Origin of the sequence: Methylophilus glucosoxydans (genome assembly GCF_042676145.1) — a bacterium.
Classification (GTDB): Bacteria; Pseudomonadota; Gammaproteobacteria; order Burkholderiales; family Methylophilaceae; genus Methylophilus; species Methylophilus glucosoxydans.
Window position 1 is genome coordinate 168,320 of record NZ_JBHTJW010000003.1, and the last position, 115,343, is coordinate 283,662.

General features: G+C 52.3%; 93 protein-coding genes and 2 riboswitches (2 of these 95 running past the window's edge). Of the genes, 52 read left to right on the plus strand and 41 right to left on the minus strand.

Going from position 1 to position 115,343, the window contains the following annotated elements; all coding sequences use genetic code 11:
- The 11 genes from ACFQ1T_RS12600 to ACFQ1T_RS12650 form a co-directional block, all read left to right on the plus strand.
- On the plus strand, nucleotides 1-490 hold the 3' portion of the coding sequence (locus ACFQ1T_RS12600) for a chemotaxis protein CheW (RefSeq protein WP_379077299.1). Its footprint begins 38 nt before the window's first position; the window shows 490 of its 528 coding nt (coding positions 39-528); the start codon falls outside the window, past its left edge; the stop codon is at nucleotides 488-490.
- A gap of 81 nt (nucleotides 491-571) precedes the next feature.
- The gene (locus tag ACFQ1T_RS12605; protein ID WP_379077302.1) at nucleotides 572-2,353 is read left to right on the plus strand and encodes a methyl-accepting chemotaxis protein; all 1,782 of its coding nucleotides are present in this window, start codon (nucleotides 572-574) and stop codon (nucleotides 2,351-2,353) included.
- A gap of 103 nt (nucleotides 2,354-2,456) precedes the next feature.
- On the plus strand, nucleotides 2,457-4,877 hold the full coding sequence (locus ACFQ1T_RS12610) for a methyl-accepting chemotaxis protein (protein WP_379077305.1): 2,421 nt from the start codon (nucleotides 2,457-2,459) through the stop codon (nucleotides 4,875-4,877).
- Between the two features lie 69 nt (nucleotides 4,878-4,946).
- Nucleotides 4,947-5,492 carry a chemotaxis protein CheW gene (locus tag ACFQ1T_RS12615; protein WP_379077308.1) on the plus strand — a complete coding sequence of 182 codons (546 nt, stop codon included), beginning with the start codon at nucleotides 4,947-4,949 and terminating at the stop codon, nucleotides 5,490-5,492.
- A gap of 18 nt (nucleotides 5,493-5,510) precedes the next feature.
- Nucleotides 5,511-6,326, plus strand: coding sequence for a CheR family methyltransferase (locus tag ACFQ1T_RS12620; RefSeq protein WP_194747251.1), 816 nt, complete (start codon nucleotides 5,511-5,513; stop codon nucleotides 6,324-6,326).
- A 5-nt stretch (nucleotides 6,327-6,331) separates the two neighbouring features.
- Nucleotides 6,332-6,871, plus strand: a complete 540-nt coding sequence (locus ACFQ1T_RS12625) for a chemotaxis protein CheD (protein ID WP_313983623.1) — start codon at nucleotides 6,332-6,334, stop codon at nucleotides 6,869-6,871.
- A gap of 14 nt (nucleotides 6,872-6,885) precedes the next feature.
- On the plus strand, nucleotides 6,886-7,959 hold the full coding sequence (locus ACFQ1T_RS12630) for a protein-glutamate methylesterase/protein-glutamine glutaminase (protein ID WP_194747249.1): 1,074 nt from the start codon (nucleotides 6,886-6,888) through the stop codon (nucleotides 7,957-7,959).
- 1 nt (nucleotide 7,960) lies between these two features.
- Nucleotides 7,961-9,253 carry a GGDEF domain-containing response regulator gene (locus ACFQ1T_RS12635; protein WP_379077314.1) on the plus strand — a complete coding sequence of 431 codons (1,293 nt, stop codon included), beginning with the start codon at nucleotides 7,961-7,963 and terminating at the stop codon, nucleotides 9,251-9,253.
- 51 nt (nucleotides 9,254-9,304) lie between these two features.
- Nucleotides 9,305-9,985: a DUF2490 domain-containing protein gene (locus tag ACFQ1T_RS12640; protein WP_379077317.1), complete on the plus strand. Its 681-nt coding sequence runs from the start codon at nucleotides 9,305-9,307 to the stop codon at nucleotides 9,983-9,985.
- 22 nt (nucleotides 9,986-10,007) lie between these two features.
- Nucleotides 10,008-11,111: a porin gene (locus ACFQ1T_RS12645; RefSeq protein ID WP_379077320.1), complete on the plus strand. Its 1,104-nt coding sequence runs from the start codon at nucleotides 10,008-10,010 to the stop codon at nucleotides 11,109-11,111.
- A gap of 111 nt (nucleotides 11,112-11,222) precedes the next feature.
- Nucleotides 11,223-11,726, plus strand: a complete 504-nt coding sequence (locus tag ACFQ1T_RS12650) for a chemotaxis protein CheW (protein ID WP_194747246.1) — start codon at nucleotides 11,223-11,225, stop codon at nucleotides 11,724-11,726.
- Nucleotides 11,727-11,794: 68 nt separating this feature from the next.
- Here the strand turns inward: ACFQ1T_RS12650 and ACFQ1T_RS12655 are convergent, their stop codons facing one another.
- Nucleotides 11,795-12,910 (minus strand): NADH:flavin oxidoreductase/NADH oxidase, encoded by a 1,116-nt coding sequence (locus tag ACFQ1T_RS12655; protein WP_379077323.1) that lies wholly within the window; start codon nucleotides 12,908-12,910, stop codon nucleotides 11,795-11,797.
- 104 nt (nucleotides 12,911-13,014) lie between these two features.
- Here ACFQ1T_RS12655 and ACFQ1T_RS12660 point away from each other — a divergent pair, with 104 nt between their 5' ends.
- The 3 genes from ACFQ1T_RS12660 to ACFQ1T_RS12670 all read left to right on the plus strand — a co-directional run bounded on the left by ACFQ1T_RS12660 (nucleotide 13,015) and on the right by ACFQ1T_RS12670 (nucleotide 15,934).
- On the plus strand, nucleotides 13,015-13,329 hold the full coding sequence (locus ACFQ1T_RS12660) for an ArsR/SmtB family transcription factor (protein WP_379077326.1): 315 nt from the start codon (nucleotides 13,015-13,017) through the stop codon (nucleotides 13,327-13,329).
- 150 nt (nucleotides 13,330-13,479) lie between these two features.
- Nucleotides 13,480-15,012 (plus strand): SulP family inorganic anion transporter, encoded by a 1,533-nt coding sequence (locus ACFQ1T_RS12665; RefSeq protein ID WP_379077329.1) that lies wholly within the window; start codon nucleotides 13,480-13,482, stop codon nucleotides 15,010-15,012.
- Between the two features lie 55 nt (nucleotides 15,013-15,067).
- Nucleotides 15,068-15,934: a DMT family transporter gene (locus ACFQ1T_RS12670; protein WP_379077332.1), complete on the plus strand. Its 867-nt coding sequence runs from the start codon at nucleotides 15,068-15,070 to the stop codon at nucleotides 15,932-15,934.
- Between the two features lie 53 nt (nucleotides 15,935-15,987).
- Here ACFQ1T_RS12670 and ACFQ1T_RS12675 read toward each other — a convergent pair whose 3' ends face one another.
- Nucleotides 15,988-18,585 (minus strand): methyl-accepting chemotaxis protein, encoded by a 2,598-nt coding sequence (locus ACFQ1T_RS12675; RefSeq protein ID WP_379077334.1) that lies wholly within the window; start codon nucleotides 18,583-18,585, stop codon nucleotides 15,988-15,990.
- A gap of 263 nt (nucleotides 18,586-18,848) precedes the next feature.
- On the minus strand, nucleotides 18,849-19,757 hold the full coding sequence (locus ACFQ1T_RS12680; protein ID WP_313983644.1) for a LysR family transcriptional regulator: 909 nt from the start codon (nucleotides 19,755-19,757) through the stop codon (nucleotides 18,849-18,851).
- A gap of 295 nt (nucleotides 19,758-20,052) precedes the next feature.
- Nucleotides 20,053-20,137, minus strand: a riboswitch (Fluoride riboswitch).
- 194 nt (nucleotides 20,138-20,331) lie between these two features.
- On the opposite strand from ACFQ1T_RS12680, the gene ACFQ1T_RS12685 reads away from it, so the two are divergent.
- The gene (locus ACFQ1T_RS12685) at nucleotides 20,332-20,577 is read left to right on the plus strand and encodes a hypothetical protein (RefSeq protein WP_194747237.1); all 246 of its coding nucleotides are present in this window, start codon (nucleotides 20,332-20,334) and stop codon (nucleotides 20,575-20,577) included.
- Between the two features lie 122 nt (nucleotides 20,578-20,699).
- Here ACFQ1T_RS12685 and ACFQ1T_RS12690 read toward each other — a convergent pair whose 3' ends face one another.
- From ACFQ1T_RS12690 to ACFQ1T_RS12795, 22 genes are all read right to left on the minus strand, one after another.
- Nucleotides 20,700-21,350, minus strand: coding sequence for a type IV pili methyl-accepting chemotaxis transducer N-terminal domain-containing protein (locus tag ACFQ1T_RS12690; protein WP_379077337.1), 651 nt, complete (start codon nucleotides 21,348-21,350; stop codon nucleotides 20,700-20,702).
- A 34-nt stretch (nucleotides 21,351-21,384) separates the two neighbouring features.
- Nucleotides 21,385-21,747 carry a nitrite reductase small subunit NirD gene (gene nirD / locus ACFQ1T_RS12695; RefSeq protein ID WP_379077340.1) on the minus strand — a complete coding sequence of 121 codons (363 nt, stop codon included), beginning with the start codon at nucleotides 21,745-21,747 and terminating at the stop codon, nucleotides 21,385-21,387.
- A gap of 15 nt (nucleotides 21,748-21,762) precedes the next feature.
- Nucleotides 21,763-24,339, minus strand: coding sequence for a nitrite reductase large subunit NirB (gene nirB / locus ACFQ1T_RS12700; RefSeq protein ID WP_379077342.1), 2,577 nt, complete (start codon nucleotides 24,337-24,339; stop codon nucleotides 21,763-21,765).
- Nucleotides 24,340-24,824: 485 nt separating this feature from the next.
- Nucleotides 24,825-27,593: a nitrate reductase gene (locus ACFQ1T_RS12705; RefSeq protein WP_379077345.1), complete on the minus strand. Its 2,769-nt coding sequence runs from the start codon at nucleotides 27,591-27,593 to the stop codon at nucleotides 24,825-24,827.
- 27 nt (nucleotides 27,594-27,620) lie between these two features.
- Nucleotides 27,621-27,932, minus strand: coding sequence for a nitrite reductase small subunit NirD (gene nirD, locus ACFQ1T_RS12710; protein ID WP_194747233.1), 312 nt, complete (start codon nucleotides 27,930-27,932; stop codon nucleotides 27,621-27,623).
- A gap of 29 nt (nucleotides 27,933-27,961) precedes the next feature.
- Nucleotides 27,962-29,650, minus strand: coding sequence for a protein kinase domain-containing protein (locus tag ACFQ1T_RS12715; protein ID WP_379077348.1), 1,689 nt, complete (start codon nucleotides 29,648-29,650; stop codon nucleotides 27,962-27,964).
- Nucleotides 29,651-29,704: 54 nt separating this feature from the next.
- Nucleotides 29,705-30,916: a nitrate/nitrite transporter gene (locus tag ACFQ1T_RS12720; protein WP_194747231.1), complete on the minus strand. Its 1,212-nt coding sequence runs from the start codon at nucleotides 30,914-30,916 to the stop codon at nucleotides 29,705-29,707.
- A gap of 66 nt (nucleotides 30,917-30,982) precedes the next feature.
- Nucleotides 30,983-33,409, minus strand: coding sequence for a nitrite reductase large subunit NirB (nirB, locus tag ACFQ1T_RS12725; protein WP_379077351.1), 2,427 nt, complete (start codon nucleotides 33,407-33,409; stop codon nucleotides 30,983-30,985).
- Between the two features lie 20 nt (nucleotides 33,410-33,429).
- On the minus strand, nucleotides 33,430-34,212 hold the full coding sequence (gene cobA / locus ACFQ1T_RS12730) for a uroporphyrinogen-III C-methyltransferase (protein ID WP_379077354.1): 783 nt from the start codon (nucleotides 34,210-34,212) through the stop codon (nucleotides 33,430-33,432).
- A gap of 34 nt (nucleotides 34,213-34,246) precedes the next feature.
- Nucleotides 34,247-35,677: an alginate export family protein gene (locus ACFQ1T_RS12735; RefSeq protein ID WP_194747228.1), complete on the minus strand. Its 1,431-nt coding sequence runs from the start codon at nucleotides 35,675-35,677 to the stop codon at nucleotides 34,247-34,249.
- Nucleotides 35,678-35,777: 100 nt separating this feature from the next.
- Nucleotides 35,778-36,587 carry an ABC transporter ATP-binding protein gene (locus tag ACFQ1T_RS12740; protein WP_338656968.1) on the minus strand — a complete coding sequence of 270 codons (810 nt, stop codon included), beginning with the start codon at nucleotides 36,585-36,587 and terminating at the stop codon, nucleotides 35,778-35,780.
- A 36-nt stretch (nucleotides 36,588-36,623) separates the two neighbouring features.
- Nucleotides 36,624-37,559: a nitrate ABC transporter permease gene (gene ntrB, locus ACFQ1T_RS12745; protein WP_194747226.1), complete on the minus strand. Its 936-nt coding sequence runs from the start codon at nucleotides 37,557-37,559 to the stop codon at nucleotides 36,624-36,626.
- Between the two features lie 20 nt (nucleotides 37,560-37,579).
- Nucleotides 37,580-38,881, minus strand: a complete 1,302-nt coding sequence (locus tag ACFQ1T_RS12750; RefSeq protein WP_338656969.1) for a CmpA/NrtA family ABC transporter substrate-binding protein — start codon at nucleotides 38,879-38,881, stop codon at nucleotides 37,580-37,582.
- A 344-nt stretch (nucleotides 38,882-39,225) separates the two neighbouring features.
- Nucleotides 39,226-41,016, minus strand: a complete 1,791-nt coding sequence (locus tag ACFQ1T_RS12755) for a bifunctional protein-serine/threonine kinase/phosphatase (protein ID WP_194747224.1) — start codon at nucleotides 41,014-41,016, stop codon at nucleotides 39,226-39,228.
- A 5-nt stretch (nucleotides 41,017-41,021) separates the two neighbouring features.
- Complete coding sequence (gene cynS / locus ACFQ1T_RS12760; RefSeq protein WP_194747223.1) at nucleotides 41,022-41,465, minus strand: cyanase; 444 nt, start codon at nucleotides 41,463-41,465, stop codon at nucleotides 41,022-41,024.
- 62 nt (nucleotides 41,466-41,527) lie between these two features.
- Entirely contained in the window at nucleotides 41,528-42,337 is an 810-nt protein-coding gene (locus ACFQ1T_RS12765) for a formate/nitrite transporter family protein (protein WP_194747222.1), read from the minus strand.
- Between the two features lie 348 nt (nucleotides 42,338-42,685).
- Entirely contained in the window at nucleotides 42,686-43,963 is a 1,278-nt protein-coding gene (locus ACFQ1T_RS12770) for a nitrate regulatory protein (protein WP_194747221.1), read from the minus strand.
- 62 nt (nucleotides 43,964-44,025) lie between these two features.
- Nucleotides 44,026-44,715, minus strand: coding sequence for an ANTAR domain-containing response regulator (locus ACFQ1T_RS12775; protein WP_379077362.1), 690 nt, complete (start codon nucleotides 44,713-44,715; stop codon nucleotides 44,026-44,028).
- A complete protein-coding gene (locus tag ACFQ1T_RS12780) occupies nucleotides 44,690-45,856 on the minus strand; it encodes a transporter substrate-binding domain-containing protein (protein WP_379077365.1) in 1,167 nt (388 codons plus the stop codon). Before ACFQ1T_RS12780 ends, ACFQ1T_RS12775 begins: the two co-directional genes overlap by 26 nt.
- A gap of 123 nt (nucleotides 45,857-45,979) precedes the next feature.
- Nucleotides 45,980-47,002, minus strand: a complete 1,023-nt coding sequence (locus ACFQ1T_RS12785) for an aliphatic amidase (protein WP_338656972.1) — start codon at nucleotides 47,000-47,002, stop codon at nucleotides 45,980-45,982.
- 239 nt (nucleotides 47,003-47,241) lie between these two features.
- Complete coding sequence (gene ybaL, locus ACFQ1T_RS12790; RefSeq protein ID WP_379077369.1) at nucleotides 47,242-48,945, minus strand: YbaL family putative K(+) efflux transporter; 1,704 nt, start codon at nucleotides 48,943-48,945, stop codon at nucleotides 47,242-47,244.
- Between the two features lie 213 nt (nucleotides 48,946-49,158).
- Nucleotides 49,159-49,770 carry a TetR family transcriptional regulator gene (locus ACFQ1T_RS12795; protein ID WP_379077372.1) on the minus strand — a complete coding sequence of 204 codons (612 nt, stop codon included), beginning with the start codon at nucleotides 49,768-49,770 and terminating at the stop codon, nucleotides 49,159-49,161.
- 146 nt (nucleotides 49,771-49,916) lie between these two features.
- Here ACFQ1T_RS12795 and ACFQ1T_RS12800 point away from each other — a divergent pair, with 146 nt between their 5' ends.
- The 11 genes from ACFQ1T_RS12800 (at nucleotide 49,917) to ACFQ1T_RS12850 (ending at nucleotide 61,218) form a co-directional block, all read left to right on the plus strand.
- The gene (locus ACFQ1T_RS12800) at nucleotides 49,917-51,080 is read left to right on the plus strand and encodes an efflux RND transporter periplasmic adaptor subunit (RefSeq protein WP_194747215.1); all 1,164 of its coding nucleotides are present in this window, start codon (nucleotides 49,917-49,919) and stop codon (nucleotides 51,078-51,080) included.
- A 33-nt stretch (nucleotides 51,081-51,113) separates the two neighbouring features.
- The gene (locus tag ACFQ1T_RS12805; RefSeq protein WP_379077375.1) at nucleotides 51,114-54,224 is read left to right on the plus strand and encodes a multidrug efflux RND transporter permease subunit; all 3,111 of its coding nucleotides are present in this window, start codon (nucleotides 51,114-51,116) and stop codon (nucleotides 54,222-54,224) included.
- A complete protein-coding gene (locus ACFQ1T_RS12810) occupies nucleotides 54,214-55,596 on the plus strand; it encodes an efflux transporter outer membrane subunit (protein WP_379077378.1) in 1,383 nt (460 codons plus the stop codon). The genes ACFQ1T_RS12805 and ACFQ1T_RS12810 overlap by 11 nt, the downstream gene beginning before the upstream one ends.
- A gap of 174 nt (nucleotides 55,597-55,770) precedes the next feature.
- Nucleotides 55,771-56,358 carry a hypothetical protein gene (locus ACFQ1T_RS12815; RefSeq protein WP_379077381.1) on the plus strand — a complete coding sequence of 196 codons (588 nt, stop codon included), beginning with the start codon at nucleotides 55,771-55,773 and terminating at the stop codon, nucleotides 56,356-56,358.
- Nucleotides 56,359-56,747: 389 nt separating this feature from the next.
- A complete protein-coding gene (locus tag ACFQ1T_RS12820) occupies nucleotides 56,748-57,236 on the plus strand; it encodes a DUF2726 domain-containing protein (protein WP_379077384.1) in 489 nt (162 codons plus the stop codon).
- A gap of 106 nt (nucleotides 57,237-57,342) precedes the next feature.
- The gene (locus ACFQ1T_RS12825) at nucleotides 57,343-57,762 is read left to right on the plus strand and encodes a putative toxin-antitoxin system toxin component, PIN family (protein WP_379077387.1); all 420 of its coding nucleotides are present in this window, start codon (nucleotides 57,343-57,345) and stop codon (nucleotides 57,760-57,762) included.
- On the plus strand, nucleotides 57,759-58,004 hold the full coding sequence (locus ACFQ1T_RS12830) for a toxin-antitoxin system HicB family antitoxin (protein WP_379077389.1): 246 nt from the start codon (nucleotides 57,759-57,761) through the stop codon (nucleotides 58,002-58,004). The genes ACFQ1T_RS12825 and ACFQ1T_RS12830 overlap by 4 nt, the downstream gene beginning before the upstream one ends.
- Nucleotides 58,005-58,116: 112 nt before the next feature.
- Entirely contained in the window at nucleotides 58,117-58,392 is a 276-nt protein-coding gene (gene brnA / locus ACFQ1T_RS12835; protein WP_379077392.1) for a type II toxin-antitoxin system BrnA family antitoxin, read from the plus strand.
- Between the two features lie 119 nt (nucleotides 58,393-58,511).
- A complete protein-coding gene (yidD, locus tag ACFQ1T_RS12840) occupies nucleotides 58,512-58,934 on the plus strand; it encodes a membrane protein insertion efficiency factor YidD (protein ID WP_379077395.1) in 423 nt (140 codons plus the stop codon).
- An 88-nt stretch (nucleotides 58,935-59,022) separates the two neighbouring features.
- Nucleotides 59,023-60,363 (plus strand): GTPase HflX, encoded by a 1,341-nt coding sequence (gene hflX, locus ACFQ1T_RS12845; protein WP_379077398.1) that lies wholly within the window; start codon nucleotides 59,023-59,025, stop codon nucleotides 60,361-60,363.
- 99 nt (nucleotides 60,364-60,462) lie between these two features.
- Nucleotides 60,463-61,218 (plus strand): class I SAM-dependent methyltransferase, encoded by a 756-nt coding sequence (locus tag ACFQ1T_RS12850; protein WP_379077401.1) that lies wholly within the window; start codon nucleotides 60,463-60,465, stop codon nucleotides 61,216-61,218.
- 33 nt (nucleotides 61,219-61,251) lie between these two features.
- Here the strand turns inward: ACFQ1T_RS12850 and ACFQ1T_RS12855 are convergent, their stop codons facing one another.
- Nucleotides 61,252-62,130, minus strand: a complete 879-nt coding sequence (locus ACFQ1T_RS12855; RefSeq protein WP_379077403.1) for a LysR family transcriptional regulator — start codon at nucleotides 62,128-62,130, stop codon at nucleotides 61,252-61,254.
- Between the two features lie 103 nt (nucleotides 62,131-62,233).
- Between ACFQ1T_RS12855 and metE the strand changes: the two genes are divergently transcribed.
- From metE to yfaE, 11 genes are all read left to right on the plus strand, one after another.
- The gene (gene metE, locus ACFQ1T_RS12860) at nucleotides 62,234-64,531 is read left to right on the plus strand and encodes a 5-methyltetrahydropteroyltriglutamate--homocysteine S-methyltransferase (protein ID WP_379077406.1); all 2,298 of its coding nucleotides are present in this window, start codon (nucleotides 62,234-62,236) and stop codon (nucleotides 64,529-64,531) included.
- Between the two features lie 152 nt (nucleotides 64,532-64,683).
- Complete coding sequence (locus ACFQ1T_RS12865) at nucleotides 64,684-65,211, plus strand: RNA polymerase sigma factor (protein ID WP_338656985.1); 528 nt, start codon at nucleotides 64,684-64,686, stop codon at nucleotides 65,209-65,211.
- Nucleotides 65,208-66,056 (plus strand): FecR family protein, encoded by an 849-nt coding sequence (locus ACFQ1T_RS12870; protein WP_379077409.1) that lies wholly within the window; start codon nucleotides 65,208-65,210, stop codon nucleotides 66,054-66,056. The genes ACFQ1T_RS12865 and ACFQ1T_RS12870 overlap by 4 nt, the downstream gene beginning before the upstream one ends.
- Nucleotides 66,057-66,196: 140 nt before the next feature.
- Nucleotides 66,197-68,590: a TonB-dependent siderophore receptor gene (locus ACFQ1T_RS12875; protein ID WP_379077412.1), complete on the plus strand. Its 2,394-nt coding sequence runs from the start codon at nucleotides 66,197-66,199 to the stop codon at nucleotides 68,588-68,590.
- Nucleotides 68,591-68,604: 14 nt separating this feature from the next.
- Nucleotides 68,605-69,840 (plus strand): PepSY-associated TM helix domain-containing protein, encoded by a 1,236-nt coding sequence (locus ACFQ1T_RS12880; protein ID WP_379077415.1) that lies wholly within the window; start codon nucleotides 68,605-68,607, stop codon nucleotides 69,838-69,840.
- A 110-nt stretch (nucleotides 69,841-69,950) separates the two neighbouring features.
- Nucleotides 69,951-70,466 carry a sigma-70 family RNA polymerase sigma factor gene (locus tag ACFQ1T_RS12885; RefSeq protein ID WP_379077418.1) on the plus strand — a complete coding sequence of 172 codons (516 nt, stop codon included), beginning with the start codon at nucleotides 69,951-69,953 and terminating at the stop codon, nucleotides 70,464-70,466.
- Between the two features lie 2 nt (nucleotides 70,467-70,468).
- The gene (locus ACFQ1T_RS12890; RefSeq protein ID WP_379077421.1) at nucleotides 70,469-71,470 is read left to right on the plus strand and encodes a FecR domain-containing protein; all 1,002 of its coding nucleotides are present in this window, start codon (nucleotides 70,469-70,471) and stop codon (nucleotides 71,468-71,470) included.
- Nucleotides 71,471-71,558: 88 nt separating this feature from the next.
- Entirely contained in the window at nucleotides 71,559-73,937 is a 2,379-nt protein-coding gene (locus ACFQ1T_RS12895) for a TonB-dependent siderophore receptor (RefSeq protein WP_379077424.1), read from the plus strand.
- Nucleotides 73,938-74,195: 258 nt separating this feature from the next.
- A riboswitch (cobalamin riboswitch) is annotated at nucleotides 74,196-74,416 on the plus strand.
- Between the two features lie 178 nt (nucleotides 74,417-74,594).
- Complete coding sequence (nrdA, locus tag ACFQ1T_RS12900) at nucleotides 74,595-76,874, plus strand: class 1a ribonucleoside-diphosphate reductase subunit alpha (RefSeq protein ID WP_379077426.1); 2,280 nt, start codon at nucleotides 74,595-74,597, stop codon at nucleotides 76,872-76,874.
- 209 nt (nucleotides 76,875-77,083) lie between these two features.
- Nucleotides 77,084-78,217, plus strand: coding sequence for a class Ia ribonucleoside-diphosphate reductase subunit beta (nrdB, locus tag ACFQ1T_RS12905; RefSeq protein ID WP_275356988.1), 1,134 nt, complete (start codon nucleotides 77,084-77,086; stop codon nucleotides 78,215-78,217).
- 156 nt (nucleotides 78,218-78,373) lie between these two features.
- Entirely contained in the window at nucleotides 78,374-78,787 is a 414-nt protein-coding gene (yfaE, locus tag ACFQ1T_RS12910; RefSeq protein ID WP_313983734.1) for a class I ribonucleotide reductase maintenance protein YfaE, read from the plus strand.
- A gap of 100 nt (nucleotides 78,788-78,887) precedes the next feature.
- On the opposite strand, the gene ACFQ1T_RS12915 is transcribed toward yfaE, so the two are convergent.
- Nucleotides 78,888-79,115 (minus strand): hypothetical protein, encoded by a 228-nt coding sequence (locus tag ACFQ1T_RS12915; RefSeq protein WP_228518658.1) that lies wholly within the window; start codon nucleotides 79,113-79,115, stop codon nucleotides 78,888-78,890.
- Between the two features lie 300 nt (nucleotides 79,116-79,415).
- Here ACFQ1T_RS12915 and ACFQ1T_RS12920 point away from each other — a divergent pair, with 300 nt between their 5' ends.
- The 7 genes from ACFQ1T_RS12920 (at nucleotide 79,416) to ACFQ1T_RS12950 (ending at nucleotide 86,733) form a co-directional block, all read left to right on the plus strand.
- A complete protein-coding gene (locus tag ACFQ1T_RS12920) occupies nucleotides 79,416-79,730 on the plus strand; it encodes a transcriptional regulator (RefSeq protein ID WP_275356986.1) in 315 nt (104 codons plus the stop codon).
- Entirely contained in the window at nucleotides 79,723-80,010 is a 288-nt protein-coding gene (locus ACFQ1T_RS12925; RefSeq protein WP_379077431.1) for a helix-turn-helix domain-containing protein, read from the plus strand. Before ACFQ1T_RS12920 ends, ACFQ1T_RS12925 begins: the two co-directional genes overlap by 8 nt.
- Nucleotides 80,011-80,207: 197 nt before the next feature.
- On the plus strand, nucleotides 80,208-80,450 hold the full coding sequence (locus ACFQ1T_RS12930; protein WP_379077433.1) for a type II toxin-antitoxin system Phd/YefM family antitoxin: 243 nt from the start codon (nucleotides 80,208-80,210) through the stop codon (nucleotides 80,448-80,450).
- 1 nt (nucleotide 80,451) lies between these two features.
- Complete coding sequence (locus ACFQ1T_RS12935; protein ID WP_379077436.1) at nucleotides 80,452-80,838, plus strand: type II toxin-antitoxin system VapC family toxin; 387 nt, start codon at nucleotides 80,452-80,454, stop codon at nucleotides 80,836-80,838.
- A 254-nt stretch (nucleotides 80,839-81,092) separates the two neighbouring features.
- A complete protein-coding gene (locus ACFQ1T_RS12940) occupies nucleotides 81,093-82,997 on the plus strand; it encodes a M48 family metallopeptidase (RefSeq protein WP_379077438.1) in 1,905 nt (634 codons plus the stop codon).
- A 194-nt stretch (nucleotides 82,998-83,191) separates the two neighbouring features.
- Nucleotides 83,192-84,157, plus strand: a complete 966-nt coding sequence (locus ACFQ1T_RS12945) for an AAA family ATPase (RefSeq protein WP_379077441.1) — start codon at nucleotides 83,192-83,194, stop codon at nucleotides 84,155-84,157.
- Nucleotides 84,158-84,168: 11 nt separating this feature from the next.
- Nucleotides 84,169-86,733: a S8 family peptidase gene (locus ACFQ1T_RS12950; protein WP_379077444.1), complete on the plus strand. Its 2,565-nt coding sequence runs from the start codon at nucleotides 84,169-84,171 to the stop codon at nucleotides 86,731-86,733.
- A gap of 60 nt (nucleotides 86,734-86,793) precedes the next feature.
- Here ACFQ1T_RS12950 and ACFQ1T_RS12955 read toward each other — a convergent pair whose 3' ends face one another.
- On the minus strand, nucleotides 86,794-89,379 hold the full coding sequence (locus tag ACFQ1T_RS12955; protein WP_379077447.1) for a bifunctional diguanylate cyclase/phosphodiesterase: 2,586 nt from the start codon (nucleotides 89,377-89,379) through the stop codon (nucleotides 86,794-86,796).
- Nucleotides 89,380-89,734: 355 nt separating this feature from the next.
- Nucleotides 89,735-90,442, minus strand: a complete 708-nt coding sequence (locus tag ACFQ1T_RS12960) for a hypothetical protein (protein ID WP_313983758.1) — start codon at nucleotides 90,440-90,442, stop codon at nucleotides 89,735-89,737.
- 337 nt (nucleotides 90,443-90,779) lie between these two features.
- On the opposite strand from ACFQ1T_RS12960, the gene ACFQ1T_RS12965 reads away from it, so the two are divergent.
- From ACFQ1T_RS12965 to ACFQ1T_RS12980, 4 genes are all read left to right on the plus strand, one after another.
- Nucleotides 90,780-92,978: an OsmC domain/YcaO domain-containing protein gene (locus ACFQ1T_RS12965; RefSeq protein WP_379077450.1), complete on the plus strand. Its 2,199-nt coding sequence runs from the start codon at nucleotides 90,780-90,782 to the stop codon at nucleotides 92,976-92,978.
- A gap of 36 nt (nucleotides 92,979-93,014) precedes the next feature.
- A complete protein-coding gene (gene rlmF, locus ACFQ1T_RS12970) occupies nucleotides 93,015-93,935 on the plus strand; it encodes a 23S rRNA (adenine(1618)-N(6))-methyltransferase RlmF (RefSeq protein ID WP_379077452.1) in 921 nt (306 codons plus the stop codon).
- Nucleotides 93,936-94,154: 219 nt separating this feature from the next.
- The gene (locus ACFQ1T_RS12975; protein WP_379077454.1) at nucleotides 94,155-95,639 is read left to right on the plus strand and encodes a DEAD/DEAH box helicase; all 1,485 of its coding nucleotides are present in this window, start codon (nucleotides 94,155-94,157) and stop codon (nucleotides 95,637-95,639) included.
- Nucleotides 95,639-96,091, plus strand: a complete 453-nt coding sequence (locus tag ACFQ1T_RS12980; protein ID WP_379077457.1) for a YaiI/YqxD family protein — start codon at nucleotides 95,639-95,641, stop codon at nucleotides 96,089-96,091. Before ACFQ1T_RS12975 ends, ACFQ1T_RS12980 begins: the two co-directional genes overlap by 1 nt.
- A gap of 10 nt (nucleotides 96,092-96,101) precedes the next feature.
- On the opposite strand, the gene ACFQ1T_RS12985 is transcribed toward ACFQ1T_RS12980, so the two are convergent.
- The 6 genes from ACFQ1T_RS12985 to leuS form a co-directional block, all read right to left on the minus strand.
- Nucleotides 96,102-97,025 carry a matrixin family metalloprotease gene (locus tag ACFQ1T_RS12985; RefSeq protein WP_379077460.1) on the minus strand — a complete coding sequence of 308 codons (924 nt, stop codon included), beginning with the start codon at nucleotides 97,023-97,025 and terminating at the stop codon, nucleotides 96,102-96,104.
- 175 nt (nucleotides 97,026-97,200) lie between these two features.
- Nucleotides 97,201-97,845 carry a nicotinate-nucleotide adenylyltransferase gene (nadD, locus tag ACFQ1T_RS12990; RefSeq protein WP_379077463.1) on the minus strand — a complete coding sequence of 215 codons (645 nt, stop codon included), beginning with the start codon at nucleotides 97,843-97,845 and terminating at the stop codon, nucleotides 97,201-97,203.
- A 66-nt stretch (nucleotides 97,846-97,911) separates the two neighbouring features.
- Nucleotides 97,912-99,168 carry a glutamate-5-semialdehyde dehydrogenase gene (locus ACFQ1T_RS12995; protein WP_379077466.1) on the minus strand — a complete coding sequence of 419 codons (1,257 nt, stop codon included), beginning with the start codon at nucleotides 99,166-99,168 and terminating at the stop codon, nucleotides 97,912-97,914.
- Nucleotides 99,169-99,191: 23 nt separating this feature from the next.
- The gene (gene holA / locus ACFQ1T_RS13000; RefSeq protein ID WP_379077469.1) at nucleotides 99,192-100,235 is read right to left on the minus strand and encodes a DNA polymerase III subunit delta; all 1,044 of its coding nucleotides are present in this window, start codon (nucleotides 100,233-100,235) and stop codon (nucleotides 99,192-99,194) included.
- Between the two features lie 2 nt (nucleotides 100,236-100,237).
- A complete protein-coding gene (locus tag ACFQ1T_RS13005; protein WP_275356968.1) occupies nucleotides 100,238-100,753 on the minus strand; it encodes an LPS-assembly lipoprotein LptE in 516 nt (171 codons plus the stop codon).
- A gap of 23 nt (nucleotides 100,754-100,776) precedes the next feature.
- Nucleotides 100,777-103,392, minus strand: coding sequence for a leucine--tRNA ligase (gene leuS, locus ACFQ1T_RS13010; RefSeq protein ID WP_379077472.1), 2,616 nt, complete (start codon nucleotides 103,390-103,392; stop codon nucleotides 100,777-100,779).
- Nucleotides 103,393-103,643: 251 nt separating this feature from the next.
- Between leuS and ACFQ1T_RS13015 the strand changes: the two genes are divergently transcribed.
- Nucleotides 103,644-105,914, plus strand: a complete 2,271-nt coding sequence (locus ACFQ1T_RS13015; protein WP_379077475.1) for a TonB-dependent receptor family protein — start codon at nucleotides 103,644-103,646, stop codon at nucleotides 105,912-105,914.
- 54 nt (nucleotides 105,915-105,968) lie between these two features.
- Here ACFQ1T_RS13015 and adk read toward each other — a convergent pair whose 3' ends face one another.
- The 5 genes from adk to ACFQ1T_RS13040 all read right to left on the minus strand — a co-directional run bounded on the left by adk (nucleotide 105,969) and on the right by ACFQ1T_RS13040 (nucleotide 112,296).
- Complete coding sequence (gene adk, locus ACFQ1T_RS13020; protein ID WP_194747172.1) at nucleotides 105,969-106,622, minus strand: adenylate kinase; 654 nt, start codon at nucleotides 106,620-106,622, stop codon at nucleotides 105,969-105,971.
- 156 nt (nucleotides 106,623-106,778) lie between these two features.
- Nucleotides 106,779-107,558, minus strand: a complete 780-nt coding sequence (gene rsmA / locus ACFQ1T_RS13025; RefSeq protein WP_379077479.1) for a 16S rRNA (adenine(1518)-N(6)/adenine(1519)-N(6))-dimethyltransferase RsmA — start codon at nucleotides 107,556-107,558, stop codon at nucleotides 106,779-106,781.
- Nucleotides 107,555-108,553: a 4-hydroxythreonine-4-phosphate dehydrogenase PdxA gene (gene pdxA / locus ACFQ1T_RS13030; RefSeq protein ID WP_379077482.1), complete on the minus strand. Its 999-nt coding sequence runs from the start codon at nucleotides 108,551-108,553 to the stop codon at nucleotides 107,555-107,557. Before pdxA ends, rsmA begins: the two co-directional genes overlap by 4 nt.
- A 36-nt stretch (nucleotides 108,554-108,589) precedes the next feature.
- Complete coding sequence (locus ACFQ1T_RS13035) at nucleotides 108,590-109,909, minus strand: peptidylprolyl isomerase (protein ID WP_379077485.1); 1,320 nt, start codon at nucleotides 109,907-109,909, stop codon at nucleotides 108,590-108,592.
- Nucleotides 109,906-112,296: an LPS-assembly protein LptD gene (locus tag ACFQ1T_RS13040; protein ID WP_379077488.1), complete on the minus strand. Its 2,391-nt coding sequence runs from the start codon at nucleotides 112,294-112,296 to the stop codon at nucleotides 109,906-109,908. The genes ACFQ1T_RS13035 and ACFQ1T_RS13040 overlap by 4 nt, the downstream gene beginning before the upstream one ends.
- Nucleotides 112,297-112,494: 198 nt before the next feature.
- On the opposite strand from ACFQ1T_RS13040, the gene ACFQ1T_RS13045 reads away from it, so the two are divergent.
- The 3 genes from ACFQ1T_RS13045 to ACFQ1T_RS13055 are packed head-to-tail and all read left to right on the plus strand — an operon-like array spanning nucleotide 112,495 to nucleotide 114,582.
- Nucleotides 112,495-113,463, plus strand: a complete 969-nt coding sequence (locus ACFQ1T_RS13045; protein WP_379077491.1) for an aminoglycoside phosphotransferase family protein — start codon at nucleotides 112,495-112,497, stop codon at nucleotides 113,461-113,463.
- Nucleotides 113,464-113,465: 2 nt separating this feature from the next.
- Complete coding sequence (murU, locus tag ACFQ1T_RS13050) at nucleotides 113,466-114,131, plus strand: N-acetylmuramate alpha-1-phosphate uridylyltransferase MurU (RefSeq protein WP_379077694.1); 666 nt, start codon at nucleotides 113,466-113,468, stop codon at nucleotides 114,129-114,131.
- A gap of 22 nt (nucleotides 114,132-114,153) precedes the next feature.
- Nucleotides 114,154-114,582, plus strand: coding sequence for a phosphate-starvation-inducible protein PsiE (locus ACFQ1T_RS13055; protein ID WP_194747166.1), 429 nt, complete (start codon nucleotides 114,154-114,156; stop codon nucleotides 114,580-114,582).
- A 29-nt stretch (nucleotides 114,583-114,611) separates the two neighbouring features.
- Here ACFQ1T_RS13055 and ACFQ1T_RS13060 read toward each other — a convergent pair whose 3' ends face one another.
- On the minus strand, nucleotides 114,612-115,343 hold the 3' portion of the coding sequence (locus tag ACFQ1T_RS13060; protein ID WP_379077495.1) for a diguanylate cyclase. The gene runs 297 nt beyond the window's last position; only the last 732 of its 1,029 coding nucleotides appear in the window; its start codon lies beyond the right edge, outside the window; its stop codon occupies nucleotides 114,612-114,614.

Sequence of the window (115,343 nt, forward strand, 5' to 3'; positions counted from 1 at the left end):
GCAAGCAATATTAGAAAACGGGATTCAGCAGTACCTGACGTTTATCCTTGGTCGGGAGACCTTTGCCCTCAATATTCTCAATATCAAAGAGATTATTGAGTATGGGCAGCTCACTGAAGTGCCAAAAATGCCTGGTTTTATCAGAGGTGTGATTAATCTAAGGGGGGCGGTGGTGCCTGTAATTGATATGGCAGCGCGTTTTGACAAGCCCAGCGCAGATATCACGCGTAAAACCTGCATTGTGATTATTGAAGTCACTCATGCAGAAGGAACGCAGGTCGTTGGTGTGATGGTAGATGCCGTGAATGAGGTCGTGGATATCGAAGCAGGCAATATCGAGCCTGCGCCAAGCTTCGGTGCCAATATCCGGGCAGACTTTATTGAAGGCATGGGCAAAATTGATGGCAAGTTTGTGATTATTTTAGACGTCAATAGTGTCCTTTCGGTTGATGAAATTGCCACCTTAGCAGGTAGTACCGTCAACGGTTAAGCCAATAATTATATAAATGTTGTAGTGAGAGACTCTAAAAGTAAATCTGGATTTTAAATCCATATAAATGAAGGACATAACATGAAACTGACTGTTGCGAAAAAAATGCTGTTGTTGATATTTACGGCCATTGTTGGTTTGGTGGGCCTTGCTGTCATGGGTAGCATCCAGATGAACAAGATCTTTGATACCACCAACTATACAAACATTAACTCAGTACCAAGTCTGATTGATCTTGATCAGGCCAGAAAGCATGTGTTGCGTTTGCGGATTCAATTGAACCGTTATGTTTTGAATGTGGATCATAAAATTCAAGAAGAAGCACTTGCCAAAATTGAAGAGCACAACAAGGGGCTCAATGACGTGATAGATCATTATTTGGCAAATTATGTTTCTGATGAAAAGGATAAGGAAATTGCCCAGCGCATGAAACAAGGGGCGAGAGATTATGAAGCTGCTTATAAGCCATTAATCCTCGCTGTGCAGGAGGGAAAACGCGACCAGGCGAGAGATATTATCAACACAATCTCTCCGATTGCCGAAAGAGTCAGTGGGGCTGTAAATGATGATTTTGACTATAACGTTGAGTTAGCAAAAAAAGCAGCTGAAGAGGCGCAAGCAACCAAGTCACAAGCGAACACGATTGCGATGACGGTTGCCGGGATTGTGGTGGCGATTGCCGCTGCATTGGGTTGGTTTATCACTCAGGGTTTACTGAAACAATTGGGTGGTGAACCTGACTATGCCGCATCTGTGGTCAAAACGGTCGCTTCAGGGGATTACACCGTTCAAGTTGAAACCAAACCTGGCGATACCAGCAGCTTGTTGTATTCAATGAAGCAAATGGTCGAACAATTATTGGCTCAAATTGGTGGTGAGCCCGCCTATGCCGCAGGTATTGTAAAACGTGTCGCTGAAGGGGATTTAACCGTCAAAACGGATATCCGGGCAGGGGATACTGGCAGCATCCTGTTTGCAATTGACGGTATGGTCAACCGACTGACAGGCATTATTTCTGAAGTCCGAGGTTCTGCTGACAATATCGCCAGTGCTTCGGAGCAAGTGAGTGCGACCGCACAAAGCATTAGCCAGGCGACCAATGAACAAGCCGCTTCAGTAGAAGAGACCTCTGCCTCCGTTGAGCAGATGAGTGCTTCGATTAACCAGAATACAGAAAACTCCAAAGTGACCGATGGCATTGCTGGCAAAGCGTCTAAAGACGCCAACGAAGGTGGGGCTGCGGTAAAAGACACTGTGATTGCGATGAAGAGCATTGCTGACAAGATCAGCATTATTGATGACATTGCCTACCAGACTAACTTGCTGGCCCTGAACGCTGCGATTGAAGCCGCGCGAGCAGGTGAGCATGGCAAAGGCTTTGCCGTGGTAGCGGCAGAGGTTCGCAAGCTGGCTGAACGTAGCCAGGTGGCCGCGCAAGAGATTGGTGAAGTGGCGAAAAACTCCGTGGGTCTGGCTGAGCGTGCCGGTGACTTGCTGGATGAGATCGTGCCCAGCATCAACAAAACCAGTGATCTGGTACAAGAGATTTATGCCGCAAGTGAAGAGCAAAGCAGTGGAGCCTTGCAGATTACGGCTGCGATGAATCAACTGAGCCAGGTGACCCAGCAAAATGCCAGCTCCAGTGAAGAACTGGCGGCGACCGCTGAAGAGATGAGCGGCCAGGCCGAGCAACTGCAACAACTGATCTCCTACTTTAAAGTGGGTTCAGAAGAGACTGCTTTTGCCTCTTCAGTGAAAAAGAGCGTTAAAAAAGTGACCACGCCAGCCAGTAGCAAGTCAGCACTGCATGTAGCGACGGCCAATGCCGCCGATATTGATGAGTCACAGTTTGTGAAGTTTTAACTTGAGTGGGATCTGTGTGGCTTGTGCCGGGAAGCATAGGTCACACGGCCAGTCGGCCAGAAGTTTGTCAAATCACATGTGATCAATTTTGGGGGAAAGCATTATGTCTATCTTGAACTACAGGGCAGTCAATAAAAGTCGTATTCAAATTGCGCAGCAATATTTAATGCAATTGGCGAAGGGGCAATTGAATCAAGCCATTGATTTAAGCGTTCAAGATGAATTAACCCCCTTATTCCTGCAGATTTCTGAGTTGCAACAGCAGTTGGCGCAGAAGCAGCAATCGCTGGATGCTTTTACGCATGAGCTCAATCATATGTCTAAAGAGCATGACGCAGGCGATATCGATGTCGTCATGAATGCAGACAAGTTTCAGGGCGAGTTCAAGACCATGGCTGTGGGGGTGAATACCATGGTCGGTGGCCATATTGCGGTGAAGAAAAAGGCCATGGCGGTGATCAAGGCCTTTGGTGAAGGCAACTTTGATGCGCCTATGGAGCAACTGCCTGGCAAGAAAGCGTTTATTAACGACACCATCGAAAACATGCGTAGCAACCTCAAGGGCTTTATTGCTGACATGAACCATATGTCCAAAGAGCATGATGCCGGTGATATTGATGTTGCGATGAGCACAGACAAGTTCCAAGGCGACTTCAAGACCATGGCGGTCGGTGTGAACACCATGGTTGGCGGCCACATTGCCGTCAAGAAAAAAGCCATGGCAGTGATCAAGGCCTTTGGTGAAGGTAACTTTGATGCGCCCATGGAACAGTTGCCAGGCAAGAAGGCCTTTATCAATGACACCATCGAAAACATGCGTAGCAACCTCAAGGGCTTTATTGCGGACATGAGGCACATGTCCAAAGAGCACGACGCGGGCGATATTGATGTGGTGATGAATGCAGACAAATTCCAAGGCGACTTCAAGACCATGGCGGTCGGCGTGAACACCATGGTTGGTGGCCACATTGCCGTGAAGAAAAAGGCCATGGCAGTGATCAAGGCCTTTGGTGAAGGTAACTTTGATGCGCCTATGGAGCAATTGCCTGGTAAAAAGGCGTTCATCAATGACACCATCGAAAGCATGCGTAGCAACCTCAAGGGCTTTATTGCGGACATGAACCATATGTCCAAAGAGCATGATGCGGGTGATATTGATGTGGTCATCGATGCAGACAAATTCCAGGGTGACTTCAAGAGCATGGCGGTCGGTGTGAACACCATGGTGGGCGGCCACATTGCGGTGAAGAAAAAAGCCATGGCGGTGATCAAGGAGTTTGGTGAAGGTAACTTTGACGCACCTATGGAGCAGTTGCCAGGCAAGAAAGCCTTTATCAATGACACCATAGAGATGGTCCGCAGCAATATGAAAGCCATGTCGCGTGAAATTAACCTGCTGATTGAGGCGGCTTCACAAGGCAATTTGACCATACGTGCAGATTCCAGTTTGTATAAAGGTGATTACCGCAAGATGGTGCAAGGCCTCAATGACATGCTGGATAACATAGTCAATCCGCTGGTAGAAGTGATGGCATTGATGAAAGAGGTCGAGCAGGGTGATTTGACCCAACGCATTGACAATGAATACCAAGGCCAGCTTGAAGAGTTGAAGCTGTCCGTGGTCAATACGGTAGAGCGCTTGATGCAAGTGATTGTAGAGGTCAGGGGTTCTGCTGACAATATTGCCAGTGCTTCGGAGCAAGTAAGTGCGACTGCACAAAGCATCAGCCAGGCGACCAATGAACAAGCCGCTTCTGTCGAAGAAACCTCTGCCTCAGTGGAGCAAATGAGTGCTTCCATTAACCAGAATACCGAGAACTCCAAAGTAACTGATGGCATTGCCGGTAAAGCGGCCAAAGACGCCAACGAAGGCGGGGCGGCTGTGAAAGATACCGTGATTGCCATGAAGAGCATCGCTGACAAGATCAGCATTATTGATGATATTGCCTACCAGACTAACCTGCTGGCCCTGAACGCTGCGATTGAAGCCGCGCGAGCCGGTGAGCATGGTAAAGGCTTTGCCGTGGTGGCAGCAGAGGTGCGCAAACTGGCGGAACGTAGCCAGGTGGCGGCGCAAGAGATTGGTGAAGTGGCCAAGAACTCTGTGAGCCTGGCAGAACGTGCCGGTGACTTGCTGGATGAGATCGTGCCTAGCATCAACAAAACCAGTGATCTGGTACAGGAAATTTCTGCCGCGAGTGAAGAGCAAAGCAGTGGTGCAGAGCAAATTACTGCAGCCATGAACCAGTTAAGCCAGGCAACCCAGCAAAACGCCAGTTCCAGTGAAGAACTGGCAGCAACGGCCGAAGAGATGAGCGGTCAGGCCGAGCAACTGCAACAGTTGATTGCTTTCTTTAAAGTGAGTGGTGAGCATCACCTGCTCAAGGGAGCAGACAAGCCAAAAGCAAAATCACAGGGCAGTAAGCCTACGGTGAGCAAATCTTTCAATAGCCCAGTGATACAAACGCCTAAAACCGGCACCTTTGGTGGTGGGATTGATGAGGAGCAGTTCGTGAGGTTTTAAGTCGTCACAGCGACGTACAGTGTCGCGTGATTGTGATGCGCTTGAAACCAACAACGAGAGGATAGAAAAATGAGTGAATTGGCAATTGCAAGAGGTGAACAGCATCAGTTAAACGGTTTTTCTGATGCCATGCAGCAGTATTTGACGTTTGTCCTCGGACGAGAGGTGTTTGCGATCAATATCCTGAATGTGAAGGAAATTATCGAGTATGGGCAGTTGACTGAAGTGCCCAAAATGCCTGCGTTTATACGAGGAGTGATTAACTTGCGCGGGGCCGTAGTGCCTGTGATTGACATGGCGGCACGGTTCGACAAGCCGACGGCGGAGATCACACGTAAAACCTGTATTGTGATCATTGAGGTTGCACATGCGACGGGAACGCAAGTGGTGGGCATGATGGTGGATGCCGTCAATGAAGTGGTGGATATCGAGGCGGGCAATATTGAGCCAGCGCCAAGTTTTGGTGCCAATATCCGCGCAGATTTTATTGCAGGCATGGGCAAGATAGAGGGTAAGTTCATTATTTTACTCAACGTTAACAAGGTACTTTCTGTCGATGAAGTGTCTAGCCTGGCGACTGGCTCGACCTTGGCCAGTGAGTCCGCAGCGAGTTAAGTAGTGAAGGGGTAGCACATGGACCAGATTGAATCATTGACAGTAAAAGAATTTGGCTTGTTTAAAAGCTTTATTTACGCACAAGCCGGCATTGCCCTGTCAGACGTTAAAAAACCGTTGGTCAGTGGCAGGCTCAGCAAACGCTTGCATTTTCATCAACTCAATTCGTTTACGCAGTATTACAAATTGATCAATGATCCCGCCAATGCCAAAGAAAAGCAGATTGCGATTGATTTGCTCACCACCAACGAAACGCATTTTTTCAGAGAGCCCAAACACTTTGACTTCTTTAAAGAGGTGATTCTGCCCAAACGTAGCAAAGGCAAGCCTTTCCGTGTCTGGAGTGCGGCGTGCTCGTCAGGTGAAGAGCCCTATACGATTGCCATGTTGCTCGATGAACATCTGGGCAAAGAGCCCTGGGAAATCGTCGCCTCAGATTTAAGCACCAAGGTCTTGCAGCAGGCACAAAGCGGTTGTTACAACATGCAGCGTGCCTCCGAGATCCCCAGGCCTTATCTGACCAAATATTGCCTGAAAGGCACCGGCGATCACGACGGCGAGCTGCTAATTGTGAAAGAGCTCAGGCAACGGATCAAATTCTTGCAGGTCAACCTGACCAAGCCTTTTCCTGATCTGGGCCAGTTTGATGTGATTTTTTTGCGTAACGTGATGATTTACTTTGATGTCGAGACTAAGCGACAGATTACTGATCAAATGTTGCCTTTGCTCAAGAATGACGGGTACTTCATGATCAGTCATTCCGAGAGCTTGAATGGCGTCACTGAGAAATTTGTCTCTGAAGCGCCTTCTATTTATAAAAAAACTGCTAATTAGTTGTTATGTTGATGCGTACCCAGCCTGCCTTGAGTTTTGGATTGTTGGATAAGAAGCCTGAAGAGGTTTTTGAGGTTTTTTTGCAGCCTGGCGAGTGGTACTGGGGCGATGCCGATACCAGAATTCGTACTATTCTGGGCTCCTGTGTGGCAGTCACGATCTGGCATCCGGCAAAACAGATGGGGGGCATGTGCCATATCCTGTTGCCGCAACGCCATGTTTCACATAAAGAAAAAAATGAAACTGCTGCTGGCAAGTCAGGCAAGTATGCAGATGAAGCGATTGCCTTGATGATGGAAGAAATGGCCAAGTGCAAGATTCGACCACAAGACTGCCAAGTGAAAGTATTCGGCGGCAGCAATATGTTCCCGAAATTGCAGATCAATCAAAAAAACCATATTGGTGACCGTAACCTGCATGCCGTTCTGATGCTTCTGGCAGAGTATGGTTTTCATGTCCATGCCAATCATTACGGTGGCGAGGACTCACGCTATATTATTTTTGATATCTGGAGTGGGTTTGCCTGGGTGAAAAGCAAGGTTTAACGAGAATATTAATTATGAAAAAAATCAGGGTCATGATTGTGGATGATTCAGCAGTGGTCAGAAAAGTCCTTGCTGAGAAAATTTCAAAATCTTCAGAGATTGAGGTCATCTCTGCAGCGGCAGATCCCATTTTTGCCATGGATAAAATGATGAAAGATTGGCCGGATGTGGTGATTCTGGATGTGGAGATGCCCAGAATGGACGGCATCACCTTTCTCAAGAAAATCATGTCGCAGCGCCCCACGCCGGTCATTATCTGTTCGACGCTGACCGAGAAGGGCGCCGAAACCACCATTCAGGCGCTGGCGGCCGGGGCGGTGAGCATCGTGACCAAGCCCAAGGCGGGCTTGAAAGACTTTTTAGAGGATGATGCCAATGACATTATCAATGTGATTAAAGTCGCGGCAAAAGCCAATCTGAAAAGAATCTCGCATGCTGAGCCTGTGGCCAAGGTCGCTCCTAAACTGACGGCGGATGCGGTACTCGCGGCGACGAATCGTGCCATGGCGCAAACCACGGAGGGGATAGTGGCAATTGGGACCTCAACAGGCGGTACGCAAGCACTGGAGGCCGTGTTGACTTCATTACCACGTGTTTGTCCTGGCATGGTGATCGTGCAGCATATGCCCGAAAACTTTACTGCAGCATTTGCCAAAAGACTGAATGAACTGTGCGAGATTGAGGTCAAGGAAGCCGCCCATGGCGACCGCGTGATTGCCGGTCGCGCTTTGATCGCGCCCGGTGGTAAGCACATGCTGCTTAAACGCAGTGGCGCTCAATACCATGTTGACGTGATTGATGGCCCGCTCGTCAGTCGCCATCGCCCTTCGGTCAATGTGCTCTTCCGGTCGGTTGCCCAGCAGGCGGGTAAGAATGCTCTGGGCATCATTATGACGGGCATGGGGGATGATGGCGCCCAAGGTCTCAAAGAAATGCGAGAGGTGGGCGCAAAAACGCTTGGTCAAGATGAAAGAAGTTGCGTTGTATACGGAATGCCTAAAGAAGCAAACAAGCTGGGAGCCGTTGAACGGGAGGTTTCTCTGGCAAAAATTCCACAAGAAATTGTGATGTATGGTAGTGGGAGATAAGGTGAAAGCGCTGATTGTGGATTCTTCCAAGTCAACAAGAAAAATATTGTCATCTTTGTTGAAGAAATACGAGATTGAGGTTGAAGAAGCCGCAAGTCCCTTACAGGCAATCGAGTTATTAGACGGGCAGCATGTTGATTTGCTTTTGTTTTCTTACCATCATAAATCCATGAATGGGATTGAATTTTTTAAAGCATTGCCTCCCAAAACACGTAGCAGCTGCGTGAGTTTGTTGGTCGCATCAAATGCCATTCACCAAATTGCGCATGAATCTATTGAGGTGGGAATTACAGCCTGCTTTAGTAAATTAAATATCTCCTCTTTAGATACATTCATTCAGAACTTTGCACAGGCTAAGCGCAATAAACTCCAAGGTCGGGTGTTGCTCATTGAAGATAGTCCGTCTCTTTCTCAAGTCTATGGCGAGCGATTAGCGAGCATCGGGCTTGATTGCGAATTTTGTGTCGATGCTGAAGGCGCGATTCAGCGCATCAGCGACAACACTTACGATTTGGTGATTACAGACTTCAGCTTAGCCGGGATAGGCGATGGATTCTCCGTGATTAGCGCAATAAGAAATTCTCATGATGCGGCTAAGTCACGTATTCCGATATTGGCTATTTCAGGCTTAAATAGTCCTGCACGGCGAACACAATTGCTACTCAATGGTGCAAATGACTTTTACTCAAAAGACTCGTCTCTGGAAGAGTTTGAAATCAGGGTCAAGCATTTGCTGGAGAGCTATCAACTATTGCTCACATATGAGATGCAATATCAAACCATGCAATCACTGGCAACGCATGATGCATTGACCAAGTTATATAACAGACATTATTTGCGTGATGTACAGCAGCAAGTCATTTCTGAAGCCTATATGTCTTCCAAACCATTGGCGCTAATCGTTGCAGATGTTGATTTTTTTAAACAGATCAACGATACCTATGGCCATAAGATTGGCGATGAGGTATTAGCTGCGGCCGGTGCTTTATTTGCAAATTTCTTTGCGAATGAACTGTGCTTTCGTATTGGTGGGGAAGAGTTTTTAGTGATTTTGAAAAATACAACAACGTTAGCGGCCAGTCAGTATGCACAAGGCTTTTGCGACTACTTTGCGAATCAACATTTATCTGGTTTGAATGTCACAATCAGTGCTGGTGTTGCCTCCTATGAGTATGGAGACGATTTCGAACATCTCTTTGCGCGTGCGGATGATGCGTTAAGCAAAGCTAAACTTTCAGGTCGAAATCAGGTGGTACTTGATCAGTCCTTGAATATGTTGTCGCTGATGGCCTGATGAGTGAGATCTGATCATCGCTTAATTTATAACTTATGATGGGGCGTTGCCGTGCGTGTATTTAGTTGTGTCATCGTTTTGATTTCTCTCATTTTTTCAAGTCTTGCTCGGGCAGAAGTTGAAGAAGACGGCCGTTATTGGCTCAATATTTATGCGCAAGGTAAATTGCCGGTAGAGAATTTATACTGGAGCATGGACACGCATCCGCGCTGGCGTGATGAGGGCAAGCATTTTGATACGCTGATTCTGCGCCCGTCCATTTTTTACAAGGTGACGCCCAAGGCCAGTGTCTGGTTGGGTTATGACACGATTATCAATCATCCGGCAGGCGCCTCGGCCTATCAGGAAAACCGCTTGTGGCAGCAGTTTTCTTACCAGTTTGACCCGATTGGCGGCGTGAGCTTGAGCAGCCGTTCCAGGCTGGAAAACCGTGAGCGCGAGGACTTTAGCCAGCATGCCTATCGCTGGCGGCAAATGGTGCGCGCCAGTCTGCCTTCGAGCTTGAATCCGCAATTATCCTGGGTGGTGTATGACGAGTTGTTTATCAACTTTAACGATACACACTGGGGTCCGCGCAAAGGGTTTGACCAGAACCGCCTGTTTCTGGGCGTGAACTGGAAATTCAGCGACTTTAGCAATGCAGATATCGGCTATCTGAACCAGTTTATAAATACCAAAACCGTAGACCGTGAGAATCATGTCCTCATGACGGCGATCCGTTTTAATTTTTAGCGCAATCTGTCGTTAAATGCATATGAACTTAAGTAAGATTGTTTCGACTCTGTTGGTGTTGACCAGTAGTTTGCCACTGTCTGTCAAGGCGGAGGAGACGCCGGTAGCGGTGTCCTCACCCTTGAGCTTGAGTGGCTACCTCGAGACCTACTATGTGCGTGATTTTAATGATCCGCCCAACCATAAACGGCCCGACTTTATCTATAGCCATAACCGGGCCAATGATTTGAGCATCAATCTGGCCATGGTCAAGGCCAGTTTGAATACGCAACGTGTGCGCGGCAATCTGGCGCTGGCTTCGGGCAGTTATATGCGCGCCAATTACGCTGCCGAGCCCAAAGACTTGCAACATATCTTTGAAGCCAATGCGGGTGTCAAGCTTTCTGACAAACACGATCTCTGGCTGGATGCCGGGGTGATGCCCTCGCATCTGGGTTTTGAAAGTGCGATCGGCACCGAGAACTGGACGCTGACGCGGAGCTTGATGGCAGAGAGTTCGCCTTATTTTGAAACAGGGGCCAAACTCAGTTATACCTCAGCCGATGGCAAATGGATGGCGAGTGGCCTGGTGTTGAGTGGTTGGCAGCGCATCCGTGCACCGCAAGGCAACACAACACCGTCCATCGGCCATCAGCTCACCTATAAACCGAATGATCGGGTGACGCTCAATAGCAGCTCGTTTATCGGCAATGACAAATCTGACCGTGCGCGGCAGATGCGTTATTTTCATGACTTTTATGGCATCTTCAAGCTGGATGAGCAGTGGAGCCTGATTACCGCGTTTGATATTGGCGCCGAAGAAAAACCGCCAGGAGAGGGCGACGGCTACAATGTGTGGCTGGCGCCTGCTGTACTGGCCAAGTATCAGTATTCCAGCCAGTTCAGTGTTACCGGGCGCGTGGAATACTATCAGGACAAACAGGGGGTGATTATCAACACCGGCACTCCCAACGGTTTTAAAACCATGGGTTACTCGGTGAATGCCGATTATAAAGTGTGCCCGCGTGTCACTGTGCGTGCCGAGCTGCGTCAGTTGCAAAGCAGGGATGATATTTTTAATGAGTCGGGCCGTCGTCAGACTGATCAGAGTTTGATTGCAGCGACGGCGATTGCTATTCAGTTTTAATCAAGCCCATACTGAGGGCCAGGCAAGTGCGATGCGATGCAGACAAGGGTTTGCTTGCATGGCTCTACCCCAAAAATGTCAGTGTGTATGAGTTCATCTAAGGAAGCAGTTATGAATGCAGCGACACAAAATAACAGTGCAGACAGTGCAAGCGCAAAACAGACAGCGGGCGAATACCTGACTTTTATTCTCGGCAACGAGCAATACGGGATTGATATCCTCAAAGTACAGGAGATCCGCGGCTATGATCCGGTGACCCATATTGCCAATATGCCTGCCTTTATCAAAGGCGTGGTCAACCTGCGCGGCAAAATTGTGCCTATCGTGGATTTGCGTATCAAGTTTGATCTGGGCGAGGTGGTCTATAACGAATTCACGGTCGTCATTATTCTGAACCTCAGTGGTCGCGTCGTCGGCATCGTTGTCGATGGTGTATCGGATGTGCGAGAGTTGTACGAAGAGAATCTGCGTGAAATGCCGACACTGGTGACAAGGATTAACACCAACTATGTGATTGGTCTGGCAACAGTTGAGAGTGAAATGATTATTCTGGTGGACATCGAGCGGTTGATGGCCAGTGATGAAATGGAATTGATGGACAAGCCCGCCGAATAAATGCACCGCTGCCAAACAAAAAAATAAACCTGCGCAAGCAGGTTTATTTTTTTTGTGGCTACCCAGGCTTACTTTTTAACCGTCTCGCTAGGGTTGTGATATCTCGCCAGCCAATGAGCATAAGGGGCGGGCAACACCCAGGCGGCCTGATCCTTGCCTAGCGCCTTGGCCGCAAAATAAGGCCAATGCGGATTTTCAAGGTGCGCGCGGCCAATCATGGCCAGATCCAGTTGCTCGTTGCGGATGGCGCCATCCGCCAGGGTGGGGGCACCAAAGCCCCAGGCGGAAGACACCGGAATCCCGGCTTCTTGACGCACGCGCTGTGCAATCGGCGCCAGAAAAGCGGGTCCCCAGGGAATATTGGTTTCAGGGATGGTAAAGCCGACACTCACACTGAGCATATCCAGGCCACGATCACGCCAGGCTTTCACCAGCTGGATAGACTCATTCAAGGTTTCTTCATCTTTGCCATCATACTCAATCACGCCAAAGCGGGCTGTCAGTGGCAGATGCTCCGGCCAGACGGCGCGAATGGCTTCCAGGGTCTCAATGGTAAACCGTGAGCGGTTTTCAAAACTACCGCCATATTGGTCGGTCCGCTGGTTAGAGTGCGCCGAGGTAAAGCTTTGCCCCAGATAACCATGTGCAAAGTGGATTTCCAGCCATTCAAAACCAGCGGCCAGTGCACGTTTGGCCGCAGCCACAAAGTCATTTTGTACGCGGGCAATATCTGCTAGCGTCATGGCTTGGGGGACACGCGGCAAGCCACCGCCAAAGGCCAGGGCAGAAGGTGCAATCGGTTGCCAGGCACGCGGATCACTTTCGGCCATATGGTCATCGCCCTCCCAGGGTTTGTTGGCACTGGCTTTGCGGCCGGCATGCGCTATCTGGATGCCGGGGACTGCGCCTGCAGCTTTGATGGCCGCCGCAATCTTGCGCAATTGCTCTGCTTGCGCATCATTCCAGATGCCCAGACACCCAGGTGTAATGCGGCCTTCAGGTGCTACGCCGGTCGCCTCCACAATCACCAGGCCACTGCCACCGCGGGCCAGTGTCGCGTAATGCGCCTGGTGCCAGTCATTGGCGACACCATCTTCGGCCATGTACTGGCACATGGGCGGCACCGCAATACGGTTTCTTAAGGTCACTGCTTTTAACTGGAAACGAGAAAACAAATCAGCCATAAAACGTCCTTTAACAAATGTGTGTTGCAGAATGGGTTTAAATTCTATTGTTCGAATATAATCGAACAATAGAATAATATCAAGAGGTATGATAAATTCAGACCATGCGACAAATTAAACATCCCAGCATAGAACAGGTCGAACTTACCGACCTCATGTATGCCTTGTCTGACCCAACCCGGCTAGAAATTGTCGGGCGTCTGGCAGCCGCGGGCCGAAAGATGACTTGCGGAGAGTTTGATCTTAACCGGCCCAAGTCCAGCCTGTCGCATCACTTTAAAATCCTACGCGCAGCCGGCGTGGTCGAAACCATCATCGAAGGCACCGAGCATATGAATGCCTTGCGGCTGGCAGAGATCGAACAGAAGTTTCCTGGCGTATTGCAGTCTGTGTTAAGTGCGCTCCGCCAGTCGCCCTGACGCATTGAGAAAAGCGCAGGATCTGACTGCTTCTATGCAGTCTCCGTCATCGTTACAAGTCTTGTTCAGCGTGAACGTTGACTCATCTCCCAATGATGGTGGCTTGATGTGGCTGACCATTGGGACTCACCAGTTACTCTAGGAATCAATATGTTTGCTGATCAATCCTCACTGAAATTTTCTGAAATCAAGACCAATGTGCTTAGTGGGCTCACGGTGGCGCTGGCCATGGTGCCAGAAGCCATTGCTTTCGCCTTGATCGCACATGTGTCGCCGCTCACTGGGCTGTATGCGGCAGTGCTAGTTTCTTTGATCACCTCTGTTTTCGGCGGTAGACCAGGCATGATTTCCGGTGCTGCAGGGGCCCTGGCGGTGGTGATGGTGGCGCTGGTCGTTCAGTATGGGGTGCAGTATCTGTTTGCGACAATTATCCTGATGGGCTTATTACAAATCCTGTTTGCGGTGGCCAAACTGGGCAAGTTTATTCGTATGGTGCCGCATCCAGTGATGCTGGGTTTTGTAAATGGATTGGCGATAGTCATATTTCTTGCACAGTTTAATCATTTTAAAACGATACAGGCAGATGGCTCATATGGATGGATGAGTGGTGCGCCGCTCTATATTATGCTAGGGCTGATTGCGATCACCATGGCCATTATTTATTTGCTCCCCAGATTGACGAGAGCGATTCCCTCTACGCTTGCAGCAATCATTGTGGTGTCTACGAGTGTGATTTATTTGGGGTTGGATACCAAGACGGTAGGTGATTTGGGCTCGATTGCCGGTGGATTACCAACGTTTCATTTCCCGGAAGTGCCCTGGACGTTAGAAACACTTTATATCATTTTCCCCTATGCACTCATTCTGGCTGCCGTTGGCCTGATAGAAACCTTGCTCACACTCAATTTGATTGATGAAATGACAGAAACACGAGGGCGCCCCAACCGGGAAGCCATGGCGCAAGGGATGGCAAATGTTGTGACCGCTTTTTTTGGTGGCATGGGAGGCTGCGCGATGATCGGTCAAAGCATGATCAATATCAACAATGGCGCCCTTAAAAGGCTGTCTGGCATTGCGACCTCACTTTTTCTACTGTCATTTATTTTATTTGCATCGCGCTGGATCGAAATGATCCCGCTGGCCGCGTTGATTGGCGTGATGTTTGTGGTGGCCGAGAAAACATTTGAATGGGGCACGCTGAATTTGTTTGGCAAAGTGCCTAAGCAGGATGTGTTTGTCGGCTTGTTAGTCGGTGGCGTGACTATTATCGCTGATCTGGCGATTGCTGTGATCGCTGGCGTGATTGTTTCTGCGCTTGTGTTTGCCTGGGAGCATGCCAAACAACTGAAGGTTTACACAGAAAAAGATAAGAACGGCATGACCGTACATCAACTACATGGCACCTTGTTTTTTGCATCGATTGCTAATTTCCAGGCCCTGTTTAATCCCGCCAGTGATGACGCGCAGGTTGTGATTGATTTTAAACATGCAAAAGTGATGGATCATTCTGCCTTGATGGCGATTGATAGCCTGGCTGCAAAATATCGTGCGGTAGGCAAGTCACTGCATTTACGGCATTTAAGCCCTGATTGTCAGGAACTGCTGGAAAGTGCCAAAGCCATTATAGAAGTCAATCTGCTGGAGGATCCAACGTATCGAGTCTCGGATGATAAATTGGCATAAGCAAGCACAGCCAAGTTCTACAAAATGGTATGAATAAGTAAACGATGAGTATGAGATGAGTCTGATTAAAACCTATGTGATGGCTACCCTGGCAGCGATTCTGTGGGGAGCCAATTTCAACCTGGCAAAACCTGTGCTGGCTGAAATGAGCCCTTATCTGGCCGGTGCCAGCCGCTATACGATTGCGGCGATGGTCATGATCCTGATTGCCCGGTTTTCACAGGCGGTAATTCCCTTACGTGAGTGGAAGGCGTACTTGACGCTGGGGATTGTGGGTGTCTTTGGTTTTAACTTGTTTTTCTTTTTGGGCATGGCACATTCCTCGGCGATTAATGGCGCGTTGATCATGGCCTTAAACCCGCTTTTGACCGCGATCTTAAGCTATTTCATCCTCGGTGAGCGGCCCAAGCTGGCGCAGCTGCTGGCTTTCCCGGTGGGCATTGCTGGCGTCGCCATTGTGGTGCTGGGGGCAGGGGCGGAGTGGACGATTGCGACGGGCGACCTGTATATCATGATTGCATCGCTCAACTGGGCGGTTTATAACGTGTTGGTGAAGAAAATGATGCCTAAGCAGGTGAGCGGGATTGCCAGCACTGCCGGCATCATGACCGTGGGGGCGCTGGCATTGAGCCTGGCTGCGGCATGCAACGGTAGCCCGTTGGTGATGCCAACGGCACATGCCGGGTTGGCCTTGTTGATTATGGCACTGGGCGGCGGCGTCCTGGCTTACCTGTTCTGGAATGCCAGCATTAAACATTTAGGCCCTGCCAAAGCAGCGATTTTCATGAACCTGATTCCAGTCACCACCATGGTGATTGCCGCTTTTGAGCACGTTCCACCTACGCAGGGGCAATTGTTTGGTGCCGTGCTGGTGATCAGCGCCGTCAGTTTTAGCGCGCTCTCAGGGGCAAAAGCCCGTTAAGATTCACAGGAAACTTAAGGTTGATCTTGTCACCACGGCCAATGTGAGCCCGCTCATGTTCCCGTCATGCGCATGAGAGCATCTTCCTCTTCTTCAGGCTCGGTCGACTTCCAGCTATGGGGTGTATGGTCGGGTTGATCCAGTTTGAAGCGTTGGACGGACTGGCTCAGCTGGTTAGCCTGATCCAGTAATGATTCTGCTGCCGCGGCGGCTTCTTCGACCAGTGCCGCATTTTGCTGCGTGGCTTCGTCTATGTGGGTGATTGCCTGATTCACTTGTTCTATGCCTTTGCTTTGCTCAAACGAGGCTTCACTGATGTCTCGCATGATTTCAGAGACTTTTTTCACTGAACTGACCACCTCTTCCATGGTTTTACCAGCAAGGTCTACCTGTTTGACTGCATCGTAGGTGTTATTGACCGAGGTGCTAATCAAGCCATTGATTTCTTTTGCAGCGACGGATGAGCGCTGTGCCAGTGCGCCGACCTCATTCGCCACCACGGCAAAGCCTCGGCCCTGTTCGCCGGCGCGCGCCGCTTCTACGGCTGCGTTCAAGGCCAGGATATTTGTTTGGAAGGCGATGCCATCAATCACGGCAATGATGTCTTCAATCTGGCGTGCACTTTCATTCATTGCATTCATGCTGGCAATGGCCTCGCGTACAACCTGGCCGCCGTTTTCAGCCACGTTTGATGCTGTCAGCGCCAGTTGGTTGGCTTCGTGAGCATTCTCTGCATTATGTTTGACGATAGAAGCGAATTGCTCCATGCTGGCGGCGGTTTCTTCAAGGCTCGCTGCCTGGTCTTCCGTCCGGCGCGAAAGTTGGTTATTGCCACTGGCGATCTCACTGGCTGCAGTATCAATCGCTTCAACTGCCTGTCGTACGGCTTTAATCGGTTCAACAATCAGGTCCAGCGTCTGGTTGACGCCTGCAATCACCTTGCGGAAATCACCAGCATGTTTCATTTCGTCAGCCCGCACCTGGATACGTCCTTCCTTGGCCGCTTGTGCCAATAGCGCAGAGTCCTCGAGTAGTTGATTAATCGCCTGGATGCAAGTATTCAGGTTGTTTTTTATTTCGTTGAAATCGCCGTAATACGGGGCGGTAATCTCGGCAGGAATGTCGCCATGCGCGATCCGCGCGACATAGCTGGCCGCCATATTCAGCGGCACAATCACCGCATCCAGCGTGTGATTCACGCCCTCAATAATTTTTCTAAAATCGCCATTATGTTTACTCGCATCCGCCCGTGTAGACAGCTTGCCTTTGACGGCGGCCTGTGACAGGTGATTGGCATCCATAATCAGCGCATTGACGGCATCAATGCACTGGTTAAGGTTATTTTTAATGGTGTTGAAATCGCCATGGTAAGTGTCCGTGATTTTAGGTGGAATGTGGCCTTTGGCAATATGATCCACATATTCTGCAGCGACATTGAGTGGAGAAATGACCGCATCCAGCGTATGGTTCACGCCCTCAACAATTTTGCGGAAATCGCCTTCATGTTTGCTGGCGTCTGCACGTGTAGACAAGCGTCCGGCAACCGCCGCCTCTGACAACATATTGGCGTCCGCAATCAGCGCATTCACGGCATCAATGCAATGATTAAGATTATCTTTAATGGCATTGAAATCGCCATGATACGTTGCAGTAATCTTGTCAGGGATATTGCCTTTGGAGATATCTGCCACATAGCTCGCCGCCACATTTAACGGCACAATCACACCATCCAGCGTCTGGTTAAAGCCCTCGACCAAACGCTTGAACTCGCCATTAAAGGCTACCGTCTCTGCACGCGTAGACAATTGCCCTTCAATCGCTGCTTTCGCCAGCCGGTTGGTTTCCGTTGAGAGTTTGCTCAGCGTGCGTTGGAGTACCTGCATGGAGTGCGCGACACTGGTTTCATCGCCAACAGGCAATGCAATGTGCGCTGAAAAGTCACCATCAGAAAAGCGGCCAGCCAGCTCTGACAACTCAACAGGATCCATACCCAAACGTTTTTTAACCGTGCTGACGATGAAATAGCCTAAGCCGCTGGCAAACGCGATCAGCAGCAACACCATCACATAATTGGCGATCTCACCCTTGGAAATGACTTGCGCTGTTTCAGCTTCCAGCGTTTGCGCTGTCTTGTTTGTGTAGATGACCACTTGATCAACAATTGTTCGATGGGCCTCGTAGGCAGCGCTTAACTCGTGCAATGCAGACTCAATCTGCTTTTTATCCTGCGCATTCAGCGCAGGGATAAATTTGTGATCGTATATTGCAAAAAAAGCCTGGCCTGAGGCATACAGCTGTTCAGCCATCAAATGCTTGATCTCGGGGTTATTAAGTTTCTTCTCCCAGTAAGCATGGCGTTTTTCAAACTCGGCCCTAAGGACGCTGACTTTTTGCTGCAGGGGGGCCGCTGATGATGCATTCATGGCGACACTTTGCAGGATCAGTTGCCAGGTTTCGATCAAATACTCCGGCGGGGGTAATACGTCAGCGACCAGATCCTTCTGGTCTATGATCTTGTTGTATTGCTCCCCATTAATCGCCACTGTTTTATTGGCCTGCATATTCAAAAACACGAACAGGCAAACAGCCAGCAGGATAGTCGTCAAAACGCTGACTATCAAGGTAGACAGCTTGAGACGTGCAATTTGCATGAAAAAAGTCCTCTTTAGTAATATTTACACGCTATGAGTCTGCTATTAAACCTTTAAGTCGTTGGTGAGTATGTGCCAATAAAAACCGATTCATACGCTTAAATGATTGATTTTTATGAATATAATTATCGGGGATATTTATTTATGTTAATTTATTCTGGATGCTGACCTCTGCATGCGATGGCATATGTCGATAGCGGCCTTAAGGCCGGATGAGGCGGTTGCATGCCAATATCCGTCAATGGCAATGGCTGGATGACGGGTTAAAACAGCGTGTTCTCGGCGGACATCGTGGTTTGCAAATAGGTACAGATCGCTTGCAATAGGGTCGGATTCGCATGATGTTTATGCCAGTAAACGCCAATCGAGCGACCAATCGCCGGTAAGGCAAAGGGGATATAGTGCACATCATGATCCTCATGGTTGATGGCTGTGCCAGGAATCACGGCCAGCCCCAAACCATGTTTGACCATCATCCTGAGCGCTTCAAAGCTCACCGCCTTGAAATCATCATCTTTGTCCAAATGCTGCCGGGCAAAATTGGCATCAAAATGCTCCAGAATTTGCCGGTAATGCGACTGATCCTCCACCAGAAACAGCAGGGCTTGCTGGTTTAAATCACTGAGTTGCAGGCTTTTGCATGAGGCATAGGCATGATGGCTGGGCACGACTACGTACAACGGGTCATCCAGCAGTTTGATGCCCGTCAGACTGGCATGCGTGACCGGCAATGGCAGCAAGGCAAAATCAATTTCCTGATTCACCAATAAATCGATGAGCACATCCACATCTTCTTCCACATGTTGCACTTTAAATGGCTTGAACTGCTGTTTTAGATGGAAGATGTATTGCAGTGGCAGGGCATGCCCAAGAGACGGAAAACTGCCAAAGGTGAGCTTGGCAGAGGCATGCTGCCTGGCTTCACGAGCAATGTGAACAATCTGGTTTGCATGCTCGATCACCTGCGTGGCCGCCTCAATAATCTTTTCTCCCACAGGGGTGACGCGCACAAAATGCGTGCCTCTTTCAAAGATCTCCACCTCCAGATAGTTTTCCAGCTTTCTGATCTGATTGCTCAAAGTGGGCTGCGTGGTTGCACAATGTTCAGCCGCCTTGCTAAAGTTTTTATATTCAGAGACGGCTAATAAATACTTCAAATCACGTAAGTTCATGGCTTATCGGTCCTTGGCTGAGTGTGGGGTCAGAGGCGCTGGCAGGCAATCTTTTCCACATTGGTCAAAACGAATGGTGGGGCATGCATCTCATCATTCCGGTGGCGGCGCAGGGTCAGGCCCCGGCTTGGGCAAGACAGGCGGATAGGGTTGCGGCGGACAGGAAATCCGAACCGAATGTTGACGTAACAAGGTCTGTGGTGTGTGAACTGGTGTCAATTTCAAGAGACTTGTCCCAAGCTTGGTTTCAATATCAGGACAAGGCGTATGGTCGTGTCTACACCCCCCGTCCCGGGTTCGTGTAGACATCATCAGCACTGGGCGGTTGAGGAAGTATTTACTCGCGACTCCCAAGGAGGAATGTCATCTCCTATGGGGTTTGATATTAGATGGGCATCAATCTATCGTCAAGGGAATCTCCTCCCTATTTAAGCCTTTGTAAGCTCGCCGTAAGACGCCAAAGGTTCCATTGTTTGTTTGAATAAATCCATTCAAACAAACAATTTCATTTCCTCCCAGACTCCGCGTAAATTTCACCTCACAACGTACTGTTGTTTATCACTAGGAGTCAAAAATGAAACTGTTATCTACCCTTGTTCTGTTGTCTTTTTCAGTCGCTGGTTTTGCGGCCGACAACTCAAACGCCACAGATTTGAACGCGGTTGAAACGATGCTGCATACCAAGTTTGAATCGAGCCAGGCCAGCGCACAAAGTGCGTCTGATGATAGCCTCAGCCAGAATCCCTTTATCGAGCAAGTGATGGAAAATAATGTGCAGTCACAGCATCAAGTGGCTGCTGCCCATGAACACCACGGCTAACCCATGGGGAATGATTGCGTCATCCCCGCATAATGCGCGACGACAGTGACTGGCACTGCCGTTCGCCCGCAAACAAATCACCATCCTCCATCAGCGCTGATGGTGATGGTGTTTTTATGGCGTTAATCACTCACCAGCGCTTTAGCCACCAGTTGTTCAATTTCATTGGTGATGTCGGTCATGACGCTGGCGACCACGGCAAACTCCTTGCCGGCGTCGCCAGACCGTGCGGCGATGACCTGCGCGTTAAATGAAACAATCTTGGCTTCTTTGGCGATCTTCTGGATGCTGCTCATCAGGTTTTCCTGCTTTTTGCGTCTGAGCAGTTCGCAGTGTTTGGATTCATTTTCGTACGTGACCGTAATCTGGTTGAGGACGGCCACGATCAAGCTGGCCTCTTCGCCCAGCAAGGGGATCATGGCTGCAGGCAGACCCTGATTACTTTCGCAGGCGCTAATCGCCTGTTGGCAATGTTGAATAAATTGCCGGATTTTGGCCTCGTTATCTTCCGGGCCAAACAATACTTTTTCCAGCGCGGCAAAATAAACACCGGGATACTCATGGTTGCCTTTGACCAGAAGTGTATGCGTCTGGCTAAACAAGGCCAGCGCTTCTTTAGCATGGGCCAGCGCTTCTGGGTGGTGCGTACTCATCATCAGGTTGAGCACGATCCGTTGCGACAACATGCGCTGGCGGCCAGAAAGGTTGATCAGCGCCACCATGCGGTCACTATTCAGGATGGTGTGCTGGCCGGGTTTGTCGGTCTTTTTCATGGCGTGCATCGGTCTGTCCTCTGAGTCACCCTGGTTATCGTTGCACCCATATCTTGCCATTCCTGACTTCGACCGGGTAAACATTCAGACACACGGTTGCGTCCTCAAGACAGAGGCCAGTGCGTAGCTGGTAGTGATGCTTGTAAATCGGCGAGGCGACTACAGGCTCGCCGCCCAAATCACCGACCAGGCCGCGGGATAGCACATTGGCCTCGCTATGCGGGTCGTGATTATCCAGCGCGTAGAGCTGGTCGTCTTTAAGGCGGAAAATGGCAATTTGTTGGCCTTCAATCAGGGCACAGACCCCCATATTCGGCCAGATATCCTCGAGTGCGCACACTGGGTGCCATGCGCCTGCCTCGGCAGGCTGGGCGTTTGTTGCTTGTAACTGATTCATAGACGGTTTCCTTGATTACTCTGTTGCTGCCAGGATGGGGATGACCTTGGCGGCAGGTGCGGTCTGCTGTTTTTCTGCGGGCGTGGCCGGGCGGATCTGGTTGCGCTCATTGACGAAGACAATATTGTCGTCACCTGCCACACTATTGACGAAGCTGCGGAAGCGCTTGCGCACTTCGGGGTCAGTAACGGCGGTTTTCCACTCGTCCTGATAGTTGTCTACCACGTGTTGCATTTGGGATTCCAGTTCAGCGCCCAGCCCTAACGAATCCTCAATCACGACTTGCTTGAGGTAATCCAGGCCGCCTTCGAGGTTATCACGCCAGGTGCTGGTGCGTTGCAGGCGGTCAGCCGTGCGGATATAGAACATCAGGAAGCGGTCTATCATGCGGATGGCGTCTTCTTTGCTGAGGTCGCTTGCAAGCAGCTCGGCATGGCGTGGCTTCATGCCACCATTGCCGCACACATAGAGGTTCCAGCCATTTTCAGTCGCAATCAACCCCACATCCTTGCCTTGCGCTTCGGCGCATTCACGCGTGCAGCCCGAGACACCAAACTTGATCTTGTGCGGGGCACGCAGGCCTTTGTAACGGTTTTCCAGCTGTACGGCCAGGCCGACACTGTCATCCACGCCATAGCGGCACCAGGTGGAGCCGACGCAGCTTTTGACCGTACGTAGCGATTTGCCGTAGGCATGGCCAGATTCAAAGCCAGCAGCAATCAACTCTTCCCAGATATTGGGTAATTGCTCCACGCGGGCGCCAAACATGTCCACGCGCGCTCCACCGGTGACCTTGGTGTACAAGCCATATTTTTTTGCGATCTGGCCGATGGCGATCAGGCCGTCCGGGGTGACTTCGCCGCCCGGCATGCGTGGTACCACTGAGTAGCTGCCGTCTTTCTGGATGTTACCCAAGAAGTAGTCATTCGAATCCTGCAAGGACGCCAGGTCTTTTTTCAGGATAAATTCGTTCCAGCATGAGGCCAGAATGCTAGCGGCGGTCGGTTTGCAAATGTCGCAGCCCAAGCCCTGGCCGTGTTTATGCAGTAACTGGTCAAAGGTTTTGATCTGGCCCACACGCACCAGGTGGTAAAGCTCCTGGCGCGAATACGGGAAGTGTTCGCACAGGTGATTGTTGACGGTCATGCCCAGCTTGACCATCTGCGCTTTCATCACCTGCGTCACCAACGGCACGCAGCCGCCACAAGCGGTACCGGCTTTGGTGCAAGACTTGATGGCGCCTATGCTGCAATTGCCAGCCGCCACGGCTTCACCAATTGCGCCCTTACTGACGTTATTGCAAGAACACAGCACCGCGGTATCTGGCAGGGCATCCACGCCGAGGCCAGGTTTTTCCTTGCCATCACTGGCTGGCAGAATCAGGAATTCAGGATTTTCCGGCAGCGGCATTTCGTTGACGGTCATCTGTTGCAGCGTGCCGTATTCATCGGCATTGCCAATCAGCACCGCACCCAGCAGCTTTTTGCCATCTTCGCTGACGACGATTTTTTTGTAGATATTGCGCACTTCATCGGTGTACTGGTAGCTGCGGCAGCCATGGCTTTTGCCATGGGCATCGCCGACGCTGGCGACATCCACGCCCATCAGTTTGAGCTTGGTGCTCATGTCTGCGCCCTGGAAAGTGGTCGATGTTTCACCCAGCAGGTGTGCGCAGGCAGTGCGGGCCATGTCATAGCCAGGCGCGACCAGGCCGAACATCTCGTCGTTCCAGCTGGCGCATTCGCCGATGGCGTAAATATTGTGGTCACTGGAGCGGGAAAAGTCATCAATGGCGATACCGCCACGCGCGCCGATGGCCAGGCCGGATTCACGTGCCAGTTCATCGCGTGGGCGGATACCGGCAGAGAACACGATCATGTCGGTTTCCAGCCAGGTGTCATCAAAAAACACCATACGGTGGCGCGCAGTCGCTCCATCGACAATCGCCGTGGTATTGCGGCTGGTGTGCACGTGTACACCCAGCTCCTCAATTTTGCTGCGCAGCACTTTGCCGCCCGCTTCGTCTACTTGCACCGCCATCAAACGGGGCGCAAATTCAACCACATGGGTTTCCAGGCCCATGTCTTTCAATGCCTTGGCACATTCCAGGCCCAGCAGGCCACCGCCAACGACGACACCGCTCTTGGCGGTTTTGCCTGCTGCCGTCATGGCTTCGAGATCTTCAATGGTGCGGTAGACAAAACAGTTTTCACGGTCACGCCCGGCGACAGAAGGGACAAATGGATAAGAGCCGGTTGCCAGTACCAGCTTATCGTAGGCCAAGATCGTGTCGTCTGTCAGTGTCACGGTATGCTGGTGGCGGTCTATATGGCTGACGCGGGCATTGAGGCGCAACGTCAGGCCCGGCCGGTCATAAAATCCAGGCTCGACCAGCGACAGGTCTTCCGCCGTGCTGCCCGAGAAAAAACTGGAGAGGTGCACGCGGTCATAAGCCGGGCGTGGTTCTTCGCCCAGCACGGTGACTTGCAGGTTGGCGGCGGCCAGGTCAGGGTGGCGTTTCACCAGTTCTTGCACAAAGTAATGTCCCACCATGCCGTTGCCGACGACGAGGATGCGTGTGTGTTGATTCATCTTGTATTCCTAATCAGATGCAAGCAGGCAGTGTCACGATGTTTTTCATGTCAGTTGCGAGCATTGCGTTATCAAACTCAAAGCCTAAAAACAAAAACGGCGTCCATAGCCTATGCCGCGATTGCACATTGCAATACTGCGAAACAAGCTATGGACGCCGTTGTCCAGTATGAGATTTGCCGACGATGGAAAATCTCTGATTTAAAAATGGCATGACAAAACGCCACTTTGTGATAAAAAAAAAGCAATTGGCATGCCAACCGCCAGGATGGGGGCGCAGATGAATCGGGATTTATGCTAAGTCATTGTTCCTGATGTGTTTTATCTGCGATATTGCGCGTATGTTTGAGCTTGCGGGCACCGCGCGATCCATCTGCCATTGGTCTGGTGCACGCTAATGAGGCATGTGCACAGGATTGCACCATCCTTGGCGCAATCCTGTGCCGACAGGCGATCAAATGCATTCAGGTGCGCGCGTGATGTCCTTATCCCGCATGGGTTTTGCCATGCAGTTTGACCAGCCGCTTGAGTTCCGGCACGCAGGAGCCGCAACTGGTGCCACATTTTAGCTTGGCTTGCAGCGTCGGTAAATCTGCTCCCTGCTGGCAGGTTTCGATAATCTCGTTTTCTGAGACATCCAGGCAGTTACAGACGATCTTGCCGCGTGATTTTTGTCCAGTGGGGGGCGCCGCTAGCGGCGCCAGTGCCCATTTGCGCAATTCGTCGGTGAACTGGCCTTCGAGCATGACTTGCTTGAGCCAGTCTGCGGCCAGCATTTCACCAATCAGGCGCACCGCGCTGACCTGGCCTTGCTCGACCAGAATGCGTTTACTGATGCCGCGTTTGACATCATCCAGCCGTAGCATGGGCGCATCTTCGACCATGCCAAGCAACTGATCCAGCCGGGCGATCAGCTGGCTATCCGGGGCAGCGTGGTGCGACGCGCGCAGAATCAGCATGCCGTTGCCACGGCCATACAGTCCCACGGTGGCGTAATCAAAGGCCACCAATAGCGTGCGGATGTTGGCGAGCAAGTGCAGGTCGTTGCAGCTGCGCATCACCGTCATTTGCCAGGGCAAGCTCAACTTTTCGATCTTGACCGCCGTGTGCTTGAGTTCCGGTTGCTTGGAGGTTTTATCAAAAGCCGGTGGCATCAACACATTCACGCCCAAGCCGTGCATAAACTGGCTGCCCCAGTGCATGGGGATAAACAGCTCGGCCGGTTTGACTTCGTCTGATTGCTGCACCTTGATGATTAACTCACCGCGCTTGTTACTCAGTTTAACAATGTCGCCCTCACTGATCTGGCGTCGTTGCATGTCATCGGCATGCATGGAGACCACTGGCTCTTCGACATGGTTATAGAGCTGCGCCAGCGTGCCGGTGCGGCTCATGCCATGCCATTGGTCGCGCAGGCGGCCGGTCAGCAGGCGGAAGGGATGGCGCGCGTCCGGCTTGTCGGCGGTCGGCTTGTACACCGCGCTGACAAAATGCGCCTTACCGCCCGGTTTCTGGAACACGCCATCGGTGTACAAGCGGGCTTCGCCCTGGCTGGCGCCCGATTTAAACGGCCATTGTTGTGGCCCGCGGGTTTCCAGAATCTGGTAACTCAAGCCTGTGATATCAAGGTCGCGGCCACGCGTGCTTTCACGGTGCTCGTTAAAAATGGTTTCGGTATTCGGGTAGTTAAACAGGGTGTCTGGTTTACCCAGTTTTTGTGCCAAACGGTGGGCAAAGTCGACCACTGCCTCCCAGTCATGACGGGCTTCACCCGGCTTGGGGGCGGCTGGCTGCACGCGCGTGATGCGGCGCTCCGAATTGGTGACCGTGCCTTCTTTTTCGCCCCAGGTCGAGGCAGGCAGAAATACATCCGCATAGACATTGCTGTCGGTATTGTTAAACGCATCTTGCAACACGACCAGCTCAGCCTGTTGCAGGGAGGCCAACACATTGTTGAGGTCTGGCATCGAGTGTGCGGGGTTGGTGCAGGCAATCCAGATCGCCTTGATTTCGCCATTCTTTACGGCTTCAAACATTTCTACTGCGGTTTTGCCCGGGGTGGCCGGGACGTCGGGCACACCCCACAAGCGCGCGACTTCAGCACGGTGTTCGGCATTGGCGAGGTCGCGGTGGCCCGACAGCAGGTTGGCCATACCGCCGACTTCGCGGCCGCCCATGGCGTTGGGTTGACCGGTCAGCGAGAACGGGCCTGCGCCGGGCTTGCCGATCTGGCCGGTGGCCAGGTGCAGGTTGATCAGCGCAGCATTTTTTTCGGTGCCATGGATGGACTGGTTCAGTCCCATGCAATACATGGACAAGGTCGGGCCCGCACCAAACCACTTGGCGGCCTGAATGATATCGGCCTCAGGCACGCCACAAATATCGGCTACCATCTTGGGCGTGTATTCGCGCACGGTTTCCTTGAGCGCTTCAAAGCCTTCGGTGTGGTTGCGGATATAGGCCATATCGAGCAGGCCTTCCCACAGCATCACATGCAACAGGCCGTTAAACAGCGCCACGTCGGTGCCGGGCAAGATCGCCAGGTGCAAGTCTGCCAGTTGTGCGGTATCGGTGCGACGCGGGTCTACCACCACCATTTTCATGTCTGGATTCTTCGCCTTGGCATCTTCAATGCGGCGGAACACAATCGGGTGGGCAAAGGCGGTATTGGAGCCGGCAATGAACAGGCATTGCGTATGGTCGATATCCTCATAACAGGCCGGTGGTGCATCGGCGCCCAGCGTTGCCTTGTAACCGGCGACGGCAGAACTCATGCACAGGCGCGAGTTGGTATCGACGTTGTTGGTGCCAATCAGTCCTTTGGCCAGCTTGTTAAATACATAATAATCTTCGGTGAGCAACTGTCCAGAGATGTAAAAAGCCACCGCATCCGGGCCATGGGTGTTGATAATCTCGGCAAAGCGCTCAACCACATGATCGAGCGCGGTATCCCAGCTGACGCGCGTACGCGGCAGGTCACGCGACAGGCGTAGCTCCGGGTAGAGGGCGCGTGCGTCCAGTTTGGCGGTCAGGTGCAGGGTCGAACCCTTGGTGCACAGGCGGCCAAAGTTAGCCGGATGCTCGGGGTCACCTTTGACATCGACAATCTGCTGACCCTCGGTGGTAATGATGACGCCACAGCCGACACCGCAATAGCAGCAGGTGCTGCGGGTTTCACGTCGTTGCGGATGGAAGGAGACCGGTACTGCGGTGAGCAGATCGTTTGCAGTCTGGAGTTGTTGCTGTTGCGACATAAGAGAGCTGTCCGTGTTGCCTGAAAATTACGGGTTTAATTGCAGATAGACCATGCCATCTTCGACCTTGACTGCATAGCAGGCAGTCTGGCCGACATCGGGCGCTTCGGCCTGGCCATCGACCAGGCTGATTTTCCAGCTATGCAATGGGCAGGCGACTTTGTCGCCATAGACCAGGCCTTGCGACAGCGGGCCACCTTTGTGCGGGCAACGGTTGTTGAGCGCAAACACGCGGTCATCTTCAGTGCGGAACACACCAATGTCGGTCTCGCCATGACGCACCACACGTGCACCCAGGGCTGGGATGTCGTTTAGCGGGCAAATTTTAGTCCAACGCATTTTTTCCTCTTTTCCAATTTGTTACTGGCTTATGAGACCATTAACAAATAAATCAATAACACATTCACGCACAATGAAATGATGGCCAGCCACTGCCATTTGACCAGCCGCGCGCGGGCAATCAGCGGCGTGCGCGGGATGACAATGGGTCTGAGTTCGCCATGCTCCAGCGCCAGCAGCATTTCTTCGGCGGTTTCAAAGCGGTGTTCCGGTTTGCGGGCAATCGCTTTTAGAATCAGGTTTTCCAGCCAGGCCGGAATCTCGGGGCGGTAGCGGCTGGGGCGCACCGGTTCACCAAAGCGTGGCGACTGGAACGGCTCAATTTCACCATAGGGATACTTGCGTGTCAGCAGGTGATACAGCGTGACACCTGCGGCATAAATATCCGCCTGGCGGTCGGCCAGTTTGCCGTCAAACAATTCCGGCGCCATATAGCTGGGCGTGCCGGGATTTTCCATCTGCTCGGGCATGGGCAGCGTGGTGTTAAGCGCGACGCCAAGATCGAGGATGCGCAACCGTGTATCGCTACCCAGGTGAATATTGGCCGGTTTGATATCGCGGTGCACAATATTGAGCCGGTGCAGCATGCTCAAGCCACGCAACAGATCCTGGCCGATATTGGCCACGCCATTGATGGTGAAGTGATGGCCGGCATCCAGCCGTTGCTGCAAGGTGGCCCCTTCATGCCAGGTCATCACATAATATAAATGCGTGCGCTGTTCGCGCGTGAGCGGCAAAATTTGCGGCACACATTGCGACACCACGCGCTTGCCCAGCCACTCTTCATTAAGCAGGGCTTCGCAACTGGCCTTATCCTCAGCGCGGGCGGGTTGCAGGGTTTTCAGCACAAATAATTGCCCGGCGGCATTTTTTACCTGATATAACAAGCTGATGCGTGCATCATGTAACACGCGGGTGACGGTAAAGCCATCCAGGGTGTCGCCCACCGCCAGCTTGGGCGGCACCGGCAGGCTCAAGGCATCGGCCAGCATGTCGGTCAGGTGGTCTTGTCCGAGCTGATCGATACGCACCACCACGGCAGAGGCATTATCCTGACCACCTTGTTCCAGCGCTTGCCGGGTCAGGTGTTCGGCCATCAACTGCGGTGTATGGTAAAGCATCAATATTTTGTGCAGCTCGGCCTCGCCCAGTGCGGCCCACACACCATCACTGATAATGGCATACACATCGCCGGTTTGCAGCAGGCCTTCGGCATAATCCACGCTCAACTGGTCATCGAGGCCGACTGCACGCTTGAGTACATGCCGCATATCTGGCCGGTCCCAGACATGGTCGGTGGTCAGACATTGCAGCGACTGCTCGCGCAGGCGATAGATGCGGGTGTCGCCGACATGCGCCAGCACATAGCGCTGACCGCGTAGCACCAGCATGGACAGCGTGGTCGCCATGCCGGCCATCTGGCTGTGTTTGCGTGCCTGCGACAGCACCCAGCGGTTAGCCGCCTGAACCACCTTGTCCAGCGCATGCTGGATGGTCCAGGTATCGGGCGTGGCGTAATAATCTGCCGACACCGTGCGTATCGTCATCTCGGCAGCTTCGGCCCCGCCAGCCCCCCCGCTGATGCCATCAGCCACCGCCAGCAGGGCGCCCTTGATCTCCAGCTGCGCATCGGCAGGCGTCACCAGGCCTACGTAGTCCTCGTTACGAGGCCGCGGTCCGGTGAGGCTGCTTTCGCCGACGCTGATCCGTAATTTCATGCAGGGGTCCGTGATGACGCTAACATTTCAATGCTGGGCGGTTGTCCGATGCCATTAAATTTTGGCGCTGGTGACTGTGGCTGCGCCCCAGGTGGTGCGCCAGCGGTTTTTTACGCGTGAGAGGCCGATCAGCGCCAGAATTGCCAAGCCGGCAAAAATGGTCAGGCCGACCTGATAACTGCCCGTCACTTGTTTAGAGTAGCCTAAACTGGACGCCAGGTAAAAGCCACCAACGCCCCCGGCCATGCCGACCAAGCCGGTCATGACGCCGATTTCCTTGCGGAAACGCTGGGGCACCAGCTGGAAGACCGCGCCGTTGCCCATACCAAGTGCTGCCATGGCGAGCACTACTACCAGCAAGCCTAGTGACTGGCTAGCCATGCCAAAACTTAGGATAAACAGGAATACCGCTGCCAGCACATACATGGTGCTCAGTGAACGGATACCGCCGATGCGGTCAGCCAACCAACCGCCAATGGGGCGCACCAGTGAGCCGGCAAAGACACAGGCTGCAGTGAAATAACCCGCGTGCACCGCATCCAGGCCATACTGGTCGTGGAAGTAAATAGTCAATGAAGACGCCATGCCCACAAAACCACCAAAGGTGACGCTGTAGAAAAACATAAACCACCAGGCATCTTTATCTTTGAGCACGGCCAGGTATTGCGACAGCGATTTTGGCGCAGGCGTATCCGGGGCGTCTTTGGCCATCGTGACATAGACCAGCAACGCCAGCACCAGTGGAATCAGTGCCAGGCCAAATACATTGTTCCAGCCAAAGGCCACGGCCAGGCCAGGGGCGAACAAGGCCGCCAGGGCCGTGCCTGAGTTGCCTGCCCCGGCAATGCCCAGCGCGGTGCCCTGGTGCTCTGGTGGATACCAGCGCGAAGCCAGTGGCAAGGCCACTGCAAATGCAGCACCGGCGAAGCCCAGAAACATGCCTAGCAACAGCGCTTGCTGATAGGTATGGATGCCATGCAGCCAGGCTGTCAGCAGCGCGCCAATCACAATCACCTGACCAATCAGGCCGGCTTTTTTCGGCTTGAGCTGATCCACCAGCACGCCCATGACTATCCGCAGCAGCGCGCCTGTGAGTACCGGGGTGGCGACCATCAGGCCTTTTTGTGCCGGATTCAATTGCAGGTCGGCGGCGATTTGCACCGCCAGCGGCCCCAACATGACCCAGACCATAAAGCTCAGGTCAAAATAAAAGAAGGCCGAAAACAGGGTGGGTTTATGGCCCACTTCCCAAAAACTTTTTTGCATCATCTATCTCCCGGGCGTGCAATCAGGAGAATGGCACGCCACTTTTCATTTAAACAGTATTTGTCGTTACACGGTAATTGTGTCGAACTCTTTGTGGGCATCACGTTGGTTGACGCGTTCTGCCCACGGGTCCACCGCGCCTTGCAGCGCATACAGCAGACGCTCATATGCCGCTTTGCGGCCTTCAGCATCTTCAAGAATGCGTTTTTTCACATAATCCAGCCCGACACGTTCTATCCAGTGCACGGTACGGTCCAGATAACGTGCTTCTTCACGGTAGAGCTGGATAAACGCGCCCGAGTATTCAATCACTTCCTCAGCGGTCTTCACCTTACACAGAAACTGCGCCACTTCGGTCTTGATGCCGCCGTTGCCGCCGACATAAATCTCCCAGCCGGAATCCACGCCGATCACGCCGACGTCCTTGATCCCGGATTCGGCACAGTTGCGCGGGCAGCCTGAGACCGCAAACTTCACCTTGTGCGGGGCCCACATATGGTCAAAGGCTTTTTCGATATCAATGCCCAGTTGGGTGGAGTTTTGGGTACCAAAACGGCAGAACTCCGAGCCAACACAGGTTTTGACCGTGCGGATCGATTTACCGTAAGCATAACCGGACGGCATATCGAGGTCCGCCCACATGCCGGTCAGGTCTTCTTTTTTCACGCCCAGCAAGTCGATGCGCTGACCGCCGGTGACTTTCACCATGGGGACCTTGTATTTGTCGGCGACATCGGCGATTTTGCGCAATTGCTCGGGCGAGGTGACACCGCCGTACATACGCGGCACCACAGAGTAAGTGCCGTCTTTCTGGATATTGGCATGCACGCGCTCATTGATAAAGCGTGACTGCGGATCATCCTTGGCTTCATGCGGCCAGGTGGAAATCAGGTAATAATTCAACGCCGGCCTGCAGGTGGCGCAGCCATTCGGCGTTTTCCAGCCCATGCCCTTCATGGCGGCCGGAATGCTCAGGTATTTGTGTTTGCGGATTTCGTCACGCACTTCTTCGTGGTTAAAGTCGGTGCAGCCACACACGGCTTTGCTGCTCGAAGGCGGCGCGTAACCGCCACCCAGCGTCGAGGCCAGAATCTGCTCAACCAGGCCGGTACAACTGCCACAACTGGAGCCAGCTTTGGTGTGTTTTTTGACGTCATCCAGTGTGAACAGGCCTTGTGCCTGGATCGCTTTGACAATGGTGCCTTTGCAGACGCCATTACAGCCACAGACTTCCATTTCGTCGGTCATGGCAGACACCTTGTCCTGACCCTGGTGGCCGGTATTGCCCAGACTATCCTGCCCGAACATTAAGTGATCCCGGATTTCGTGGATCGGCTTTTTGTCGCGCAGCAGCTGGAAATACCAGGCCCCATCCGTCGTATCGCCATACAGCACGGCACCGATGATGGTGTCATCTTTAATCACGAGTTTTTTGTATACCCCGCCGACCGCGTCGTGCAGCAAAATTTCTTCGGCATCGTCACTGCCCATAAAATCACCGGCAGAAAACAAATCAATGCCGGTCACCTTCAATTTTGTCGAAGTGACCGAGCCTTTGTATACACCAATGCCGAAGTTGGCCAAATGTGTGGCGCACACTTTGGCCATTTCAAATAAGGGGGCCACCAGGCCATAAGCAATGCCACGGTGGTTGACGCATTCGCCCACGGCATAAATGCGCGGGTCATAGGTCTGCATGGTGTCGCTCACCACAATGCCGCGGTTGCAATAAATGCCTGCCGATTCGGCCAGCGCATAGTTGGGGCGGATGCCCACCGCCATCACCACCAGGTCTGCAGGCACTTCCTGGCCATCTTTAAAGCGCACGGCGACCACGCGGCCGTCTTTTCCGATCAATTGCTCCGTGTCTTTTTGCAGCAAGAACTGCAGCCCGCGCGTTTCTAGGGATTTTTGCAGCATCTTGCCTGCGGTCTTGTCGAGCTGGCGTTCCAGCAGCCATTCGTTTTTGTGCACCACGGTCACGTCCATGCCTTGCACCTTGAGGCCATTGGCGGCCTCAAGGCCCAGCAAGCCGCCGCCAATGACCACTGCATGCTTGTAGATTTTGGCCGCAGCGATCATGTCGTTGGTGTCTTTGATATCGCGGTAGCCCAGCACACCCTGCAAGTCTGCACCTGCAATTGGCAAGATGAACGGCTTGGAGCCGGTTGCCAGCAACAGGCGGTCATATTCAACCGTGAGGCCGTTTTCGGCGGTCACGGTGCGGGCCTTGCGGTCTATCTTGTTGACACGGGCGCTGGTATGCAAGGTGATGTTGTGTTCGGCATACCATTCGCGGCTATTGAGAATAATGTCATCGATGGTCTGCTCGTTGGCCAGTACGGGCGACAACATGATGCGGTTATAGTTGGGATAAGGCTCATCGCCAAACACGGTAATGTCGTACATGTCCGGCGCAATCTTGAGCAGTTCTTCCACCGTCCGCATGCCAGCCATGCCGTTACCAACCACTACCAGTTTCTGTTTTATCATTGAATCACTCCTTTCAGCGCTTATGCTGCATCGCCGATGCTGAGCCAGTGTTGCAGGTTTTGTTGCCAATCTTGTTCCTGTTGGCTGTTTCTGGCTAATTTCACCACTTCGCCGACCACAATAATGGACGGACTTTTAAGACTTTGCTGATGGGCCAGGTAAGGCATGGCTTGCAGCGTTGAGGTCAGGCCACGCTGTTCGGTGCGTGTGCCGTTCTCCACCACCATGCAGGGCATGTCTGTGGGCATGCCTGCAGCAATCAGTTCACGGCAGATTTCAGCCAGATGCTGCATGCCCATGTAAATGACCAGCGTGGTATGACTGGCCACCAGCGCTTGCCAGGGCAGGGGGCCGCCATCTTTGGTATGGCCAGTGACCAGCGTCACGCCATGGTTGTAGGCGCGGTGGGTCACCGGTACCTCCATGCTGGCGCAACTGGCAAGGCCACTGGTCATGCCCGGAATAATTTCGTAGTCAATATTGGCGGCGCGCAGTGCCAGCATTTCTTCGCCACCACGGCCAAACACAAACGGGTCACCGCCTTTCAGGCGAGCCACGGTTTGGCCTTGTTCGGCCAGGGCGATCATCATGCGGTGAATAAAATGCTGTGGCGTAGACTTGCAACCGCCGCGCTTGCCCACCGGCACAATACGCGCCTGCGGGCAATGCTTGAGCAGTTCCGGGTTGACCAGGTCATCGACCAGCACCACCTCTGCCAGCTGCAAGGCCTTGACTGCCTTGAGCGTGATGAGCTCAGGGTCGCCAGGACCGGCACCGATTAAATACACTTTGCTTGCTGACATGAGGGGCTCCTTTGCTTACAGACGAGACGTCCGTTTAGAACGTATACATGGCGGTCAGCCACAGTTTTTCGGTATCACGGAAACGGCCACGTGTGCCAGCAGCATTGCTGGTGGTATTCGGCCCAAGTCCAAACTGGTCACCTTCACTGAATTTTCCGTATTCAAACTTGGTCATCCAGTTTTTATCGATATTCCAGGTGACGGCGGCATTCCATTCCGTGCCGTAACGGCTGCCATTACGGTTGGTGCCGCTGCCCACGGTATAAAAGTCATTGTCAGAGTCAATCACGTGGTAATCGGCAAAGAACAGAAAGTCGCCGTAACGGTAAGTGGCTGTGACAAAGGTATCTTTAATGCCCTCACGTGGGGTGACCAGAAACTTGTCTACCCAACCTTGAAACAGGTGGTTGGTACCAAAAGGAGTCTGGAACGCGAAAGTATTGTTGTTGCTGGAGAGCAATTCCTGATCGACACGCATATTGAAGTTATCAATCCCGAAGCCACCGCCCAGCTTGTAGTAATGCGCATCAATGCGGCTATCACCACCCCGGTAATTATCCTGTTTGGCATATTCGGCAGTGTAGTGCGCGCGGTAGTTCGGTGTGAATGGATGTGTGCCATCGAGGCGTACGCCAAACGTTTTGTTGGACTGGCTGGCGGCATAATTGGCTGTTCCGGTGCCAAACCAGGCATTGCCAAAGCCCAGATTGTCAAAGTCGCTCAGGTAAGCGTAGCCAACCAGAAATTCGGTCGGGGAAATACGGTATCTGGTGTTCAAAATGTCGAGGTCGCCGCTTCTGTGCGTCGTGAAAATCTGGCGGACACGGTCAAAGTGAGCATAGAAAATTTCAGTATCTGGAATTGACTTGTTCAAGATGGACAGACCATCAAAGACCTGTGTATTTTGGCGGAAAGCAATATCCCCAATAAAACGCACATTGTCCAGGTTGACAATTTGTCGTCCTAAACGCACCTTGGTATTTTTAATGCCGGTCCAGTCTACAAACAGCTGGTTCACATCGGTATAGTCAGGATCCACTACTTTGGCGTAATTAATCTTGTCGCTCTCATTAGAGGCGCCATTGACACGCACTGGGTTAGTGCCATCGTTGAAATCATCTTGCAGTTTGCTGACGTTGGTAAGTTGCGCGGCAAAACTCCAGTTGTGGTACGGGGCCGTTTGCCAGCCAACCAGGCTGCGCATCGTCATGGCGTTGGCGTTGTCCAGGGCTTGATTGGCAGTCGGGTTAGGGCTGCCGTTGGCAAAAGTGGCCGGCTGTAAGCCATCCTGATCGACATACTCATAACGTAGTCTGAAACTGGTCAGATTTTTACCGGTTTTAATCGCGTCCATAAAAGTGTATTCAGGCAGAACTTCTTCTTCTGCCATTGCAGGGGAGCCAAGTGCCGCCAGCAAGATGGCTGCGGAAACTTGACGCAAGCGTGGGTGTAGGTTAGCGTTCATGTGTTGCTCCTTTTCTCTATTGGGGTAACCTTGCTTGGATGAGGATTGCTTTTGAAAAGCAAGTGGTGCTGACAGGTGGCCGCCTGCCAGCACCTTTCAGTTAGGCCGCCTTTTTGGCGTGCCGCTCATACAGAAACTTCAAAACTTCGCTGCGCAGATGGGTATACGCTGGGTCTTCCACCAGCTCCAGGCGTTTGCGCGGACGGGGTAAATCGACCGTCAGGATTTCACCGATGGTGGCTGCCGGGCCGTTGGTCATCATGACGATGCGGTCAGACAGCAACACGGCTTCGTCCACATCGTGCGTCACCATGACGGCAGTACAACCAGAACGTGCCATGATGGCCATCAGTTCGTCTTGCAGACCGGCACGGGTCAGCGCATCCAGCGCACCAAACGGCTCATCCAGTAGTAGCACTTTTGGCTCCATGGCCAGGGCACGGGCAATGCCCACGCGTTGTTTCATGCCGCCGGAAATTTCATTCGGGCGTTTTTCCATGGCGTGGCTCAAGCCCACCAACTCCAGTGCCGCGCGGGTACGTTCTGCCAGTTGTGCTTTGGTTTCGGTGGCAGCAAACACGCGTTCCACGGCCAGATAGACATTTTCAAAACAGGTCAGCCATGGCAGCAGGGAGTGGTTCTGGAACACCACGGCGCGTTCAGGGCCAGGCTTGGCGATTTCGCGTCCGGCACAAAACAGGTAGCCATCTGTCGGTTGCAGCAAGCCGGCAATCAGGTTGAGCACGGTAGATTTGCCGCAGCCTGAGTGGCCGATGATGGAGATGAATTCACCTTCCTGGATAGACAGGTTGATGTCTTTCAAGGCCTGGAAACTGCCTTTTTTAGTGTTGAAAATCATGTTGACGTTTTCAATCAACACATAGCGGTCTTGTTTTACAGCGGTGGTCATGATCAGAGTCCTTTACCAGTCAATGAGGCGTCGTGGTTATTCGTAGCTATAGCGTTTGGCCAGCATGACCAGACACTGCTCCAGCAACAGACCGACGATGCCCACAATGAAAATCGCGATGATGATGTGCTCAACGTTCAGGTTGTTCCATTCATCCCACACCCAGAAGCCAATGCCCACGCCGCCGGTCAGCATTTCTGCCGCCACAATTACCAGCCAGGCGGCACCGATGGAGAGACGCACACCGGTCATCATGTAAGGCATGACATACGGCAGCAGGATTTTGGTGATCACCTTCCACTCGGACAGGTTCAGTACCTTGGCCACGTTCATATAGTCTTGCGGTACTTTGCTGACACCGACGGCGGTGTTGATGATCATGGGCCAGACCGCGGTGATGAAAATCACCCAGATTGCGGCCGGGTTGGCCGCTTTGAATACCAGCAGGCCGATCGGCAACCAAGCCAGTGGGGAGACCGGCTTGAGCAGGCTGATAATCGGCGCCGCCATTTTTGACATAAAGGCATAGCGGCCGATGATAAACCCCATGGGGATGCCGACAATCGCTGCCAGCGCAAAGCCGGTGGCGACGCGTTTGAGCGAGTTCAGGATGTTCCAGCCGATGCCCATGTCATTCGGGTTGTTGATATAAAACGGGTCGCTAAACAGCTCCACCGCCGAATGCCAGGTCTGCACCGGTCCTGGCAAACCCTGAGTCAGGGCGGCCACGGTAGACCAGATGGCGCCAAAGATCAGCAAGCCAATCACAGGCGGCAACAGTCCTTCAAAGACACGTTTGGCCATTGCCGCCCATGCCCCGGCTTTTTTGCTTGCCGGGGTGGCTGCTGTTGCGGTGGCCGAGAGAGGGCTCACCACCGCGACAACCGGTTTTGCTTGCTTGGCTGGCATTGCTTTGGCAGCCTGCTCACTGTTTTGCATGATTTTTTCCTTGTTAAAGCTGACGACACTCATGGTGACTCTCCTTGAAAGAATTACGCTTTAACCTTGAAGCTGTTGGCATAAGCTTTAGGGTCTTTACCATCCCAGACCACGCCGTCAATCAGCTTGCTGCTGCGCATCACGTCTGTTGGCACGCTAATGCCCAGAGATTTGGCGGCTTCGGTATAAATATCAATGCGGTTCACCTTTTTCGCCACGCCGAGGTAATCCGGGTCAGACTTGAGCAAGCCCCAGCGTTTGTGTTGGGTCAGGAACCACATGCCGTCTGACAGGTAAGGGAAACTGACCTTGCCATCATTGAAGAACTTCATGTAGTTGGGGTCTTCCCATTTTTTGCCGATACCATTGTCGTAGTGGCCGAGGAAGCGACCTTCAATCACTTCTTCTGGCGCATTGACATAGGCTTTGCCTGCGATCAACTTGGCCACTTCGGCACGGTTTTTGGTCGCATCAATGTAGCGTGAGGCTTCGAGGATGGCTTTGGTTAACGCCAGCGCGGTATTCGGGTTCTTGGCGATAAAGTCAGCGGTGGTGCCCAACACTTTTTCCGGGTGGTCTACCCAAATATCTTGTGAGGTGGCGACGGTGTAGCCGATCTTGTCGTAAATGGCACGGGCGTTCCAGGGTTCGCCCACGCAGTAGCCATCCATATTGCCAATCCGCATGTTGGCGACCATTTGTGGCGGCGGTACGACGATGGTTTTCACGTCCTGCATCGGGTTGATGCCATAAGTCGCCAGCCAGTAGTACAACCACATGGCGTGCGTGCCGGTGGGGAAGGTCTGGGCGAAGGTAAAGTCGCGGTTTTCGTTATCCAGCAAGCGTTTCAGCGTGGCGCCACTGGTGACGCCTTTTTCCTTAAGCTGGTTAGCCAGCGTGATGCCCTGGCCGTTGTTGTTCAGCGTCATCAGCACGTTCATGTCTTTTTGCTGGCCGCCGATGCCCATTTGGACGCCGTAGATCAGGCCATACAACACATGTGCAGCATGCAATTCACCATTGACCAGCTTGTCACGTACGCCTGCCCACGAAGCTTCTTTAGACGGCACAATCTTGATGCCATATTTTTTATCAAAGCCCATTTGCGCGGCGACAATAATCGGCGCACAGTCCGTCAGCGGGATAAAGCCCACTTTCACTTCGGTGATTTCTGGCGCATCCGAGCCTGCCGCCCAAGCCTGGCTACGGATGGCGGAAGGCACCATGTTCATCATGGCGGCAGCACCAAACGCGCCTGCCAGCGTATTCATAAAGAAATGGCGGCGTTGCTGGTTCACCTGGTCAACCGGCGTTGCCTCGGTGGGGGATACATTTTTTTTGTCAGAACTGCTCATGTCGGCTCCTTGAGATTTGATTCGAAAAAGGGGTTCGGAAAATACAAAACAAAAAAGGCGTCCTGAATGCAGACCGTGGTCTACACTCAGGACGCCTTTGTCCTTTTGCTTGCAAGCCCTTTTGCTAAAAGGCTGCGGTACTTACATTAATTTAATAACGGGTATAACTCAGTTGTTAGGCAAATTACCTGATATCAGGCATTTGCCACGGAGCATATTTGACAGGATCGCCGTTGATCCAGCTTGCTCTTAAATAAGCATTAGCAAACGGCATGCCAACTTTATTTTATTTTTAAGTGATTGAATTGTAATGAAAATATTAGTTTCTTTTGTAAAGGGGCATATTATTGCCGGGCATAGTTGCACTGCTTTCGTGCGAACTGCTCAACATTGGCGCATGACTTGGGCTGGTGTGCGAGGAGCCCGAGCAACAGGATGACCATACACGCCAGCAATAGACTTAAGCCACGCCAAAAGGCCAGCGGATGACGTTCCAGCAAAGGCGGATGGGCATGACGCAGAAAGGCTGCATTCGGTTTACGCAGGTCAAATAAAAATTCAGAGGCCTGCGCATAACGTTTTTCTGCCTGCGGGTGCACGGCACGGGCGATGGCGGCGTCGACCCAGGCCGGAAACGCCGGTTGTGTATAGCGAATCTCCCGGTAATACAAACGTGACAGGTGTTGCGGATGTTTTACCTTCGCGACCTCTGTCCCATAGGGCAGTTTGCCTGTGAGGCACTGGTAAGTGATCACCCCCAAGGCATAAATATCCGATTGTGGCGTTGCTGGCCATCCCAGAAACTGTTCTGGCGCCGAGTATTGCAGCGTGCCAGGCAAGGTTACCGTGCTTTCTAGCTCGCTCATTTCTTCGAGACCAGCCACGCTCACGGCCCCAAAATCAATCAAGGTGATCTGGCCATCGGTATCGACCAGGATATTTTGCGGCTGCAAGTCGCGGTAGACCATCTCCAGTCGATGAAAGGCTTCCAGGGCGCTGGTGATCTGTTCCACCAGTTGGCGGACGGTCTCTAGGGATGGTTGCGGGTGATCCAGCAGCCATTGTTGTAAGGTTTGCCCCGGCACATAGTGCATCACACTATATAAAAACTTGCGCGGAGAAGCTGACGTATACGGCCGTAATATATGGCGATGGCTGATGCGCCTGGCCACCCATTCTTCGAGGTAAAAACGTTCCAGTGCCTGTGCATCGGCGGACAGGTCCACCGATGGGACTTTGAGGGCAACCTGGGTGCCCGTTTGCAGGTCACGTGCCAGGTAAACATGGCTGCGGTGGCTATGATGCAGGCAACGCAAAATATGGTAACCATCAAACGGCTTACCTTCTTCTATGGCCGGGGCAAAGGGGAGTGCCTGCATGCTTTGTGTCAGCGAGGCCATGTCATGGTCGGGCAGTTGTAACAAGCGCACCGCCAGTGCTGTCAGGTTATCCTCGCTACCGCGTGCATGCGCGAGTTTAACCCAGTGCTGGCAGAGACGATTGAGGTCGCTGGCGGTTTGGATATCCTGCAAGATTTCTTCTGAGGTCAGGTGTTCAAATACGCCATCAGACATCAATAAATAAACATCGCCTGCTTCCGCGGCCTCGCTGTGATAATCAATTTCTGGTTGCGGGCTCATGCCCAGGGCGCGTGCCAGATAGCTATGTTGATCATCGACCCAGAAACGGTGGTCTTCGGTCAGGCATTGCAATTGCTGGTCACGGAGACGGTAAATGCGCGTATCGCCCAGATGAAATACATGGATAGCCCGTGATTTAATGATCAGGGCGCTAAAGGTACAGACGTAGCCTCTGTTTTTGTCAAAACGATAAGGGCTGCGAAACGTCTGCGCATTGAGTGTGGCATTAATACTGCGTAAGACTTGCAACCCACCAGACTTGACTGACCATTCTACAGGGGTGAGCGCGTAATCTTGTATAAACTGCTGAATGGCCAGCGTACTAGCCTGGTCGCTGACATCGCTGCTACTGATGCCATCGGCAATGGCAAATACCCAACCTTTGCCAGTAGCAGGCGGGCTGTCTTGTGTGGTGAGGCCGAACGCATCCTGATTGACTGGTTTGCGTCCGGCCTCGGAGCAGGCGCCGCTTTCTATCTGCAAAGAGGCAGGCATGCCGTTTAGTAAGACTTGTAAGGCAGGAACTTGCCGCTCATGGTGATTTTGACGCGATCGCCTTTAGGGTCGGCTTCGCGTTGCAAATCCATATTAAAGTCAATGGCGCTCATGATGCCATCGCCAAACTCTTCGTGAATCAAGGCCTTAAATGTGGTGCCGTAGACGCTGATCAGTTCGTAAAAGCGATAAATTAATGGATCGGAGGGCACCGCAGTGGGTAACGATCCTTTATAAGGTACCACTTGTAGTTGGCTTATGGCTTCTCCAGGCAGTTGTAGCAGTTTTCCCAAGGTATTGGCTTGTTCGGCAGAGAGGGTCATTTGGCCAAGTAGGGCGGCCGTTGTCCATTCCTTGCTCAAACCAATGGCCTCAGCAAGTGTTTTCCAGGACAGTTGCAAGGCATTTTTTTGTAACACTATCAGTTCTGTGACTTCATCTCTTGTCATGATTAACTCCATTGATATCGTGTGGGACGGGCTCACTGCCACGACGAGCAGGCGAGCATTGTTTACAGTTTACGTTTGGGTTGTGTGCGCACATGGGTGGTATACAGCGTCAGGCCGGTAAAGGCCAGGCCGCCCACCAGATTGCCAAGCGCAGTCGGGATTTCATTCCATACCAGATAGTCTGCAATCGAAAAATTGCCGCCCATGATCAAAGCAAATGGAAACAGAAACATATTGACGACCGAGTGCTCAAAGCCCATGAAAAAGAACAAAAAGATTGGCATCCACATGGCGATCACCTTGCCGCTGACGTTGGTTGAAATCATGGCCCCCACCACGCCCAGCGACACCATCCAGTTGCACAACATGCCACGGATAAAAATGGTGATCCAGCCATCCAGGCCATATTTGGCGTAGCCCAGTGTTCTGGCCTCGCCTATACCGGCGACTTTGGTGGCGATGGCGCCGCCATCGGTATTAAAGCCATAGGTGAAGATAAAAGCCATCATCCCGGCCACCGTGAGCGCGCCAGCAAAATTGCCAATAAATACCAGACCCCAGTTACGCAGGATTTGCGGCCAGGTCACGCCGGGGCGTTTGTCCAGCCAGGCCAGCGGAGTCAGCATGAAAACGCCGGTCAGCAAGTCAAATCCCATCAGGTAGAGCATGCTGAAGCCCACCGGAAACATGACAGCTCCTACCAGAGGAGATTCTGTCGCCAAGGCAATACTCACTGCAAACACAGCGGCCAGCGCCAGAATGGCACCCGCCATATAGGCGCGAATCACGGTGTCACGCGTGGCCATATAAATTTTTGATTCACCGGCGTCTACCATCTTAGAGACAAATTCGGCGGGGGCTAGATAAGACATTGCATACCTCTTACTTTCTTGGATGAGTCCAAAACAAAAAGGCGTCCTGACAGTCAACCCGCTTGAGTCTACTGTCAGGACGCCTTTGTCCAGATTGCTGAATTGGTTGGTACCCGCTGTATTCAAATCACCAGGATTCAAACACAAGCCAGGGGACCACCTATTTATACCCGCGCTTCCGCCATTGGAATCGCGTTAATTGATTGATAGCAATTGTTATGCCATGTATTAATATTGCGAATAACACTTTGTTTTAATGCTGTTTTTGTCCATATTTTACAGTTTTATAGGTGTAGATATACACCGCGTATATGCACAGGCATGGTGCGCATGCCCGATCCTGAGCGGTTAATCGCGGGAAAAATGTGTCTGTGCGAGAATGTTTTCCGCGATATCCACAATTTTGCGGTTTTGAGTCATGGCCGTACTGCGCAACTGTTTGTAGGCTTCCATTTCATCAATATCAAACTTGCGCATTAGCAGGCCTTTGGCGCGTTCGATCACTTTGCGCTCTGACAAGGCTTTTTTAGTATCGGCCAAGGTGACTTCCATCTCGGCAATCTGTTGCGATTGCTGTTGCAGCAACTGCATGATAGAAGTCACGGGTGCCGTATGCCTAGCTTCATTTGCCTGAAATTGCAGCGCACTCTCGACCGGAATCGACAGGTTGAAGAAACTACTATCCAGGGGATGATTGGGATCAGCGCTTTGCGTCATGGCATCCAAATATTGCTTTGTTTGTGCCAGGTCTTTTTTCGCATGGGCAGAAAGTTCTGCCAGCATGCGGTGCATGGATTGCACCAGCTGGCATTGAATTAGCCAGATTTCACTCAGGCGCTCACTGCACAACGCAAACCAGGTATCACTGGCGCTGGTATTGAGCGTTTGCTGATCTTTGGCCACCGTCAGCTGGTGACGCAAGTGCTCATGCTGCTGTTGTAGGCGTGAGCTTTGCAGGACCGCCCATGCCTGCTGTAGCTCCTGGGCGCCAAACTGGCTGAACAGTTCAAAATGGCGATTTTGCTGTGTGATCAATTCCAGCAGTTTTTGCTGATGCTCGCTTTGCATGCTGCCTGAGCCAAATAAATAAGAGCCGACTGCACGCTCCTGACCGGCAAACTCCTTGGCTTGCACCAGGTTGTAGAGCGTCAGCAAGCTGGTGGAGACCTTGCTGTTGACCGAGCTGTCCGTGATCTCGAAAATCAGCGAGATCAAGCTTTGTATAAAGCGGTTATAAGACTCTATGCAATCCGCAAATGAGATCTTGAGTAGCGTAATTTGATGACGTAAGTTTTTAAGCTGGTCCAAACCCAGCAAAATCCAAGAGATGAGCGTCAACTGTTTGGCATCGGTCAGCGCATGGCGGTCTAGATATTGTTGCAAGGCTTGCCTGAAATCGGTTTCAATTTGCTGATTTTGCACGACGATATCCGCACGTGCCTGCGAGAAGCGTTTGCCGGAAGACGCTAAATAAAGACAGCTGGCACCACGTTCAGCCTGAATTTGATGAATGAGCTGCCCAATTCTTTCGACAAAAGTAATTGAGCTATCCAGGCGCTCCAGCTCCTCGATATGTCTGATTTTAGCCAGGGTAATGGTTTGTGCGGGGGAAATGTCGGTCATCATCGGACTTGTTCAAGCAAAAACTGTGCGCAGGAGAATCGATGCGCTTGGCAAGGGCGAGCATTCTAACGGGGTTTGGCTGGATTGGACAATAGACCGTCGGTTTGCAACAGTGCACGTGCAATGTCTTCCACCGTCACGCGTTTGAGCATGGCCTGCTCGCGCAGGACTTTGTAAGCCTCGGTTGCACTGATTCCGCGCGCATGCGCCAACATGGCTTGTGCCGCACTGATTTCGCCTGCCGCCTGCAGTTTTTCTTCCAGGCGCTGGTTACGTTTGCGCAAGGTTTTTAATTGCTGGCAATGATGCATGGTCAGGATGAGGGTGGAGAGCAAGCCTTTGGCTTGCAGAGGCCTTACCAGCATGCCATGGCAACCCAGCGCAGTGGCGGTCTCCAGCGTGGTCGGGTTTTCATAATCCAGCACTCCAATCAGCGGGATCGCCGACTCTGGTGTCAGCCACGGCAGTTTCTTTTTCGCGCTGGCTTGGGCATCTAGCAGAAAAATCACCAGCTCGGTTTGCGCGGGTAGCTCAGCCACCGGCGGCCATAGCGCGACCGTCTGGCAGCCAATCCGGTGCAGTTGCTGTGTCAATACCTCGCGGTTTTCGTCCTCAGGATGAAAAATCGTGATGCAGGCATGGCGCAAATGGCGGAACAGCTCCAGCGTGGAGCGCGGCGCCTGCGCCTGCTTGGCCTGGCGCTGACCATAGTGAGGGGCGGTGGGCGACTCAGCCAACGCGATACTCCGCCGCATAAGGCAGGTTGTTCCAGCTGGCGCCTGGGTGCGTCACCAGATAAGGGTCGGGGATTACCGCTGCGGCACCGCCACCGGCGATGATCTCGAACTGGCCAGCCGCATTGACGCGCGCAATGCGCGGGTGTAGCCGGGTGTGGTGGTTGCCGGCATCAATGACAATACGGCCTTGCGGTGCGTCAAAGGCTCGACCCAGCAGCTGTGGCAACAGCGCATCATACTGGTCGCTCCCGGCCGCGCGCATCGCTTCGGCAAACAGGTGGGTTTGAAAATATGCCGCTTCCCAGGCCATATTGGGCGCAATCTCGTTGCCATACTGCTGCCTGAAGCGCGCGATGCAGGCCTGGTTCTCGGTACTGGCAATGCTTTGAAAATAGGGCGCAGACGTGATGTGGCCCTGGGCCGCACCGCCGCCCATTTCTGCCACCTCTGCTTCAGAGGTGGTCAGGCTGGCAATCGGGGTGTGCTGGGCATCCATGCCGATCTCGGCATAAGCCTGGTACAACAGGCGGGTGGCTTGCCCCACCACGGTTGAAAACACAAAGTCTGGCGATTTGGCCTTGATGTCACGCACCACCGCTAAAAAATCTTTTTCTGTCGCCGTCAGCGGTACATAACGCTCGGCCAGTTTTTTGCCGCCTGGAACTTCAAGGATAAAGTCACTCATGATGCGGTTGGACTCATACGGGTAAATGTAGTCGCAGCCGATCATGTAGACGCGCGCGCCAAAATGTCGCGTCATGTAGTCAGCCAGTTGTGCACTGTTCTGGTTGGGCGCCGCGCCGGTGTAAATCACATGCGGCGAGAATTCAAAGCCCTCGTAAGGCGTGGGGTAAAACAGCAGCTTGCGCCATTTTTCCACCACCGGAATCACGGCTTTGCGCGTGCTGGACATATAGCAGCCAAAGATCACATTGACGCCATCTTCTCGAATCATGCGCTCGGCCAGTAACTGGTATTGTTGCGGCATGCCCTGCGGATCATAGTGGACGGGCACCAGTTCTCGGCCAGCGATGCCGCCCGCGGCATTGATTTCTGCGATGGCAAAGAAAGTGGCAAATGCCTGTGAGCGTTCTATGGTCGCCGTGGCGCCGCTGGTGGAAAACAGCACGCCGACCGGGATCGGGTCAGTGTTTGCCATGAGATTCTTTCGTCAGGGGCTCCGGCCAGACCGGAGCCATTGTGTTGCATCGAGGGGATCAACTCTAGTGTGATCTCGCCTAGTTTCATCTAGCCTAGAGTGATCGCCAGTCAGAATATCCGACTATTCGTTAGGTAAGCCTGCGATGGGCGCCTCTTTGGTGCCCAACGTCGAGCGCGTAAACGATTCTACCATGTCACGCGCAGCCGCCGGGTCCTGTACCCATTTGCTGTAGAAGCTATATGGGCACTGTGCCACGCCTTGATCGCCATCGCCTGAGTTGAGCACACCGGTGTAGCCACGGTGCAGCAACTTGAACAGGTGATTTTCGGACTGGCCATGTTTGCGGAAGTCGCGGATCAAGTGTTTGCTTAAGGCCGCATACTGCACGCCATTTTCTTCCTCGCCACATTCGCCCAGCGTACGGCCATCAAAACCGATAATCGCCGAGTGGCCGAAGTAGGAGTAGACGCCATCAAAGCCTGCCGCATTGGACACGGCCACATAGGTGTTATTGGCAAACGCCATCGCCTTGCTGATCAGAATCTGCTGCTCTTTGGCCGGATACATATAGCCCTGGCAACGCACAATCAGTTCGGCGCCTTTCATGGCACAGTCGCGCCAGATTTCAGGGTAGTTGCCATCGTCACAGATAATCAGGCTGACCTTGAGGCCTTTGGGGCCTTCGCTGATAAAGGTTTCCTTGCCTGGGTACCAGCCCTCGATGGGCACCCATGGCATGATCTTGCGGTATTTCTGCACGATTTCACCTTGATCATTCATGAGGATCAGGGTGTTATACGGTGCTTTTTTCGGATGCTCTTCGTGCTGCTCGCCGGTGATCGAGAATACGCCCCAGACTTTGGCCTTGCGGCAAGCCTCGGCAAAAATATCGGTTTCCGGGCCGGGCACGGTGGTGGCATTGTCATACATTTCCTGACCGTCATACATGATGCCGTGCGTGCTGTATTCCGGGAAAATCACCAGATCCATGCCGGGCAGACCGGCTTTCATATTGACCACCATGTCGGCGATGTTGCGACAGTTGGCCAGAATCTCGGCTTTGGTATGCAAGCGGGGCATTTTGTAATTGACGACGGCCACACCGACGGTGTCCTGACTGCTGGAAATATCACCATGTATCATGAAGCTTCTCCTGAAAAATTTAAAAAAGGCTAGTGACTCGATACATACCGATTACGCATAAAAAAAGCCCACCGGCCATCAAATGGCGGGTGAGCTTTTTTGCTCGAATCATCACCGGCGCTGTTGACGGTGTGATTAAAATGTGGGGCGTAGCAGGTATTAACCTTGGTGCTAATTTAACGCCAGCCAGGCCTGCACGCCATACGTTAATTTGCGTACAAGGTCATTGATTGTGCGGCTTAATGCGGGCGTTCAAAGCGCCGCAACACATGGGCAGACATGCCCTTGGCCAGTTCTTCCTCGCCAAAAAACACCGCTTCGGTCTCGCCCAGTTCTTTTTGCAGGCGCAGGTATTCGTCCTCATGATGGGTGCGGATCACGACTTCGATATCCGGTTTGAGCTGCTTGGCGATCTCGACCATCTTGCGGATATTCATGGCATCCGGCGTGGCAATAATCAGCAGGGAGGCATTGGCAATGTGGGCCTGGATCAACACCATCGGGTCCGCCGCGTTCCCCGAGACGGCAGGTTGCCCCTGTTTGCGCAGTTTTTCCACCACTTCACGGTTTTGTTCGGCCACCACATAGGGGATGGCGGCGGCGGTCAGTGACTGCGCAATACGTTTGCCCACCCGGCCATAACCGACCAGCACCACCTGGCCTTCGAGGAACTTGCGCTCGGTGGTCATGGGCAACTCACCATAGGGGTCCATGCGTAACGAGAACTGCCGGGCCAGATCAGACTTGCTGACTACCCAATTGGCCAGCGGCTTGATCGATGCAAACACCAGCGGGTTCAAGGCAATGGAAATGAGCGCGCCTGCCAGTACCAGACTCATGCCATCGGGGGACATCAGGTTGAGTGAGACCCCCAGCCCGGCCAGAATAAACGAGAACTCACCGATTTGCCCGAGGCTAGCGGCTACGGTTAACGCGGTATTTAAGGGATAACGCAAGGCCAGCACAATCGCCACCGCCGCCAGCGACTTACCCAGGATAATAATGGCTACCACAGACAACACCTGTACGGGCTGTTTGATCAGAATGCTGGGGTCAAACAACATGCCAACCGAGACGAAAAATAACACGGCAAAGGCATCGCGGAACGGCAGCGAATCTTCAGCAGCACGGTGGCTGTATTCTGATTCACGCATGATCATGCCGGCAAAAAACGCACCCAATGCGAACGAGACATTAAATAAGGTAGAGGCAAAAAACGCCACCCCGATCGCCACCGCGATCACGGTCAGCGTGAACAGCTCGCGCGAGCCAGTGCCCGCCACATACCAGAGCAACCACGGCAACACCCGCTTGCCGACCACCAGCATGATGGCAATAAAGCCTGTCACTTCGAGCAAGGTCATGCCTATGGTTTGCCATATGGCGGCAACACTGGTTGCTTCACTCTGGCTACCGCCCAGCACGCCCGCCAGGGCTGGCATCAACACCAGTACCAGCACGGTCACCATGTCTTCCACCACCAGCCAGCCGACTGCAATCTTGCCGTTCATGCTTTCCAGAATACGGCGTGACTCCAACGCCTTGAGCAATACCACCGTACTGGCGCAAGACAGGGACAAACCAAATACCAGGCCTTCGCCCCAGCTCCAGTGCCAACTCCAGGCGACCAGCATGCCTAGCAACGTTGCCAGCGTCATCTGCGCCAGTGCGCCGGGCAGGGCGATGCGTTTGACCGACAGCAGGTCTTGTACCGAAAAATGCAGGCCGACGCCAAACATCAATAACATGACCCCGATTTCCGACAGCTGCGAGGCAATTTCAAGGTCGGCGACAAAGCCTGGGGTGGCGGGGCCGATCATGATGCCGGCCAGTAAATAACCAATTAGCGCAGGCAATTTGAGTTTTTCGGCAATTAGTCCAAACACCAGTGCCAGCGCAAACGCGACGGCAATGGTGGTAATCAGGCTCAGGTTATGGTCCATCGTCAGGGTTTCTTTTAAGTTATTTTATTTGCGTAGGCATACGCAATATGGATTTCGCAAGCGTTGATGCTATTTCAAGCACAGGCATACCGCCTGTTCAGACTGACCGTGTGCTGGCCAAAAAGTTGAAATTAATTGCGATCAATGTATTTATTTTTTATCTTGCAGCAAGAAGCCATGCCGCGTCAATCACCAATCGCAGGCGGCACGGAGTTAAGGCTGCGAAAAAGGCATGGACAAGCGTTGCAGGCTGTAGGTACACAATTGTTCTGCGCGCTGCCAGCGTTCACGTTCGCTCATGCTGCCAAAGTAAACAATGCTGAATACGCCTTCGATCACTGACTGGCAGTAGAGACTGACCAAGTCAAAATCGACGTCAGCAGGCAGCTCTTTGTGGGCAATGGCCTGTGTCAGCAGGCTGTTGATTTGCGCAATACGTTTTTTCTCCCAGTTGTAGCGCAGTTGCAGCAGCTCGGGCGAATCATCAATGCCCACATACAGAAAAAACAGCACGCGCTGGATAGAGCTGGGCTCGATATAACTGCGCACTTCCTGCAAGCAGTAGTGTTTCAGGTTTTCTAGTGCGCTATGCGCCGGTTGCCCCTGAAACGGTGAGGCTTGCTGGATGACACGCTCGGCCATGGCCGTGGCGACTTCAAGCTTACCTTTATAATGCCCGTATACGGCGCCGCGTGACAGTTGCGCGGCTTCGGCAATATCGGCCATGGTCGCCTGCGTAAAGCCTTTGCCGTAAAACACAAGCTCAGCTGCATCCAGAATCTGGTCACGGGTTTTTTGCGCGTCTTCTTTGGTTTTTCTAGCCATGTCGGGTGGTTCTAGCCTGGCGGCTCGTTGACAGTCCAGTCGTTGATGATGGCCGCTATCATACCAAAAAATAATTAATCAGTCATGATTGATTAATTATAAAAGTGCCGCTAGAATATTGTCATCCATACAATTAAGGGTAGTGCATGTCCCGTATTTCTCACTCGACGCTGGCGCTTTCGGCGCTGTTGATCTTGCAATTGGCTGCGTGCAGCAAGCCGAAAGAAGCCGCTCAGCCCGCAGGCGCGGCGCCTGTGGTGGAGGTGGTCAAGGTGCAGGTGGCGGATATTCCCGATGAGGTCGAACTCCCTGGCCGGGTCGAGGCCTACCGCATTGCCGAGGTGCGCGCCCGTGTCTCCGGCATTGTCGCCAAACGCCTGTACCAGGAAGGGCAGGTGGTGAAAGCCGGCACGCCGTTATTCCAGATCAATCCCGAGCAGTTACAAGCCAGCAAGCTCGAAGCCGAGGCTGAGTTGGCGCGGACCGAGGCCAACCTTGTCAATGCCAACGACAAGTTGCAGCGTTATCAGGCTTTGATTGGCGACCAGTCTGTGAGCCAGCGTGATTACCGCGCGGCACAAGCTGAGGCGCAACTGGCAAAAGCCGAGGTGGCCTCTGCCCAGGCCAAACTCAATCGTGCCCGGCTGGATTTAGGGTATGCCAATGTGACCGCGCCAATTGATGGCGTGGCCCGCCGCGCACTGGTCACCGAGGGGGCGCTGGTCGGCAAAGATGAAGCTACGCAACTGACCACCGTCGAGCAGGTCAATCCGGTCTATGTTAATTTTTCCCAGTCGTCCTCAGAAGTGTTTACCTTGCGCAAAGCGCTGCGCGATGGCCAGCTCAAAGGCAACGATGGTGACTTTAAAATTAAACTGGTCTTGCCGGATGGATCCATGTACGCCCAAGCAGGAAAACTTTCATTCTCGGACGTCTCCGTCAACCAAACGACCGACTCTGTGGTCATGCGCGCCATTTTTGAAAACCCGCAGCAGGTCTTGATGCCAGGCGCATACGTCAGAATCAAAATCCGTCAGGCCACCAATCCGAATGCGATTCTGATTCCCAGAGATGCGTTGATGCGTGACCAGTTTTCGACGCGTGTGTGGGTGGTGAATGCCAAAAACGAACTGGAGTCACGCGAGGTACAAGCCGGCCGTGTCATAGACAAACAGTGGGTCATTGAGCAAGGGCTGCAAGCCGGTGAGCAAGTGGTGGTCACCAATGTGGCGGCACAAACGGCGGGCAGCAAAGTGACGCCTAAACTGATCAGTGCCCAAGACAATATCACCAAAGCCGTGGCCCCTTAACCGGGCAGCGCGCAGAAAGACAGGAACCAGGCCATGAGCCGTTTTTTTATTGATCGCCCCATTTTTGCCTGGGTGATTGCCATTTTGATTGTGTTGGCTGGCCTGATCGCCATCAAACAATTACCGATTGCCCAGTATCCTGATATTGCCCCGCCCGTGGTCAATATCGCCGCAACTTACCCTGGCGCCTCGGCCAAGGTGGTGGAAGAAACCGTGACCTCGATTATCGAGCGCGAGATGAATGGCATGCCGGGCCTGATGTATGTTTCTGCCACCAGCAATGTGGGCATGGCCTCCATCAGTGTCACTTTCCGTCAGGGCACCAATCCTGATCTGGCTGCCGTGGATGTGCAAAACCGCCTCAAAAGTGTCGAAGTGCGTTTGCCGGAAATCGTACGTCGCAGTGGCATCACGGTAGAAAAGTCTGCTGACAGCTTTCAGCTGATTGTATCGCTGACTTCGGAAGATAACCGCTACAGTGAAATTGATCTGGGCGAGCTGTCATCGGCCACGGTGATGCCTACGCTCAAGCGTGTGCAAGGCGTGGGTAAAGTACAATCGTTCAGCCCGGAATACGCCATGCGCATCTGGCCAGACCCGCAAAAAATGGCCGGTCTCAATGTGGGCGTGACCGAGATCGTGAATGCCTTGCGCAGCTACAATACCCGCCTGACCTTGGGGCAGGTGGGGGCCAGTGGTGTGCCGGACGGTGCGCCACTGAGTGTCTCACTCGAAGCCGAGGCTACGTTAAAAACGGTAGACGATTTTGCCAATGTGCCTATCCGCATGCAGGCAGATGGCTCGGCCCTGTTGATTAAAGATGTGGCGAAGGTTGAGCTGGGCAGCAGTGACTACACCTACAGTTCTAGGGTCAATGGCAAGAATGCCGCCGGGATGGCGATTAAACTGGCGCCGGGTTCTAATGCGGTTGAAACCATCAAGCGGGTCAAGGTCGCGATGGAGCAGATGCAGCCGTATTTCCCGCCCAATGTCGCGTTTCAACTTTCGTATGACTCTTCTGCATTCGTTTCGATTTCGATCAAAAAAGTGATCCAGACCTTGGTGGAGGCCATTGTGCTGGTATTCCTGGTCATGTACCTGTTCATGCAAAACCTGCGTGCGACGCTGATCCCGACCATTGTCGTGCCGATTGCCCTGATGGGGACGTTTGCCGTCATGTACTGGCTGGGCTACTCGATTAATGTGCTGACCATGTTTGGCGTGGTGCTGGCGATTGGCATTCTGGTGGATGACGCCATTGTGGTGGTTGAAAACGTCGAGCGCCTGATTGTGGAGGAGGGCTTGTCCGCCTACGATGCCACGGTCAAAGCCATGTCGCAAATCAGTGGTGCCGTGGTCGGCATTACGGCGGTGTTGGTGTCGGTGTTTATCCCCATGGCCTTTTTCAGTGGCGCGGTGGGCAATATTTACCGCCAGTTTTCACTGGCTTTGTCGGTGTCTATCAGCTTCTCGGCCTTTTTGGCGCTCTCACTCACGCCGGCCTTGTGCGTGACGTTGCTACGCCACGAGACAGGCAACAAAGCGCGCTTTTTTGTCTGGTTTAACCGCAGCTTTCAGCGCATGACCGAGCGCTATACCCACCTCACTGGCGGCTTGCTCAAAAAGCCGATGCGCTGGCTGGCCGTGTTTGCCTTGATTGTCGCGCTGGCTGGCTGGCTGCTGGTGCGTTTGCCAAATGCGTTTTTGCCCGAAGAAGACCAGGGTAACTTTATGGTCATGGTGTCGCTGCCACAAGGCGCGACGCTGGCAGAAACCGCCAAAGTGCTGGGCGATATGAGTGAGTATATTCAGGCACATGAGCCCGTTGATATTATCTTTGAGGTGAGCGGCTTTAGCTTTTATGGCACCAGCACCAATAGCGGTATGCTGTTTATCACGCTCAAAGACTGGGCAGAACGGCCAAACCCAGATCAACAGGTGCAGGCGATTGTAAACCGCGTCAACCAGAAGTTTTTTGGTCGCCCCAATTTAACTATTTTTGCCATGAATGCGCCGCCCTTGCCCGAGTTGGGCAGTTTTGGCGGCTTTGACCTGCGGCTGGTAGACCGTGCCAGCGTGGGTGTTGAGGTGCTGATGAAAGCGCGCGACCAGTTGCTGGCTGAGTCTGCCCAGCGGCCAGAGTTGGCCAATGTATTGTTTGCCGGCTTGTATGACACGCCAGTGGTTAACATGCAGCTAGACCGCAGCAAAGCCAAGGCGCTGGGCGTGTCACTGGATGAAATCAACGACTCGCTGGCGACGCTGCTCGGCTCGAATTACCTGGGTGATTTTGTCTATGGTAACCAGGTGCGGCGCGTGATTGTGCAGGCCGATGGCAAACAGCGGCAAACGCTGGAAGATATCAAGAAAATCCGCCTCAAAGCGGCGGATGGCAGCCTGGTACCACTGGCTTCCATCATGACGCTGGACTGGGCCATGGGCACGCCGCAACGCACGCGCTTTAATGGTTTTCCGTCATTTAACATCAATGGCGGCCCCGCGCCCGGCTTTAGCAGTGGTGAAGCCATGCGCACCATGGAAACCCTGGTGAATGGCCTGGGCAAAGGCATAGGCTATGAATGGGCCGGGCAATCGCTGGAAGAGAAACAGTCGGGCAGCCAGGCCAGCCTGCTGTTTGGCTTGTCCATCCTGGTGGTGTTTCTGGTATTGGCCGCCTTGTACGAAAGCTGGGCGATTCCGTTTGCGGTCATGCTGGTGGTGCCGTTGGGCGTGCTAGGCGCCTTGCTGGGGGTGACCTTGCGTGAATTACCTAATGATATTTATTTCAAGGTCGGCCTGATTGCAACCATCGGTCTGTCAGCCAAAAACGCCATTCTGATTGTGGAGTTTGCGCGTGAACACGTGTTGCAAGGCATGCCGCTGATGGAAGCGAGCTTGATGGCGGCCAAAGAGCGTCTGCGCCCGATTGTGATGACCTCGCTCGCCTTTGGCGTCGGCGTGATCCCGTTAGCATTTTCAACCGGTGCCGCCTCCGGTGCACAAGTGGCCATCGGCACCAGCGTGCTCGGCGGCATCATTACCGCCACCTTGCTCGCCATCTTTTTCGTGCCGTTGTTTTTTATTGTCGTGGGCCGCTGGATGAAACAACCAGTCTCACAGCAAAGGGTGTCTCATGAAGTTTAGCCGTATTTCCATCATCCTTGCCGTGGCTTTCGCAATGGGCGGTTGCTCACTCGTGCCTGAGTATTTCAGGCCCGCCGCGCCAGTGCCTGAGGTTTATCCAGGTCAGCCAGCAAGTGACACCGTGAGCGAAGCGCCGCCACTCAGCTGGCAAAGCTACTTTGCAGATGCTGATTTGCAGCGCCTGATTCAGGTCGGGCTGGCGCATAACCGTGACCTCAAAACCGCCGTGTTGCGCATGGATGAGGCCAAAGCCACCTATGGCGTACAAAAGGCCGACCGCCTGCCAACCATACAGGGCAATCTCAATTACGACCGTAGCCGCACCGTGTTCAGCTCCAGCCAGGCGTTTGACGCCAAATTGTTCCGGGTTGGTGTGGGTATTTCAGAATACGAAATTGACGTGTTTGGCCGGGTAAAAAGCCTGTCGCAAGCGGCGCTTGAGCAATACCTCGCCGTGGCCGAAAATCGCCAAGCCGTGCAGACCACGCTGATCACCGAGATTGCCACCCAATACGTCAATTTTTTAGCGATCAACGACCAGCTCAAGCTCGCCCAGCAAACGCTGGATGACCGTAAGCAAACCCTGCAACGCACCCAGCGCCGCTTTGAAGCCGGGTTGGATCAAGTGCTGGATGTGAAAGCCGCGCAAATTCAGGTCGAGCAAGTACAAGCGCAGCTCGCACAATGGCAGCGCCAGCTCGCCACTACGCAAAATGCTTTGTATCTGCTACTGGGCGAAACCTCACACCGCACGCCACTGCCAGTCAAGCCGCTCGCCGCCTTGAAACTGGCCGACGTCACGCCAGGTTTGCCCTCCAGCCTACTAACCAGACGGGCCGATATTCGTGCTGCCGAGCATCAGCTCAAATCCGCCAACGCCAATATCGGCGCTGCCAGAGCCGCGTTTTATCCACGCCTGCAACTCACCACCAATGTCGGTTTGGTCAATTCAGACTTCTCCAAATTGTTCTCGGATACAGGCAGCAACTACTGGGCCTTCAGCCCGCAACTGGTGCTCCCGATCTTTAACTACGGCCGCAACAAAGCCAACCTCAACCTGGCCCAAGCCCGCCAGCATATCGAGGTCGTCAATTACGAAAAAACCATCCAGACCGCGTTTAAAGAAGTGATGGATGTGCTTAGTACACGCACAGTGATTGCCGAAGAGTTTGCCGCCAGAGAACGTTTGCGAGAGCTGGAGAGCAGTCGCTTGCAACTGGTGAAACGCAAGCTTGATCAGGGACTGGTGACTTATTTAGAGTTGCTTGATGCACAACGCAGCGTGTTGGACGCGCAGTCGCAAGCCGTGCAGATTCAACAGCAGGCGTTGCAGAATCAGGTAGGGTTGTATAAGGCGCTGGGGGGGAGTTAGATTTTCACAAAAAGCGTGATTGACGGGTTTAGGTTTGTATTTTAGGATGGACTAAAGTTTAAAAAAACCTGAAAATATTAAATAAAGTCCTTAGGCATTTAATTGACATTGCATCAATGAAGGAGTGTGTTGCTTCATTTAGGAATGTCTACTATAAATTAGGCATTGGCTAGTATGACCATAGACCCACAGATATCAGCTGCATTAATTGCTGGCTTTGCCACTATAGCCGCAGTTGTTGTTACATGGTGGCTTAATGAAAGGAAGAATTATAAAAAGTCTTCAGTAGAACAGGAAACAGTAGAATCAGATTCAATATTGCCGCTTGCCAAAAAGACCGACTCTGTAAGTCCTAAAGTTGAGGCCAGTAAAGATCAGCTGGTTGAGCTCACGTTAGCTAGTATTTCCAAGATTACCGTCAAGGAAATTATAGAATCAATTAACTCAGCGCCGCCTTTTCAGAAGGAATTGATTGCAAAGCAATATAACGGCATTGTTGTTAGGTGGATTGGCCATTTGAAAGAGGCAATGGAAGACCCACGCGACAAAGAAAGTGTTCGGGTAAGTTTAACCATTAACCAAGGCACCTATATTGGTGACTCATTCTGGTTCACTGAAAAAATGGCGAACTTCCCTGAGGTCCGCACTTTAAAAAGAGGGAGTGCAGTCAGAGTCATTGGTCAAATCTTGGATGCTAGTGGTCCTGGGTTGTGTGTAGACTTGAAACCTATTGCCATTGAAGTAATGGAGAACCATGGCTAACAATCACTTCACTCTCGCCCGAAAGCTTTCCAATGCTATGCACGAAATGGCTAAAGTAACCAGCTCGTAGGGCGTACCCGCTTGCGGTACGCCGAGCACATTAATTATCAATCATAAATTCAACTTGAACAGCATTTTGATCTTTTCTAATCCAATTCCATTTGCTGTGTGCAGTGCGTAAAGCGTTATCCCTATCCCTTAACTAATCAGTTTTTCTCACGGTTCAATTTGCATTCCTGCATCGCTCAAGCTATTTATTGACGCGATTAAGTTTGTATTTTAGTATCGCAAAAATTTAACAAATGTTGATGATTGTTAAATTCAAATTTCCCCAATAAACCCGAGCAGCAATTAAATGGGTAATAGCTTAAAAAAACAGGAGAATCAAAATGATGAGTTTTGCCTTTTTACTGTTAGTTTTGGTGGCGATTATCGCTATTGTTGGATGGTTGAAAACAACGTTTCAAGTTAATTCAAATGGGCATGATATTTGGCCTTTTTATGCAAAAAGGCCGCTTTCACAACCAGAGCAAATTTTATATTTCCGCCTGATTGAGGCGCTCCCAGACCACATCATTTTGGCTCAGGTCCAACTCTCCAGATTTTTAGGTGTTAAGAAAGGCCACAATTATCAATCATGGTCTAATCGTATTAATCGCATGAGTGCAGATTTTGTTATCTGCAAAAAAGATGCGTCTGTTGTTGCTGTGATTGAATTGGACGACAGTACACATCAGAAACTGGATAGACAAATTGCGGACAGTAAAAAAGATAAAGCATTAACAGCTGCAGCAATAAAAGTCGTGCGTTGGCAAGCTAAAGCAATACCAGACCTTTCAGAGATTAAAGCCACATTTTTTACTCAACTAACGCTATAAAGCAGCATTGGTAGGGCGGACCCGCTTGCGTTACGCCGTATTAATCGCAAGCCATTGAAACGAAATTATTTGAGATTTAATGTGGAGTGGTTATACTAATGTAACCATGAATGTTGTCTTTGATACATCGGTCTTAATTGCTGCCGTGCGGTCCAAGCACGGTGCAAGTTATGCGCTTGTATCATCTTTGCCCAGTACGCAATTTCAAATTTGCTTGTCGGTGGCGCTTTATGTCGAGTGGCAAGCGGTAATTACGCGCCAAGAGCATCTGCCACCTAATCAAAGTTCAGATAATGCGTTGGCATTTTTGCGGTATTTAGCTTCCATTGCGCATTTGCAGGATATTTACTATTTGTGGCGCCCGCAGTTGCGAGATCCTAATGATGATATGGTGCTGGAGCTTGCTGTAGCGTCGCAGGCCCGTTATATCGTGACCCACAACATACGTGATTTTCAAAACCTTCAATTTGATGTGCAAGCCATCACCCCCAGTGACTTTTTAAAGTTATTAAGGAGCCAGCCATGAGTGCTTTAACCATTCGTATTCCCGAGTCTTTACATCAAAACCTCAAAGCATTGGCTGAGCGTGAAGGCATTTCGGCTAATCAGTTTATTGCAAGTGCCGTAGCTGAAAAAATGGCCAGTGTGCTTACACTCAACTATTTAAAATCAGAAGCGACGCAGGCAAAACGCGGTGATTTTGAAGCTTTTTTGGATGCTGTTCCCGACGTACCGGTGGCCGTTGAAACAGATCAGCTGGATTATTAGCTGATGATCGGATTGATCAACGGCAAGCATTGGTCTGCCGTGATTACTTACCGAGGATTCAATGTCAGGCTTATTTCTGTTCGTCGCTCACGTACCGAGGAGGTAGCACTTTATGAAAGTTAAAGATTTTGAACAGCAGTTTGATGAAGGCTCTGATATCACTGCTTCTCTGGATTTATCAAAAGCAACACGCATCATGCAAGCACAAAAACGGGTGAATGTCGATTTCCCCACATGGATGATTGAGTCTCTTGACCGAGAAGCTCTGCGACTGGGTGTGACCAGGCATCAATTATTAAAGTATGGCTTGCTGAGCGTCTTGAGAAGTCTGCTTAAGTCCAGCTTGCGTTATGACTCTCGGGGGCAGAGCGAAGTATTCCACATTTAGTGTATGTCATCCATGAGCGAGAACATTTTTGTGCGCGTGCAAAAATGGGGTATTCATTAGCTGTCAAACTACCTCACCCTACAGACTAAACAATATTGTTCCACGGCAAAAATATAGATATGAAGTCACTTTTGCTCAAAGTAATCCGCTTTTATCAACGCTTCATTTCTCCGTACAAGGGTTTTTGTTGCTCGTATCGCTATCACACCGGGCATGCGAGCTGTTCTGTGCTTGGCTTGCGTGCAGTCCAACGATATGGCGTCATTGATGGCTTTATTATTCTGAGAAAGCGACTGTACCTATGTGGCGTATCTAGTCGGCGGTACTCCCCTCCGAAGCTTAGGCCGCATCGGAGCCAGCGCGGCGACTGTGATATAGGATGCGACTCACCCTGCGACATGGGGTGTAAGATGCCAAATCTTAAATCCTGTCCTATTTTTGAAGCCTTTAACTGCGCAGATGCATGTAGCTGTGATTGGCCTGCACGCGACAAAAAAGACAAAAATAATGATGAGGAAGTTTATCTGCCTCCAAAACGTTGAAGGCGCGCCTGTGCGTCAAACAACTTAGTCTAATCCCGCATTTGCAGGTACTATCTGCCCTCTACCATTCAAGAAGTGTCGTTTCCTCATGCAAAGTGAAGTCAAAGAGCCCGTCAGCCATGCCGTTGTGGCGGCCGTGCAACTGCCCAATGTCAGTGATATGGAGTTTGAAGCTTCGCTGAATGAGCTGCGTGAACTGGCAAAAACGCTGGGCTACAAGATTGTCCACACCTTTGTGCAGAAGCGCGCAGGCTTTGATATCACGGGCTATCTGGGTGTAGGTAAGCGCGAAGAGATTCGTGATTATGTGCGCAGTATGGCCGGAGACCCTGAGGCGCTGGAGTTTAATCCTGAGGCCTTGAATATTGAGGCGGTGCTGGTTGACCATGAAATCTCGCCGTCGCAGGCGCGTAACCTCGAAATTGAAGTGGGCTGCGAGGTGATGGACCGTACCATGGTCATCCTGGAGATTTTTCACCGCAATGCACGTTCACGTGCGGCACGTGCACAGGTGGAGATTGCGCGGCTGGGTTATATGGCGCCGCGTTTGCGCGAGGCGGCCAAGCTGGCGGGCCCGCAGGGGCGGCAGCGTAGCGGGGCGGGTGGGCGTGGTGCCGGTGAGTCGCACACCGAGCTGGATAGACGCAAGATTCGTGACCGCATCGCTGAGCTGCAACAAGAGATTGTGATCATGGATGGCGAGCGCCGCACGCAGCGTGCGCGGCGTCAGGAGCGGCAAACGCTGGCGAGTGTGGCGCTGGTGGGTTACACCAATGCCGGTAAATCTACCCTGATGCGTGCGCTCACGGGCAGCGAGGTGCTGGTGGCGAACAAGCTGTTTGCCACGCTGGATACCACGGTGCGCGCCTTGTACCCCGAGAGCGTGCCGCGCGTGCTGGTCAGCGATACGGTCGGCTTTATTAAAAACCTGCCGCATGGCCTGGTGGCTTCTTTTAAATCCACGCTGGATGAGGCACTGGATGCGGCGTTGTTGCTGCATGTAATTGATGCCAGTGACCCCGGGTTTGAGCGTCAGTTGGAAGTCACGGACACCGTGCTGGAGGAAATTGAAGCTGACACCGTGCCGCGGATTCGCGTGTTTAACAAGATAGATTATGTGGGGGATGCCGCCGCGCAAGCCGAGTGTGAAGCTGCACTGCGCCTGAAATATCCAGATTGCATCGTGATGAGTGCACGCCGCCCGGAAGAAGTGGCTAGTCTGCGGCAGAAGATAGTGGACTTTTTTCAGCAAGACCTGGAAGAAACCGAGCTTTTCCTGCCATGGTCGGCACAACAAGTGCGCGGCAAAATTTATAGCAGTTGCCAGGTATTGAGCGAGCGCTCTGAGGAAGAGGGCACCTTCTTCACCTTGCGCGGTGAGCCCAATACCTTCGCGCAATTGCGCGAGCAAGTTTTGCAGCTACAATAAATCGCCAGCCTCGAACGCCCACCTGTTGACCTCCATACACGGCACTGGCAACATGCAGGAATCATTTTTTTAAAAAGCCTTGTTAGCGCTTTGCCTATCATGAAAGAACGCCTGGTCTGCCCCATTTGCAAAACCGCGGGATCACTGCTGGATGTGGTGGATTTGAACAAATCTTGCGAGGAGCAGCGTGGAAAGTATCTGCCTCTCGCAGGCGTAGCTGTCTATTACAGCCTGTGCAATCACTGTGGTTTTTGCTGGGCGCCTGAGCTGCACCAATGGCCTTTAAGCAAGTTTGAGGAAGATATCTACAACGCGGACTATGGGGCGGTTGATCCTGACTATCTTCAGACCAGGCCAACCTCAAATGCAGAGGTCTTGCGTTCGATCTTCCCTGTTTTTCCGCCTACGTTACGGCATCTGGATTATGGCGGCGGCAACGGGTTGCTCTCACGGCAATTGTCAGCGGCAGGTTGGCATTCTAAGTCGTATGATCCCTTTGTAGACAAGCAGACGGACATTGCATCGCTCGGACAATTTGAGCTCATCACCGCCTTTGAGGTGTTCGAGCATGTGCCTGATGTATGGGCGCTGATGTCAGACTTGTCATCGTTGTTGGCTCAAGACGGATTGGTGTTGTTTTCTACCTTGCTCTCTGACGGTAATATCCATCCAAACCAGCGGCTGAGCTGGTGGTATGCATCCCCGCGCAATGGCCATATCAGCCTGTTTTCAAGAAACGCGCTCACTCTGCTAGCCCAGAGCAAGCAATTTAACTTTGGAAGCTTTAATAGCGGCTTCCATGCTTTGTACACCACCGTACCACCTTGGGCGAGCCATCTGATTCGTGTGGGTTAGCCACCAATCAAAACGGCTAACCGCATGGGTGCATTAAGCCTGTGCCAAGCCAATAAACGCCTGTACATAATCAATCTGTATATCTGCTTCACGAATCCCTAAGTAAATCTGCTTGGCAATACCTTGCTTACCAAGCTTAACCGGCACCACATCAAACCGGGTTTGATATTCCTCGACCAACCAGCGTGGCAGGGCGGCGACACCGCGGCCACTGGCGACCATTTGCAGCATGATATCTGTGGTTTCTATGGGCTTATGCACGTGCGGACTGATGCCGGCGGGTTGTAGAAACTGGTTGTAAATATCGAGACGGTCTATGTCTACCGGGTAGGTGATCAGCGTTTCGCTGCTGAGTTGCTCGGGTCGCACGTAGTCTGCTTGCGCGAGTGCATGTTGACGATGCACGACGAGCACTTGTTCGTAATCAAACACCGGCTGAAACAGCAGGCCGGGTTTATACAAGGGGTCGGGCGTGACCAGCATGTCGATCTCGTAGCCAAACAGCGCGCCGATGCCGCCAAACTGGAACTTCTGTTTGACGTCTACATCCACATCCGGCCAGTCAGCCAGGTAGGGCGAGACCACTTTGAGCAGCCATTGGTAACACGGGTGGCATTCCATGCCGATGCGCAGGGTGCCTCGTTCGCCTTGCGCAAATTGGCGCAGCCGCTCTTCAGCCAGTGATAACTGCGGCAGCAGGCGGTTAGCGACGGCGAGCAGGTATTGCCCGGCCTGGGTCAGGCGCAGGCTGCGGCCTTCGCGTAGCCAGATATCCGTCCCCAGTTGCTGTTCGAGCTTTTTAATCGAATGACTGAGCGCCGACTGCGTGAGAAACAGTTTTTCAGCGGCAGCGGTGAGTGAGCCTTGTTGCTCGACCTCACGGATAATCGCCAGATGGATACGTTCTATCATGTGTTATATATGAATTAAATTAATAGATAGTTGAAATAATACCATTTTACTTCATGGGTTGCGCTTTCTAGAATGCCGGCTCTGATTTGTTAAGGAACCCATCATGATCACGACCCACAATCTCGGTTTTCCACGCATAGGCGCACAGCGTGAGCTCAAGTTTGCGCTGGAGGCTTACTGGAAAGGCCAGTCTTCGTTAGACACCCTCAAGCAGGTAGGCAAAGACCTGCGGCAACAGCACTGGCAATTGCAATCGGTGCTGGATTTGGCGCCTGTGGGCGACTTTGCGTTTTATGACCAGGTGCTGGACATGAGTTTTACGCTCGGCAATTTGCCTGTGCGGGTGCAGGATTTTCATGGTGACCCACTGGATAACTATTTTCGTGTGGCGCGTGGACGCTCGGCTGAGTCTGCGGAAGCGCATGCGCAATGTTGTGGTGGTGTGGCGGCAGGCGAGATGACCAAATGGTTTGATACCAATTATCACTATATCGTGCCCGAGTTTACGGCCAACACGCATTTCAAGCTGGATGCGTCGCGCCTGCTTGCGCAATTGGCCGAAGCCAAAACACTGGGCGTGCAAACCAAGCCGGTGATCATTGGTCCAGTGACTTATCTGGCGATTGGCAAGGCTAAGGATGATTCAGACCGGCTGGCGCTGTTGCCGCAATTGCTCAATGTCTATGCCGAGTTGCTGGAAACGCTGGCGCAGCAGGGCGTGGCGTGGGTGCAGGTGGACGAACCTGTGCTGGTGACCGAGCTGACACCGGAATGGCAGCATGCGGTTAACCTGGCCTATCACCAACTCAAGAGTAGCCGCGTCAAGCTGCTGCTGGCGACCTATTTTGGCCCGCTGGCGGATAACCAATACCTGGCAGCCAACTTGCCGGTCGCCGGTTTGCATATAGACGCCATCAATGCCCGCCATGAAATTGTGCCGTTGCTGGCGATGTTGCCTGCACACAAGGTGCTGTCGCTGGGAGTGATCAATGGCCGCAATATCTGGAAAACCGATTTGAATGCGACACTGGACTGGCTGGCGCCGATTGCCGAGCGTCTGGGGGACCGTTTGTGGCTGGCGCCTTCTTGTTCGCTGTTGCATGTGCCGGTGGACCTCGACAGCGAGCTTAAACTGGATAGCGAAATCAAGTCATGGCTGGCGTTTGCCAAGCAAAAGCTCGAAGAGCTGCAGGTGCTGGCCACGGCCTTAAATCATGGCCGCGAGGCGGTGAAAGTGGCTTTGGCCGTCAATCAGGTGGCGATAGAGGCACGTCGGTTGTCCAAGCGTGTGCATAATCCGGCTGTGAAGGCCGTGCTGCAAACATTGACGCCGCAACTGAGGCAGCGCCAGAACGTTTATACGCAGCGTGCTGCCAAACAGGCCGCCTTGTTCAACCTGCCCAAATTCCCCACCACGACCATCGGTTCGTTCCCGCAGACGGCAGAAATCCGTCAGGCGCGTCGCCAGTTCAAGGCAGGTGAGTTGGATCAGGCGGGTTATCAGGCCGTGATGAAAGCCGAAATTGCGCGTAGTGTGCGCGAGCAGGAAGCGCTGGGGCTGGATGTGCTGGTGCATGGCGAGGCGGAGCGCAACGACATGGTGGAGTATTTTGGCGAGCAACTGGAGGGCTATGCCTTCAGCCAGTTTGGCTGGGTGCAGTCCTACGGCTCACGTTGCGTCAAGCCGCCTATCCTGTTCGGTGATATCAGCCGCCCACAAGCCATGACAGTGCAATGGATTGAATACGCGCAATCACTGACCAGCAAGCCGATGAAAGGCATGCTGACCGGCCCGGTGACCATGTTGAACTGGTCGTTTGTGCGCGATGATCAGCCACGTGAAGTGTCTTGCTACCAGTTAGCGCTGGCCATACGCCAGGAGGTGCTGGACCTGGAAAAAGCCGGTATCCGCATCATCCAGATTGACGAGGCGGCCTTGCGTGAGGGCTTGCCCCTGCGTAAGTCAGACTGGAAAAAATATCTGCAATGGGCGGTGGCGTCGTTCCGTATCACCGCAAATGGGGTGGCCGATGAAACCCAGATCCATACCCATATGTGTTACTCGGAATTCAATGACATTATTGCCGAGATTGCCGACATGGATGCCGACGTCATTACCATAGAAACTTCGCGCTCGGACATGGAGTTGCTGGATGCGTTTGATGACTTTAACTACCCGAATGAAATCGGGCCCGGCGTTTACGATATTCACTCGCCGAATATTCCAGAACCTGAGCGGATGGTCGCCTTGATGCAAAAAGCGGCGGCGCGCATCCCGGCCGAACGTTTATGGGTGAACCCGGATTGTGGCTTGAAAACCCGCCAATGGGCAGAAGTGATTCCGGCCTTGCGCAATATGGTGTCTGCGGCCCAGCAGTTGCGTGCACAGGCCGCACTTTAAGCCAGCCGTACTAAAATAACTTATACATTTATTTACAGGGCCCGCATACCGGGCCCTTTTTTATCATGCGAGGAGGCGGTAAACAATTATTTTTTATTGATAATGATTTTCATTTGTGTTTTTTCTTGCCTGCCGCTAAGATATGGTTTTTATTGATTGTCTTTCACGCAGTGCATCTTCATCCTGAACATTCCAAACTCGTGGTTGCCTTGGTCTATCACTACGACGAATTGGTGAGCTATGTCAGACGCCGTTTTGGCGACCAGCATTTCGCCAGGGATGTGGTGCATGATGTTTGCCTGGAGATCATGGAGCGGCCGCCACAACTGGCGGTGCAAACGCCGATGGCGTTTTTGCGCAAGCTGTCGCGTCACCGCGCGATTGACCGCTACCGGCAGTACCAGACGCAACAATCCCACCTCAATCACTTGCAGCAGACAGCAGAGCACGCGCATCAGATCGATGGCGAACGCGTCATGCATTTTGTACAACGTCTTGAGGCCTTGAAGCGCATCATAGAAGCGCTGCCAGCCCGGCAACGGCAAGTGTTTTTGCTGCATCGTCTGCACGACATGCCGCAGCAGGAGATTGCCGATGCGCTGGGTATTTCACGCAATATGGTGACGCAACATTTTAACAAGGCCATGGGCAGCATCCAGCGGCAGTGGGCGGGGCTATGAAAGCATCTGACCACACATTGAGTGCGCCCAACCAGCCTGCTGACCATCAAGATCCGCTGGCGCCATACGCTGACGCCTTGCGCGCGCACTTTCCCTCCAGGGAGGCCTTGCTGCAGGAAGCCATGCAGCAAACCCGGCAACGGCGTCGAATAAAACAAGCGTTGGCAACCACCGCTTGCGGCCTGTTGGCGGCCGTGGTCTGCTATGACCCAGTGTTGTCCAGCCAGCGCCTGCAAACGGCAATCGGTCAGTCTGCCCACTTCCAGTTACCGGATGGCTCTGCTGTCAGTCTCAATACCAACACGGTTCTAGTGGCCGAGCAACATCTGCGTTCGCGGCAATTAACGCTGGTACAAGGCGAAGCACTGTTTAAGGTGAAACACGCCTGGCAACCGTTTACCGTGGATGCCAACCAGGTGAAGATTCGCGATATCGGTACTGTGTTTAACGTCCGCAATACCGCGCAGGGGGCCATGGTTACGGTGGTGGAGGGCAGTGTAGACGTGATCACTGCGCAGGCACAGCGTCGGCTGACTAAAAATCTCTCGGTGACCACCCGCGGCGCAGCCATTTCTGAAAACCGGTGCACCAGTGCCGAGGCGGCTACCGCCTGGCAGCACGGGCGATTGATTTTTGATGGGCTGCCACTGCGTGACGTGGTGGCCGAATTGCAGCGCTATCACGCTGGTCAGATCACACTGGCGGATGCCCGGGTGGGGCAATACCGCCTATCCGGCGAATACGATATCAATGGCATCGCATCCTTGCTGGCCGTGTTGCCCGAGATTTTGCCCGTGCGTGTCGAAAAACAGGCAGAGGCTGACGTGGTGATCCGGCAGCGTTAATCCGTGCGGTTAAGCCGGATTCCCCGGTTCGATCACGCTGAGTCAGGATCATCCGTAAAAAAATTTCTAAAGGACATCAACATTGGCGAAGGCTGGCACGACATACCCATGTCATTCATTATTTATTCAATGGGAAGAAGATGTCATTTACTCGCAACTCTGCCTTGTTCGCCGCTTTGCTGTCCAGCCTGTCTGTGCATGCCGTCGAGCTTGATATGCCCGCACAACCGCTAGACAAGGCGTTGAAGGCCCTGGCCCACCAGACCGGGGAAAGCATTATTTTTTCAACGGAACTCACCGAGCACAAACAGGCGCCTGCGCTCAAGGGTGACTTGAGTGTGCGGCAAGCGCTGGAAAAGCTGCTGGCAGGCAGTGGGCTGGTGTTAAAAGCCACCGCCGCTGGCTATACGCTGACTAAAGCCGCTCCCCCGCCACATACACATAGTGAGCCACAAGACCTGCCAGAGGTCAGCGTGTCTGGGCAAACCGTGCAAGAGCCCGCCAATGGGCCAGTCAAAGGCTATGTTGCCAAGCGTAGCGTGACGGCGACCAAAACCGATACCGCCTTGATTGAAACGCCGCAATCCTTGTCGGTGGTGACACGTGACCAGATGAACGCACAGGGCGTGCAGTCGGTAGGCGATGCCTTGCGCTATACCGCGGGTGTGCAGTCCGAAGCAAACGGGCCAGACCCGCGCGCCGACAATATTGGTATCCGTGGCTTTAGCCTGGGCCGGGACCAGTTCCGCGATGGTTTGCGTAATTACGCATTTAATAACCAGGGCGGTACGGTGGTTGAGGCTTATGGCCTTGAGCGCATTGATTTATTACGCGGCCCTTCCTCCATTGTGTATGGCCAGGGCGCGCCGGGTGGGCTGGTTAATCTGGTCAGCAAACGGCCCACGGATAAACCGCTGCATGAGCTGGGGTTGACCTTGGGCCAGTATGACCGGCAACAGGTGCGTGGCGATGTCAGCCAATGGCTAGATGATGAGGGCGTGTGGTCTTACCGCCTGGTGGGCTTGGTGCAAAAAAGCGATACGCAGATCGACCGTGTCACTGACGACCGTGTCTATCTGGCGCCTTCATTGACTTGGCGGCCTTCGGACGCGACCCAGCTGACCTTGCTGACCGACTACCAGAAAAATGACCGTGGCCAGGGCTACCAGGCATTGCCGCGGGTCGGCACACTGGTGAGTAGCCCCTTTGGCAAAATTTCCACCAGCCGGTATGTGGGTGAGCCAGGCCTGGATAAATACGTGCAGGAACGATATTCGGTGGGCTACCAGTTTGAACATGCGTTTAATGAGCACTTGACCCTGCGTCAGAACCTGCGCTACCAGCAACTGCGCACCGATGCCATTTCAACCTATTTGGTGAGCTTGCGTGCAGACCAGCGCAGCATCAACCGGGCAGCGATGGGCACCGATGAAAATGTCGACAATGTGGTGGTGGATACGCATCTGCAAGGGCACTGGTCACATGGCATGTTTGAGCATACGGTGCTGGCGGGAATAGACAGCCAGCGCCTGGATAACCATGTGCTGCGTACATCAGGGACGGCGAGTCCGCTGGATCTGTATACGCCGGTATATGGGGTGACGCCGGTGAATCTGCTGCTGTCAGCCAATTTGAAGCAACAGCAACGCCAAACCGGGATTTACTTGCAGGACCAAGTAAAAATTGACCGCCAGTGGGTGGCGACCCTCGGGGTTCGTCAGGACCATACCCGCATGCAAACAGATAATGTGCTGAGTCCTGCAGCCTCCTCGTCGCAACGCGATCAGGCAGAAACCTGGCGCAGCGGCCTGGTTTACCTGGCGGAGAATGGCCTAGCGCCGTATGCCAGTTACACGGAGTCGTTTTTACCGGTGATCGGCACCATGTTTGATGGCAAGGCCTTCGCCCCTGAAACCGGCAAACAATATGAACTGGGCATCCGCTACCAGCCTAAAGACAGCCAGACACTGTTGAGCGCGGCCGTCTTTGATTTGCGCCGCCAGAACGTGACCACGACTGACCTGCAGCATCCTACGTTTAATCTGCAGAATGGGGAGGTGCGTACCCGCGGGCTGGAGCTTGAAGCCAAGACTCAGTGGGACGCCTGGTCGCTGATTGGTAGTTATACTTATATGCTGCCTGAAATCACGCGCAGTAATAATAGCTTGCAGGGGGTGCCGTTCCAGGGCAAAGATCCTAACCATGTGCCTCACCATACCGCCGCATTATGGACCGACTATCGCTTGCCTGGGCAATGGCTGCCCGGCCTGGTGGTCGGCGGCGGCGTGCGTTACACCGGTAGCCGTTTCGGTAACGATGCCAACACTTTCAAGCTGCCGTCTTATACGCTGGTAGACTTGGCGGTCCGTTATGATTTGTCCCAGCTGGGCACAGGCTGGAAAGGCTGGCAATTTGCACTCAATGCCAGTAATTTGTTTGATAAGGAGTATGTGGCCAATTGTGCATACAGTGGCGACGGTTGCAAATGGGGCTACCGCCGTAATGTGATGGCCAATTTAAATTTTCAATGGTAACGAGACACGCACTTGTGGTTTGGCATCGCTGGGTAGGCCTGGCGATGGCCGCTTTTTTGGTCATTGCCGGCTTTACCGGCGCCATCATCGCTTTTCAGGATGAGCTCGATGCATGGCTCAATCCACACCTGTATCAAGCGTTATCGCAACCAGGCCAGCCCATGCTGGACGTGTACCAGCTGCAAGCGCAGGCGCAACAGCAGGCGCCCGCCAATACCCGGGTCGATGAATTGCAATTCAAATTGCCACAAAGCACGCTGGAAGATCACCATGCAGAAGCCATGATCTTCCGCCTCACGCCTGTGGGTCCGCAGGCCAGCATCCCGGCAGATCAACTGTTTATCAACCCGCAATCAGGTAAGGTGCTGGGGTCACGCTTATCCACGGCAGGGCCATTCCAGCGCGAGACGCTATTACCGTTTTTGTATAAGTTGCATTATTCGCTGGCTTTGCCCGGTGTCAGCGGCCGCCTCATCATGGGCATTGTCGCCGTGCTGTGGACGCTGGATACCTTTGTGGCGTTTTTCCTCACCTTGCCCCGGCGGCAGCCACAATCCAAAAGCAGTTATTGGCAACGCTGGAAACCGGCCTGGCTGGTCAAATGGCAAGCTTCGACCACGCGTATCAACTTTGACCTGCATCGTGCGGTCGGGCTCTGGCTGTGCAGCGTATTGCTGGTTTTTGCCTGGTCCAGCGTCATGTTCAACCTGCGCGAGCAGGTCTATCTGCCCATCATGACCAAGCTGATGCCGTTTGATTTGTCCTGGCGCAACATCCCCAAATTGCCGCAACCGCTGACCAGCCTGCCCATGCCCTGGCCGCAAGCTCACCAGTTGGCGCAACAAGCCATGCAAGGCTTTGCAAAAAACCATCAGCTGCAGATTGATTACGAAGACCGTTTGCGTCTGGACCGCGAGCGCGGCGTGTACCAGTATTTTGTGCATAGCTCGGCCGATTTGCGGCAAGACCGGGGCAATACCGCCATTGCGATAGATGCCTATACCGGTGAAATCAAAGGCCACTGGCTGCCGACGCAAGACCAGTCCGGGAACACCTTTAGCAACTGGCTGGGAGCCTTGCATATGGGGCAAGTGTTTGGCATGCCCTACCGCATCTTTGTCTGTTGCACTGGCTTGTCACTGGTGCTGGTGACAGTCACGGGTGTGCTGATCTGGAGTAGAAAGCGCGCAGGTAAATCGCGTGTCACCTTACGCGCGCCACAGCCTGCCAATACACTGCAACGGCATTGATTCAGCGCCGTAGTTTCTGGCGTAACCATACTGCGGCTCAAACATGCCACCCGCGCGGATAGATGATATAATGAGAATTATTATCATTTATTGCATATGATCCATTTGTTATGCTGGCAAACGAATATACGCTGCAACAAACAGTAGGCGCCTTGTATATCGATCATCACCAATGGTTGCGCGCATGGTTGCGCGGCAAGCTCGGTTGTAGTGAGCAAGCTGCCGATCTGGCGCAGGATACGTTCTTGCGCATGATGCATGGCAAGCGCAATGTGCATGCCCTCGAAAAACCCCGCGCCTACCTCACGCAGATTGCCAAGCATTTGCTGATTGATCACTGGCGCCGGCAAGCGGTGGAACGTGCCTGGCAGGAGACGCTGGCTGTGGCGCCCGAGACTTTTGTTGCCTCACCCGAAGAGCGTGCCCTGATTCTTGAGGCGCTGGTCCGCATTGACCAGTTGCTGGACTGCCTAAAGCCCAAAGTACGCGAAGCTTTCCTGTTATCACAGCTGGATGGCCTCGGCTATCGAGACATCGGTGAGCGGCTGGGGGTAGGCGAGCGCATGGTGAAAAAATACATGGCACAAGCCATGTTGGCTTGCCTGATGATGGATGAGGGGCCATAACCATGCATCACAACCAGGCGGATGAGCAGCGTATTTTAAATCAGGCGGCAGAGTGGTTCGCGCGTTTGCAGGATCAGTCCCTGCATGCACAAGAGCTTGCACAGTGGCAAGCCTGGTTGGCGGCCGATCCTGCGCATGCACGGGTTTGGCAGCGCGTTGAAGCTATCAGTCAACCCTTTAAACAGCTGGCGACCACCGTGCCTGCCGCCACGGCACGAGCGACCTTAAAGCAGGTGCAGTCTTTCGAGCGTCGCCGTACCTTGCGCCGTTTGGGTTTGGGCGTGACGGTGCTTGCCAGTGGCTTGCTTATGCGCCAGGCCTTGCCGTGGCGTGGTTGGCTCAATGCCTATGCAATTGCGCATGCCGGTTATCGCACGCAAATCGGCGAGCGCAAAATCTGGCGCCTGCCAGAAGGCACTTTGCTGGCATTGAATACGGCCACTGCTGTGGATGTGCACTATGACCCGCATGTGCGTCGCATCGTTTTGCATCAAGGCGAAATTCTTGTCACCACCGCGCGTGATCTGCAGCGCCCGTCCAGGCCATTGGTGGTCGATACCCTGCATGCCCGGTTGACCGCACTCGGCACGCGCTTTACGGTACGTGGTGATTTGCAAGGCGGGCATGTGGCCGTATTTGAAGGCGCCGTACGCATTCGCCCGCATGATGCTGCCAGTGTGGATATCCTGGCAGGGCAGCAGGCGAGGTTCACGGCAACCGGGGTAGTCGCCGATGGGCGGGCAGACCTGGCCCGTGAAGCATGGTCGCGCGGGCAAATGGTGGCGGACAATCTACCGCTCGCCCAGTTTGTCGCCGAGTTAAATCGCTATACCCGCGTGCCTATCCGCGTGCAGCCGGCGGTGGCAAATTTGCGGCTGGTTGGCGTCTATCCGCTCAATTACCCGGCTCAGGATATTCCCTTGATCCTGGCCGCCATCGAAACGGTCCTGCCCGTGCGCACGCGTGAGGACGCGGCGGGTGGCTTGGCGCTGGTCGCACGATAAACCATTTTCTAATCAGAGTTCCCTTTTTTGATGCTCATCCGGCATACCAGTTGAACCCATTCAATATTCAACTTTGGAGCCTGATATCATGTCATCCCCAGTTTTATTCCGTCCACAGATGCGCAAGCTGCTTGTGCGAGCAGCACTGCTATTTCCCGCCATGGGCTTGCATCCGCTTGCGCCAGCCGCTTGGGCACAGACCACAGAGGCCACTTATGTTTTTGATGTTGCCGCAGGGCCGCTTTCAACCGCATTGACGCAAGTCGCAGCACAAACGGGCATGAGTTTGAGTGCAAATGCCGCGCTGTTGGCTGACAAGAAAGCAGCCGCGCTTAAAGGCCGCTACACTGCGCAAGCCGCATTGCATCAATTACTGGAAAATACCGGCCTGGCATTACAACAGACGGATGAAACGCATTTCAGTGTGATTCCTGTCATCACCGAAAAAGACGCGCCACAAACCTTAAGCGAGGTACAGGTGCAGGCCAGTAAAGAGGGTAACGGTCTGTTAAGCCGTTATGAAGCGAGTACTGCCAGTCAGGGGGCGCTGGGCGACAAGTCCTTACTCGATACCCCGTTTTCAGTCAGTGTGGTCAAGGCTGAGGACATTTTAGATCGCCAAGCTAGCAATGTTGCCGAGGCCTTCAAGCTGGATGCAGCCGTCACCGCGTCCAGTAATGGCGTGGCCCGGGAGAGTACCATGATTACGGTGAGAGGCTTGGCACTGGATTTATTGAATGGCTACAAGATCGATGGCCTGAATATTTCACCATGGAACACCGATTTACCGATTGAGCATTTTGAGCAGGTTGAGCTGCTGAAAGGCTTGTCCGGTTTTATGTACGGCTTTGCGCAACCGGGCGGCATCCTCAATTACAGACTCAAACGCGCCGGGGATACGCCAGTCACCCGCGTGACGGCGGGCTTAATGACGGATAGCCAGTACAACCTGAATCTGGATGTTGGTCGCCGCTTTGCAGAGGGGCGTGCGGGCATGCGTATTAACTACATCCATGAGGCAGGGGATACCTATCTTGATGCCCCGATCAAGCGCGACTCTGCCTCTGTGGCGCTGGATTTCAAACCTTCGGATCAACTCACGGTTGAGCTGGATAGTCTCTACCAGAAGCGCAAGGTCAATGGATCCATGTTTGCCCTGGTGGTGGATCAAAATGCCGCCAGCCCTAAACCGATTGATGGCGCACGCCGCTTGACGCAGGACTTCACTTATCATGAAACCGAGATGATGACGGCAGGCACGGCGTTGCGCTGGCAGTTTAATGACCAGTGGTATTTAAGCACTGCGGCGCGGGTTTCCAAGCTCAGGCGTACCAATTACGATAGTTATATGACCATCAATGACGATGCGGGAAACTTTAGCGATGCGCAAGTGCAGTGGTATAGCCAACATCACAATCAGTCAGCCAATCTGATGCTGCATGGCCAGTTTGAAACCGGCCAGATCAAGCATGCCCTGGTCACAGGCGCAGACTTGCAGACGGTGCATCGCAGTGGCGCGCCAGACAGCTTTGCCTTATTGGGGACGGGTAACCTGTACACTGGCCGCAGTGATGAGACTGATCCTGACGCAAGTATCAACCGGAATTTGAGTACCATTTTCAAAACCCGTAATGTCGGTGTGTTTATGAGTGATACCCTGCAGTGGACGCCGGAATGGAGCACGATTATTGGTCTGAGACATAGCAACTATGAGAAAACCCAGCCCAACGGCCCCACCTACAAAAAAAGCAAAATGACGCCGACTTACGCCTTGCTCTGGAAGCCACAAGCGTCCATCACGGCTTACGCCAGCTATGTTGAAGCGCTCGAAGAAGGCAATACGGCACCCATAGGCACCAATAACGAAAACCAGTCGTTTGGTCCGCTTGAAAGCAAGCAGTATGAAATTGGCCTCAAGCAACAGGGTAGTTTCTGGTCGGCCGAGGCCGCACTGTTCCGCATGCAGCGTGGTTTGGCGTATACCAATGCAGACAATGTCTATGTGCAACAAAGCAAAGGGTTGGTGTTGAGCGGGCTAGACCTGGCTGGCCGTGTCGAGTTAGGCAGCCAGTGGGCGTTGCGCAGCAGCCTGGTGTGGATGCAAAGCGAAAACAAAAGTGATGATGCCAGCGTGAATGGCAAGGATGCCGCTAATGCCCCCAGCTGGAGTGCAGCGCTGTATGCGGACTACCAGGTGATGGATTTGCCTGGCCTGACACTGTCGGCAGGCGCGCGTTACGTCGGTCAGCGTTATCTTGAGGCCTCCAATACCCATGCACTGGACAGATATACCTTGTTCGACCTCGGTGCGCGCTATCACACCAAGCTGAACGCGCATCAACTTACCTTGCGTGCCGGGGTGCAGAACCTGACCAACGAAAAATACTGGCAAGCACATGGCGACTGGAATTTCCTGACGCAAGGCGAGCCGCGTATCTTTAAAGCCAGTGCACAGCTGGATTTTTAAACGAGATGGCTGTGAGGATGGCTGCGATGACAGCTGCCATCTCGCCAGCGTCAGTAGGCTGGTCTGACGCTGGCTTGTCGCCTCAAGTCGCCTGGCGGTGAGGCAAAAAAACATTGTTTGAGGCTGGGCAAACATCAGGGCACAGTACAAAATGCTTGCTCTGGGCCTTGCAAAAAAATATATTCAGGCAAAACAATCACTTACTGTCTTGTAACAATATATTGTGTTTTTGTATGTTGAAAATGCATATATATTGATTTATAGTCACGTCCATACGGTATACGGGCACTGATCAGTGCCTGTCTTTAAAAGGGAATCTGGTGCGCGATGGCGATGGCCATTGTCAAGCCAGAGCTGCCCCCGCAACTGTAATCAGCGAGTTGTTTGCTGCTTTGCTCGCCACTGAAGCGATTCGGGAAGGCCAAGGCAAACAATCATGACCTGAGAGCCAGGAGACCTGCCGTGATTTTTTCTTGTTAACGTTTGAGGCGGGGTGTCCTCGGCAGATGCAGTGAGTCCTGTACTGATTGCAAGTCTGGTCTTTAAACGGGTGCAGGTTTTTTCTTTGATTGCTCGACAACGGGCAGGCTATTGCCAGAAAAAATGCGCCCCGCAGCCAGTGCCGTGTCCCTTCCGCCGCCAGCACTGGGAGCCACCATGACACAATACGAATCCATGCAAGCCACGAAACGTGATGGCCGCAAGGAACCGATTAACCTCGACAAGATTCATCGCGTCATTGATTGGGCCGCACAAGGCCTTAACAATGTGTCGGTGTCACAGGTGGAGCTCCGTTCGCATATCCAGTTTTATGATGGTATCCGCACCGACGATATCCATGAAACCATTATCAAATCTGCTGCCGACCTGATTTCGGAAGAAACCCCGGATTACCAGTACCTGGCCGCGCGCCTGAATATTTTTCACCTGCGCAAAATTGCTTACGGCCAGTTTGAGCCACCGCATTTGTTTGACCATGTGACCAACCTGACCGCGCTGGGAAAATACGATCCGCACCTGCTCAAGGATTACAGCCGCGAAGAGTTTGATACGCTGAATGGCTATCTGGACCACTGGCGCGATATGAGTTTCTCTTATGCTGCGGTCAAGCAGCTTGAGGGCAAATACCTGGTACAAAACCGCGTCACCAAAAAGATCTACGAGAGTCCGCAGTTTCTTTACATTCTGGTGGCGATGAGCCTGTTTGCTAACTACAAAGGCCAGGCGCGTCTCGATTACATCAAGCGTTTTTATGATGCGGTGTCTACCTTCAAGATCTCGCTGCCGACCCCGATTATGTCTGGCGTGCGGACGCCGACACGCCAGTTCAGCTCTTGCGTGCTGATTGAGTGTGATGACAGTCTCGATAGCATCAACGCCACTTCCAGCGCGATTGTCAAATACGTGTCGCAGCGCGCCGGTATTGGCGTCAACGCCGGCCGTATCCGTGCGCTGGGCAGTGAAATTCGTGGCGGTGAAGCACAGCACACCGGCTGCCTGCCGTTCTATAAACTGTTCCAGTCTGCGGTCAAATCCTGCTCACAGGGCGGGGTACGCGGTGGGGCGGCCACGTTGTTCTATCCGTTATGGCACCTTGAGGTTGAATCCCTGCTGGTCCTCAAAAACAACCGTGGCGTGGAAGAAAACCGCGTGCGCCACCTCGACTACGGCGTGCAGATCAACCGCCTCATGTATCAGCGCCTGATCAAAGGTGAACAGATCACCTTGTTCTCGCCGCATGATGTGCCCGGCCTGTATGACGCGTTCTTTGCCGATCAGGATACCTTTGAGCGCCTGTATACCCAATACGAAGCCGATGACAGCATCCGCAAGCGCAGCTTGCCTGCCGTAGACTTGTTCTCGCTCATGATGCAAGAGCGCGCCGGTACCGGCCGCATCTACATCCAGAACGTGGACCATTGCAACACGCATAGCCCGTTTGATCCGGCCGTTGCGCCGGTGCGCCAGTCCAACCTGTGTATGGAAATCGCACTGCCAACCAAGCCGCTCAATGACATCAACGACACCGAAGGCGAAATTGCGCTGTGTACCCTGTCAGCATTTAACCTGGGCGCGCTGGAATCTCTGGATGAGCTCGAAGGCCTGGCCGAGCTCGTGGTTCGTGCATTAGATGCCTTGCTCGAATACCAGGATTACCCAGTCAAAGCCGCGCTCAATGCCACCGACAAGCGCCGTTCACTGGGCGTGGGTGTGATCAACTATGCCTATTACCTAGCGAAAAACGGCACCAGCTATACCGATGACGCTGCGCTGGGCCTGACCCACCGCACGTTTGAGGCGATTCAGTACTATCTGCTAAAAGCGTCCGTACAACTGTCTCGCGAGTTTGGCGCGTGTGGTGCGTTTAACGAGACCACTTATGCCAAAGGCATTTTGCCGATTGATACCTACAAAAAAGACCTCGACGCCGTGTGCAACGAGCCGCTGCGTCTGGATTGGGAAAGCCTGCGCAAGGAAATCCAGAAAGATGGCTTGCGCAATTCCACGCTGACGGCGCTGATGCCTTCCGAGACTTCCAGCCAGATTGCCAATGCCACCAACGGCATTGAGCCACCGCGTGGCCTGGTCTCGGTCAAGCAATCCAAAGACGGCATCTTGCGCCAGGTGGTGCCTGAGATTGACCGCCTGCGTAACCAGTACCAGTTGTTGTGGCGCATCCCCAGCAATGACGGCTACCTCAAGCTGGTGGGCGTGATGCAGAAGTTTGTCGATCAATCGATTTCAGCCAATACCAACTACGACCCAACCCGTTTTGAAGGCGGCCGCGTGCCGATGAAGCAACTGCTGAAAGATCTGCTGCAAGCTTACAAACTCGGCGTTAAAACACTGTACTACCACAACACTCGCGATGGTGCGAGCGAGGGCGGTACGGAAGCTGAGGACGATGGGTGTGCCAGCGGAGCCTGCAAAATTTAAATAAGCATTGACTCAGTGGCTGCGCGGGCAAATTGCTGCGTTGTGCGGTGCGCGAAATCCTCATGTACTCACGTGTACATTCCGGTTTCTGTGCTCCGTACGCCTTGCACTTTATCCCGCTCGCTCACTGTTTCAACGCTTATGGCAGTGGGGTAATAAGTACAATTTAAAAACAGTTTGAGCATTAAACTTAAACATTAGGAACACAGATGGCCTACAGCATCTTCACCAAAACCGATAATGATCAGTTAAAAGAACCCATGTTCTTTGGGCAGCCCGTCAATGTGGCGCGCTACGACCAGCAGAAATATCCGGTATTCGAGAAGCTGATCGAGAAGCAACTCTCCTTCTTCTGGCGCCCGGAAGAGGTTGACGTGTCGCAAGACCGTTCCGATTACCAGAATCTGCCCGAGCACGAAAAGCATATTTTTATCAGCAACCTCAAGTATCAGACCTTGCTGGATTCGATTCAGGGCCGTAGCCCCAACGTGGCCTTGCTGCCACTGGTGTCCCTGCCTGAGCTGGAAACCTGGATTGAAACCTGGGCGTTTTCCGAGACCATTCACTCGCGTTCCTACACCCACATCATCCGCAATATCGTCAATGATCCGTCGGTGATGTTCGACGACATCGTGCGCAATGAAAACATCACGGCACGCGCTTCGGATATTGCGCATTATTACGATGAGCTGATCCAGCAAACCATGCTGTACTCGCAGCTGGGTGAGGGCAATCATGTCATCAATGGCGAGACCAAGGTGGTCAACAAGCGTGCGCTCAAAAAGCTGCTTTACCGTTGCCTGATGAACGTGAATATCCTCGAAGCCATCCGCTTTTACGTCAGCTTTGCCTGCTCGTTTGCCTTTGCCGAGCGCAAGGTGATGGAAGGCAACGCCAAGATCATCCGCCTGATTGCGCGCGATGAGGCCTTGCACCTCACCGGCACACAGCACATGCTCAACATCATGCGTTCTGGCCAGGATGACGCCGAGTTTGCCGAGATTGCCGCAGAACTGCATACCGAGTGCTTCGAGATGTTTAAATCCGCCGCCGAGCAGGAAAAACTGTGGGCCGAGTACCTGTTTAAAGATGGCTCCATGATTGGCCTTAATAAAGACATTCTTTGCCAGTACGTGGAATACATCACCAACACTCGCATGGCTTCAGTCGGCTTGCCTCCGGCATTTCCCAATGCCAAAAACAACCCGATTCCATGGATCAACACCTGGCTGTCTTCAGACACCGTACAAGTGGCCCCTCAAGAGGTAGAATTAAGTTCTTACTTGATCGGGCAGATTGATTCAGAAGTCTCGGCTGACGATCTCAACGACTTTGAGTTGTAATTGGCTGCGCGGGCAAATTGCGGCGTTGTGCGGTGCGCGAAACCCTCATGTACTCTCGCGTACATTGCGGTTTCTGTGCTCCGTACGCCTTGCACTTTATCCCGCGCGCTCATTTATTGATTGTTTCGCTATTGATTTTAACAAGTCATTTTTAAAATGATCAGCATACGCAGCCAGCATACCCGCTTCAGCCTGATCCCGCATGAAACCTTGCTGGAAGGCCTGGAGCGCACCGGGCATGAGGTCGAGTACCAATGCCGTGGTGGCTATTGTGGCGCCTGCCGCGTGCGCCTGCTCGATGGTGAAGTTGAATATCTGGAGCAACCGCTGGCATTTATTGCCAGTGACGAAATCCTGCCATGCTGCTGCGTCCCCAAGTCGGATATCCGGCTCGATTGCGAACTGCGCCCCGAGTTGCAGGTGTTTCAGGCGCAAGAAGAGTTGTTCCCGGCACAAGGGTCACTGTTTGATGACCCGTTGCCCAGCACCGCTGACAGCCGCGTTAAAAAACTGGTCAGACGGCGCATACCCAGAGTGCGGAGCACGGCCAGCAATTTATCCCTGTTTTAATCCGGTGTTTTAAGCGCGGGCTTTAGCCATTAGCACACAACAAAAAAGGCGCGAAATCATTCGCGCCTTTTTTATGTGCTTGTTGAGTCTGCTGCTGAGACTAGCCCGCGGCACGCGGTGCCGGTCGCACCCATTGCATTTTGAGGTTGGGCGCACGTGTATCTAGGTCCGCGACCAGCTTGCAACTCAAAATTTCGCAGCGCCAATACATCTGGCGAATTTTCTCATCCGCTTCGGCACGGGATTTACCGTACACCTGCAGATTCTCTACCAACACCCCATTGGCGCTACGTATGGAGTACAAATATTTTCCAGATCTTTTAGCCATAATCGAATTTACCCACCCCGGGAACAATGCGTTGTAAAACATCGTAATTTTTTTAGTTATAAACACCATATCAGAGTTTTTTACTGATGTATACACCGCTAAGCGGTAGATAAGTGATTCAATTCAATACTTTAAGGGGGTATTTGCATAAAACACCTAAAATTTAGTGGCTAAGTTGAACTTTATGGCTCGAAGATTGCGCGCCTATCCCAATAGATAATGCTATATTTACATTAATTAACAATCGCGCATCACACGTTTGGCGATTGCTTGCGTTTGTACTATTAAAGGGTATAGTTTATGCTCACCATTGTTGAGACCAGCATCTTTATCAAGTACGCCAAGATGGTATGGAGTGATGAAGAGCGCGTTGAATTTATCAACTGGATTGCCGCAAACCCACTTGCTGGCGATGTGATTCCAAACAGTGGTGGTTGTCGCAAAGTGCGTTGGGCGCGCGATGGCATGGGTAAGCGCAGTGGCGTACGGGTGATTTACGTTAACCAGCTCGAGAAGGGAGAAATTGGCTTGCTGATCGTGTATGCAAAAGCCAAATTTGACAATCTCCCCAGTGACTTCTTGAGTGCTTTAAAACAGGAGTTCATTAATGACTAAAGTTGATCAAGAGATGGCGCAATTCAAGGCAGACTTGCTGGCATCAGTCAAAGAGCTTAAAGCTGGCAAGGTGGCGCGTAGCACGCAGGTAGATGTTTCCTTTGTGGTTTCAGCACGCAACCAGCTGGGGTTGTCGCAAAGCGAGTTTGCTCAATTGTTAGGGGTATCCGTGCGCACTTTGCAAGCCTGGGAGCAGGGGCGGATTAAACCTTCAGGTGCGGCGCAAACCTTGATGCGCATTGTGCATAAACATCCAGAAGTGCTGTTGGAGGTGCGTTGAGTTCGCCTCAACTATTTGTGCAAACTCAAGTTGATCGTTATAGAGAAGTTCAGTGAGTATCTGTTCACGTATTGTATGCTTAGCCACATGACGCCCCATAACAGCTCATAAAAAGCTGTGCTTGAGTCCGAAAGTCTTTACTCCAATCTCCCTTCTGTTTAAACTAAACTAACTAAACTTAGTTTAAGTTGGACATCATGCAAATTATCAATATTCACGAGGCAAAAACACAACTCTCTAAACTGGTGGATCAGGCTGTCAATGGGGAGTCTTTCATTATTGCCAAAGCCGGTAAGCCGCTGGTAAAAGTCACCCGGTTAGAGGCGACTGAGCCGCCCGCAATCAAGCGTATTGGCTTTATGCAAGGTCAAATTCAGGTGCCTACAGACTTTGATGAGATGGGCAAAGCCGAAATTTCAACCCTGTTTGGCCTCGAGTAAGATGAAGCTGTTACTCGATACCCATATTTTGCTTTGGGCAGCGGCGGGGGCTGAGCAGCTGCCAAGCAAAGCAAAAGCCCTCATTGAAGATACAGGCAATCAACTCTTCTTCAGCAGCGCCAGTCTGTGGGAAATTGCCATCAAGAACACCCTGGGCCGGGCGGACTTTAAAGTGGACTTGGCCGTATTACGGCGTAACTTGCTGGAGAACGGTTTTGAGGAGATCGCGATCAATAGCAGCCATGCCATGAGCGTCGCCACCTTGCCAGAGGTGCATAAAGACCCCTTTGATCGCATGTTGCTTGCGCAGACGCAGGTCGAAGGGGTGACGTTAATGACGGCAGATCGCCAGCTCGGCGGCTACCCGGTCGCTTTAGTCATGGTCTAGCGGCATATTGTTAGGCTGCACTCAGCAGCGTGATACCCATCTGCTGAGTGCAAGGCTGATGCTGTTCTGGTCTGCATTAAAAAATCATTTTAAAAAATAGCTCATCATTTACAATCATTAAAAAATAGCGCGCCAGACTGTTTGATCCCCGTGATTAAACGCATACAACAAAACTAGGCGTGCAACGATTTCCTCATCTTGATTCGACCATGACTGGAATGGTTTTGGCTTTGGTGTAAAGGGGTAGGTAGCGCATGCGTGAAACATCTTTAGAGAACCTGATTACGCGGTCCGAAAGGCTGGCCGAGCAAAATTACAGTACCTATTTTGTCCGCGTCATCCTTGTCAGCCTGCTAGGCTTTTTGATTCTGGGATTTGCCATCTTGATGGCCTTGATCCCGTTGGCCTTACTCATCGGCTTGGTCGCGCTGACCTTTGTTGCTGGTGGTGCAGTGCTACTCATCTTGCTCAAGCTGGGCAAATTGCTGATTTTAATGATCTTGCCCGCCTTCTTGATGCTCAAGGCCTCTTTCAAAGTCTTGTTCAGCCGCTTTGATAAGCCAGTGGGCACCGAGCTCACGCCCGACCAAGCGCCTGCGCTGTGGCAAAAAATCAAGTCACTCGAAACCGCGCTCGCAGGCCCCAAAATCAGCCATGTGTTGCTCACTCATGATATCAATGCCGCGATTATTCAATATCCGCGCTTTGGCCTGTTTGGCTGGGAAACCAATTACCTGATGCTGGGCCTGCCGCTGTTGCAAGGCCTCACCGAAGGCGAGGCGATGGCAGTGATCGCGCATGAGTATGGGCACCTTTCTGGCGACCATAGCCGTTGGTCCGGCTTTATTTACCGCTTGCGCTCCACCTGGGCGCGCCTGCACGACATGGCCAGTGGCTGGCGTGACTGGGGCTCGCGCTATGTGGCCAAAATGTTTGGCTGGTATGCGCCTTATTTCAACGCCTACAGTTTTGTGTTGGCGCGCAAAAATGAGTATCAGGCCGACCATGTCTCGGTCAAAATCGCCGGGGTAGAAAACACCGCCAGCGCCTTGTTACGCGTGCACGTGCTCTACCAGCTCGAAAAAGAATGCCTGCATGCGCAAATCCAGCAACGCGTTGCTACTGAGCCCACGCCCATGCAAGATAAAAGCGCCGTTTGGCAATCTATCGTCAACCAAACGCTAGAACCAGGTACCCTGCATCGTTACATAGACCTCGCCTACACCTACGAGACCAACCATCTCGACACGCATCCCGCCATCAAAGATCGCCTGAAAGCCATAGGTGTGGAACTTGAGACCCTGAAAACCCTGCCACGCGCAGACAACAGCACCTCCGCCGCCGATGCCTGGCTAGGCGCCGAGCTGCCACACTTCACCCACAAGCTCGATCAAGAATGGCAGTCCAACATCAAGCAAAACTGGAGCGCACGCCATCAGGATATCCAGGCGCAAACCGCCACCTTGAATGAACTGCTCGCCAAAGAAACGCTGAGTGCCGACGAGCAATGGCAAGTGATTGCCATTAAAGAAGACCTGACGCCAGACCAACCGCAACGCGCCGCCATTGAAGCCTTTGTGCAGCAACACCCTGAGCATTTGCAAGGCCGCTATAGAGTAGGGGTGTACAAACTCCTCGACGACGATGAAACCGGCATTGACGATTTAGAGTACGTCATGGCGCAAGACGAATCTGCCATCCTCGCCGCCTGCGAACAAGCCTACCATTACTACGCCGCCAAAAACCCGGCACGCGCCGATGAATACCTGCAACGCTACCAAGCCCGCGCCAACAAGTTGCAAGCCATCCACCAGGAGCTCTCCACCTTAACCCCAGCCGCCACGCTGGCACAACACGACCTCGACGACGCCACCGTGCAACAAATCCGGGCCGTCATCGCCAGCGACGCCAAAGATATTAAAAGGGTTTACTTGCTCAAGCGCGTGTTAGATGCCGACAACACCAAGGGCGACTATTTGCTCGCCTTTGAAATGCCTACTTTTTCACTCACCGACCCCTCGAAAAAAGTCATCGAGCGCCTGGTCAGCAAAGAGTTTCCCATCCATTTGTTTATTGTTTCGCTCAAGTCTGGCGCGTTTAAGCCATTTAAGAAAAGAATTAAAAAGCTGGGTGTGGAGCCGGTTTACGAGAGACATTAATTTTAATCTGGCCATCATTACCCTTTGAATTTATTTCTTGTCTTTGTGTCTTTCCAGGATGACTTATGGATGCGCTCGATTTCAGACGCTTAGTCACCTTTGGGTGAACATTAGTAGTTATATTTTGAAATTTTTCTATTAATTCTGGTGCTTAAATATTAAAATTGGAACCAAATTTATAGAGTATCGGTGATATGTCAAGAGCGGATTTATTAGTTAATTTGGTCAAAGCAGGCAGTCAAAATGACCAGAAGCTATTGCGCTCAACTGTTGACGCGATTGTTGCGGAAGAGAGAGCTAAACAGCACCATGTTTTAGCTAAAAAATTAGAAGATAATTTTAAAAGTAACTCAAGTAATGCTGAGGTCGTGCGTTCATTTGATGGTGGGCATGGTGGGCTGTTGTACGAGATTGAACCTCGCAGAACACTCAGCAGTTTATTGTTGACTGATGACACCCAGCAGGCTGTACTTGAATTAATTGAAGAGCATCAACGTAGAGACCTGCTTAGATCGTATAGCTTAGAGCCTCGGCATCGCATTCTACTAGAAGGACCTCCTGGGAATGGTAAAACTTCTCTTGCTGAGGCAATTGCTGCCGAATTGTTGATTCCTCTTTTTGTCGTGCGGTATGAGGCAGTCATCGGAAGTTTCCTTGGAGAGACAAGTAGTAGACTCAAAAAGCTTTTTGATTTTGCTCGAACACATGAGTGTGTATTGTTTTTTGATGAGTTTGATACGCTTGGTAAAGAAAGAGGAGATACCAACGAAACGGGTGAAATCAAAAGAGTTGTCAGTTCATTATTATTGCAAATTGACTCCCTGCCACCGCATGTTGTAGTAATTACCGCAACCAATCATGCCGAGTTGCTTGATAGAGCTGTTTGGAGACGATTCCAACTAAGACTTAGTTTGCCTGCCCCAACACTTGAGCAAGTTGTTACATGGTTTAAAAACTTTGAAGCCAAAGTTGGAATTAAATTAGGGGTATCGAGCACCGTTTTAGCGAAGCAATTTAAACCTGTGAACTTTGCTGAATTAGAGCAATTTGGAGAGGATATCTTTAGACGGTATGTTTTAGGACTACCTTCTGGAAATATGAAGTCAATTGTAAATTCACGATTACACCAATGGAGGAAGCGAGCTATCCCTGACGCTTAATAAAAAAGAAAATGGCAGAACAGCCAGAAAACTTACCTTTACTTCTCTTCCCACAAGCAGGCCGCCCATTACGGCGAGAAAGCCTGCAACCATCTCCACCGAGAATAAACTTACCTTCGTCAGACAGGCAAGGTGCTCGACTTTCTCCAAAATTTCAAATTCTACAAAATACTATCGAGGCACGAAATGTAGCCTTAGCAAATAACCCTGGCGATAATCCAGAGTTAGTACTTATTTTTGAAATTGTTGGAAGAGTTGATGAGTTTATAAGAGCTGTTTCAAGAATAAATGATCTTGATTGGCTTGCTGAATCAATTAATACCAACATCCAACCGGATAATGATTTTTATGATTCCGAAGATGAAACAAAACCGTTGGATGGTCGCTTATTTCTTATTGGTACAAATTTGCAAGCTTTAAGACAAATACATAGCTTATGGTTAAGATATGTTGAAGATAGCAATGTCTCATTTGAAAGAGGTCTTGGTCGTTGGAAGGACGTATTTAAGAGGCTAAAGGATGTCCGGTTTTGGTCTGCAACCGATCGCTTACCTTCTGAGGTTATTGAATACTGGAATGATAAGTTAGAGACTGAAGCAGCTTCAATCAAATTTGAGATTGAAGCTTGGTGTTACGAATCTGAAAATAAAAATCAAAGTTCTATTGCTGAAATTACTACTTTAGTCGAAAGATTGAATGGTCGCGTTTTGAGTAGAGCTTTAATCAAAGATATTGCCTATCATGGGTTCCTAGTGGAAATGCCTTCTGATAGCATTCGGCGATTATTAAGTAATTTACCACCGGAGCTTGTACTTTCTGATCGAGTGATGTTTTTTCGACCGATTGGACAAAGCATAGCTGAGCGCAATGATGATTCAACAACTCTAGCACCAGTAGAGCCTTCTGGTAGGCTTCCAAATGGGCCCCCTGTGATTGCATTACTAGACGGTCTGCCGCTCCAAAATCATCCAAATTTAGCAGGTAGAATAATTCTGGATGACCCTGATGGATGGGAGGCAACCTACGAAGCAAATGACAGAAATCATGGTACTGAAATGGCCTCATTGATTTCTATGGGTGATTTGGATGGACCTTCCAATCCGTTAAAAAAACCTTTGTATGTGAGGCCAGTTTTAAAACCGGTTGACAATGCATTGAGATCGCCTAGGGACGAAGTAACACCAAATGATGTTTTATTGATAGACCTAATCCATAGATCAGTAAAAAGAATATTTGAATCTGATGGAAATACCCCTCCTGTTGCTCCATCAGTGAAAATCATTAACCTTTCTTTAGGATACGTGGATTGTGTTTTTGATAATACGTTATCACCCTGGGCTCGCCTTTTAGATTGGCTGTCTTATAAATACAAAGTGCTTTTTATTGTAAGTGCTGGAAATCTACAGGACAATTTGGTATTAGATATACCAAGAGACACAATCTCAAATGTACCTCTTGATCAGAGAAATTTCCTTGCGATTAGAGCGTTACTTTCAGATTCTTTCAATCGACGTTTAATTTCTCCAGCTGAGTCTATTAACTCTCTTACCATCGGTGCAATTCACGACGATTTAACCACAGTACCGCCTCCCCCAAGATCATTTGACGTTTTTACAAAAGGTGGTATATCACCAATTTCAAGAATTGGTCATGGATACTTGAGAGCCGTTAAACCTGATTTATTATTTCCTGGGGGAAAAATACTATACAAACCAGCACTTCAAAGTCCTCCTGATAAAACTGTATTAACATTAGTTAGAAATGCTTTTGCTCCTGGTCACAGAGTTGCGGCCCCTATTTCTGGTACAAACAGTACTAAATTTACAAGAGGTACCAGTAATGCAACGGCATTAGCTACTAGAGCAGCGGGGTTCGCACATGAGGTTATAGAAACATTAAGAACTCGCTCTCCAAATGAAATTCCTGCGAATTTTGATGCTGTTCTAATTAAGGCTTTATTAGCCCACGGTGCTGAATGGGGTACATTAGAAAGTATGATTCTTAATTCATTCCCAGAAGTAACAGACCATCATAAAAAATCAAATTTAATTTCTCGTAATGTTGGTTATGGGATTGCAAATGTAGATAAATCTCTTTCCTGCACACAGCAACGTGTGACAGTGATTGGTGTAGGGGCTATTGGACATGACCAATCACTAACATACCGCTTACCTTTACCCCCATCTTTAAGAGCAAGAACTTTACAAAGAAAGCTTACAGTCACTCTTGCATGGCTTAGCCCTGTTAATCCCAAAAATGCTAAATATCGCTCTGCAAGATTATGGGTTGATCCAAATCATGAAGATTTTGGAACTGCCAGAGTAAATTGTGATTGGAGGCATGTGAAAAGAGGTACTCTACAACATGAAATATGTGTAGGTAACCAGGCATTAGCGTTTGTAGATGGGGATGATGTCGCCTTTACTGTTAACTGCACGAATGAGACTGTAACGCTTTTTGAAGAGCCTATAGAATTCGCTATTTGTGTAACCTTGGAAGTTGCACAAGATATTAATGTGCAGCTATATAACGAAGTCCGAGACAGAATCAGACCACGGGTGCCTGTTGAAATTTAGATTTTTGGAATTGCGCTCCTTAGCTTGGTCAACGCAACGCTGCGCTATTAAGACTCTGGCTTAGGCCGTCATACCTATTCGAGCAAGTATCTCTGGTATGTGTTCTGCGGCGACCGGGCGGCTAAACAGATATCCCTGTATTTCGTCGCAATGACTGTCGGTGAGAAAAGCCAGTTGCTGCTCAGTCTCTACCCCTTCTGCAATCACAGTGAGTTGCAGGATGTGCCCAAGTTGGATGATCGCACGGACAATTTCTGCACTGTCCTGGTCTTTGTGAAGGTCTCGGATGAAGGATTTATCAATCTTGAGTTTGTCGACCGACAGGCGTTTAAGATAAGACAGGCTGGAGTAGCCAGTGCCAAAGTCATCAATGGCTAGTTTGACCCCGATGTGTTTTAGCGTGTGCAGGGTGCTGATGACGGATTCTGTGTCCTGGATCAGGATAGATTCAGTTAGCTCGAGCTCCAGGCATTGCGGGGGCAGGCCGAAATCATTTAGCGCAGAACTGATGGTTTCTACAATATTGCCATACCGAAACTGGTGTGAGGATAAGTTGACCGCCACCACCAGCTGGGTTTGCCCTTGCTGGTGCCATGCGGCCAGTTGCCGGCAGGCTTCCCGCAGCACCCACTGACCCATCTGGATAATCAGCCCACTTTGTTCTGCGATGGGAATGAACTCGCTTGGCGAGAGCATCTGCCCATCGGCGTTTTGCCAGCGGATTAAGGCTTCAATCCCACTGATGCGGCCATCAGATAGGCGTATTTGTGGCTGGTAGTGCAGTAAAAACTCATTGTTTTTAAGTGCTGTGTGCAGGTCTGTTTGAATACGCATGCGCTTTTGCGCGTCGGCATTCATCTGCGTGACAAAAAAGCGGTAGGTATTGCGGCCACAATCTTTTGCCAAGTATAAGGCGGCATCGGCGTTTTTGCGCAGGGTTTCAAAGTCTTTGCCATCGCTTGGGTAGAGGCTGATGCCGATACTGAAAGACGCATGTAGTGTATTACCGCTGACCTCAAACGGCTCTTGCATGGCGTTAAGAATTTGCTGTGCGGTTTGAGTCACGATATCGGACGCCTGGGCGTTATTGATCAGCAGCACAAATTCGTCACCGCCTTCGCGGCTGAGCATGCAAGCCTCTGACAGCATACGTTCGAGGCGCCTGACCACCTCTTTTAGCAGCGCATCGCCTATGGCATGACCAAAGCTGTCGTTAATCTCTTTGAAGTTATCCATATCAAGAAACAGCATGGCGAGGCCGTATTCGCGCTTGTTAGCTTGATGGATAAACTGTTCAAAACGCTTGCGCAGTAACAGGCGGTTAGGGAGGCCGGTCAGTGGGTCATGGTGCGCCAGATATTCCAGTTTTGTTTCTGCGTCCCGATGTTCGGCACGGATACGCAGGGACTGAATGCCAAACGCCAGGTCATTGGCGAGTTCATCGAGCAGGGTGACTTCTTCAGCAGAAAATGCATAGGTGCGGGAGGCGTAGATTGTGATCACGCCTATGGTCTGTTTTGCCACTTTGAGTGGCAAGGCGATGCATGAAAGCAGGCCTTCCTGACTGGCGAGGTCGCCCAAATTACTCAAGCGGGCTGCATTGGGGTAGTCCTGGATAATCTCTACACGCTCGGATTGAAAGGCTTTCACGGCCAGGCTGATTTCCGGGGTTTGCTGCTCAAGCGCAATCGTTTTGGTCAGCTTTTGACCGGCCATTGCGGCAATACGCAGCGGTTGGTAGGTGCCATAGTTGGGATAACCCACCCAGGCCAGCGGATAGCCTCCGGATTCGATCACCAACTGGCAAATGTCGTTGAGCAGGTGCTGTTCGTTTTCTGCATGAATGAGCATCTGGTTACAGCTACTCAACAAACGCAGTGAACGATTGAGTGTCAGCATTGCTTTTTCGGACTGCTTTTGTTGGGTGATATCACGCAAGATGCAAAGCACCCCCGAGACCTCGCCGATGGCATCTTTTTCCTGAACAAGACGAAGCTCTATGACGCGGTCATGCGGCCAGTGGCTCTCAATGGTGCAAGCGGTTTCTTGCTCTAGGGTTTGCAAAATCGCATGGTGAATTTTTTTGCGTTCTGCTGGGGTGGCAATCAGATCAGATTCAAGCAGGGTCTTACCCAGCAGCGAGGATTCCTCTATGCCAAACAATGCTGTGAAAGAAGGGCTGACGTAGCTGTATCTGGCATGCTGGTCAAAGCGGGTAATATGGTCGGGATGGTTTTCAATCAGTGCGCGTAAACGCTTTTCACTTAATTTGAGTGCCGTGATGTCATGGGCAATCGCAAGGGCGCCTACTACGTTGTTATCACTATCCAGCTCGGGGACGGCATGAATTCTGAGGACCTTGGTGTGGACATTTGGACCATCAGGCAGCCGATCTAGAAAAAAATCAAACTCGATATCCGTGCCTGTTTCTATGACGCCGCGGATTTTTTCTTGGTAGTGTTGTAAAGCGACGGAGGAGGGTCTGAGCGAGCTGGGTGTTTTGCCTTGAAGATCTTTAGCAGGTTCACCAATCAGTTTTATTGCGGCTGGATTGAGATAAGTGCGCTTGCAATCTCTATCATAATGGATGACAGGTTCATGCAAATAATCAGTCAGCATGATGAATTTTCTGTCATCAGCAGCCATGGTTGTAACCCCTGAAAAATGTAGTTTTATTCGTTAAAGAATAGCACACAAACTTAATTGTTTTGACTTCACTTTACGAGACGCGAGTGCTGACCGTTTTACGGGTCTGCACACTTGCTTCAAGCATCTGGACTCAGTGTTTAAATGAAAAAACGATGTGCTCAGTATCAATTCATTGTCAATAAAAGCCCAACACCACTGATATATTAGCCAAAGCCATTTCTGAAATAATTACAAGTCAGAGTGTGATGGCGCTTATTTAACGATATCCGCTAGTTTGATGTTTTTGGGATGGATGAAACGCCATATGAAAAAGGGGCGCGAATTGCGCCCCTTAATAACTATCTTGCTTAAACTATGCTTTACGACGGCGTACAAATGCCCCGATCAATGGCAAACCTGCGGCAAACATCCAGGCAGCGGCAGGCGCTGGGACTGGCGATACAGCGGCATTGCGCACTAACCAGCTACCTACATCACTCTGCGCAGTCTGAATAGGCCATGCGCCACGAATAACGCTTGTTGCAGCTGTATACATTGTAAATGATGGCCCAAAGCTTTGCACTTCAGTGTAGATTCTTGCCTCTGTCGTTTGATAGTTGCCAGTCCCTGGGTTGTAGTCAAAAGGTGTTTGAATCGCAATGCCCCTTGTCCATAAACTGCTTCTAAAGAATTCGTTGGTATTACTGGTTGCACCTACGAGCGAAATCAAACTATTAACCTTGGTTGCATCTGAAGATGAGCTTGAGTAAGTAAAATTAAGACCGGCGTTTGTAAATAATGTGGCCACTTCATCGCCGGTTGCATAACGAAACCCACTATAAAGCCCGCCTGCACCAAATTGTGTAGAAACATAATTAAATGACTGATTAATACTCACTGAGACATCCAGCCACTCCAGATTGCTTGATGTGTCACGCGTGATCGCGCCATCGCCTGCAACTTTCCAGTCTGCTTGAGTGATTGCTGCATTGGCTTGGCTGGAGGCTGCGAACATCGCGGCGGCGATCATTACAGCACCTGAAAGGCGTCTGCTAATTTTTTTTAAGTTTGCCAATTTCATTTCTTTTCCCTGTTAATTAATGTTCAATAACTTTAACCCTTCAGGAATGCCCCCGCTATAGCCCCTTTGGGCGTCTCACAGTCGCACTTTGCGCACTGGCAAGTATTACGGTTTTATCGATATTGGTTGCTCTGGAGCCATTATCTGACTAGGGCATCAGCAGTGGTCAGGTTTGCGCTTGAGGGGGATCAGTCTTTAGAGCAATAGCTACATTGCTCATGTGTCATCCATTTTAAAAAGCTCAATTAATCAGCAGCTTGCCATTTATCCTTAGGTGGTAAAGTCGTTGTGAGGGATAATAACGCCCTTAGCATTTTGCCGCATTTGGAAGCCCCCCATGGAAGTTAAAGTCAATTTTCTCGATAAGCTCCGCCTTGAAGCCAAGTTTGATGACTTCACGGTGATTGCCGACCAGCCTATCCGCTACAAGGGCGATGGCTCGGCGCCTGGGCCATTTGATTACTTTTTGGCTTCATCGGCACTGTGCGCGGCGTATTTTGTGAAGTTGTATTGCAGCACCCGCAATATTCCGACTGAAAACATCCGCTTGTCGCATAACAATATTGTCGACCCGGAAGACCGTTACAAGCAGATTTTCAAGATACAGATTGAGTTGCCTGCCGATATCTCTGAAAAAGACCGCATTGGCATTTTGCGCTCGATTGACCGCTGCACGGTGAAAAAAGTGGTGCAGACCGGGCCTGAGTTTGTGATTGAAGAAGTGGCAAGCCTGGATGCCGATGCGCAGGCCTTGCTGACGGTGAACCCGGCGGCGGAGACGCAGACGTATATCACCGGCAAGGATTTACCGCTGGAGCAAACCATTGCCAATATGACGGGCTTGCTGGCGAGCCTGGGCATCAAGATTGAGATCGCTTCCTGGCGCAATATTGTGCCTAACGTGTGGTCGCTGCATATCCGCGATGCGCATTCGCCCATGTGCTTTACCAACGGCAAAGGCGCGACCAAGGAAAGTGCGCTGGCCTCGGCGCTGGGTGAGTATATTGAGCGGCTGAGTAACAACCATTTTTATGCCGGGTCTTATTGGGGCGAAGACATTGCCAATGCCGACTTTGTGCATTACCCGAACGAGCGCTGGTTTAAGCCGGGGCGCAAAGATGCGTTGCCGAAAGAGATTCTGGATGACTACACGCGGGCCATTTACAACCCGGATGGCGAGTTGCGTGGCTCGCATTTAATTGATACCAACTCTGGCAATCGTGAGCGCGGCATTTGCGCGCTGCCGTTTGTGCGGCAGTCAGATGGCGAGGTGGTGTATTTCCCGTCTAACCTGATTGAAAACCTGTACGCCAGCAATGGCATGAGCGCAGGCAATACGCTGGCCGAGGCGCAGGTGCAATGTTTATCTGAGATTTTTGAGCGGGCGGTGAAGCGCGAGATTATTGAAAGTGAAATGGCGTTGCCGGATGTGCCGCCAGCGGTGCTGGCCAAGTATCCCGGCATTGTGGCGGGCATTGAGGGACTGGAGGCGCAGGGTTTTCCGGTGCTGGTGAAAGATGCGTCGTTGGGCGGGCAATATCCGGTGATGTGTGTGACGCTGATGAACCCGCGCACCGGTGGCGTGTTTGCCTCATTTGGGGCACACCCAAAACTGGAAGTCGCGCTAGAGCGCAGCCTGACCGAGTTGCTGCAAGGCCGCAGTTTTGAAGGCCTCAACGACTTGCCGCAGCCGACCTTTGTCAGCGAGGCGGTGACCGAGCCGAATAACTTTGTTGAGCATTTTATTGACTCTAGCGGTGTGGTGTCGTGGCGCTTTTTCAGTGCCAAATCGGACTACGAGTTTGTCGAGTGGGACTTTTCTGGCAAGGGCGACAATGCCAACGCTGAAGAAGCCGCGACCTTATTCGGCATTTTGGCCGAGATGGGCAAAGAGGCGTATGTGGCGGTGTATGACCAGCTTGGCGCGACGGCATGCCGCATCTTGGTGCCTGATTATTCTGAGGTGTATCCGGTGGAAGACCTGGTGTGGGATAACACCAATAAAGCGTTGTTGTTCCGCGAAGATATCCTGAACCTGCATCAACTGGACGATGACCGCCTGCAGGCCTTGCTGGAGCGGCTGGAGAATAACGAGCTGGATGACTACAGCGATATTGCGACCTTGATCGGCATCCAGTTTGACGAGAACACGGTATGGGGCCAGCTCACGGTGCTGGAGCTTAAGCTACTCATCAACCTGGCTTTGCAGCAGTTTGAGGAGGCGCAGGATCTGGTGGGGGCGTTTTTGCAGTACAACGACAACACCCTGGAACGCGGTTTGTTTTACCAGGCCCTGAATGCAGTGCTCGAAGTGACGCTTGATGACGAGCTGCACCTGGCCGATTACGAGCTAAATTTCCGCCGCATGTTTGGCGACGCGCGCATGGATGCGGTGCTGGGCGCTGTCGATGGCAGTGTGCGCTTTTATGGCCTGACGCCGACCAATCTGCAGCTGGATGGGCTGGACAGACACCATAGACTGCTGGATAGCTACCGTAAATTGCATGCCGCACGCGCCAAGGCAGCGGCTGCTTAGGCGCGCTGACCAAGTGCAATTGGCGAATACTTAGGCATGAAGCCCGTCAGTTCTTCATCTGCATTGCATCCACGCAATCTGCACCGCGAGGGCTATGACTTTGCGCTGCTGGTGCAGGCGCATCCGGCCCTGGCGCCCTATGTGCGCCCGAATGCCTATGGCGATGACTCGATAGACTTTGCTCATCCGCAGGCAGTGAAAACCTTAAACCAGGCCTTGCTCAAGCAGTATTATGGTGTGGCGGTGTGGGATATTCCCAAGCATTACTTATGTCCGCCTATTCCTGGCCGGGCCGATTATGTGCATTACCTAGCGGATTTATTGGCCGAGTCTGGTCATGCGCAATCTGTGCGTTTGCTCGATATCGGCACCGGTGCCAATCTGGTCTATCCGCTGATTGCGGCCCAGGCTTATGGCTGGCAATGCCTGGGCGTGGATATTGACGCCAAGGCCTTGCGCAATGCGCAGCAATTGATTGAAGCCAATGGCTTGCAGTCAAAGATCAGTGTGCGTCAGCAGCCAAATGCGGCGGCGATTTTTAAAGGTGTGATCTTGCCGGGCGAGCAATGGACGCTGACCATGTGTAACCCGCCTTTTCATGCCTCGGCGGCTGAGGCACAGGCGGGCACACAGCGTAAATGGCGCGGGCTGGGCAAGCGGCCGCCGCAGGCACTGAATTTTGGCGGGCAAGCCAATGAATTGGTATATGAAGGCGGCGAGGCGGCCTTTTTGACCACCATGATTCATGAGAGCAGGTATTTTGCCCAACAGTGCGTATGGTTTACCACGCTGGTCTCTAAAGCCAGCAACCTGCCGCTGGTGATGCGTGAACTCAAAAAAGCGCGGGCAGTGAGGGTAAAAATGGTGGAGATGGCGCAAGGCCAGAAGCAAAGCCGCTTTGTGGCGTGGACGTTTCAGACGATCACCATGCAAAAAAGTCCGTCATCCGTGGCTTGATTGGATGCAGACATTTTTAAATACAGTGTTTGCGTAAATAGCGGGTATAATGTAAACACCCTGTGAACTACCAATCCTCACAGCGGCCTTGTCATAAATCATCGATATAATCCTCGTTCGTCCAGATTGGTGTTGCTGCGGCAACAGACCAACGCCCAATAATTTGTTGCATGTCTGTCGTTTGTGATGGGCGATGCACACTATTAAAGTTGAATAACCTTGTCACAAGAAAATACCCCTGCAAACACGACGTTTGCTGATTTGAATTTGTGCGCGCCTGTGTTGCGCGCGATTGCCGATGCCGGCTATACCTCACCGACGCCGATTCAGGCGCAGGCGATTCCTTATGTATTGCGCGGTGGCGATTTACTGGCCGGTGCGCAAACCGGGACAGGCAAAACCGCTGGCTTTACCTTGCCGATTTTGCATCGCTTGTCTGAAACCCCGTTAAAACAAACTGCCGCAGGCAAGCCGCGTTGCCTGATTCTGTCGCCAACGCGCGAGCTGGCAGCACAGATCGGCGAGTCAGTGACCACTTACGGTAAATATCTGCCGCTGAAAAGCATGGTGGTGTTTGGCGGGGTGGGCATTAACCCACAAATCAGCCGCTTGAAAAAACCACTCGATATCATGGTAGCGACGCCGGGTCGCTTGCTCGACCTGACCAACCAGAAGGCGCTGGATTTGTCTGGCATTGAAATTCTGGTGCTGGATGAAGCCGACCGCATGCTGGATATGGGCTTTATTCACGACATTAAAAAAGTGCTGGCCTTGCTGCCCAAGCAGCGGCAAAACCTGCTGTTCTCGGCGACGTTTTCCGATGAAATCAAACAGCTGGCAGATAATCTGCTGAATAACCCGGACCTGGTGGAAGTGGCGCGTCGGAACACCTCAAACGCGCTGATTGAGCAAAGCGTGCATATGGTGCCGCAGTCGCACAAGCGTGAGATGGTGAGCTTTTTGATCAAGCAACATCAGTGGGAGCAAGTGCTGGTGTTTACACGCACCAAACATGGCGCGAACCGGCTGGCGGAGAAGCTGGTAAAAGACGGCATCCCGGCGATGGCGATTCATGGCAACAAGAGTCAGAATGCCCGCACGGCGGCGCTGGCCGAGTTTAAAGCCGGGGGGATCACCGCGCTGGTGGCGACCGATATTGCTGCACGTGGCCTGGATATTGACCAGCTGCCGCAAGTGGTGAATTTTGAGCTGCCTAACGTGCCCGAAGACTATGTGCATCGCATCGGCCGGACTGGCCGTGCTGGTGCTACTGGGGCGGCGGTGTCGCTGGTGGATAGGGAAGAACTCAAATTGTTGAAAGACATTGAGAAGCTGATCAAGCGTGAGATCCCCAAGCTGCCAGTAGAGGGCTTTGTCGCCCCCGAAAAAAACAGTGAAGAGCCGGATCGGCCATCACGGACTCAGCCACGCAGTCAACGGCCTGCGCCTAAATCGGGCCAGGCGCCACGTGACGCATCGCGTAGTCAGAAACCAGGCCAACCCAGACAACATCAGCCTAAACCAGGCCAACCCAACGCTGCCCCAAGCAACCCGCGCAACGCTGGACAACACGCTGGCCAGAAAAAACCGGCGAATGCATCTGGACATCCTGCTGGCCAGCAAAAATCCGCGCGCCAGCCTGGGGGCCACAAACCACAAGGCGGCGCGTTATTTAGCGCCAGACCGGTGCCGAAAGCCGGTTAATGCGGATTTGGGTGGATGCCGATGCCTGCCCGGGCGTGATCAAGGACATCCTGTTTCGGGCGGCTGAGCGTAGTCAGGTCATGACCACCTTTGTCGCCAACAAAGTTCTCTATGTGCCGCCCTCAGCCTATTTGCGCGCCTTGCAAGTCGCCAAGGGGTTTGATGTGGCAGATAACGAGATCGTGGCGATGCTGGAAGCGGGCGATTTGGTGATTACGGCAGATATCCCGCTTGCCGCGCAGGTGATTGAAAAACAAGCGCATGCGTTGAATCCACGCGGGGAGTTTTATTCGGCAGAGAATATCCGCGAGCGACTGGCTATGCGCGACTTTATGGAATCACTGCGCGCCAGCGGGGTGGAAACGCAGGGCCCCAATGCCATGCAGGCGTCTGACCGCCACGCGTTCGCGCGGCAACTGGATCAGTTTTTGGCGCGCAAACGCATGGACTAGGCTAGCCTTGCTAAGCGTATGCGTTGATTACCGTTTGACGTCTGCTGCCAAGGTTCCGTCTGTATAGCAGGCCAAGCAACAGGCCGCCCGCCAACAGATTCAGGCTGATGCTGGATTCAGGCACCGGTGTTACGACCGACCAACCGATGGCCGCCATGCCTGCATAATCCAGATCGGTAAAATATTTGCGTGTGCCAGGGGTAATGTCTGGGTCCATTACCGTCTCCTGCGGTGTTCCGCCAACCGTGCTCATGGTGCCGGGCGCCCAGTGCGCCAGGTCATTGCTGAGGGCGACGGTCCCGGTTTCGCTACTGTTAAAATTGCTGCCGTTGACCTGTGCTTCAAACGAGGGGGCCAGGCCAAAGCCAAGCACATGGGCAATTTCGTGTACGGCCACCGTGTAAAAATCAAATTGGGTATTGGTCAAACCTGCCTGATCCTGGCCAAAATACCATGAGGTTGAACTGTTGAAGCTGATCATGCCACCCCAGGTGGCAAAGTCAGTGGCACTGTTACCCGTGGTGTTAGTCTGGCCACGGTCGACGGCGTTGGCGCAAAAACTGCCTAGCCCACTGCATGAATAGCCGCCGGACCCGCCTGCACCAATGGTGAAGCCACCAAGATTATCGCTACCCACATATATTTTGATCACATTTGCTGCCACACTCAGATTGGAGAGCGTTTGCGTCTGGTTAATATCCGAGGGGTCAAGAATCAGACCCTGGAAGTTGTTGAGGCCGCCTGAATTAATGGCGCTCAGTGAGTCGGTAATGCGGGTTTCAAACACCGAGGCAGCCGCATTGAGGGTTTGAATGTTGGTGCTGTTAAAGAAGCCGCTGGTATCGTAACTAAAGTCAAATTGGATATCAATATTGGCAAATGCGGACGGGGACGCCACGAGCAGGGCAGTGAGAGACCAGGGTAACAATTTCATCGCAGACGTATCCTCTTGATAAGTAATTTAGAGTTGTTTTAACCGCAGTATAGCGATTTTATGTCTGCTGTTGAGCATACTGCCGTGTCTGGGCTAAAAATAGCCATGATGCTGCCTGCGTTTAGGGCAAAATGCGACAGCATGCCACCCGATGGGGACCGCAAGGGGCTTAAGCCTACAGATATAGATGGTGCTGCTGGATATACTGGAGCACAGACACAGGCAACTGGTCTGATAAATTCTGGCCTGGATGCGCCAGTGCTGCACGGATGCCGGTCGAGGAAATCGCTGGTGGGCTCTCGGGCAAATAACCGATGAAGCCATGTGTGGCGGCTGCACACTGGCTGGCAAAGGCCTCGATAGCCACGAACTTTTCCGTGTGTTCTGCATGTAACACAAGCCTGGATGCCAAGTCTGCACGGTGCACAACCAACAGATGGCAATACTCCAGCAGCTCCTGCCAGCGGTGCCAGGTCGGCAATTGCTGGTAGCTATCCTGGCCCATGAGCAGACAGAGGGATTGCTCGGGGAAACGCTGGCGGAGCAGGTGTAACGTCTCTATGGTGTAAGAGGGGCCCTGGCGATCCAGTTCACAGCTGTCGAGCACGTATTGCGGATGCGCCTGAATGGCAAGCTTGACCATGGCAGCACGGTGTTGCGCCGTAACCGCTGGGGCAGTCTTGTGCGGGGGCAAGGCAGCTGGCACAAAGCGGATTTGCGTACAGTGCAGCGTGTCCAGCACGGTCTGTGCGAGCGCCAGATGCCCGTTGTGAATGGGGTTAAAGGTGCCGCCGAATATGCCTATGCATTCCATCTTCATGACTCTTTGGGTAGATTATGGCGTTGCGCATCCAGCATTGCACAAGCCAAACGGCTGCCAGCGTGATTAAGCGCGGACGTGGCCGTCACCCAAAACGACATATTTGAGGGAGGTTAAGCCTTCCAGACCGACCGGGCCACGCGCATGCAGTTTGTCGGTAGAAATACCGATTTCAGCACCAAAGCCATATTCAAAGCCATCGGCAAAGCGGGTAGAGGCATTGACCATGACGCTGCTGGAGTCCACTTCACGCAAAAACTGGCGTGCCTTGGTGTAGTTTTCGGTCACAATCGCCTCGGTGTGCTGGCTGGAATACTGGTTGATATGCGCAATCGCTTCATCCACGCCACTGACCACCTTGCAAGAGATAATCGCGGCCAGATATTCGGTGTAATAGTCTTCTTCAGTCGCCGCCTTTGCCTGTGGCACGATGGCACGCGTTTCGTCGCAACCACGGATTTCCACGCCTTTGCCTAGCAGCATCTCGGCCAGTTGAGGCAGGGCCGTGTTGGCGATGCTGCGTGCGACCAGCAGTGACTCTGCCGTGTTGCAGGTGCCCAGACGCTGGGTTTTGGCGTTTTCGAGGATACGCACGGCTTTGACCAGGTCAGCTTCGTCATCGACATACACATGGCAGTTGCCATCCAGGTGTTTGATCACAGGGATGCGGGCATCGTTGCTGATGCGCTCGATCAGGCCTTTGCCGCCGCGTGGCACGATCACATCCACATATTGTTTCATGGTGATGAGTTCACCGACGGCAGCGCGGTCAGTGGTCTCGACCACGAGCACGGCCGCTTGTGGCAAGCCTGCTTGTTGCAGGCCCTGGTGCACGAGCTTGGCCAGCGCCTGGTTGCAATGGATGGCCTCGGAGCCGCCGCGTAGAATGCAGGCGTTGCCGGATTTGATACACAAACCCGCCGCATCGACCGTCACATTAGGACGGGCCTCGTAAATAATGCCGATCACGCCCAGCGGTACGCGCATCTGGCCAATCTGGATGCCGGAAGGACGGTATTTGAAATTGCTCATTTCGCCAATTGGGTCTGGCAAGCTGGCAATTTGTTCCAAGCCTTCTGCCATGGTTGCCACTGATTTCTCGGTTAATGTCAGGCGGTCCAGCATGGCGGCTTCCATGCCATTGGCTTGGGCGGCTTGCAGGTCTTGCTGGTTGGCGGCGAGCAGGGCTTTTTCGTGCTGACGGATCAGGGCGGCAATATTGCGCAGCGCCTGGTTCTTGGTGTTGGTGTCAGCTTTTGCCATCAAGCGGGAGGCGGCGCGTGCCTGCTCCCCCAGTTGTTTCATATAGTGTTGAATGTCCATAATCGCTATTCTAACTGAAAACCTTAACGAGACCTGCCTGCCGCAGCTCTGGCCGTCTTGTTGGCTGCCATGCGCGCAATGCCTGTACATAGCCTTGACAGCTCCAGCCAGGCATCGCCATCGCCCACGCCTTTTGCCATGCGGTCTATGTCAGACAGTTTTTGCAAAGCAGCTTCGATATGTTTTTGCGGTAAAAATTCCAGCGCGCGCCTGACTAATTGCTGGCGGTCACCAAATAGCCTGGCTTGACTCAGCGCGGCTTGCATGGCGATGCCTTGTTGCATGGCCAGCCTGACTTGCAACAATGGGCGGAACAGCCAAATCAGCGGATTCATGACCGCCACGGCGGTTTCGCCTTCTTCGCGCAGGCCTTCCAGCATGCGCATCACGCGTTGCGGGTCGCCTTGCAACATGGCTTCCCCCAGTTGCGAGACGTCAAAGCGGGCCACATTAAGCACGCATTGGCGGATGGCGTCTTCACTGAGCGGGCCGGGTGGGTAGAGCAAGCCCAGTTTTTGGATTTCCTGATGGGCGGCCAGCAGATTGCCTTCGACCTGCTCGGCAATAAAGCGACGCGAGGCTTCATCTGCAGTTTGCTGTTGCATGGCCAGTCGCTGCGCAATCCACTCAGGCAGTTGTGCCAGCGGCACCTGGTTCAGTACCAGCAGCACCCCATGTTGCGACAGGGCTTCGTACCAGGCGCTGCTGGTCATGTCACGGTCTGGGGCGGGCAGGGTGAGGATGATGGTGGTATCAGCCGCAGGCTGTTCTGCCAGTTGCTGCAAGGCTTTGGCCCCTTCCACGCCGGGCTTGCCGGTGGGGAGGTTGATTTCAAGAATCCGTTGCTCGGCAAACAGCGAAAAACTCTGCAGAAACTGGCTGACTTGTCCCCAGTTGAAGTAGCGCTCCACTGTAAAACTGGCACGCTCTTGCGCGCCATGTTGTCGTGCGGCGAGGCGGATCTGGTCTATGGCCTCGGTGATGGAGAGGGGCTCATCGCCCGCCAGCACGAACAAATGCTGTTTGGGAGGCAAATATTGCGTAAGTTGCGCCGCCTGAATGCGCATGGCTATTCGGCTTTTTTAAGGGCAGACAGTCGTCGCATGATGCCGTTGAGCACGTCTAACTGCATGCTGTCACTGAGCATTTTTTGCTCGGCCTGCTTGGCCAGCAAGTTGGCGTCGTTATAGGTATAGTCACGACGGCCTTCCATGATCAACGGCAGTGCCCAAGTTGGCTCACCGGTGACTTTGGTACGGTATTGCACGCGGTAGTACAGCTCGTATTCTCGCACCACCCCGGTCCCGCTCAGAGACAGAATACGCTGTTCGTTTTCTTCTTTGAGCAGTTCCAGCTGTAGTTCAGCTTCTTCTGCGTCGGTCACAACCTTGACACCCTGTTCTACCAAGGCCTTTTTGAGCGCAATGTTGATTTGCGTAGAGCCCTTGATGAAAATGGTTTTAAAGGCAATCGGTGACGGTTGGCGCAGGTGAAACCCGCAAGCAGACAAGAGCGCCGTCAGCACGGCGATGCTGCACCACAGGGTGATCGCGTGAATCCAGCGGGTAGGGGTTGTCTGCTGCACAATGCGCTCCTCGAAAGAAAGGGCTAAGCCACCACAATATTAATCAGTTTGTTGGGCACGACGATGATTTTTTTCACGCTGCCTTCATTCAGGAATTTTTGGACGAAGTCCTGATTAACGGCAGTCGCTTCAATCTGCTCTTTGGCCATGCTCTTGGGGATGCTGATGCTGCCACGCAGCTTGCCATTGACCTGCACCACGTATTCCACCTCGTCCTGTACCAGGGCTGAGTTGGCTGGTTCTGGCCATTTGGCAGACAGAATGTCTTCGCCAAGTTTGAGCGATTGCCACATGACTTGCGTGATGTGCGGTGCAATCGGTGATAACAGGCGCAACAGGATGCTGTAGCCTTCAAACGCCACGGCGATCCAGTCTTTTTCTGCCTCTTTTTGCACTTTCTCCAGCGTGTTGAGGATTTTCATGCAGGCAGAGGCCACCGTGTTGAACTGTAGCTTGCCCAGATCGACATTGGCCTGTTTGAGCACGCTGTGCACTTCACGTCTGTGGTTGGCCAGCTCGCCGGTCAGTTTGTTTGGCAGGTCAGCCGGTGTTTGTTGGGACAAGACATGGCCAAAATTCCATACCCGTTTCAAGAAACGGTGTGAGCCTTCCACGCCACTGTCTGACCACTCCAGCGTTTGTTCTGGCGGCGCCGCAAACATCATAAAGAAGCGGGCAGTATCCGCGCCATATTGTTCAATCAGCGATTGCGGGTCGACGCCATTACGCTTGGACTTGGACATGGTGCCTATGCCCTGGTAGTCAATAGCCGAGCCATCTTTGAGCAGCTTGGCACCAGTCACCTTGCCGTTGTTATCGTGTACCAGCTCGACTTCTTCCGGCGCAAAATATTCAATACCGCCTTTAGCCGTGCGGCGCGAGAAGATATGATTCAGCACCATGCCTTGTGTCAGCAGGTTGGCAAATGGCTCATCATAATTGACCAGGCCGAGGTCGCGCATGACCTTGCTCCAGAAGCGGGAGTAGAGCAAGTGCAGAATTGCGTGTTCAATGCCGCCAATATACTGGTCTACCGGCATCCAGTGATTGGTCTGTGCATCCACCATGGCTTCATTGCTAAAGCCTGAGGCATAGCGTGCGTAGTACCAGCTGGAATCGACAAAGGTGTCCATGGTGTCAGTTTCGCGCTTGGCGGGCTGGCCACATTTGGGGCAGGTGCAGTTTAAAAAGTCTTCGCGCTTGTTGAGCGGATTGCCTGAACCATCCGGGACACAATCTTCCGGTAATTTCACCGGCAGCTGGTCGTCGGGCACAGGCACATCGCCACAGCTGTCGCAATGAATGATCGGAATCGGGCAACCCCAGTAGCGCTGACGGGAAACGCCCCAGTCGCGCAGGCGCCAGTTGGTCTGCTTGCCGCCCAGATTTTTTTCTGCCAGATCAGCTGCCACAGCCTCAACTGCTTCTGCGTAGCCCAGATCGTTATATTTGCCAGAGTGGATGCAGACGCTTTTGGTTTTATCACCGTACCACTCTTGCCAGGCTGCCAGGTCAAATTCCTGACCGAGCACGCTGATCACTTGTTTGATCGGCAAATTGTATTTTTTGGCAAAGCCGAAATCACGTTCATCGTGCGCAGGCACGGCCATCACGGCGCCTTCGCCATAGGTCATGAGCACATAGTTGCCTATCCACACCGGCACCTGTTCGCCGGTCATCGGGTGGGTGACGGTCAGGCCGGTGTCCATGCCTTCTTTTTCCATGGTGGCCATGTCGGCTTCCATGACGGAGCCTTGCTTGCATTTGTCGATAAATGCTTGCAGCGCCGGGTTTTGTTGCGCAGCTTGTGTCGCCAGCGGATGCTCGGCTGCCACGGCACAGAAGGTCACGCCCATGATGGTGTCGGCACGGGTGGTGAATACCCACAGTTTGCCGTCATCAATCAATTGGCCGTCATTGTTTTTGATGTCGTGCGTAAACGCAAAACGCACGCCCACGCTCTTGCCTATCCAGTTGGCCTGCATGGTTTTGACACGCTCAGGCCAGCCTGGCAGTTTGTCCAGATCATCCAGCAATTGCTGTGCGTAGCCGGTGATGTTGAGGTAGTAGCCAGGGATTTCGCGTTTTTCTACGATCGCCCCCGTGCGCCAGCCGCGGCCATCAATCACCTGCTCATTGGCGAGCACGGTCTGGTCGACCGGGTCCCAATTCACCACCTGGGTTTTTTTGTAGGCGATGCCTTTTTCCAGCATGCGCAAAAACAGCCACTGGTTCCATTTGTAATAGTCAGGCTGACAGGTGGCCAGCTCGCGGCTCCAGTCGATGGCAAAGCCCAGTGACTTCAACTGCTTGCGCATGTAGGCAATGTTGTCATATGTCCATTGCGCTGGTGGCACGCTATTCTGAATCGCCGCGTTCTCGGCAGGCAAGCCAAACGCATCCCAACCCATGGGTTGCAACACGTTAAAGCCTTTCATATGGTGATAGCGGCTTAATACGTCGCCGATGGTGTAGTTACGCACATGCCCCATATGCAACTTGCCACTTGGGTAGGGGAACATCGACAAGCAATAGTATTTGGGCTTGTGACTGTCTGCCTTGGCCTGGAAACTCAGCTTGCTGTCCCAGTGCTGTTGGGCCTGTTGCTCGACTTCTTTAAATGGATACTGCTGTTGCATGCTGAAATGGGTTTGAAATAAAAAACAAGATTATACCTGACTAAGGTTCTGCTGGATGGTGGGGATGATTTTCCTGAAGCGGAATTTTTAACGCCTGCATATCCACGTAAGTGGTGGTTGATATTAACCAATTCTAAATCGGATTGGTTTTTTTGGACCAGTGATTAAATTGATTTATCATTAATATATAGTCATAAAATAGATTATTTTTATAACAATCATATAGTTAATAATTATCGCGATATGTTGGCATGTTGTTTGCAGCATTGACACACTCTGTTGTCATTTTTGGGGTTACACACATGCAAAAACCAAGAAAAAAACTGATTGTCGTTGCGACGGCATTTTCATTACATGCCTATGCGCTACAGGGGCTGGCAGAAGACCAGTCTCAAGCGAGCAAGTCGGTGGCGCTGGATAAACTCGAAGTCCGTGGCATTTTGCCCGACCGCCTGGACTCCGTGCCGGGGTCATACGATTTAATTGATGAAAAAGCACTGATGGAGCGCCGCCCATTCTCAATTCAGGAAGCGTTGAACAATGTGCCTGGTGTGAATGTCGTTGGGGAGAATACATTTGGTTTGGGCGTGAATATCGGGATTCGGGGATTAAACCCTCGCCGGACTTCACGTACCTTGTTAATGGAAGATGGGATGCCTATCTTTCTGGCGCCTTATGGAGATCCGGCAGCGCATTACACCACACCGCTTGAGCGTGTACAGCGTATTGAAGTTGTAAAGGGGTCCGGCCAGATTCTTTATGGACCACAGACCGTGGGCGGCATGATCAACTTCGTGACTCGGCCTGTGCCAACGGATGGACAAGTGCATGGAAATGTACAGGCGACGTTGGGTAACCATGACTTTAGCAGTCTTTACGGCACGATAGGCGCTGGTGATGAGCGTGGAGGACTGATGATAGATGCCCTACATAAAAAAGGCGATGGCATCCGCAAGCATCATGACTTTGAGATTCAGGAGTATACGGCGAAAGGACAGTTAAACTTGTCGGACCGACATACGTTGATTGCTAAAGCCAGTTATTTCCGCGAGGACTCGCATGTATCAGAAACCGGTTTGGGCCTTGTGGAGTATAACGAAGATAAGTATCAGGCACCTACTGGCAAGAATGATGTGTTTCAGCATGAGCGGACTACCTTTCAATTGCAGCACCTGTTTCAGGTCAATGAGCAGGTGAAATTGAGTACGCAAGCGTATTATGCAAAATCTGAACGGGCATCATTCAGGCAAATCAACAACCCAGGTGAAAATGCGGGTCGATCCCAACTGGAAAGATGTCCAGCAGGCATTGGCGGTAATGGTAACCCTAATCTGGCGTTAGCTGATCAATGCGGCGGGCGTTGGCGGCCACGTGAGTTTGAATATTGGGGGATTGAGCCACGTCTGGATATTCAACACAGCCTATTCGGGATCGAAAGTAATGCAGTATTGGGCTTCAGATATCATAAGGAAGACATCGATCGTAAACAATATCGTGGTGATGACGCCCGTTTCCAACATCTGGGTTTTGCCCAAACGACCTTGCCACGAGAAGATATTAAAATTGAAGTAGAAGCAAAGTCCTATTACGCACAGAATACCTTCTATGTTGGAGACTGGACATTTACGCCCGGTTTGAGACTAGAGGATATCCGGATTAAAACGGATGTGATGCGTGCAGATGGTAACCCCCAAAATAACCCTGAGTCCAAGTTAACGAATAATCAAACTAAGTTATTGCCAGGATTGGGTTTGACCTGGAATGGCTTTGAGAAAACAACTTTATTTGCGGGTGTGCACAAAGGTTTTGCACCACCACGTCCTGACCGTGACCTTTTTGCTGAAAATGGTGCGAATACAGCCGTTGTGAGTAAAACCAAGCCAGAGGAGAGTATTAATTGGGAGTTAGGTTTAAGATCGAGTTTCTTTAAAGGCGTTACATTTGAGAGTACCTTATTCCACACGGTCTTTGATGATATTGTCGTCGCTGGGCCTGTACAGGGCACATTCATTAATGGTGGTCAGTCTGAACAGAATGGTATCGAGTTTGGTGGTCGAATTAATTTTGGGCAGATTTACAACACTTCGCACAACTTCTACATCGCAGGCTCTTACACTAACTTGTTCACTGCTAAATTTAAAAAAACCAATGCAGCAGCTAATATTGTAGACGGTGATCGCTTGCCATATGCCCCTCGGCATCTTGCTTCTTTAAGCTTTGGTTACGAGCATCCGGTTGGTCTTGATGCACGTATCGGGGTGGATTATGTGAGCCGTCAGGAAGAGGATGTGTCCTTCAGAGCCGGCCGTAATAGTGCGAATGTATTGCGAGGGGTGACAGGTGATATTCCATCTTACGCGCTCATTAACGCGACTGTGAATTACAGACCGGTTGGGAGTCGCATGACTTATTTTGCTAGCGCTTATAATCTGGGTGATCGCGAATATCTTGCTAGCCGTGTCGATGGTATGGTGGCAGGACGCCAGCGTCAGGTGTTTGGTGGCATACGTTACGATTTCTAATCGTAACGTCCATAAAAAAAGCCCGCAACTTGCGGGCTTTTTGATTTGAAGAAATTATTTCAATGCTACAAAGATTTCTTCTTTAATGGTATTCAATTCACCCAGGCCATTGACCTTGACGTATTGCGGCGCACCACTGACGCCGGATTTGGCCCAATCAGAATAGTAGCCGATCAGTTGCTCGGTCTGGTTGTGGTAAACCTCAAGACGCTTTAATACCACTTCTTCCTTGTCATCATCGCGTTGTACCAGGTCTTCGCCGGTGACATCATCTTTGCCTTCCACTTTTGGTGGGTTGAATTTGACATGGTAGGTACGACCTGAAGCCGGGTGGCTGCGGCGGCCACTCATGCGCTCAACGATGGCAGCGTCCGGCACATCAATCTCAACCACGTAGTCAATGCCTACGCCGGCCTGTTTCATGGCTTCGGCTTGCGGAATGGTGCGCGGAAAGCCGTCAAACAGGAAACCATTGGCGCAGTCGGCATCTTTAATGCGTTCCTTAACCAGGCCGATAATGACTTCGTCTGGTACCAGGCCGCCTGCATCCATGAATTTTTTGGCTTCAAGACCTAATTGGGTGCCTGCCTTGACTGCTGCGCGCAACATATCGCCGGTGGAAATTTGCGGAATATTGAATTTTTCTTTGATAAAGGTAGCTTGTGTCCCTTTACCGGCACCAGGGGCGCCCAGCAGAATCAAACGCATAACATGCTCCAAAAATGGGTAAGAATAAAAAAACAGAATTATATCAGGCTCTGTTTTAAAGCAGATTTAAAATCAGCTTAAGGCTGCACACAATCGCAAATTGGCTAGCCTCTGCTAAGTGACTATTTTGTTATTAACTTGTTGATATGAATGGTTTTATGATTGATTTTGGCTTGCCAGATAATTGCTGATCGCCACAAACTCGGCCACGCTGAGATTTTCGGCGCGTAACTGCGAATCGATATTCAACGCGCTGAAGCCTGCATCATCCAGCAGTCCTTTCAGCGTGTTGCGCAAGGTTTTGCGGCGCTGGCCAAACGCGGCGGTGACCACTTTGGCAAACAGGGCTTCGTCCGTCGCCGGGAAAGGCAGGCTGGCGTAAGGCACGCAGCGGACAAAGGCAGACTCGACTTTCGGTGCCGGATCAAAGGCTTCGGGCGGCACGGTGACCAGATATTCCATCTGCAAACGGTATTGCAGCATGACCGACAGGCGGCCATATTCAGCGTTGGAGGGGGCGGCGACCATACGCTCGACCACCTCTTTTTGCAGCATAAAGTGCATGTCTATAATCTGCGCCGTGTTCTCGAGCAGCTTGAACAGGATGGGGCTGGAGATGTTATAGGGCAGGTTGCCGACGACGCGGATGCGTTCACCCAGGGTGCCGAAGTCAAACTTGAGCACATCCGAATTATGGATGGTCATTTTTTTCGCCGGATAAAAGCCTTGCATCCATTGAATGATGTCACGGTCGATTTCGACGACGTGCAAGTGGTTCAGCTGTTTGAGCAAAGGCTGTGTCATGGCGCCCAGCCCAGGGCCGATTTCCACCATCAGATCCTCGGCTTGCGGATGAATGGCGTTGATCAGGCTCTGGATGATGCTCTGGTCGATCAGGAAGTTCTGACCAAACTTTTTCTTGGCGATATGTTTCATTTGTGGTGAGTCTTGCGGGTATGCGAAAGTGCAATGGCGAGCTGGATGGCGCTCAGCATGCTGCCGATATCGGCTTGACCGCTGCCCGCAATATCCAGCGCCGTGCCGTGATCGACCGAGGTGCGGATAATGGGCAAGCCCAGCGTCACATTGACACCTTGGCCAAAACTGGCATGTTTGAGCACGGCCAGGCCCTGATCATGGTACATGGCCAGAAACGCATCGGCATGGGCCAGGTTTTTCTGCGAAAACATGGTATCTGCGGGCAGGGCGCCTACCAGTTGCATGCCCTCTGCGCGCAACTGTGTCAGCACCGGGTTAATCGTGTCGATTTCTTCCATGCCCAGATAGCCATCTTCCCCTGCATGCGGGTTCAGTCCGGCGACATAGATGCGTGGTTGCGGGATGCCGAAGGTGTGTACCAGATCATGGTGCAAAATACGCAGCGTGGTGGTGAGCGAGGCTTGCGTAATGGCGGCGCTGACTTGGGTCAGTGGTAAATGGGTGGTCGCCAGAGCCACGCGCATGCCTCCCCCCACCAGCATCATCACTACTTGTGCAGTGCCTGTTTTTTCTGCCAGATATTCGGTGTGGCCAGTAAATGCAATGCCGGCTTCGTTAATGATGCCTTTGTGCACGGGGGCGGTCACCATGGCATCAAATTCCCCGGTCTGGCAACCTGCCAGCGCGCGGTCCAGCATCTCTAGTACGGTGCGGCCATTCCGGGGATCCAGTTTGCCTGCTACGACGGGGGCGGCCGTTGGGATGGGCAGCACGGTCAGCGTGCCATCGCCTGCGTGGGAGTGAAGTGGCCGGACGTCCGTGTGTATGGTGAGTGGCATGCCCAGTTGCGCAGCGCGTGCCTGTAAAGCTTGCGGATCAGCCAGTACCACAATCTCTGCTGGCAGGGCGGTATGCGCCAGCTTGACGCAAACATCCAGGCCGATGCCTGCAGGCTCGCCAGACGTAATGGCAATTTTGGGCAAAGCGTTCATGGATGGTGCAGATGCGCCGGTTTCAGTGCGCTGCACTTAAAACTTGTCTTCCAGCCGCATTTCGACAAACGCCTTGTCGCGCAACTCATGAACCCAGTCGTTGTAAGCTTCTTCAGCCTTGCGTGCACGGATTTCCTGACGCGCTTTCAAGCGTTTGGATTCTTTGGACATGTCCTGTTTACGGCGCTCCAGCACCTGGATCAAATGCCAGCCAAACTGGCTACGGACAGGGGCGCTGACTTCGTTGATGGCCAATTCTGCCATGGTTTTTTCAAATACCGGCACGGTGTCACCCGGGCTGATCCAACCTAAATCGCCACCGTTGGAGGCGCTGCCATCGTCCGAATACTGGCGTGCCATGTCCTGGAATGGTGTACCGTGGTCTATACGCTCTTTAATGCCTTCTATTTTCTGTCTTGCTTCCTTGTCCGACAACACCTCGTTCGGTTTGAGCAGAATATGGCGGACATGGGTCTGGTCAACAATCAGCGTACTGGCGCCCGCACGTCTTTCATTGAGTTTTAGAATGTGCACCCCGCTTGCACTGCGGATTGGGCGAGAGATACCGCCTGGCTGCATGGTTTTAACCAGTTCAAGAAACTGGGCAGGCATCTGCTGACCACTGCGCCAGCCCAAGCCGCCGCCGTCCAGCGCATTTGGTGCATCGGAAAAGTTGGCCGAGGCTTTTTCAAAACTCATGCCGTCCGCCAGCGCTTTCATGATTTGTTCGGTACGTGCTTTGGCTTTTTGAATGTCGTCTGGGCCGCTGTCTTCGGGCAGGCGAATCAAAATCTGCGAGATGTTAAATTCATCCAGTTCGCCTTCTTTTTCCTGTGTCGTCAGGTAGTTATCAATTTCCGCTTCAGAAATATTTACTTTGTTATCAACATCGCGCTCGCGCAGACGGGCGATGATGATGTCATTGCGGATATCTTCACGGAATTTGTAAAAGTTGGTGCCATCTTCTTCGAGCGCTTTTTTAAACGCAGGCAAGGTGAGGTTGTTTTGTTCGGCAATCCGGTCTATGGTTTTGTCCAACTGCGCATCATCCACCTTGATGCCGGTTTGCGCTGCGAGTTGCAATTGCAGGCTATCGACAATCAGCCGCTCCAAAATCTGTTTCTGCAACGCTTCATCGGGCGGCAGGTCAGCGCCTTTTTTGAGCATTTGTGCTTTCACATATTCCATACGGTTCAGCATTTCACGCTCGGTAATCACGGATTGATCGACCACGGCAATAATGCGGTCCATTTTTTCAATCGGTTTTTTTTCTGCCGCGAATAAGGCTGCAGACTGTCCTGTGATGAGCAAAGCGGTACTCAACGTGAGGATTAAATTCAGTATATGTTTCATCATTGCGCGTTCTGGTCTCTGTAAATTGCCGGGATATCATAAGTGCGCATATAAGTTGGGATATTGCGCTTGATCACATTCAGCGGGTTGGCACCAATAGAGGTCAGCCCACCGAGTTCGAGTTGAAAAAACATGCCGTAGTTCGCATTGGCTGTGGCTGTTTGTACACGCTGCATAACAGCACGTGCCTGCCAGCAGCCTGCATCATACTCAAGTCCGCCCAAAAACTGTACTGCGTTGTCGTCACGGATTGAGTAGTTCAAGCGGCTGATGCCGTACCAGCCCGAGCCTAATGGCCACTGGGCAGAGGTATCAATCTGTTCGAGGACATTCGCAGTATAGCGATAGCCGAAAGTAAACGATTTACCTGGTTCCGGGTTATAACGCAACAAGTAATTGTTGCGCTGCATATTGCTTCTTTCTGTATCGTATTGCCAGAAAGTATCCAGATTCAAGCGACTGGAGAGCCTTGCCGTGAAGCCAGCCAGAATGTCCGAGGATTTGCTGATACTGGTGGTGGTATTGGGTAGTGTGACTTTCTGGTCTTCAAAATAATAGCGCTGCGCCAGCGTACCACTCAGGCGCTCAATGCCGGTTTCACTGTCAATCAGACGGCTGGTCAGGGCCAGCGTCATCTGGTTGGCATTATTGACACGGTCATCGCCACTAAACTGATTTTCATAAAAAATCGAGTTCTGGTTCAAGGTGTTGAGCGAGGTGTCAAAAATCGGAAGCTTGCTCTGGTCTTTATAAGGGATATACACATAGTATGCCCGTGGTTCCAGCGTATGCGTATACGTGGTATCAAACAAGCTGGTCTGACGGTCAAAATACAGACCGGAATCCACGCTCGCGATAGGCAGCGTACGATTCAACTGATTGTATTCTTGCGAATATCCTACCGGCGTATTGTTGCTCAAACTGTATTGCGTACTTTGCACACCAATTTTTGGCGTCACATAAGCGTAAGAGTTTTTCATCGGGTATGAAATCGAAGGGTAGACACTCATGCGACTGCCGCTAGGCTTGTCTACCATGCCATCCATGGTTTGAAAGTTAACGTATTGCGCTCCTGTCTGAACATGGAAACCTTTAAAATCATCGTTGTAGGTTAACGTAAGCTGAGGTAATCGCTGATAAACAAAAGAAACGTTATCCAGGTTTTGGTAGCGCTGAAGGATGCCGTTAAAGGTGACGTGCTCGCTGTTGTAATTGGCAAACACGGCTTGTTGCAAGTTCACGCGAGAAGTGACCTGAATCCGGGTCGCCAGGTCTGAAAAGTAAGTATCATCAGAAACCTTTTCAAAGCTGTAGCCGCCAGACCAGTGACTGCCAAAGCTTTGTAAATGCGTGAGCTTGGCGTAGTAACGGGTTTGCCCCGTCATGTTGTCTTTATCCAGATACTCCAGGTTGTTGATGCCGGAATAGGTTTCGCCCAGATAACGGAACTCTCCTTGCAGTTGCAGGCCGCGCTTGCTGAAGTAGTTGGTGGATACCGTGGCATCCATATCCGGGCTGATATTGATATAGTAAGGCGTTAAAAGCTGAAAACCGCTCCGTGAGGTCGAGCCCCACAAGGGTGCCAGAAAGCCGCTTTTACGTTGGTTGTTATACGAAAAGCTCATCCAGGGCGTGTAGAGGATAGGCACCCCTTTAAATTCCACATAGGCATTGGTTGCCACGCCGGTTCTGGAGTAATCGTTCAGCTCCAGGCTATTTGTCTTGATATACCAGTCATCCACATCCGCTGCACAAGAGGTGTAGCTAGCGCCTTTCAGGCGCTTGATGTTCTGGCCTTCAAACAGTACCTGTTTGGCGGTGGCGCGAATGTTGTCAAATGCGTTGCTTTTGGTGCTGGCCTGGGTGCTGTAAGACTGATTGTCTTCCAGATATCTTTTCGGGTCACTGAGTAAAATTGCCTGATCATTCAGCAAGGGACTACCGTCCTCATCGTTGGGCGGTGGCGGGCTACTTTTGAATTCAATGGATACATCACGCATTTCACCGATGTTTTCGCTCAGGCGCATGCGCAACATGGGGCCGGTGATTTTGGTTTGACCGGCGGTAATCACCGCATTGCCTTCGACTTGCAATTCATCGTTCTGGATATCGTAGCGAATATCATCGCCCGTGACCTGTTGCCCGTCTTTGCGCATCACAGCGTTGCCCGTCGCACGCATTTGACGGTCCATGCGCAGTTGCAGGGTGTCGCCTTCAATCTCAATCGCACCTGGCAAGGTGACCGCCTCTGCCAGCTGAATTTTTTCAGGGGCAGCCTCTTCCTCAGCGCGCAAGTGCTCAGGCGAGAGTGTGCCTATGGCCAGCAATGCCAGAATCAGGCGGATCCCGCGCTCCTGAAAAGTAGATGAGTGAACGTGCAAGTTATTCAAAGAGTGATCGTTTCGGTCAGGCCTGCCGTTGGCAGCGCAATTATTGCGGCGAATTTTGGGATGTTAGCCCGATGCCTTGTTTCAATTGCGCTATATTATTCATGAAAACGCTTAAAAAGTCATTTTTCCCTTAAAATGGCTGCCGCATTTTCATCGCAGCGGCCACCAGACAGGCCTATTCAAGATTTGGGATATTTTGTGGATAGAACACAGCACCTTCAGCAATGGCTGACAGACGTACTTCAGCAACCCTTTACGCTCAGCACGGCTTCTGCCGATGCCAGTTTCCGTCGCTATTTCCGCGTGCATCTGGCCGCAGAAACCCTGATTGCCATGGATGCGCCACCGCCCCAGGAGGATTGCCGTCCTTTTGTCCGCGTGGCCAAGCAGTTACTGGCCGCAGGGTTGAATGTGCCCAAGATTCTCGCGCAAGACCTGGAACAAGGGTTTTTGCTGCTCAGTGATCTGGGCAATGACACCTATTTGTCGCAGCTCAATGCCGGCAATGCCAAAGCCTTATATGCTGATGCATGCCAGGCCTTGATCAAGATGCAACTGGCGACCCAGCCCGCCGCTTTGCCGCCTTATGACAGTGCGTTGCTCATGCGTGAGTTACAGTTGTTCCCCGAATGGTATGTGGGCAAGCATTTGGGCAAAACGCTGACCCCGGAGCAGCAAGCGGTGATGGACAAGACATTTGCCTTGCTGGTCGACAATATTTTGCAGCAGCCACAAGTGACCGTGCATAGAGACTATCACTCGCGCAACTTGATGGTTACCGCCGAGCATAATCCCGGCGTGCTTGATTTTCAGGATGCCGTGATCGGGGCGATTACTTATGACCTGGTTTCGCTGTTCAAGGATGCCTATATCCACTGGGATGAAGAAATCATGATGGATTGGGTGGTCCGTTATTGGCAGTCTGCCAAGCAGGCGGGATTGCCCGTGAATACTGATTTTGGTGAGTTTTATCGTGATTTTGAATGGATGGGCGCTCAGCGGCATATCAAGGTGCTGGGGATTTTTGCGCGGCTGTATCACCGGGATGGCAAGGCGGGCTATCTCAAGGATATGCCGCTGGTGATGCAATATCTGCAAGCCGCTTGCGAGCGCTATGTCGAGTTGCGTCCTTTCTTCAAGTTGCTGAAGACGCTAGAGGCGGCATGACGATGCGCGCCATGATTCTGGCCGCTGGTCGCGGTGAGCGCATGCGGCCGCTGACCGACCACACGCCCAAACCCTTGCTGGCAGTGGGCGGCAAGCCCTTGATCGTCTGGCATATTGAGCGCCTGGCGCAAGCAGGAATCACTGAGATTGTCATTAATCATGCGCATCTGGGGGCGCAGATTGAAGCCGCGCTGGGCGATGGTGACCGCTGGCAGGTGAGCATCAGTTACAGTGCAGAAAGTTCGGCGCTGGAAACTGCGGGGGGGATCGCCTATGCCTTGCCACTATTGGGGACGCAACCATTTCTGGTGGTGAATGGCGATGTCTATACCGATATTGATTATGCACACCTGGCGCTCCCCGCCGGTAAACTGGCACATCTGGTCATGGTGGATAATCCGCCACAACATCCGGCCGGGGATTTTGGCCTGGTCAATGGCCTGCTGCAAGAAGACGCCAGCCATAAGCTGACGTTCTCAGGTGTGGGGGTTTATCATCCAGACTTGTTTGTAACGGTGACGCGCGGGCAGCCAGCCAAACTGGCGCCGTTATTAAAAGCCGCCATGCGGCAGCAACAAGTCAGCGGGCAGCATCATGCCGGGGTCTGGCATGACATTGGGACGCCGGAACGATTAAAACAACTGGATGAATGGTTAAGCAGATCATAACAAGCAGCAAAAAGGGAGCATCATGAAACCACCGTACGAGCATAAAACAGACAAGCTGGCGCATCAGGCCTTGATGTGGATAGAACGTTTAGGATTGGGGCTAGTGACACTGGCCACCTTTTTTTCACTGGCGCATGAACTGTCGCGCATGTGGAATGCAGGCATGGTCGGCTTGGGCGATTTGTTGCAGTTGTTCCTGTATCTGGAAGTCTTTTCCATGATCAACAGTTATTTTGGCTCTGGCAAACTGCCGATGCGCTACCCGATTTATATTGCCATGGTGGCCCTGGCGCGGTATTTGTTGCTGGATATGAAAGAAATGACAGAGACGCATATGCTGGCGGTGTCTGCCGCGATTCTGATTCTGGCCGTTTCGGTCTTGGTGATGCGTTTTGGCCATGCCCGCTATCCCTATGAGGATATTCCCCAGCAAAAACGGGATTTGTTGTAAGTGGCCGCTGAGGTCCTCAGCGGCACGGCTTAGGCAGCAACAAGGGCTTCGCTGGACAGGGTGACACGGTTGCGGCCATTGGCTTTGGCCGTATACAGGGCCTGATCGGCACGGCTGAACAGGCCCTCTGGCTGTTCTCCAGGTTGGTAGGCGGCTACGCCCAATGAGATGGTGATGTTGGAAATCATATGCTGCGTGATGGTGTTTTTGATATTGATCGCTGCAACTTTATGACGGATTTGCTCGGCGATTTCACGCGCGGTTTCCAGCTGCGTATTCGGTAGCAGCAACACAAACTCTTCACAGCCATAGCGCGCCGCCGTGTAGCTGTTGCCGGCAACGGTTTTAAAAATGCTGGCAACTGCCTGGATCACCTTGTCGCCAAACAAGTGGCCATAGCTGTCATTCACCTTTTTGAAGTAATCAATATCCGCAATAATCAGGCTGGTATCGACGATGTGCTGTTGCAGGCAATCGTGCAGCGCCACGTCAAAGCTTTTGCGGTTCATGAGGCCAGTCAGCCCGTCTTGCAAGGCTTCTTGTCTGGCCTTGATCATTTCGTTTTTGAGCGCGTCCACCTCTTCCAGGCTTGAGCTCAATTTGCCTTGCAAATGGTTGAGGCTATTGGTCATCATCAGCGTTTCTGACAGCAATGAGTCCAGTTGCAAAGCCAGTTGCGGTTCCTGTTGCTGGATCTCGTTAGACCAGGCATCCAGGGTTTTAGTGTATTCGCTTGTTTGCAGCCCGGTTTTTTCGGTCGA

What these genes read in the sequence shown, in the direction of transcription:
- ACFQ1T_RS12605 (WP_379077302.1), top strand. Translation starts at nt 572, where the DNA reads ATGAAACTGACTGTTGCGAAAAAAATGCTGTTGTTGATATTTACGGCC.
- ACFQ1T_RS12610 (WP_379077305.1), top strand. Translation starts at nt 2,457, where the DNA reads ATGTCTATCTTGAACTACAGGGCAGTCAATAAAAGTCGTATTCAAATT.
- ACFQ1T_RS12615 (WP_379077308.1), top strand. Translation starts at nt 4,947, where the DNA reads ATGAGTGAATTGGCAATTGCAAGAGGTGAACAGCATCAGTTAAACGGT.
- ACFQ1T_RS12620 (WP_194747251.1), top strand. Translation starts at nt 5,511, where the DNA reads ATGGACCAGATTGAATCATTGACAGTAAAAGAATTTGGCTTGTTTAAA.
- ACFQ1T_RS12625 (WP_313983623.1), top strand. Translation starts at nt 6,332, where the DNA reads ATGTTGATGCGTACCCAGCCTGCCTTGAGTTTTGGATTGTTGGATAAG.
- ACFQ1T_RS12630 (WP_194747249.1), top strand. Translation starts at nt 6,886, where the DNA reads ATGAAAAAAATCAGGGTCATGATTGTGGATGATTCAGCAGTGGTCAGA.
- ACFQ1T_RS12645 (WP_379077320.1), top strand. Translation starts at nt 10,008, where the DNA reads ATGAACTTAAGTAAGATTGTTTCGACTCTGTTGGTGTTGACCAGTAGT.
- ACFQ1T_RS12650 (WP_194747246.1), top strand. Translation starts at nt 11,223, where the DNA reads ATGAATGCAGCGACACAAAATAACAGTGCAGACAGTGCAAGCGCAAAA.
- ACFQ1T_RS12655 (WP_379077323.1), bottom strand. Translation starts at nt 12,910, where the DNA reads ATGGCTGATTTGTTTTCTCGTTTCCAGTTAAAAGCAGTGACCTTAAGA.
- ACFQ1T_RS12660 (WP_379077326.1), top strand. Translation starts at nt 13,015, where the DNA reads ATGCGACAAATTAAACATCCCAGCATAGAACAGGTCGAACTTACCGAC.
- ACFQ1T_RS12665 (WP_379077329.1), top strand. Translation starts at nt 13,480, where the DNA reads ATGTTTGCTGATCAATCCTCACTGAAATTTTCTGAAATCAAGACCAAT.
- ACFQ1T_RS12670 (WP_379077332.1), top strand. Translation starts at nt 15,068, where the DNA reads ATGAGTCTGATTAAAACCTATGTGATGGCTACCCTGGCAGCGATTCTG.
- ACFQ1T_RS12675 (WP_379077334.1), bottom strand. Translation starts at nt 18,585, where the DNA reads ATGCAAATTGCACGTCTCAAGCTGTCTACCTTGATAGTCAGCGTTTTG.
- ACFQ1T_RS12680 (WP_313983644.1), bottom strand. Translation starts at nt 19,757, where the DNA reads ATGAACTTACGTGATTTGAAGTATTTATTAGCCGTCTCTGAATATAAA.
- ACFQ1T_RS12685 (WP_194747237.1), top strand. Translation starts at nt 20,332, where the DNA reads ATGAAACTGTTATCTACCCTTGTTCTGTTGTCTTTTTCAGTCGCTGGT.
- ACFQ1T_RS12690 (WP_379077337.1), bottom strand. Translation starts at nt 21,350, where the DNA reads ATGAAAAAGACCGACAAACCCGGCCAGCACACCATCCTGAATAGTGAC.
- nirD (WP_379077340.1), bottom strand. Translation starts at nt 21,747, where the DNA reads ATGAATCAGTTACAAGCAACAAACGCCCAGCCTGCCGAGGCAGGCGCA.
- nirB (WP_379077342.1), bottom strand. Translation starts at nt 24,339, where the DNA reads ATGAATCAACACACACGCATCCTCGTCGTCGGCAACGGCATGGTGGGA.
- ACFQ1T_RS12705 (WP_379077345.1), bottom strand. Translation starts at nt 27,593, where the DNA reads ATGTCGCAACAGCAACAACTCCAGACTGCAAACGATCTGCTCACCGCA.
- nirD (WP_194747233.1), bottom strand. Translation starts at nt 27,932, where the DNA reads ATGCGTTGGACTAAAATTTGCCCGCTAAACGACATCCCAGCCCTGGGT.
- ACFQ1T_RS12715 (WP_379077348.1), bottom strand. Translation starts at nt 29,650, where the DNA reads ATGAAATTACGGATCAGCGTCGGCGAAAGCAGCCTCACCGGACCGCGG.
- ACFQ1T_RS12720 (WP_194747231.1), bottom strand. Translation starts at nt 30,916, where the DNA reads ATGCAAAAAAGTTTTTGGGAAGTGGGCCATAAACCCACCCTGTTTTCG.
- nirB (WP_379077351.1), bottom strand. Translation starts at nt 33,409, where the DNA reads ATGATAAAACAGAAACTGGTAGTGGTTGGTAACGGCATGGCTGGCATG.
- cobA (WP_379077354.1), bottom strand. Translation starts at nt 34,212, where the DNA reads ATGTCAGCAAGCAAAGTGTATTTAATCGGTGCCGGTCCTGGCGACCCT.
- ACFQ1T_RS12735 (WP_194747228.1), bottom strand. Translation starts at nt 35,677, where the DNA reads ATGAACGCTAACCTACACCCACGCTTGCGTCAAGTTTCCGCAGCCATC.
- ACFQ1T_RS12740 (WP_338656968.1), bottom strand. Translation starts at nt 36,587, where the DNA reads ATGACCACCGCTGTAAAACAAGACCGCTATGTGTTGATTGAAAACGTC.
- ntrB (WP_194747226.1), bottom strand. Translation starts at nt 37,559, where the DNA reads ATGAGTGTCGTCAGCTTTAACAAGGAAAAAATCATGCAAAACAGTGAG.
- ACFQ1T_RS12750 (WP_338656969.1), bottom strand. Translation starts at nt 38,881, where the DNA reads ATGAGCAGTTCTGACAAAAAAAATGTATCCCCCACCGAGGCAACGCCG.
- ACFQ1T_RS12755 (WP_194747224.1), bottom strand. Translation starts at nt 41,016, where the DNA reads ATGCCTGCCTCTTTGCAGATAGAAAGCGGCGCCTGCTCCGAGGCCGGA.
- cynS (WP_194747223.1), bottom strand. Translation starts at nt 41,465, where the DNA reads ATGACAAGAGATGAAGTCACAGAACTGATAGTGTTACAAAAAAATGCC.
- ACFQ1T_RS12765 (WP_194747222.1), bottom strand. Translation starts at nt 42,337, where the DNA reads ATGTCTTATCTAGCCCCCGCCGAATTTGTCTCTAAGATGGTAGACGCC.
- ACFQ1T_RS12770 (WP_194747221.1), bottom strand. Translation starts at nt 43,963, where the DNA reads ATGATGACCGACATTTCCCCCGCACAAACCATTACCCTGGCTAAAATC.
- ACFQ1T_RS12775 (WP_379077362.1), bottom strand. Translation starts at nt 44,715, where the DNA reads ATGCGGCGGAGTATCGCGTTGGCTGAGTCGCCCACCGCCCCTCACTAT.
- ACFQ1T_RS12780 (WP_379077365.1), bottom strand. Translation starts at nt 45,856, where the DNA reads ATGGCAAACACTGACCCGATCCCGGTCGGCGTGCTGTTTTCCACCAGC.
- ACFQ1T_RS12785 (WP_338656972.1), bottom strand. Translation starts at nt 47,002, where the DNA reads ATGATACATGGTGATATTTCCAGCAGTCAGGACACCGTCGGTGTGGCC.
- ybaL (WP_379077369.1), bottom strand. Translation starts at nt 48,945, where the DNA reads ATGGACCATAACCTGAGCCTGATTACCACCATTGCCGTCGCGTTTGCG.
- ACFQ1T_RS12795 (WP_379077372.1), bottom strand. Translation starts at nt 49,770, where the DNA reads ATGGCTAGAAAAACCAAAGAAGACGCGCAAAAAACCCGTGACCAGATT.
- ACFQ1T_RS12800 (WP_194747215.1), top strand. Translation starts at nt 49,917, where the DNA reads ATGTCCCGTATTTCTCACTCGACGCTGGCGCTTTCGGCGCTGTTGATC.
- ACFQ1T_RS12805 (WP_379077375.1), top strand. Translation starts at nt 51,114, where the DNA reads ATGAGCCGTTTTTTTATTGATCGCCCCATTTTTGCCTGGGTGATTGCC.
- ACFQ1T_RS12810 (WP_379077378.1), top strand. Translation starts at nt 54,214, where the DNA reads ATGAAGTTTAGCCGTATTTCCATCATCCTTGCCGTGGCTTTCGCAATG.
- ACFQ1T_RS12815 (WP_379077381.1), top strand. Translation starts at nt 55,771, where the DNA reads ATGACCATAGACCCACAGATATCAGCTGCATTAATTGCTGGCTTTGCC.
- ACFQ1T_RS12820 (WP_379077384.1), top strand. Translation starts at nt 56,748, where the DNA reads ATGATGAGTTTTGCCTTTTTACTGTTAGTTTTGGTGGCGATTATCGCT.
- ACFQ1T_RS12825 (WP_379077387.1), top strand. Translation starts at nt 57,343, where the DNA reads ATGAATGTTGTCTTTGATACATCGGTCTTAATTGCTGCCGTGCGGTCC.
- ACFQ1T_RS12830 (WP_379077389.1), top strand. Translation starts at nt 57,759, where the DNA reads ATGAGTGCTTTAACCATTCGTATTCCCGAGTCTTTACATCAAAACCTC.
- brnA (WP_379077392.1), top strand. Translation starts at nt 58,117, where the DNA reads ATGAAAGTTAAAGATTTTGAACAGCAGTTTGATGAAGGCTCTGATATC.
- yidD (WP_379077395.1), top strand. Translation starts at nt 58,512, where the DNA reads ATGAAGTCACTTTTGCTCAAAGTAATCCGCTTTTATCAACGCTTCATT.
- hflX (WP_379077398.1), top strand. Translation starts at nt 59,023, where the DNA reads ATGCAAAGTGAAGTCAAAGAGCCCGTCAGCCATGCCGTTGTGGCGGCC.
- ACFQ1T_RS12850 (WP_379077401.1), top strand. Translation starts at nt 60,463, where the DNA reads ATGAAAGAACGCCTGGTCTGCCCCATTTGCAAAACCGCGGGATCACTG.
- ACFQ1T_RS12855 (WP_379077403.1), bottom strand. Translation starts at nt 62,130, where the DNA reads ATGATAGAACGTATCCATCTGGCGATTATCCGTGAGGTCGAGCAACAA.
- metE (WP_379077406.1), top strand. Translation starts at nt 62,234, where the DNA reads ATGATCACGACCCACAATCTCGGTTTTCCACGCATAGGCGCACAGCGT.
- ACFQ1T_RS12870 (WP_379077409.1), top strand. Translation starts at nt 65,208, where the DNA reads ATGAAAGCATCTGACCACACATTGAGTGCGCCCAACCAGCCTGCTGAC.
- ACFQ1T_RS12875 (WP_379077412.1), top strand. Translation starts at nt 66,197, where the DNA reads ATGTCATTTACTCGCAACTCTGCCTTGTTCGCCGCTTTGCTGTCCAGC.
- ACFQ1T_RS12885 (WP_379077418.1), top strand. Translation starts at nt 69,951, where the DNA reads ATGCTGGCAAACGAATATACGCTGCAACAAACAGTAGGCGCCTTGTAT.
- ACFQ1T_RS12890 (WP_379077421.1), top strand. Translation starts at nt 70,469, where the DNA reads ATGCATCACAACCAGGCGGATGAGCAGCGTATTTTAAATCAGGCGGCA.
- ACFQ1T_RS12895 (WP_379077424.1), top strand. Translation starts at nt 71,559, where the DNA reads ATGTCATCCCCAGTTTTATTCCGTCCACAGATGCGCAAGCTGCTTGTG.
- nrdA (WP_379077426.1), top strand. Translation starts at nt 74,595, where the DNA reads ATGACACAATACGAATCCATGCAAGCCACGAAACGTGATGGCCGCAAG.
- nrdB (WP_275356988.1), top strand. Translation starts at nt 77,084, where the DNA reads ATGGCCTACAGCATCTTCACCAAAACCGATAATGATCAGTTAAAAGAA.
- yfaE (WP_313983734.1), top strand. Translation starts at nt 78,374, where the DNA reads ATGATCAGCATACGCAGCCAGCATACCCGCTTCAGCCTGATCCCGCAT.
- ACFQ1T_RS12915 (WP_228518658.1), bottom strand. Translation starts at nt 79,115, where the DNA reads ATGGCTAAAAGATCTGGAAAATATTTGTACTCCATACGTAGCGCCAAT.
- ACFQ1T_RS12920 (WP_275356986.1), top strand. Translation starts at nt 79,416, where the DNA reads ATGCTCACCATTGTTGAGACCAGCATCTTTATCAAGTACGCCAAGATG.
- ACFQ1T_RS12925 (WP_379077431.1), top strand. Translation starts at nt 79,723, where the DNA reads ATGACTAAAGTTGATCAAGAGATGGCGCAATTCAAGGCAGACTTGCTG.
- ACFQ1T_RS12930 (WP_379077433.1), top strand. Translation starts at nt 80,208, where the DNA reads ATGCAAATTATCAATATTCACGAGGCAAAAACACAACTCTCTAAACTG.
- ACFQ1T_RS12935 (WP_379077436.1), top strand. Translation starts at nt 80,452, where the DNA reads ATGAAGCTGTTACTCGATACCCATATTTTGCTTTGGGCAGCGGCGGGG.
- ACFQ1T_RS12940 (WP_379077438.1), top strand. Translation starts at nt 81,093, where the DNA reads ATGCGTGAAACATCTTTAGAGAACCTGATTACGCGGTCCGAAAGGCTG.
- ACFQ1T_RS12945 (WP_379077441.1), top strand. Translation starts at nt 83,192, where the DNA reads ATGTCAAGAGCGGATTTATTAGTTAATTTGGTCAAAGCAGGCAGTCAA.
- ACFQ1T_RS12950 (WP_379077444.1), top strand. Translation starts at nt 84,169, where the DNA reads ATGGCAGAACAGCCAGAAAACTTACCTTTACTTCTCTTCCCACAAGCA.
- ACFQ1T_RS12955 (WP_379077447.1), bottom strand. Translation starts at nt 89,379, where the DNA reads ATGGCTGCTGATGACAGAAAATTCATCATGCTGACTGATTATTTGCAT.
- ACFQ1T_RS12960 (WP_313983758.1), bottom strand. Translation starts at nt 90,442, where the DNA reads ATGAAATTGGCAAACTTAAAAAAAATTAGCAGACGCCTTTCAGGTGCT.
- ACFQ1T_RS12965 (WP_379077450.1), top strand. Translation starts at nt 90,780, where the DNA reads ATGGAAGTTAAAGTCAATTTTCTCGATAAGCTCCGCCTTGAAGCCAAG.
- rlmF (WP_379077452.1), top strand. Translation starts at nt 93,015, where the DNA reads ATGAAGCCCGTCAGTTCTTCATCTGCATTGCATCCACGCAATCTGCAC.
- ACFQ1T_RS12980 (WP_379077457.1), top strand. Translation starts at nt 95,639, where the DNA reads ATGCGGATTTGGGTGGATGCCGATGCCTGCCCGGGCGTGATCAAGGAC.
- ACFQ1T_RS12985 (WP_379077460.1), bottom strand. Translation starts at nt 97,025, where the DNA reads ATGAAATTGTTACCCTGGTCTCTCACTGCCCTGCTCGTGGCGTCCCCG.
- nadD (WP_379077463.1), bottom strand. Translation starts at nt 97,845, where the DNA reads ATGAAGATGGAATGCATAGGCATATTCGGCGGCACCTTTAACCCCATT.
- ACFQ1T_RS12995 (WP_379077466.1), bottom strand. Translation starts at nt 99,168, where the DNA reads ATGGACATTCAACACTATATGAAACAACTGGGGGAGCAGGCACGCGCC.
- holA (WP_379077469.1), bottom strand. Translation starts at nt 100,235, where the DNA reads ATGCGCATTCAGGCGGCGCAACTTACGCAATATTTGCCTCCCAAACAG.
- leuS (WP_379077472.1), bottom strand. Translation starts at nt 103,392, where the DNA reads ATGCAACAGCAGTATCCATTTAAAGAAGTCGAGCAACAGGCCCAACAG.
- ACFQ1T_RS13015 (WP_379077475.1), top strand. Translation starts at nt 103,644, where the DNA reads ATGTTGTTTGCAGCATTGACACACTCTGTTGTCATTTTTGGGGTTACA.
- adk (WP_194747172.1), bottom strand. Translation starts at nt 106,622, where the DNA reads ATGCGTTTGATTCTGCTGGGCGCCCCTGGTGCCGGTAAAGGGACACAA.
- rsmA (WP_379077479.1), bottom strand. Translation starts at nt 107,558, where the DNA reads ATGAAACATATCGCCAAGAAAAAGTTTGGTCAGAACTTCCTGATCGAC.
- pdxA (WP_379077482.1), bottom strand. Translation starts at nt 108,553, where the DNA reads ATGAACGCTTTGCCCAAAATTGCCATTACGTCTGGCGAGCCTGCAGGC.
- ACFQ1T_RS13035 (WP_379077485.1), bottom strand. Translation starts at nt 109,909, where the DNA reads ATGATGAAACATATACTGAATTTAATCCTCACGTTGAGTACCGCTTTG.
- murU (WP_379077694.1), top strand. Translation starts at nt 113,466, where the DNA reads ATGCGCGCCATGATTCTGGCCGCTGGTCGCGGTGAGCGCATGCGGCCG.
- ACFQ1T_RS13055 (WP_194747166.1), top strand. Translation starts at nt 114,154, where the DNA reads ATGAAACCACCGTACGAGCATAAAACAGACAAGCTGGCGCATCAGGCC.